The sequence below is a fragment of the Gimesia algae genome (assembly GCF_007746795.1).
GTDB classification, from domain to species: Bacteria; Planctomycetota; Planctomycetia; order Planctomycetales; family Planctomycetaceae; genus Gimesia; species Gimesia algae.
Window position 1 is genome coordinate 5,109,772 of sequence record NZ_CP036343.1, and the last position, 115,343, is coordinate 5,225,114.

At 49.8% G+C, this 115,343-nt stretch carries 90 protein-coding genes (2 of these 90 only partly in view); 43 read left to right on the forward strand and 47 right to left on the reverse strand.

Annotation, left to right across the window (positions count from 1 at the left end; translation table 11 throughout):
• Positions 1-755: the 3' portion of an outer membrane protein assembly factor BamB family protein gene (locus Pan161_RS18975; protein ID WP_145229797.1), read on the forward strand. It extends 529 nt beyond the left edge of the window; only the last 755 of its 1,284 coding nucleotides appear in the window; its start codon lies off the left edge, out of view; the stop codon is at positions 753-755.
• A gap of 6 nt (positions 756-761) precedes the next feature.
• Here Pan161_RS18975 and Pan161_RS18980 read toward each other — a convergent pair whose 3' ends face one another.
• The 5 genes from Pan161_RS18980 to Pan161_RS19000 all read right to left on the reverse strand — a co-directional run bounded on the left by Pan161_RS18980 (position 762) and on the right by Pan161_RS19000 (position 6,140).
• Positions 762-1,187, reverse strand: coding sequence for a 3-hydroxyacyl-ACP dehydratase FabZ family protein (locus Pan161_RS18980; protein ID WP_145229799.1), 426 nt, complete (start codon positions 1,185-1,187; stop codon positions 762-764).
• A 46-nt stretch (positions 1,188-1,233) separates the two neighbouring features.
• Positions 1,234-2,661, reverse strand: coding sequence for a phytoene desaturase family protein (locus Pan161_RS18985; protein WP_145229801.1), 1,428 nt, complete (start codon positions 2,659-2,661; stop codon positions 1,234-1,236).
• Between the two features lie 245 nt (positions 2,662-2,906).
• Positions 2,907-4,292 carry a phytoene desaturase family protein gene (locus tag Pan161_RS18990; protein ID WP_145229803.1) on the reverse strand — a complete coding sequence of 462 codons (1,386 nt, stop codon included), beginning with the start codon at positions 4,290-4,292 and terminating at the stop codon, positions 2,907-2,909.
• Positions 4,293-4,313: 21 nt separating this feature from the next.
• Positions 4,314-4,577: an acyl carrier protein gene (locus tag Pan161_RS18995; RefSeq protein WP_002646333.1), complete on the reverse strand. Its 264-nt coding sequence runs from the start codon at positions 4,575-4,577 to the stop codon at positions 4,314-4,316.
• 324 nt (positions 4,578-4,901) lie between these two features.
• The gene (locus Pan161_RS19000; protein ID WP_232103311.1) at positions 4,902-6,140 is read right to left on the reverse strand and encodes a beta-ketoacyl-[acyl-carrier-protein] synthase family protein; all 1,239 of its coding nucleotides are present in this window, start codon (positions 6,138-6,140) and stop codon (positions 4,902-4,904) included.
• A 437-nt stretch (positions 6,141-6,577) separates the two neighbouring features.
• Here Pan161_RS19000 and Pan161_RS19005 point away from each other — a divergent pair, with 437 nt between their 5' ends.
• The 4 genes from Pan161_RS19005 (at position 6,578) to Pan161_RS19020 (ending at position 13,528) form a co-directional block, all read left to right on the forward strand.
• On the forward strand, positions 6,578-7,105 hold the full coding sequence (locus Pan161_RS19005; RefSeq protein ID WP_145229807.1) for a sigma-70 family RNA polymerase sigma factor: 528 nt from the start codon (positions 6,578-6,580) through the stop codon (positions 7,103-7,105).
• Positions 7,102-8,751 carry a LamG domain-containing protein gene (locus tag Pan161_RS19010; RefSeq protein WP_145229809.1) on the forward strand — a complete coding sequence of 550 codons (1,650 nt, stop codon included), beginning with the start codon at positions 7,102-7,104 and terminating at the stop codon, positions 8,749-8,751. Before Pan161_RS19005 ends, Pan161_RS19010 begins: the two co-directional genes overlap by 4 nt.
• Before the next feature lie 99 nt (positions 8,752-8,850).
• A complete protein-coding gene (locus Pan161_RS30645) occupies positions 8,851-11,973 on the forward strand; it encodes a DUF1549 and DUF1553 domain-containing protein (protein WP_197995411.1) in 3,123 nt (1,040 codons plus the stop codon).
• 67 nt (positions 11,974-12,040) lie between these two features.
• Positions 12,041-13,528 carry a DUF1501 domain-containing protein gene (locus tag Pan161_RS19020; RefSeq protein ID WP_145229810.1) on the forward strand — a complete coding sequence of 496 codons (1,488 nt, stop codon included), beginning with the start codon at positions 12,041-12,043 and terminating at the stop codon, positions 13,526-13,528.
• 29 nt (positions 13,529-13,557) lie between these two features.
• Here the strand turns inward: Pan161_RS19020 and Pan161_RS19025 are convergent, their stop codons facing one another.
• Positions 13,558-14,319: an AraC family transcriptional regulator gene (locus Pan161_RS19025; RefSeq protein WP_145229812.1), complete on the reverse strand. Its 762-nt coding sequence runs from the start codon at positions 14,317-14,319 to the stop codon at positions 13,558-13,560.
• Positions 14,320-14,521: 202 nt separating this feature from the next.
• Here Pan161_RS19025 and Pan161_RS19030 point away from each other — a divergent pair, with 202 nt between their 5' ends.
• From Pan161_RS19030 to Pan161_RS19040, 3 genes are all read left to right on the forward strand, one after another.
• Positions 14,522-15,898 carry a DUF1501 domain-containing protein gene (locus Pan161_RS19030; protein ID WP_145229814.1) on the forward strand — a complete coding sequence of 459 codons (1,377 nt, stop codon included), beginning with the start codon at positions 14,522-14,524 and terminating at the stop codon, positions 15,896-15,898.
• 166 nt (positions 15,899-16,064) lie between these two features.
• The gene (locus Pan161_RS19035; protein WP_145229816.1) at positions 16,065-18,578 is read left to right on the forward strand and encodes a DUF1549 domain-containing protein; all 2,514 of its coding nucleotides are present in this window, start codon (positions 16,065-16,067) and stop codon (positions 18,576-18,578) included.
• Positions 18,579-18,646: 68 nt separating this feature from the next.
• Positions 18,647-21,541, forward strand: a complete 2,895-nt coding sequence (locus Pan161_RS19040; RefSeq protein WP_145229818.1) for a c-type cytochrome domain-containing protein — start codon at positions 18,647-18,649, stop codon at positions 21,539-21,541.
• Between the two features lie 43 nt (positions 21,542-21,584).
• On the opposite strand, the gene Pan161_RS19045 is transcribed toward Pan161_RS19040, so the two are convergent.
• Complete coding sequence (locus tag Pan161_RS19045) at positions 21,585-22,838, reverse strand: hypothetical protein (protein WP_232103312.1); 1,254 nt, start codon at positions 22,836-22,838, stop codon at positions 21,585-21,587.
• A gap of 121 nt (positions 22,839-22,959) precedes the next feature.
• Positions 22,960-25,884, reverse strand: coding sequence for a c-type cytochrome (locus tag Pan161_RS19050; protein WP_145229820.1), 2,925 nt, complete (start codon positions 25,882-25,884; stop codon positions 22,960-22,962).
• 338 nt (positions 25,885-26,222) lie between these two features.
• Between Pan161_RS19050 and Pan161_RS19055 the strand changes: the two genes are divergently transcribed.
• The 5 genes from Pan161_RS19055 to Pan161_RS19075 are packed head-to-tail and all read left to right on the forward strand — an operon-like array spanning position 26,223 to position 31,934.
• A complete protein-coding gene (locus Pan161_RS19055; RefSeq protein WP_145229822.1) occupies positions 26,223-27,368 on the forward strand; it encodes a sugar-binding protein in 1,146 nt (381 codons plus the stop codon).
• A complete protein-coding gene (locus tag Pan161_RS19060; RefSeq protein WP_145229824.1) occupies positions 27,361-28,893 on the forward strand; it encodes a sugar ABC transporter ATP-binding protein in 1,533 nt (510 codons plus the stop codon). The genes Pan161_RS19055 and Pan161_RS19060 overlap by 8 nt, the downstream gene beginning before the upstream one ends.
• A gap of 39 nt (positions 28,894-28,932) precedes the next feature.
• Positions 28,933-29,922, forward strand: coding sequence for an ABC transporter permease (locus tag Pan161_RS19065; RefSeq protein WP_197995412.1), 990 nt, complete (start codon positions 28,933-28,935; stop codon positions 29,920-29,922).
• Positions 29,923-29,950: 28 nt separating this feature from the next.
• Positions 29,951-30,205 (forward strand): FmdB family zinc ribbon protein, encoded by a 255-nt coding sequence (locus Pan161_RS19070; RefSeq protein WP_145229828.1) that lies wholly within the window; start codon positions 29,951-29,953, stop codon positions 30,203-30,205.
• A gap of 58 nt (positions 30,206-30,263) precedes the next feature.
• Entirely contained in the window at positions 30,264-31,934 is a 1,671-nt protein-coding gene (locus Pan161_RS19075; RefSeq protein ID WP_145229830.1) for a formylmethanofuran dehydrogenase subunit A, read from the forward strand.
• A gap of 143 nt (positions 31,935-32,077) precedes the next feature.
• Here the strand turns inward: Pan161_RS19075 and Pan161_RS19080 are convergent, their stop codons facing one another.
• Positions 32,078-32,749: a carbonic anhydrase gene (locus Pan161_RS19080; RefSeq protein ID WP_145229832.1), complete on the reverse strand. Its 672-nt coding sequence runs from the start codon at positions 32,747-32,749 to the stop codon at positions 32,078-32,080.
• Positions 32,750-33,149: 400 nt separating this feature from the next.
• Between Pan161_RS19080 and Pan161_RS19085 the strand changes: the two genes are divergently transcribed.
• From Pan161_RS19085 to mog, 5 genes are all read left to right on the forward strand, one after another.
• Complete coding sequence (locus Pan161_RS19085; protein WP_145229834.1) at positions 33,150-33,452, forward strand: hypothetical protein; 303 nt, start codon at positions 33,150-33,152, stop codon at positions 33,450-33,452.
• A gap of 211 nt (positions 33,453-33,663) precedes the next feature.
• Positions 33,664-36,789 (forward strand): DUF2309 domain-containing protein, encoded by a 3,126-nt coding sequence (locus Pan161_RS19090; RefSeq protein ID WP_145229836.1) that lies wholly within the window; start codon positions 33,664-33,666, stop codon positions 36,787-36,789.
• Between the two features lie 47 nt (positions 36,790-36,836).
• Positions 36,837-38,228, forward strand: a complete 1,392-nt coding sequence (locus Pan161_RS19095) for a proton-conducting transporter transmembrane domain-containing protein (protein ID WP_145229838.1) — start codon at positions 36,837-36,839, stop codon at positions 38,226-38,228.
• On the forward strand, positions 38,225-39,706 hold the full coding sequence (locus Pan161_RS19100; RefSeq protein ID WP_145229840.1) for a proton-conducting transporter transmembrane domain-containing protein: 1,482 nt from the start codon (positions 38,225-38,227) through the stop codon (positions 39,704-39,706). Before Pan161_RS19095 ends, Pan161_RS19100 begins: the two co-directional genes overlap by 4 nt.
• A 159-nt stretch (positions 39,707-39,865) precedes the next feature.
• Positions 39,866-40,408: a molybdopterin adenylyltransferase gene (gene mog, locus Pan161_RS19105; protein WP_145229842.1), complete on the forward strand. Its 543-nt coding sequence runs from the start codon at positions 39,866-39,868 to the stop codon at positions 40,406-40,408.
• 71 nt (positions 40,409-40,479) lie between these two features.
• On the opposite strand, the gene Pan161_RS19110 is transcribed toward mog, so the two are convergent.
• From Pan161_RS19110 to Pan161_RS19140, 7 genes are all read right to left on the reverse strand, one after another.
• Positions 40,480-41,331: a TatD family hydrolase gene (locus Pan161_RS19110; protein WP_145229844.1), complete on the reverse strand. Its 852-nt coding sequence runs from the start codon at positions 41,329-41,331 to the stop codon at positions 40,480-40,482.
• Between the two features lie 162 nt (positions 41,332-41,493).
• Positions 41,494-41,733, reverse strand: a complete 240-nt coding sequence (locus Pan161_RS19115) for a hypothetical protein (RefSeq protein ID WP_145229846.1) — start codon at positions 41,731-41,733, stop codon at positions 41,494-41,496.
• Between the two features lie 257 nt (positions 41,734-41,990).
• On the reverse strand, positions 41,991-42,506 hold the full coding sequence (locus tag Pan161_RS19120; protein ID WP_145229848.1) for a GNAT family N-acetyltransferase: 516 nt from the start codon (positions 42,504-42,506) through the stop codon (positions 41,991-41,993).
• Positions 42,507-42,511: 5 nt separating this feature from the next.
• Entirely contained in the window at positions 42,512-43,465 is a 954-nt protein-coding gene (locus tag Pan161_RS19125; RefSeq protein ID WP_145229850.1) for a metal ABC transporter substrate-binding protein, read from the reverse strand.
• A gap of 8 nt (positions 43,466-43,473) precedes the next feature.
• On the reverse strand, positions 43,474-44,652 hold the full coding sequence (locus Pan161_RS19130; RefSeq protein WP_145229852.1) for an ABC transporter permease: 1,179 nt from the start codon (positions 44,650-44,652) through the stop codon (positions 43,474-43,476).
• A complete protein-coding gene (locus Pan161_RS19135; protein ID WP_145229854.1) occupies positions 44,649-45,320 on the reverse strand; it encodes an ABC transporter ATP-binding protein in 672 nt (223 codons plus the stop codon). Before Pan161_RS19135 ends, Pan161_RS19130 begins: the two co-directional genes overlap by 4 nt.
• On the reverse strand, positions 45,317-47,107 hold the full coding sequence (locus Pan161_RS19140; RefSeq protein WP_145229857.1) for a hypothetical protein: 1,791 nt from the start codon (positions 47,105-47,107) through the stop codon (positions 45,317-45,319). The genes Pan161_RS19135 and Pan161_RS19140 overlap by 4 nt, the downstream gene beginning before the upstream one ends.
• Before the next feature lie 319 nt (positions 47,108-47,426).
• Here Pan161_RS19140 and Pan161_RS19145 point away from each other — a divergent pair, with 319 nt between their 5' ends.
• On the forward strand, positions 47,427-48,416 hold the full coding sequence (locus tag Pan161_RS19145) for a hypothetical protein (protein WP_145229859.1): 990 nt from the start codon (positions 47,427-47,429) through the stop codon (positions 48,414-48,416).
• Entirely contained in the window at positions 48,413-48,907 is a 495-nt protein-coding gene (locus Pan161_RS19150) for a hypothetical protein (RefSeq protein WP_145229861.1), read from the forward strand. Before Pan161_RS19145 ends, Pan161_RS19150 begins: the two co-directional genes overlap by 4 nt.
• Positions 48,908-48,912: 5 nt before the next feature.
• Here the strand turns inward: Pan161_RS19150 and argB are convergent, their stop codons facing one another.
• Positions 48,913-49,788 (reverse strand): acetylglutamate kinase, encoded by an 876-nt coding sequence (argB, locus tag Pan161_RS19155; RefSeq protein WP_145229863.1) that lies wholly within the window; start codon positions 49,786-49,788, stop codon positions 48,913-48,915.
• 567 nt (positions 49,789-50,355) lie between these two features.
• Between argB and Pan161_RS19160 the strand changes: the two genes are divergently transcribed.
• Entirely contained in the window at positions 50,356-50,811 is a 456-nt protein-coding gene (locus Pan161_RS19160) for a hypothetical protein (protein WP_232103313.1), read from the forward strand.
• Positions 50,812-50,915: 104 nt separating this feature from the next.
• On the opposite strand, the gene Pan161_RS19165 is transcribed toward Pan161_RS19160, so the two are convergent.
• Positions 50,916-51,602, reverse strand: coding sequence for an ABC transporter ATP-binding protein (locus Pan161_RS19165; RefSeq protein WP_145229867.1), 687 nt, complete (start codon positions 51,600-51,602; stop codon positions 50,916-50,918).
• A gap of 54 nt (positions 51,603-51,656) precedes the next feature.
• Positions 51,657-53,012 carry an ABC transporter permease gene (locus Pan161_RS19170; protein WP_145229869.1) on the reverse strand — a complete coding sequence of 452 codons (1,356 nt, stop codon included), beginning with the start codon at positions 53,010-53,012 and terminating at the stop codon, positions 51,657-51,659.
• A 288-nt stretch (positions 53,013-53,300) separates the two neighbouring features.
• Here Pan161_RS19170 and Pan161_RS19175 point away from each other — a divergent pair, with 288 nt between their 5' ends.
• Genes Pan161_RS19175 through yidD form a run of 4 tightly spaced genes read left to right on the forward strand, consistent with a single transcriptional unit; the run spans position 53,301 to position 55,328 of the window.
• Positions 53,301-54,227: a DnaJ C-terminal domain-containing protein gene (locus Pan161_RS19175; RefSeq protein ID WP_145229871.1), complete on the forward strand. Its 927-nt coding sequence runs from the start codon at positions 53,301-53,303 to the stop codon at positions 54,225-54,227.
• 5 nt (positions 54,228-54,232) lie between these two features.
• Positions 54,233-54,676 carry a hypothetical protein gene (locus Pan161_RS19180; RefSeq protein WP_145229873.1) on the forward strand — a complete coding sequence of 148 codons (444 nt, stop codon included), beginning with the start codon at positions 54,233-54,235 and terminating at the stop codon, positions 54,674-54,676.
• Positions 54,673-55,077 (forward strand): ribonuclease P protein component, encoded by a 405-nt coding sequence (gene rnpA, locus Pan161_RS19185; protein WP_145229875.1) that lies wholly within the window; start codon positions 54,673-54,675, stop codon positions 55,075-55,077. Before Pan161_RS19180 ends, rnpA begins: the two co-directional genes overlap by 4 nt.
• Positions 55,077-55,328, forward strand: coding sequence for a membrane protein insertion efficiency factor YidD (gene yidD / locus Pan161_RS19190; RefSeq protein WP_145229877.1), 252 nt, complete (start codon positions 55,077-55,079; stop codon positions 55,326-55,328). The genes rnpA and yidD overlap by 1 nt, the downstream gene beginning before the upstream one ends.
• Before the next feature lie 7 nt (positions 55,329-55,335).
• On the opposite strand, the gene Pan161_RS19195 is transcribed toward yidD, so the two are convergent.
• The gene (locus Pan161_RS19195) at positions 55,336-56,430 is read right to left on the reverse strand and encodes a hypothetical protein (RefSeq protein ID WP_145229879.1); all 1,095 of its coding nucleotides are present in this window, start codon (positions 56,428-56,430) and stop codon (positions 55,336-55,338) included.
• 484 nt (positions 56,431-56,914) lie between these two features.
• Between Pan161_RS19195 and Pan161_RS19200 the strand changes: the two genes are divergently transcribed.
• From Pan161_RS19200 to Pan161_RS19210, 3 genes are all read left to right on the forward strand, one after another.
• Positions 56,915-57,385 carry a universal stress protein gene (locus tag Pan161_RS19200; protein WP_197995413.1) on the forward strand — a complete coding sequence of 157 codons (471 nt, stop codon included), beginning with the start codon at positions 56,915-56,917 and terminating at the stop codon, positions 57,383-57,385.
• 123 nt (positions 57,386-57,508) lie between these two features.
• Positions 57,509-57,868 (forward strand): 2Fe-2S iron-sulfur cluster-binding protein, encoded by a 360-nt coding sequence (locus Pan161_RS19205; protein WP_145229883.1) that lies wholly within the window; start codon positions 57,509-57,511, stop codon positions 57,866-57,868.
• 119 nt (positions 57,869-57,987) lie between these two features.
• Positions 57,988-59,016 carry a prenyltransferase/squalene oxidase repeat-containing protein gene (locus Pan161_RS19210; RefSeq protein ID WP_145229885.1) on the forward strand — a complete coding sequence of 343 codons (1,029 nt, stop codon included), beginning with the start codon at positions 57,988-57,990 and terminating at the stop codon, positions 59,014-59,016.
• Between the two features lie 18 nt (positions 59,017-59,034).
• Here Pan161_RS19210 and Pan161_RS19215 read toward each other — a convergent pair whose 3' ends face one another.
• Positions 59,035-59,967 (reverse strand): histone deacetylase family protein, encoded by a 933-nt coding sequence (locus tag Pan161_RS19215; protein WP_145229887.1) that lies wholly within the window; start codon positions 59,965-59,967, stop codon positions 59,035-59,037.
• 641 nt (positions 59,968-60,608) lie between these two features.
• Here Pan161_RS19215 and Pan161_RS19220 point away from each other — a divergent pair.
• The 3 genes from Pan161_RS19220 (at position 60,609) to Pan161_RS19230 (ending at position 64,114) form a co-directional block, all read left to right on the forward strand.
• On the forward strand, positions 60,609-61,916 hold the full coding sequence (locus Pan161_RS19220; protein WP_145229889.1) for a HEAT repeat domain-containing protein: 1,308 nt from the start codon (positions 60,609-60,611) through the stop codon (positions 61,914-61,916).
• Positions 61,917-62,056: 140 nt separating this feature from the next.
• Complete coding sequence (locus Pan161_RS19225; RefSeq protein WP_145229891.1) at positions 62,057-63,094, forward strand: mandelate racemase/muconate lactonizing enzyme family protein; 1,038 nt, start codon at positions 62,057-62,059, stop codon at positions 63,092-63,094.
• A 42-nt stretch (positions 63,095-63,136) separates the two neighbouring features.
• On the forward strand, positions 63,137-64,114 hold the full coding sequence (locus tag Pan161_RS19230) for a leucine-rich repeat domain-containing protein (RefSeq protein ID WP_145229893.1): 978 nt from the start codon (positions 63,137-63,139) through the stop codon (positions 64,112-64,114).
• Between the two features lie 15 nt (positions 64,115-64,129).
• Here the strand turns inward: Pan161_RS19230 and Pan161_RS19235 are convergent, their stop codons facing one another.
• Entirely contained in the window at positions 64,130-64,927 is a 798-nt protein-coding gene (locus Pan161_RS19235; RefSeq protein WP_145229895.1) for a glycosyltransferase family 2 protein, read from the reverse strand.
• Between the two features lie 188 nt (positions 64,928-65,115).
• The gene (locus Pan161_RS19240) at positions 65,116-66,840 is read right to left on the reverse strand and encodes a sensor domain-containing diguanylate cyclase (RefSeq protein WP_145229897.1); all 1,725 of its coding nucleotides are present in this window, start codon (positions 66,838-66,840) and stop codon (positions 65,116-65,118) included.
• Positions 66,841-67,201: 361 nt separating this feature from the next.
• Here Pan161_RS19240 and Pan161_RS19245 point away from each other — a divergent pair, with 361 nt between their 5' ends.
• The 4 genes from Pan161_RS19245 to Pan161_RS19260 all read left to right on the forward strand — a co-directional run bounded on the left by Pan161_RS19245 (position 67,202) and on the right by Pan161_RS19260 (position 71,473).
• Positions 67,202-67,972 carry a 3-keto-disaccharide hydrolase gene (locus Pan161_RS19245; protein ID WP_145229899.1) on the forward strand — a complete coding sequence of 257 codons (771 nt, stop codon included), beginning with the start codon at positions 67,202-67,204 and terminating at the stop codon, positions 67,970-67,972.
• A 171-nt stretch (positions 67,973-68,143) separates the two neighbouring features.
• Positions 68,144-69,145, forward strand: a complete 1,002-nt coding sequence (locus Pan161_RS19250) for a hypothetical protein (RefSeq protein WP_145229901.1) — start codon at positions 68,144-68,146, stop codon at positions 69,143-69,145.
• Between the two features lie 374 nt (positions 69,146-69,519).
• Positions 69,520-70,536: a 3-deoxy-7-phosphoheptulonate synthase gene (gene aroF, locus Pan161_RS19255; RefSeq protein ID WP_145229903.1), complete on the forward strand. Its 1,017-nt coding sequence runs from the start codon at positions 69,520-69,522 to the stop codon at positions 70,534-70,536.
• Between the two features lie 49 nt (positions 70,537-70,585).
• Positions 70,586-71,473 (forward strand): sugar phosphate isomerase/epimerase family protein, encoded by an 888-nt coding sequence (locus tag Pan161_RS19260; RefSeq protein ID WP_145229905.1) that lies wholly within the window; start codon positions 70,586-70,588, stop codon positions 71,471-71,473.
• A 12-nt stretch (positions 71,474-71,485) separates the two neighbouring features.
• Here the strand turns inward: Pan161_RS19260 and Pan161_RS19265 are convergent, their stop codons facing one another.
• Positions 71,486-72,907 (reverse strand): sulfatase, encoded by a 1,422-nt coding sequence (locus Pan161_RS19265; RefSeq protein ID WP_232103318.1) that lies wholly within the window; start codon positions 72,905-72,907, stop codon positions 71,486-71,488.
• Between the two features lie 180 nt (positions 72,908-73,087).
• Between Pan161_RS19265 and Pan161_RS19270 the strand changes: the two genes are divergently transcribed.
• Positions 73,088-73,768 (forward strand): protein-L-isoaspartate(D-aspartate) O-methyltransferase, encoded by a 681-nt coding sequence (locus tag Pan161_RS19270; RefSeq protein ID WP_145229909.1) that lies wholly within the window; start codon positions 73,088-73,090, stop codon positions 73,766-73,768.
• Between the two features lie 11 nt (positions 73,769-73,779).
• On the opposite strand, the gene Pan161_RS19275 is transcribed toward Pan161_RS19270, so the two are convergent.
• The gene (locus Pan161_RS19275) at positions 73,780-75,258 is read right to left on the reverse strand and encodes an amidohydrolase (protein WP_145229911.1); all 1,479 of its coding nucleotides are present in this window, start codon (positions 75,256-75,258) and stop codon (positions 73,780-73,782) included.
• A 488-nt stretch (positions 75,259-75,746) separates the two neighbouring features.
• Between Pan161_RS19275 and Pan161_RS19280 the strand changes: the two genes are divergently transcribed.
• Together Pan161_RS19280 and Pan161_RS19285 are read left to right on the forward strand one after the other, a co-directional pair.
• Positions 75,747-76,241, forward strand: coding sequence for a hypothetical protein (locus Pan161_RS19280; protein ID WP_145229914.1), 495 nt, complete (start codon positions 75,747-75,749; stop codon positions 76,239-76,241).
• A 131-nt stretch (positions 76,242-76,372) separates the two neighbouring features.
• Complete coding sequence (locus tag Pan161_RS19285; RefSeq protein WP_145229916.1) at positions 76,373-77,161, forward strand: hypothetical protein; 789 nt, start codon at positions 76,373-76,375, stop codon at positions 77,159-77,161.
• 257 nt (positions 77,162-77,418) lie between these two features.
• Here the strand turns inward: Pan161_RS19285 and Pan161_RS19290 are convergent, their stop codons facing one another.
• Positions 77,419-77,991 (reverse strand): tetratricopeptide repeat protein, encoded by a 573-nt coding sequence (locus Pan161_RS19290; RefSeq protein WP_197995414.1) that lies wholly within the window; start codon positions 77,989-77,991, stop codon positions 77,419-77,421.
• Between the two features lie 330 nt (positions 77,992-78,321).
• Here Pan161_RS19290 and Pan161_RS19295 point away from each other — a divergent pair, with 330 nt between their 5' ends.
• From Pan161_RS19295 to Pan161_RS19305, 3 genes are all read left to right on the forward strand, one after another.
• Positions 78,322-79,263, forward strand: a complete 942-nt coding sequence (locus Pan161_RS19295) for a hypothetical protein (protein WP_197995415.1) — start codon at positions 78,322-78,324, stop codon at positions 79,261-79,263.
• Positions 79,264-79,549: 286 nt separating this feature from the next.
• Entirely contained in the window at positions 79,550-80,566 is a 1,017-nt protein-coding gene (locus tag Pan161_RS19300) for a DUF1559 domain-containing protein (protein WP_145229922.1), read from the forward strand.
• A gap of 136 nt (positions 80,567-80,702) precedes the next feature.
• On the forward strand, positions 80,703-81,197 hold the full coding sequence (locus Pan161_RS19305) for a hypothetical protein (RefSeq protein ID WP_145229924.1): 495 nt from the start codon (positions 80,703-80,705) through the stop codon (positions 81,195-81,197).
• 44 nt (positions 81,198-81,241) lie between these two features.
• Here the strand turns inward: Pan161_RS19305 and Pan161_RS19310 are convergent, their stop codons facing one another.
• The 15 genes from Pan161_RS19310 to Pan161_RS19380 all read right to left on the reverse strand — a co-directional run bounded on the left by Pan161_RS19310 (position 81,242) and on the right by Pan161_RS19380 (position 104,429).
• Positions 81,242-82,702: a DUF1501 domain-containing protein gene (locus tag Pan161_RS19310; protein WP_145229925.1), complete on the reverse strand. Its 1,461-nt coding sequence runs from the start codon at positions 82,700-82,702 to the stop codon at positions 81,242-81,244.
• A 2-nt stretch (positions 82,703-82,704) separates the two neighbouring features.
• Positions 82,705-85,848: a DUF1553 domain-containing protein gene (locus Pan161_RS19315; RefSeq protein WP_197995416.1), complete on the reverse strand. Its 3,144-nt coding sequence runs from the start codon at positions 85,846-85,848 to the stop codon at positions 82,705-82,707.
• A 318-nt stretch (positions 85,849-86,166) separates the two neighbouring features.
• Entirely contained in the window at positions 86,167-87,660 is a 1,494-nt protein-coding gene (locus Pan161_RS19320; RefSeq protein ID WP_145229929.1) for an aldehyde dehydrogenase family protein, read from the reverse strand.
• A gap of 347 nt (positions 87,661-88,007) precedes the next feature.
• Complete coding sequence (locus Pan161_RS19325; protein WP_145229931.1) at positions 88,008-89,162, reverse strand: hypothetical protein; 1,155 nt, start codon at positions 89,160-89,162, stop codon at positions 88,008-88,010.
• A 294-nt stretch (positions 89,163-89,456) separates the two neighbouring features.
• A complete protein-coding gene (locus Pan161_RS19330) occupies positions 89,457-90,695 on the reverse strand; it encodes a hypothetical protein (protein ID WP_145229932.1) in 1,239 nt (412 codons plus the stop codon).
• 28 nt (positions 90,696-90,723) lie between these two features.
• Positions 90,724-92,244 carry a hypothetical protein gene (locus tag Pan161_RS19335; RefSeq protein ID WP_145229934.1) on the reverse strand — a complete coding sequence of 507 codons (1,521 nt, stop codon included), beginning with the start codon at positions 92,242-92,244 and terminating at the stop codon, positions 90,724-90,726.
• Between the two features lie 165 nt (positions 92,245-92,409).
• Positions 92,410-93,177, reverse strand: coding sequence for a hypothetical protein (locus Pan161_RS19340; protein ID WP_145229936.1), 768 nt, complete (start codon positions 93,175-93,177; stop codon positions 92,410-92,412).
• A gap of 62 nt (positions 93,178-93,239) precedes the next feature.
• The gene (locus Pan161_RS19345) at positions 93,240-93,986 is read right to left on the reverse strand and encodes a hypothetical protein (protein WP_145229938.1); all 747 of its coding nucleotides are present in this window, start codon (positions 93,984-93,986) and stop codon (positions 93,240-93,242) included.
• A 142-nt stretch (positions 93,987-94,128) separates the two neighbouring features.
• Positions 94,129-94,878, reverse strand: coding sequence for a hypothetical protein (locus tag Pan161_RS19350; RefSeq protein WP_145229940.1), 750 nt, complete (start codon positions 94,876-94,878; stop codon positions 94,129-94,131).
• A gap of 57 nt (positions 94,879-94,935) precedes the next feature.
• Positions 94,936-95,634 (reverse strand): hypothetical protein, encoded by a 699-nt coding sequence (locus Pan161_RS19355; protein WP_145229942.1) that lies wholly within the window; start codon positions 95,632-95,634, stop codon positions 94,936-94,938.
• 647 nt (positions 95,635-96,281) lie between these two features.
• Complete coding sequence (locus Pan161_RS19360) at positions 96,282-96,956, reverse strand: hypothetical protein (RefSeq protein WP_145229944.1); 675 nt, start codon at positions 96,954-96,956, stop codon at positions 96,282-96,284.
• Positions 96,957-97,455: 499 nt separating this feature from the next.
• The gene (locus Pan161_RS19365) at positions 97,456-98,463 is read right to left on the reverse strand and encodes a tudor domain-containing protein (protein WP_145229946.1); all 1,008 of its coding nucleotides are present in this window, start codon (positions 98,461-98,463) and stop codon (positions 97,456-97,458) included.
• A 144-nt stretch (positions 98,464-98,607) separates the two neighbouring features.
• On the reverse strand, positions 98,608-102,093 hold the full coding sequence (locus tag Pan161_RS19370; RefSeq protein ID WP_145229948.1) for a PVC-type heme-binding CxxCH protein: 3,486 nt from the start codon (positions 102,091-102,093) through the stop codon (positions 98,608-98,610).
• A 70-nt stretch (positions 102,094-102,163) separates the two neighbouring features.
• Positions 102,164-103,075: an SGNH/GDSL hydrolase family protein gene (locus tag Pan161_RS19375; protein ID WP_145229950.1), complete on the reverse strand. Its 912-nt coding sequence runs from the start codon at positions 103,073-103,075 to the stop codon at positions 102,164-102,166.
• Between the two features lie 181 nt (positions 103,076-103,256).
• A complete protein-coding gene (locus tag Pan161_RS19380; protein WP_145229952.1) occupies positions 103,257-104,429 on the reverse strand; it encodes a serine/threonine-protein kinase in 1,173 nt (390 codons plus the stop codon).
• Between the two features lie 450 nt (positions 104,430-104,879).
• Between Pan161_RS19380 and Pan161_RS19385 the strand changes: the two genes are divergently transcribed.
• Positions 104,880-105,290 carry a type III secretion system chaperone family protein gene (locus Pan161_RS19385; RefSeq protein WP_145229954.1) on the forward strand — a complete coding sequence of 137 codons (411 nt, stop codon included), beginning with the start codon at positions 104,880-104,882 and terminating at the stop codon, positions 105,288-105,290.
• A 23-nt stretch (positions 105,291-105,313) separates the two neighbouring features.
• Here Pan161_RS19385 and Pan161_RS19390 read toward each other — a convergent pair whose 3' ends face one another.
• The 5 genes from Pan161_RS19390 to Pan161_RS19410 form a co-directional block, all read right to left on the reverse strand.
• Entirely contained in the window at positions 105,314-107,314 is a 2,001-nt protein-coding gene (locus Pan161_RS19390; protein ID WP_145232756.1) for an ATP-dependent DNA helicase, read from the reverse strand.
• Positions 107,315-107,371: 57 nt separating this feature from the next.
• Positions 107,372-109,096: a SpoIIE family protein phosphatase gene (locus tag Pan161_RS19395; protein ID WP_145229956.1), complete on the reverse strand. Its 1,725-nt coding sequence runs from the start codon at positions 109,094-109,096 to the stop codon at positions 107,372-107,374.
• Between the two features lie 220 nt (positions 109,097-109,316).
• Complete coding sequence (locus tag Pan161_RS19400) at positions 109,317-111,005, reverse strand: serine/threonine protein kinase (RefSeq protein ID WP_145229957.1); 1,689 nt, start codon at positions 111,003-111,005, stop codon at positions 109,317-109,319.
• A 160-nt stretch (positions 111,006-111,165) separates the two neighbouring features.
• Positions 111,166-112,281 (reverse strand): pyridoxal phosphate-dependent aminotransferase, encoded by a 1,116-nt coding sequence (locus tag Pan161_RS19405; RefSeq protein ID WP_145229959.1) that lies wholly within the window; start codon positions 112,279-112,281, stop codon positions 111,166-111,168.
• A 95-nt stretch (positions 112,282-112,376) separates the two neighbouring features.
• On the reverse strand, positions 112,377-112,928 hold the full coding sequence (locus tag Pan161_RS19410; RefSeq protein WP_145229961.1) for an NUDIX hydrolase: 552 nt from the start codon (positions 112,926-112,928) through the stop codon (positions 112,377-112,379).
• Positions 112,929-113,472: 544 nt separating this feature from the next.
• Here Pan161_RS19410 and Pan161_RS19415 point away from each other — a divergent pair.
• Complete coding sequence (locus Pan161_RS19415; RefSeq protein ID WP_145229963.1) at positions 113,473-115,194, forward strand: SMP-30/gluconolactonase/LRE family protein; 1,722 nt, start codon at positions 113,473-113,475, stop codon at positions 115,192-115,194.
• Positions 115,195-115,227: 33 nt separating this feature from the next.
• Here the strand turns inward: Pan161_RS19415 and Pan161_RS19420 are convergent, their stop codons facing one another.
• On the reverse strand, positions 115,228-115,343 hold the end of the coding sequence (locus tag Pan161_RS19420; RefSeq protein ID WP_145229965.1) for a hypothetical protein. The gene runs 364 nt beyond the window's last position; only the last 116 of its 480 coding nucleotides appear in the window; its start codon lies off the right edge, out of view; its stop codon occupies positions 115,228-115,230.

Here is a 115,343-nt window from a genome sequence, read left to right on the forward strand (position 1 = left end):
TCATTTATCAGAACCTGCTGATCCTGCAATATGATGGTTACGACTACCAGTACATTGTCGCGTTGAACAAAGAGACGGGAAAAGAAGTCTGGAAAAAAGACCGGGACATTGAGTACGGTACAAAGAATGGCGACTCCAAAAAAGCATTTGCCACTCCTCGTGTGATTGAATATGAAGGACGCGTGCAGCTGATCAGCCCTGCAGCGAAAGCAACCATCTCCTACAACCCGCTGACAGGAGATGAATACTGGAAGTTTTATTACCCGCAGCATTCCGCTGCCAATCGTCCGTTGTTTGATGGGGAGAAGATTTATGTCGGCACCGGGTTCGGTAAAGCCCATCTGTATGCAGTCAACCCGGGTGGCAACGGAAACGTGACGGACTCGCATGTGAAGTGGATCGAACAGAAAGGCATCCCTTCCAAGCCTTCACAACTACTGATTGACGGTCTGTTGTTCATGATCGATGACAAGGGAATCGCGACCTGCCTGGATGCAGAGACAGGAGATGAGGTCTGGAAAGAACGCATGGACCGCAGTTCGTTTTCCGCGTCTCCCATTTATGCAGACGGTAAGATCTACGCACCGGATCGCGAAGGCGTGACGCGGGTATTCATCCCCGGGAAAGAATACAAGGAACTGGCCGCCAATAAGCTGGACGAAGGCTGTGTCGCTTCACTGGCTGTGGCAGGCAAGTCGCTGATTCTGCGAACTGAGCATTTCCTGTATCGAATCGAAGATCAGTCAGCACAGTAGTAAGATTCAACCATCGGCGGCGGTAACAGCGAATTCGAGCCGGACTGCGGTTTCTTTTCCCACCGAGATTTTCCCGGTGAAGAAGTAAGCGCCGCCGAGCTTTTCGGTCAGCGTCACCTGGATGTCGATCGTTTCTCCCGGCTTGACCATGCGGCGGAACTTGGTGTTGTTCAAGCGGGTCGCGACAGGCACTTTACCCGCTTCAGGTGCATCCGTTTTCGCAATGAAGACGGCAGCGGCCTGCATCGCAGCTTCACACAAAATCACCCCCGGCAGAACCGGATGATCGGGATAGTGTCCCTGGAAGATATCGATTTCAGGCGCGACAAACTTGCGGGCATGGATGCTGTTTGCTTCGAGCGCGACGACTTCATCGAGCCACAAGAATGGTTCGCGGTGAGGAATACAGGCTTTGATATCATCCAGATTCACGAGAACATTCCGTTTCGTATTTGTTTAAAGTCAGATTCAGCGAGAATTAAATGCGGGCGGCAGCGGGAGTCAGATATTTATCGACATCGTTACTGACGATCACGCCGTAATTCACAGCCCCCAGCCAGCCAGACATGATAATCCCCACTGAACCGGCGTGATACAGGCCTTCGATCTGCTCGGGCAGTTCCTTGCTGACTTTGAGTCCTTCAAACTTGGTGCCAAACGAAGCCCCCTGGAGATGCTGCGTATACCGCTGGAATGTACGCGGCGTGGATGCTTCCAGATGATCCACGCGGTCACGGACATTGGGTACATACTGTTCGAGACAGTCAAGCGTGGTTTCGATCAGATGCTTCTTGTCGGCTTCGTACTGTGCTTCCGGGAGGTCGGCCCAGTCACTGAAGTTCGCGTTGGTGGAAGAGACGATCAAAGAACGATCGCTGCCGGGACGCGTTTCCGGATAGTAGAATGAAAACGTACGACTGCTGACTTCTTTACTGAGCATCGCCTTGATATCGAAGCCGTTATGCTCGGAATGGAACAGCAGGTCACCGCAGAAATTGAGCTCATCACCCGGTTTGAGGGCGATATAAACCTGGGTGCTGCTGTTATTCAGTCGCACGGCTTTGGTCTCTTCGATGAATTCGGGATCGAAGTGTTCTTCGCCGACCAGATTGAGAATTGTACCCTTGATGTTCGAATTCGACATGATCGCTTTGCAGCCGATTCGTTTTCCATTAACCACAACACCGGTCACACGTCGATCAGGAGTAATTTCGATTTTTTCTACCTGTGATCGAATTCGCACATCAACGCCGTTCTTTTCCATTTCGGCTTTGATGAGTTTTACGAGACGGTCTGTACCACCACGGAAGGTGTAGACGCCTTTCTGCATGAAGTTGGAAAACACGATTCCATAAGTGATCGCGGGATCTTCCAGCGTGGATCCGTTGGCATAGGAAATCGGCTCCATCAGCAGGCGGACGACATCGTCGCGACCAGGGAAGAATTCTTCGAAGAGTTCACGGGTTGTTTTACCCTGATCATCGAAGAAATTCATCTTGCGGGCGGTATCGAAAAAGTTTTTGACAGTTTCAGGTTCAATGCCGAACTTTTCAATCAGCAGCTGCGTGAAATCTTCTCGGGTAAATGTCGTTTCGAGTGAGAACTGCGGATTTTCGAAACGGACACCACGCAGAGGCACAATGGAATCGGCGATTTCCTGGGTCCAGTATTTTCGACAGCTCTTGAGCATTCCATACGGAAAGCCATGCAGAGAAATATCAAAGATATGACCATTCTGGCGTTTGAACCAGGTAGCCATTCCGCCCAACTGGTAATGATGTTCGAGGAGCAGTACAGAATATCCCTGGCGGGCGAGGATGTTGGCAGAGGTCATGCCTGCCAGACCACTGCCGATCACAATGACATCATATTCGTCTTGAGTGTCTTTCAGAAAATCTTTGGCCATAATATTTCAGCGTCGAATTGAGTGTAGCAGAGAAAAAAGGGGACAGCGACAGTTCACTGTGCCTGCATGAATGGCAAGTTTTTGCATCTCCTGTTTATCGAAAAACAGGGGCTTTGTCTACTAAACCGCAGTAAATCAGGATGCTGTGACAAAAGTGTGACAATTCGTCTGCAACGAATGCCAATAACCGTGTCTTTTTGCCATACTATGAAGCAAGGGTACAGCAGCATCACAGCCTGGCCTGTTTACCTGGTGTTCAGTAAATGCAGGTTCGCAATACTGATTCCAGAGAGCATTGAACCAATGATTCCCAGAAACCCCTGATCCGTACCGCAGAGGAAGAGATTATCAAAGGGAGTCGTGCCATCCAGGATTTTCTGTGGGGCTCCGTAAACACACCCATTAATGTGCCCGGTGAATTTTTTGATGGTTCGCGGAGTAAAGGTATCAACGTCGATCACATGCGAACGGAAGTCAGGAATAAATCGCATTGAGGATTCCAGGATCTGATCGTACCAGTACTTTTTGGCTTCGATATATTTTTCTTCCGGAAGATTCATCCAGTAACTCGGATTCGCCAACGCGGTAATACGGATCGAACCCTCTTCCAGCGGTTGATCGTATTCAAAATTATTGGGTGAGCAGATAATTCCGCTGCGAACATCGACCGGATTTTTTGACTGTTCGTAGTAAAAGTCTTCAGAATCGTTATAGAACACGATCGTCTCGTTGTGGCCGAACTCTGCCGGTTGCTGATCGAGAACAGAAATGGTTTCAACAAATGAAATTTCCCCGGGCGTAAATCGATCATCCACAGGAATCTCTGCCCCGCACATTTGCAGCGTTTCTGCCGATCCCGCCGAAGACAGCACGTTTTTTGCCTCAAGGACCTGCCCATCGTCGAGTACCACGCCTGAAACGTGCTTGCCATCAGTGACAAGCTGCTGTACTCCTGCTCGTAATTTAAGTTCGCCTCCCAGCGATTTGAATTTTTTCACCAGGTTTTTCAGAATCAACCGCACACCTTTGTAGGGACGGGCAAAGCCTTCCTGATAGATGCTGCGGAACATGATCACGAACTGATTGAAATCCATGTCATGCTCTGACGGGCTGCCATAAAACATCAGCGGGCAGAGCAGCATGTTGATTAACAGTGGATCAGAGATATGTTCTGCCATCCGGGCCCGGGCGGAAATCCAGGTCTGTCCCAAATCGCCAATGTTATGGGTGTCGATCTCAGCAACGAGACGGCGAAAGCCGTCAACCTGACTCGGAAACTGCGTTGCAATTTCAGCTTCGAAGTATGCGAACTCGTTATTGAACCGCAGAGTGTGTCCGGGAAAAACGACCGACGAACCGAACTGGGGACTGAGATCAAAGTCTTCCCAGCTGAAACGGAGCTGCCTGAGAATCTTATTCAGCGGTCCGCGTTTCCCGCCGGGAGGCGAGTAATTAGTTACCGCATGCAGGCCGACATCATGATTACGGCCGCGCAGTCGATAAAAGGAATTCAGGCCACCAATCGTAGTGTGCCTCTCCAGAATGCAGACCTGCTTCCCATAATAAGCCAGCCGGATTCCAGCGGCCAGCCCAGACAGGCCGGCACCGATAATGATTGAATCGTAGGTCATGGCGGAGGGATATTACGGGATTCAGACGGTGCTTTCCGCATCCTTCAAGAGTGGTGTCAGGTAGGTGACAGTGCTGTCCATTGTTACCAGTTCACCATAGTCTTCTTCGGGAATCTGTACACGATAGAGTTTGCGTAACTCCATGACGATATCCAGAAAATCCATACTGTCCAGTTCCATCTGTTCCCGGAAAGGAACGCTATCGTCCAGATCCGATAGATCTTCATCGGGAGCAATACGAGACAAGATATCCAAGATTACCGATCTGATTTGTTCCGGCGCCATGCAGAAACTCCAAACTTTCTAAAAATCCAATAACGTCAATTTCGTGCAGCGAAGCTCACAAATATCACGGGAAAACCCGGTAGGGGAAGCCCCTTATAACAAACCAAGAACCTGCCCGCTAGAAGCCGGGTCCGAAAAACCCGCCCCTCAAGAGGAATACTATAACCCGATCTAATATTGGATTTAAACCGACTCAGGCCCGGATAAAGCAGAGTTTTTCAGAAAATCCATTTGTAATCGTCATTTACGATGGGTGAACACTGTTTCTTAAGCAGAAGATCCTACGGCCGTTATAGCGCGATGGATTGTCGTTGAACAGTCTATTCAGGCAGAATATTTTTTAACGATCAGAACCGAATTGATTCCCAGCATTCCGAACGAGTTATTCAAAATACATTCCACACCTTCCATCTGGCGTGGTGTATTGTGAACCAGTTGAGGCAATTTGCATTCCGGATCCAGTTCATCCAGATTCAGTGTGGCATGGGCAATCCCGTCTTCGAATGCGGGTAGATTTCCCAACATTTCCAGCGCGCCGGCAGCTCCCATCGCATGTCCGATAAAACTCTTGGTATTGTTGATTGCCAGATTGGGACAATCGCCAAATACACTGGCAAGCGCCTTAGCTTCTTCGATATCTCCCTGGTGCGTTGCCGTGGCGTGGCTGCTGACAATATCAATATCTTCAGGCTTTAAACCAGCCCGTTTGAGTGCCAGATGAATGCACTCTGCCTGTCGAGTGGCATTGGGGAGCACAAAATCACTGGCATCGGAATTCATCGCGTAACCGATAATTTCGCCGTAAATTGTGGCGCCGCGGGCCAATGCATCAGGCAGACGCTCTAACATACAGACGGCGCCGCCTTCTGCAACAACGATCCCGTTCCGCTTGACATCAAAGGGGCGACAGGCTTTGGTGGGATCCTCATGGACAGCCAGAGCTCCCTGGCTCTGGAAGCTGGCGAAAATCCCAAATGTGTGAATACTCTCAGAAACCCCGCCACATAAGGCCATATCGACCTCATTCAACCGCAGCATCTGTACGCCTTGGATGAATCCGGCATTCCCTGCAGCACAGGCAGCACCCAACGTCAGATGCGGACCGGTTATCTTCAGATTGAGAGTCACTTCACCGGCTGGATTATTTGCGACGGTCCGCGGGTTGTGATGATGCGACCAGACTTTGGTATCATAATCGAACTGAGAAATTTCGTAGACTTCATTTTCAGTCTCAACATTCCCATGTTCGGTAATTCCCAGATAAACGCCGACCCGGTCACGGGCTACATTTTCCCAGTCCAGACCAGACTGATTGACTGCTTCATTCGCACAGTACACAGCAATAGAGCCGGCACGCGTTCCGCGGCGGACTTCTTTTCGTTTCTGGTAGCGTAATTCATCAAAATTACAGACGCCGGCGAGTACATCTCCCATATAGCGGATGTTGTAGTCCACAACTCCCGAACGACCTGCCAGTAGACTCTGACGAAATTCATCCAGATTATTGCCATTCGGAGCGGTTAAACCGATCCCTGTAATGACAATTCTGCTTTGATCATCCATTGATGCCTGCATGGATTTATACCACTCTGATCGATTTATTAATGCAACGAAGGTTCATAAGCCACTCGGCCGCAGCGGCCGGTAGTAGAATTGATAAATATTAACCCAAGGAGATTACCCGTTCTACTGTAAACTCGCAAGTGGCGCAGCAATTCAGATTTGCGATTCGTAATAGAATCAACGACAGTTCTGGTAACATTTCTGTATAGTGAAACATGAGAAGATTACTCTTCATAAAACAGAGACTCATTCAAAATGATCGTTTTAGAACCAGACGCCATAAGCCCACACCTCTGGCAGACTTACAGACGTCTTTCCGATCTAATTCAGGAACGAGTTCCAAAAAAAGATTTTCTCGCCGTCCGATTTTAATCTGGGCGTACGAATATCAGTATGGAACTGTCATTGGAAACACAATTTGAAACATAGTCATCACCATGAATCAGATCCCACATGAACAATTTGTTTCCCTGCTGGCTCGGCATCACAGCCTGATTCGAGGCTTTATTGGAACCTTACTGCCTCATCAAAATGATGCGGACGATGTGTTTCAGCAAACCTGCCTGGTACTGTGGAGAAAATGGGATTCATTCGACGAAACACAGAGTTTTTCCTCCTGGGCCTGCGGGATCGCCTTTTATGAAGTGAAAAACTTTCAACGGGTCCAGAGCCGGGATCGTCACTATTTTTCTGACGAAATCCTCTCGCTCATCGCAGCACAACAGTCAACGGCATTGCCCGAAGCTGAACACAGACAACGAATTTTGCAGCACTGTATTCAGAAACTGGATGCTGAAAGCCGCAAACTCATCCAAGACTGCTATCACGGCGACCTCAGCATTAAAGAAGTAGCAGAACAGACGGGACGTTCCTGTGATGCACTCTATAAAAAACTCTCGCGTTTACGCTTAAGGATCATGGACTGCATGCAACAGACACACCACTCCGCGGAGATGGGATCATGAACCAGAAACCCACACCTGACAACCAGACAATTCTCTTGATTGACGCCTTCCTGCAGGGCACGATCAGCGATGAGCAACAGGCAGAACTGGAACAGCTGCTTACCTCTGATCCTGAACAGCGTCAGCTGTATATCGACTACATGCAGGTGCATAACGGCCTCTCCACCTGGGCAAACGAAACAACAGAACCTGCAGATTGGATTCCTCACTCTGTATCAGAAGCTCATCCATCCCGTCTGAGATCCCCCCGTTTTCTACTGATGCTGTTCTCTTCACTGATCGCTGCATCGCTCCTGCTCTCACTGGCTTACTATGTCGGGTGGAATACTCGACCAAATTCTTCGCCTGTGATTGCAGAATCACCAATTGATCAACCAGCCGACGAAACCTCTCAACCCCAGACGGACCATATTGCCCTGCTAACACAAGCAGTCGGCGTCGAATGGGATACCAACCGTAATCTGCAGGCCGGTGCCGGCCTTTCTGCCGGCTGGCTGAAACTGAAACAGGGTACGATTCAGGTTGAACTGATCAGTGGTGCTTCGATTCTCATCGAAGGCCCGGCTGCGGTAAATCTCATCTCACCACTTAAAGCATTCTGCCAATTTGGAAAAGTACGCGCCTCTGTCCCCGAACAGGCACACGGCTTCACGATGGAAACTTCCAAGTTGAACGTCGTCGATCTGGGAACAGAATTTACCCTCTCACTGGATCAGTCCGGCAGTGGTCAGGTTCAAGTCATCGACGGCAAGGTAGAACTTCATTCGACTGACAGTCAGACAACACCAGCAAACATTCAAAGTTTAACCACCGGCGAAGGTGTGCAGTTCGATCAGCAAGGCACGGTTGATCTTCTCAAAGAAGCCATCCTGCCTTTAATCAACCCGGAAGAACTGTCACAACTGGTTGAACAGCAGCAGGCACGGCAGTTCCAGCGCTGGCAGAAACAGAATGCCACTCTGAAGACCGATCCTTCGATCATCGCCTATTACGATTTTGAAGAGACATCCAACTGGCTGCGTACGCTCAATAACAAAAGCCGGCAAAAACCTTCATCGTCTACCAATGGAGCCATCGTCGGCTGTCAGTGGACTTCGGGACGCTGGCCACAAAAACGCGGTCTGGAATTTAAACGGACCAGCGACCGGGTACGAACTCACATTCCCGGAGAATACCAGTCGCTGACCTTCATGGCCTGGGTCCGCATTGAAGGCTTCGATCGCTGGCTCAGTTCATTAATGCTGACGGACGGATACAATCCCGGCAACCCACACTGGCAGCTCAGCGACAAAGGCGAAATGATCCTGGGAGTCAAAACCGGCCCCGGCAAGAACTACTTCTCTCCCGTCGTGCTGCAGCCTACTGATTTGGGACGCTGGATCTTTCTGGTGACCGTTTATGACCACCAGAAACGGGAAGTCGTACATTACCTGGATGGCGTGGCAGTCAGTCATCACACAATTGATACCCCGATCCCTCTGGTGATTGGCCCTGCGGAAATCGGCAACTGGCGACCGCAAGAACATACGGACACACATTCCATCCGTAGCTTAAACGGACGTCTGGATGAATTCGCTTTGTTCGGTCGCGCGTTATCTCCTGACGAAATATTGCAGTTGTACCAGTCGGGAAAACCGAATTCCTGATTGATTTCTCTCACCAATTGTTGTGACATAGTATTATTAATATTCGACAATCATCCCCTGAAAACTCACCAGCTCAAAATTCATAACAACGAGGCATTGATGCGAAATATTCTTATCGCGCTCATCATCATACCCGGAATTATTATCACCGGTTTGCTCCCGGCCGCCGAAAAGAAAACCGAGCTGCCAGCCGACCATGCCAGACGCATGCAGCAGGGACTGGACCTCTTCAAAAAAGAAGTCCGCCCCCTGCTTGTTGCCAAATGTCTGAAATGTCATGGAGGAAAATCGGTGAAGGGTGACTTTGATCTCTCCAGCCGTAAGAAGCTGCTTGAAAGCGGCATGATCGATAAAACGTCGAAAGACAGCTATCTGCTGGCGCTGGTCGAACACCGTGAAGAACCCTATATGCCTCTCAAGGAACCGAAACTCTCCGCAAAAGAAATTGCCAGCCTGACGAAGTGGATCGATCTGGGTGCCCCTTTCGACAAACCACTGGCGACATCGGAAACGGCAGAGGAAGGAGCCATGCAGGTCACCAGTGACGACCGCAAATTCTGGTCGTTTCAGCCACTGCATCAACCTGCTGTTCCGCAGGTGAAACAAAATGAGTGGGCTCACAATGACATCGACCAGTTCATTCTCGCGGAACAACAGAAAAAAGGGCTGACTCCCAATGACGAAGTCAGTAAACGCGTCTATATCCGCCGTGCTTATTTCGACCTGATCGGCCTGCCCCCCACACCGGCTGAGATCGACGAATTCCTGGCAGACCAGTCCCCCGATGCCTACGATAAATTGATCGACCGCCTGCTGGACAGCCCGCATTACGGCGAACGCTGGGCCCGTCACTGGCTCGACATCGCCCGCTTCGCAGAGAGTCATGGCTTCGAGCACGATTACGACCGCAACTATGCTTACCACTATCGTGATTTTGTCATCAAAGCCTTAAACCAGGACATGCCTTACGATCAATTCGTGAAATGGCAGTTGGCCGGTGATGAACTTGAACCAGACAATCCGCTGGCGCTCATGGCGACCGGCTTTCTGGGCGCGGGCGTCTTCCCAACCCAGATTACCGCCAACGAAGTCGAACGCACACGCTATGATGCACTGGACGATATGCTCAACACAACCAGCCTGGCCATGTTGGGTTTGAGTGTCGGCTGTGCGCGCTGCCATGATCATAAATTCGACCCCATACCCAGTAATGATTATTATCGGATGCTTTCTACATTTACGACGACCGTGCGAACGGAAATCGAACTTGATCTGGATCCTGAAAAATACAAAAAAGAAAAAGCAGACTTCGATCGGGCGCACGCACCGCTGGTGAAAACTTTGCAGAAATATGAAACATCATCCGTCGATCCTGCCTTCGAGAAATGGCTTCATTCAGGCAAAGCCGCAACGGTTCCCCTTGAGGAATGGATTGTCCCCGAAGTCATCGGCCATACCTCGAAAGGCAAAGCCCGCTTTGAAAAACTGGACGATGGTTCCGTCCTCGTCAGCGGTCCGAATATCAATCAGGACAATTACACATTCACATTACGCACCAGCGTGAATCCCATTCGATCCATTCGCCTGGAAGCTCTCTCCCATCGATCTCTACCTAAACAGGGACCGGGTCGTGCGGTCAACGGAAACTTCTCTCTGACCACTTTCAAAGTCAAAGCCAAATCCATTGAGGATAAAAAAGCAGCCGCGAAAGATCTTAAACTGACGAACGCGCGCGCGACGCATGAACAAAATCAGACTACGCTTTCTGCCGCCAGTGCTATCGACGGTCAATATGGATCAGGCTGGGCCGTCGACCTGGGGGGCATCGGCAAAGACCAGGCGATCACCTTTGATCTGGATCCCCCCCTGGAACAGGCAGGGGAAACCGAACTGACCATCAGTATGTCCTTCACAAACAATGTGAATCACAGCATCGGTCGCCCCCGATTTTCGGTCAGCAGCACCACAGCCTCTGCAGTGAAAACCGGTGGTGGAAGTCCCGAAGCCCTTTCACAGGCCCTGCAACTCGTTCAGGAAGGAAAACCGGAATCCCTGTCTGCTGCTCAGAAAGAAATTTTGCAACGTCAGTTTGAACAGCTGGACTCTCAGTGGGTTGCTCTGAAAGAAAAAGTCGAAGCACATCTGAAAACCGAGCCACAACCGGCTCTAACCAAAGTCATGATCTGCAGTGAAGGTCCGGAGATCAAACCGGTTCGGCATCATACTCAAGGTAAAGACTTCTTCGAAGAAACCTTCTATCTCACGCGAGGAGACACGGATCAGAAAGGCAAAGTCGCCAACCAGGGATTTCTGCAAGTCCTGATGCGTACCCCAAAAAAAGAAGAGTCCTGGATCGAAGCGCCTCCCGAATCGGCTTCCACATCCTACCGCCGTACATCGCTGGCAAACTGGATGACCGATACACAACAGGGCGCAGGTGCTCTACTGGCACGCGTGATGGCCAATCGACTCTGGCAACACCATATCGGCACGGGAATCGTCGCCACCCCCAACGACTTTGGCCTGCAGGGAGAACGCCCCACTCATCCTGAGCTGCTCGAATATCTGGCAAATCAGCTCATCAAATATAACTGGCAGTTAAAACCACTGCATAAAGAAATCATGCTGAGTGCCACTTATCGTCAGTCAACGGGTTTCGATCAGGACAACGCAAAACGTGATCCGGAGAATCAACTCTACTGGCGGCGTTCTCCCCAACGACTGGAAGGGGAAGTCATCCGCGATGCAATTCTCTATCTCGGTGATCAACTGGACCCGACCATGTATGGCCCCGGATCCCTGCAGCAGGATAACCAGCGCCGCAGCATCTATTTCAAAATCAAACGCAGCCAGCTGATCCCGATGATGCAGCTGTTTGATGCCCCCGAAGCACTGGTCAGTATCGGACAGCGTTCCAGCACCACGATTGCACCGCAAGCCTTACTGTTTATGAACGCTGATTTCATCAGAAAAAGTGCTGGTTCATTTGCAGCACGTCTTTTGAAAGAACATCCGGAGTCCCTCGAAACAAACATTCAGAATGCCTACCAGATCGCCTTGGGTCGAAATCCAACAGACAACGAAACTGCTATTTCTCTCGCATTCATTCGACAGCATCAGACCTCCTATCAGGCAGAGAAAAAACAGAACGCCACATTGTTGGCATTAACTGATTTCACGCACGCGTTACTCAGCACCAACGAATTTATCTACCCGAATTAAAATTGAGAAGCACACAACGACATAAGAAACCGTTTTTAAAACGTATTTCATATTGAGAGGTTTTCAGATGAAACCATCATCCAGCGAATTACCGACGATCTCACTGAACCAGTTACTGGCACGACGACAGTTACTCAAGCGCGCGGGCAGCGGTCTGGGGACGCTCGGGTTGCTCAGTCTCCTCCAGCAAGAGGGTGTCCTGGAACAGTCCGCAGCGGCCCCTTCGATTCAGGCCACCAATCCCCTGGCTCCCAAGCCAACACACTTCCCGGCCAAAGCCAAAGCAGTGATCTGGCTGTTTATCAACGGTGGTCCCAGTCAGGTCGACACCTGGGATTATAAACCCGAACTGGAAAAACGAGACGGGGTGGCGTTGGAAGGCTTCGACAACAAAACCGGCTTCTTCCAGAATTCGGTCGGCCCGTTGATGAAGAGTCCCTTCAAATTCAAACAATATGGTGAATCCGGAAAATGGGTTTCCGAAATTTTCCCGAATATGGCACAACACGTCGACAAGATGGCCTTCATTCACTCAGGCCATACAGAATCGAACAATCACAGTCCGGCCCTGTTTATGATGAACAGCGGCCTGCCTAAAATGGGATATCCCTGTGTCGGTTCCTGGGTGACCTATGGACTCGGTTCTGAAAGCAACAGCCTGCCGGCATTTGTTGTGATGTCCGACCCACTGGGACGTGGCCTGCCTAAAGGACAGAGTCTGAACTGGGGTGCCGGCTTTCTGCCCAGCGTCTATCAGGGAACGTATTTGCGTCCTACAGGTGAGCCGATAGATAACTTGCAGCCTCCCGCTGTCCTCACCGAAAAAGGGCGACAACGTTCTCAGTTGGATCTGCTGAAATCGCTCAATCGCCAGCATCTGCAGCAGAATGATAGTGACCAGGAACTGGCAGCACGCATTGAAAGCTTCGAACTGGCTTATCGAATGCAGAGCGCCGCCCCTGAAGCCCTTGATATCGCCCAGGAACCTAAACATCTCCAGGAACAGTATGGTATTGGCAATAAGAAGTGCGAGCATTTTGCCAAACAGTGCCTGATCGCGAGACGTATGGTCGAACGGGGCACCCGCTTCGTACAGATCTACTCAGGCGGTATGGAGAACCAGCGCAGCTGGGATGGCCACTCGGATATCAAAGGCAACCATAGTGGCTTCGCTGAAGAGACCGACCAGCCGATTGCCGCATTACTGGCTGACCTGGAAGCGCGGGGCCTGCTCAACGAAACTTTGGTGATCTGGGGTGGTGAATTCGGACGGCTGCCGATCGCCCAGAAAGGCGCCACTCCGGGACGCGATCACAATCCGCACGCTTTCACCACCTGGCTGGCAGGTGGCGGTGTCAAAGCGGGAACCAGCTACGGTGCCACGGATGAAATCGGCTTCAAAGCAGCAGAAAATAAAGTACATGTAAATGATCTGCACGCGACCATCCTCAGACTGCTGGGCATGGATCATGAAAAACTGACTTATCTCTACAGCGGACGGCGATTCCGGCTGACAGATGTAGGCGGTCATGTGATCAACGAGATCATAGCGTAAGACTATTTCTTCACAAAAATCATTCAACATTAAGACATCGATTCGGTCGCCTTAAATTTTTTACGATACTCGGAAGGAGAAATGCCCATCAGGTTCACGAACTGCTTGGTGAAATAACTCTGATCATAAAAGCCTGACTCCAGCGCGATTTCCGACACCCGTTTTTCGGTTCGCGTCAACGACTGACACGCGGCGTTGATTCTCACACGCAAGATATATTTCTGGGGGGTGATCTGATACAGCTTTTTGAATTTTCGATCAAACTGGCTCACAGAGAGATACATCAGATCCGCCAGATGGGAGATCTGAATCCGTTCCTGATAATGCTCGAGAACATACGCGATGACTTTATCCAGTTCCTGATATGACTGAAACTCAGTGCCGGCCACTTTAATATCACGCAGAACCCCTGCGACACCAATGACTTTTCCACCATCGCCAAACAGAGGAATTTTACTGCACAGATACCATTTGAGATTTCCGTGACGATCCGGAATCAACCAGACCTGATTGGGCAGCGGACTGGCGGACTCCATCACGCGTTGATCTTCAGCAACATACTGTTCTGCGAGGTCTTTGGGATGAATGTCAAAATCAGTCTTACCGATGATATCCTCTTCGCGGGGAATCGCGCGGACGTCCATCCAGGTGTGACTGATGTTGATAAATCGCCCCTGGGCGTCCTTCGCGAAAAAGTAGGCGTCGGGAATGTAATTAAACAACTCTTCCAGATGGAGCTTATTATCCAGCCGTTTCAAAAAGTCATCACGGAATTTCTGAGAATCAAACATGCGTAAATAATACAAATTTATGCGTGTTTTCTACAAGACGACATTGATCTGAGCGTCTACGATATGCGAAAATAAACGAATCAGCGTTTTTTTAAGTGAATCCAGGAATTCGTCTATTTTCAATTTCGAAATTGAACCACATTTCAGAGTTGATTTTCGAAGATTCGACTCTGTGTTGAAATCCATATGATTGGGGTGCATTATGCTGAAGTTTACCGGTCGAGGCACAGCACATACCTGCAGCGGCGTGACACGCAGAGATTTTCTGCAGGTCGGAACGCTGGGTGCCATGGGACTCTCTCTGCCCCAATATCTCGAAGCGAAAGAGAAAGGCCTGGTGGATAAAAAGAACGACAATCGTTCTGCTATCATGATCTTCAACCTGGGCGCCCCCAGTCAGCTAGACACCTTCGATATGAAACCGGATGCCCCGGCAGAAATTCGCGGGCCCTTTAAACCAATCAATACCGCTTCTCCCGACATCGACATCTCTGAAATCCTGCCAATGCATGCGAAGGTCGCCGACAAGTTCTCGTTGGTGCGTTCCTGCTATCATACAGCAGCCGCCGTGCACGATGCCGGCTGGCAGATGATGCAGACCGGGCGCCTGTTTACCGGTGGTATCAATACCCCCCACATTGGTTCGGTCGTTGATTATCTTCGCGGTCGCAAAACCGATCTGCCCGCGAATGTTGTCCTCCCCGAAACCATGGGACGTGGAGGCGGAAATCTTCCGAACGGACAGGCGGGTGGCTTCCTGGGGAAAGCCCACGATCCATTCGCGTTGATGGCCGATCCTTCCAAACCGAATTTCAGAGTTCCCGATATGCTGCCTCCCAAAGAAATTGGCACAGCCCGTCTGGAACGACGCAAAAAAATACGCGAAGTCGTTGACGACACCATCAATTACTTCGAATCTACGGAAGACGCGAAACTCCTGAACGGGAATTTCCACTCCGCATACAGACTGATGACCAGTAAAGAAGCCCGCGAAGCCTTCGATCTTTCGAAAGAACCCAAAAAAGTCCGCGAGCGATATGGCATGAACCGCTTCGGACAATGCTGTCTCCTATCGCGACGACTGGTCGAAGCCGGAGTACGATTTGTTACCATTAATACCTTCCTGACTGTCTTCAATGAAATTACCTGGGATATCCACGGTTCCAAACCCTTCACCTCGATTGAAGGCATGAAAAACATTGTAGCCCCCATGTATGACCAGGCTTACAGCGCCCTGATTGAAGACTTGTATGATCGAGGCATGCTCGATGAAACTCTGGTCTGCAATGTGGCGGAATTCGGAAGGACTCCAAAAGTTAATCCCGCAGGAGGCCGGGATCACTGGCCTCAATGTTTCACCTGTTACTTTGCCGGCGGTGGGGTTCAGGGGGGACGCGTGGTCGGCAGCAGTGACCCCATTGGCGGTGTACCCGCTGATCAGCCTGTTTCCCCCGGCGATCTCGCAGCGACCGTATATCACAGCCTGGGATTTGATTTGCATACGGTTCTGCCCGGTCCTTCCGGACGTCCCTTCCCGATTGTCGATGTGGGTAATCATGAAATCCGTGAGCTGTTTTAAGGCAATCCTGAGTCAGCGGATCATTAACGCTGATGATACATAGATTACGCAATTTTACGAATCGTACATCGAAGATGACGACACTGTCGTCTGCTTTCATGACGCGCGGTACATCCCCCGACTCCTCACGCGACTTCCACTTAATTTTCATAAAGAGAAGTGCTCGATGTCTTACTCAAAACGATTAACCCGATTTAGTATTCTGATCTGCCTGGCGATCTCTTTCGGATTTACCCCCGTTCTGACGCCCCTTTCAGCAGCAGAAACAAGCAATCGAATTGTACTCCTGCCCCAACAGATTCAGCTCAACAGCAGGGAAGCACGACACGGACTGTTAATTCAGCAAATTAACAATGGTGAAATATCCGGGCCTGTCACAGACAAAGTAAAACTGAGTTCCAGTAATCCGAAAGTCGTAAAAATCAGCGAAACCACACTGGTCCCGGTTGGCAATGGTACTGCTGTCATCACAGCACGTTCCGGCGATCAGGAAGCCCAAAGCACGGTCACGGTCACCGGTATTGAAGTACCCCATAAGTGGAGTTTTCGCAATGACGTGCAACCGATTTTAACGAAAGCAGGTTGTAATTCGGGCCCCTGTCACGGTGCACTTGCCGGTAAAGGGGGATTCCGCCTCTCACTCAAAGCTTACGACGTCTTCGGCGATTATTACACAATCGCCAAACAGTCGCGGGGCAGACGCATTGAACTCTCCGATCCGGCACGCAGTCTGTTTCTGATCAAACCAACCGGCGCCGTTCCCCATAAAGGAGGTGTGCGTTTTGAAACAGATTCCCCCGAATACCGCATTCTGTCAGAATGGATCGCACAGGGAGCGGCAGCACCGGAGAAGATCAACCCTGTGATTGAACGGCTGGAAGTCTTACCGGTACGATCCGTTCTTACGAAAGGACAGACACAACATATTCTTGTCCAGGCGCACTACTCAGACCATTCAGTCCGTGATGTCACCCGCTGGACCAGCTTTTCGTCTGTCAATGAAAGTGTGGCTTCAGTCGATGCAGCAGGTACTATCACAGTCACCGGGTACGGCGAAGGGGCGATCGTCTGTAATTATTCCAGCAAAATCGCCATTTCAAAAATCACCTCTCCCTATCCGCAGGAGATTATCCCTGAAATCTATGCGAAATCGCCGAAAAATAATTTTATCGATGAACTGGTCATCAAACAGTTAAAACGTCTGAACCTGCCTCCTTCGCCACAGTCAAATGACGCTGACTTCATCCGCCGTGCCTATATTGACACCATCGGGATGCTACCCACCCCTGCGGAAGTTCAGGCATTTGTCAAAGATCAGAATCAGGACAAACGAAACCAGCTGATCGACCGTCTGCTGGACCGTCCGGAGTTTATCGACTATTGGACTTACAAATGGTCTGATCTACTGCTGGTAAATGGCGCCCTTATCAGACCAGAGCCTGTGAAAGCCTATCATGGCTGGATTCGTGAGCATGTCACACAGAATACTCCCTGGGATGAGATAGTGCGGGAACTGATCACCTCACAGGGCAGCAGTATTGAAAATGGCGCCACCAACTTTTATGCCATCCATCAGGATCCGGAATCGATGACGGAAAATGTCAGCCAGGCATTTCTGGGGCTGTCGATTGGCTGCGCCAAATGCCATAATCACCCGCTCGAAAAATGGACCAACAACCAGTACTACGCGATGGCGAACTTCTTCTCCCGCGTTCGCGCCAAAGGCTGGGGCGGTGCACAAAGTGCCGGTAATGGAATTCGTACCCTGTTTGTTGCCACCGAAGGAGACCTGGTTCAACCGTTAACAGGAAAACCACAACCGCCGACCCCACTGGATGGCACGGCAATCGACATCAACTCTCCTGAAGACCGCCGCGTCTATCTGGCCAACTGGCTGACATCGAAAGACAATCACTTTTTCAGCCGCGCGATCACAAATCGTGTCTGGGCAAACTACTTCGGTGTAGGACTGGTAGAAGCAGTCGATGACATGCGGGAATCCAATCCAGCCAGCAATGAAGAACTGCTGGTTGCCGCCTCCGAATACCTGGTCGACCATGATTTCGATCTGAAAGCGTTGATGAAAGTCATTCTTCAATCCGCCGCGTATCAGCGAAGCAGCCAGCCATTGCCTGAGAATAAGGCTGAGAAACGCTTTTATTCCCGCTACTATCCCCGCCGCATGATGGCGGAAGTCCTGCTGGATGCGATTTCCCAAGTGACCGATGTCCCCTCAGAATTCACGATGTATTACGAACCGAACCCTCAGAAAACCGACTTCTACCCCAAGGGAACCAAAGCAATTCAGCTGTATGATTCCTCGGTCATTTCGTATTTCCTGAAAACGTTTGGTCGCAATGAGAGGATGATTACCTGCGAATGTGAACGGACGGAAGAACCGACGATGGTCCAGGTCCTGCACATCTCCAACGGGGACACGATCAACAACAAACTCAAAGACAAAGCCAGCCGCGTCACCAAAATGCTGGAGGCGAAAAAATCAGACAAAGAACTGATTGCAGAAATTTACCTGCTCTGTCTCTCCCGCCAGCCAACTGCAGAAGAAGAAACCAAGTTGTTGAAAATACTCCAGGAAACCCCGCCTGCGGAAAAACGACTGGCTGTTGAAGATCTGTTCTGGGGCGTTCTCAGCAGCCGCGAGTTTCTGTTCAACCATTAATTTGCTTGCTGCAATTATTCTGATACCAATCGAGATCTTTATCTACTAGCGCTGACCTGAGGTCCCTGATGACAAACTTACCTGCAAAACTGATGCTGTGCTGTTCACTCTGCCTGCTGGCCAGTCTGCCCGATTCGCTGCCGGCTGCAGAGAAGCAGATCGATTACCCGAAACAGATCGCTCCCCTGTTTCGCAAATATTGTGAAGGCTGCCACAGCGCGGATGATCCGGAAGGAAAATTCGCGATCGACTCTTATCAGGGTTTACTCAAAGGGGGCAAACATGGTCTGGCAGTTTTACCCGGCGACAGCGGCAGCAGCCGACTGATCCGCATGATCAAAGGCGAAGCCAAACCGGTGATGCCGCCGGAAGACAGTGGCGAAAAACTGACCGACGCAGAAATTGCCCTGCTGGTCGAGTGGGTCAACCAGGGAGCCAAAGGCCCCTCAGACAAAGAACCCGCCCGTATGGAACTAACGGTGCCCGACATTGCGCCTGCCAAATCCATAAAAAAGCCGGTTGCATCACTGGCCTGGTCTCCGGAAACCAATCAGATCGCCATCGCCCGCTTTGAAGAAGTCAAGCTCCTCTCACCTGATCTGAAAACAGTCATTCAGTCATGGAAGACACTACCTGGCAAAGTAAACTCTGTCCGTTTCAGTCCAGACGGCAAGTGGCTGATTACATCTTCAGGAACAACCGGTTTATTTGGCCAGGCTGCCATCTGGGATGTGGAATCAGGAAAGAAACTGCATGAGTTCGTGGGGCACAAGGATGTGCTGTATGCGGCTGCGATCAGTCCCGACAAGAAATGGCTGGCGACTGGCAGTTATGATCAGAACATCATTCTCTGGGATATCGCGACCGGTAAACAGATCCGATCGCTGACCGGACATAACGGCGCCATATTTGATCTGGCTTTCAGTCCCGACAGTACCACACTGGCCAGTGCCTCGGCTGACGCCACGGTGAAAGTCTGGCAGGTCTCTACAGGCAAACGTCTGGATACGCTCAGCCAGCCCCTCAAGGAACAGTACTCCGTTACATTCAGCCCGGATGGCAATTTCATCCTTGCTGCGGGAGCCGACAACCGGATTCGCAAATGGCGTTTTGTCTCCCGGACTTCTACAAAAATCAATCCGTTAATTTACGCCCGCTTCGCTCATGAAAATCCTGTGACACAGATCGCCTTTTCCCCTGACGGCAAACTGCTGGCATCCATTTCCGATGACCAGTCGCTGAAAATCTGGGATGCCAGTCAGTTGATTTTATTGAATGTGCAGGAAAACCTGCCTGCCCTACCGACCTCAGTTGTCTTCTCTGCTGATTCCAAAGAGACTCTGGTTGGTTACAGTAATGGGTTGATTGAGAAAATTGAACTACCACCGCAGCTTTCTCCCGCGCGTGAAACTCAGAACTCAGTCGCCGCAACCAGAAAAGCGGCAGTGCCAGCAGCTCCGGTATCAAAAACAGTGTCGCTTCAGGAGCAGGAACCTAATAATCAGCCGATCGATGCAACACAGCTGAAAGCGTCTGCGATTGTAGTCAGTGGTGTCATCTCGTCAGACAAACCAGAACAGCCCGACATAGACCTGTATCGTTTCGAATCCAAGGCGGGTCAGGAATGGCTCATCGAAACGAATGCCGCTCGCAAAAAATCCAAACTCGATTCCAAAATCGAAGTGCTCGATGCGGAAGGCAAGCAGATCCCCCGGGTTCTGCTGCGAGCCGTCCGCGATTCCTATTTTACCTTCCGCGGTAAAGATTCGAACATCGTCAATGATTTCCGCATTCAGAACTGGCAGGAAATGGAGTTGAACGAATATCTGTACTGTAACGGTGAAGTCGTCAAACTCTGGCTCTACCCGCGTGGTCCCGATTCCGGATTCAACGTCTATCCAGGCAGTGGCGGAAAACGCTATACCTACTTTGGAACCAGCCCCATCACTCACGCGCTGCATGAGCCCTGCTATATTGTAGAACCGCATCCCGTGGGTTCGGATTTGCCCCCCAATGGTCTTCCCGTCTTCACCATTTTTTATGAAAACAATGATGACGGCAGACGCGGACTGGGGGACGATTCACGTTTGATCTTCCAAGCGCCTCAGGACGGCGTGTATTATGTGCGTGTCTCAGATGTCCGCGGATTTCAGGGCAAAGACTTCCATTACGATCTGACGGTTCGTCCCCGCCAGCCTGATTTCAAAGTGACTTTGAAAGGGGCCAACCCCAAGATCAATGCCGGCAGTGGAAAAGAGATCGAAGTCGTCGCTGATCGCATTGATGGCTTTAATGGACCGATTCGTGTTGATATTGCCGATGTACCTGCAGGCTTTCATGTCACCAGCCCGATTATCATCCAGGCCGGTCACGATCGGGCTTACGGCGTATTATCAGCAGACCCAGTACCGGAAACTTCTGGTCCACTTGTTGCACCGCAGCCCAACGACAGTCGCTATCAAACTGTTTCAGTCACCGCGACTGCAAAAATTGGTGGCAAAGAAGTCACTCACCCGGTAAATCCACTGGGACAGATCAAACTACTCGAAAAACCAAAACTGATTATCCGTATGGTGACGATGGATACCGACAAACTGGATGTTGCCGGCGACAATATAGCCGAAATTCCTGCGAAGCCCATTGAACTGACCATCCATCCTGGCGAAACAATTTCAGCCCGGGTTCTGCTGCTGCGAAATGGTTATCAGGGAGTCGTCGGTTTTGGGCGTGAGTATGCAGGCCGCAATCTGCCCCACGGCGTCTATGTGGACAACATCGGTTTAAATGGACTGTTGCTGCTGGACAATCAGAATGAACGGACTTTCTATCTGACGGCTGCCAAGTGGGTCCCTGAAACGACACGTTTGTTCCATCTTCGAGCCGCCCAGGAAGGCAACCAGACTTCAATTCCAGTGCTCCTGCATGTAAAACACAAAGATAAACTGGCTGCCAGTTCGAACTAAGACACCCGCAGGGAGAGTCAAGTGAAACCGTGCCTGGCAGGCTTTATCTGGCTAACGGCTGCGAGGGGTTTGCACTCAAATCCGGCAGGGGTGCGTGGGGATAGTCGACGGGCTGATAACGAATCGCCAGTTCGGGAGTTTCCAGCCTTTTGCCGCCCTGTAAGCGTGAAGTCAAAGCACGGTCGAGCATACCACTGGTTAACAATGTCCGTTCGACAGGATAGCTGGGACGGCCCGTGTGAATCATGCGTTCGATACTTTTTAACAGATACGCAAAGTGAGGATGTGCAGGTTCAGTTCGCTCTTCGAACTGAGTGGCGACAGGTTTCTCTTGCCCTTTGAGCTTTAACGCCACCGAAGTACGATTCACCGACTGCAGCATGAATAATGCTCCTACAAACCCGTCGTTGTACTTGAAGAGAAACAATCCGGCGTCCGGATCATCTCGAACATCCCCCTGCCTTACTTTGGGCACAGCTGCCAGTGCGGCATCGAAGACAGCCTGGGAAACGAGGCCTTCATCAAGGACGTTCCACATGGCGTCCCCGTCTAGATATTGGACCCACTCCACACCACTTTCTGCCCCCCTTCGTCGCTCAACCAGGCATTGAAAACACTCGAGTGCATGAAAGCCATACCTGTCAAGTTCGGAATAGCCAATTCCCACCGCAGCTTCGATTTCAGATCCCAGCGGTAGATTGAGTTCCGGTTTCCGATATGTCAGGGGAAGCGATGAGCCGGCCATGAAAGGCACCTTCATTTCCTGGGCACGATCATACATCCATTTTGCATCAGCCCAGACGGGCCCTGGATGTTTGTCATTAAAGACAGGTACAACGCGGTCATATTTCTGAAAGGTATCAGTAATTTCTTTGAAAAAACGACGACGAGGATAGAGATGCTGCCCTTTGGCATTAATAGGATATTCGCCATGTTCGCCGATGCTGATCACGCCATCAACGGGTATCCGGTCGGTTCCCACAGTGACCGCTTTTTCGATGGAATCAAAAATCGGCACGTTATATTTCGCGGCCATTTTTCGGGACAGATCCAGATCGGTAAACTGATCTACATACAATGAGGATAACTTTAAAGCCGGCCCTGCTCCGCCATCCTGCTTCCAGCCCTCCAGGATTTTCCCAACCAGCACATCTGCATGTGTTTTAGGTTCGTAGATTGATACGACCGCGGCAATCGATTTTGTTTCAACTGACTTTACAGGAGCCGCGTTCACACGCTGTGAAACAACCCCATACGCAGCAGCGACACTGGCGATCCAGTCTCTGCGAGTCATCATCCTGAGATTCTTCATCGTTTTAGTTAATCCCTTTTTAGATTCAGGTGATTGATCCCAAGAGCAGTATTGCTCTCAATTCAGACAAAAAACAGAGCCCTTTTACATAGGACTTTGATTCAAATTAGTCTTTCTTCTGAAACAGTGAATGTTCCGGATCTCCACCAGATCGCAGGAAAGCCAATAGATCGAGTGCTTCTTCCTTCGTGAGTGTATCAATGAGACCGGTAGGCATCATGGATGACTTGGAAGGCAGCATTTCTTCAATCGTATCCTGGTCGATCGATGTCAGCTTACTGGGATTGGCCATATCCGTGAGCACCATCAGATTTTTACCACTGAGATTAATCACGCGCCCATTCACGACGCGACCATCATCCAGGACAAACATGGTCGAAGCATACTGATCTGAGATCACCTTCGAGGGTTCAATAATTGATTCCAGGAGGTTTTGTGCATTGAAGCGTCCGCCTGCTCCGGTCAGATCGGGACCAATGGTCCCCCCTTCGCCAGCAAAGCGATGACATTTAAAACAGGTCGCAGCAGCAAACATCTTGCGTCCCTGTTCGAAATTGCGCTGAGTATGATCGCTGTTTTCTGCATTCAGTAATTCACCAACGGTCCACTTCTTAACAAAGGGTCGTGGTGGTCCTTCTGCAACGGGTTCCGCTTTTTCGAGATTGACTTCCAGAACCGGTTTCAACATTTCCTTTTCCGCTTCAGACAGATTATTAATTGCTTCCGCCCGAATATTGACCAGAAATTTATTGAACGACATCCCCCCTTTATGGGCGGTCGACTTGAGAAACCATTCAAAGTATTTCTTGCGCAGACTGTCATTCCAGCCTGTCGTCAGATTCATAAGTACCTTCGCATAATGAATCTGTTCCTCCTGCGTCAGCGCTCGATCCTGGAGTTCCAGAGTCCGTTCAATGACTTTGGGAGCATTCAGATAAACCAGCACTCGGCTTAATTCACGATTCATAAAAGAATTGGCAGCAGGATATGCTTTGTTGATCTGCGCGAGAAGATCCAGACGCTCTCTCTCCGTCGGCCCTCCCAGCCGGACAAATACCAGTTGATACAACCGTAGCAGATCCATTTTTTGTGTGTCCGTCAGTTTGTTCCAGTTCAGTTTTTTTAATACATTCACTAACGGTGTTTTGAATGCAGGACTGCCATTGCGTGCCAGCGCGATTCCGCCGGTGATTAACGTCGTTGGATCTTTTTCCAGCAGCACGCAGTTCTGCCATTGTTCGACAGGCTGGTGTTCAAGAGCAATGCGCGCCGCAAAACGAATGTGACGATCTTCGTGACCCAGGTAAGGCCAGACCGAATAGACAATCGTTTCATTCTTTTGAGCATGCAATTCTTCCAGATCTCGTCGTAATTCCCGCAGACCGGCGAGCGCATCCGGGTTCGGTTCCGCAGGAGCCGTCGATTCATCGCCTGTATAAGTGATGCGATACAAACCGGACTGCGTGCGTCGACCGCCAATCGTAAAGTAAAATGCACCATCCACAGGACTGACGACCAGATCCGTCACAGGCAGAGGTGTGGCGGAAGCGAATTTCTCATATGTCGCGACATAAGAAGCGCCCTGCGGCTTCAGATGGACAGCGTAAATAATCCCGTAACTCCAGTCCGAAATGAATAACGCTTCCTGATATTTTGCCGGAAATTTCGCACCGGTGCCAAAAATAATCCCTGTTGGAGAACCCTGACCGATATTCACAACAGCTGGAAGACTGTCGGGATAATAATCGGGCCATTTCCCCGTACCCGAACGCCAGCCGAATTCACTGCCGCTGGTAACATGATTCACGCGCGTGGGTCGATACCAGGGAGAGCCGACGTCCCATTCCATGTCGGCATCATAAGTAAACAGTTCCCCTTCCGGATTGAAAGCGATGTCATACTCATTCCGGAAGCCGGTGCTGACGATCTCAAATTCTTTGCCTTCCGGATCCGTACGACAGATCCAGCCCCCTGGTGCCAGTTTACCGGCAGCATGCCCACGGGCATCCCACAAGCGATGCAGCAACAGGTCCTCACTCCAGTTGCGGGGCACCAGTGATTTCTCAGGGTCCGGTAAATTGGTATGATTACCGGCAGCGATGTAGAGCGATTTTTTATCAGGCGAAAGAATGATGGCATGCGGCCCATGTTCGCCACCTCCCTTAATTTCTCGCAGGAATTTGACTTCGTCAAACTGATCGTCTCCAGTGGTATCTTTGAGACGATACAGGCCAGAAAGTCGTTCCTTACCACCATTCACTACGGCGTACAGACTGTCGAAGGCATACAGCAGCCCATGTGCCATGCCCATATCGACCTTCAGTTTTTCCACCTGGGTATCATTTGTTTTTGAACCAATTTTTGCCGGGGTGATGCGATACAGGTCGCCGTACTGATCGGAAGTAATGAGCCGTCCTTTGGGATCAATGGTCATACTGACCCACGATCCCTGTACTTCGGTTGGAACCGAATACAATAACTCCACCTTAAAATCTTTGAGCAATTTGATCTGGTCTGCGGGAGTGGCTGTTGCAGAACGCGGTGCTTCTGTATTACCCAGTGAGATTGATTCGATTTCAATCAAACCTGTCTGACTGGCCGGATCAATCCTGAGACCCGTCATTTCAGAATCGGCGTAAAAGACGAACGACAGTTCCTGCCAGTCTGGTTTTTTCTTCTTTAAATCAAATCGTTCAGAACGGGAATCGGCATAGCTGTTGTTTTTTTCCGTTTTCCAATAGACCTCCCCCTTCAGGGGAAAGTCAGCCCGCAGTTTTAATTTCACCTGTTTCCAGCCGGCTGCTGATTTCAATTCGCGACCGAAGTGTGGATCCTTTCCTGTACTGTCCACGTGTAGCAGATTGTCTTTGACCGAAAGTTTACAATCCGAGTAAGCGGTCCAGCCGTGTTCCGGATTCTGGAACGTCCATATCTGAGTTGACGGCGACTCGATAGTTTCAGCGGCCAGCAGTGTCTGAGAAACAAGTATTGTGCTGATGGTGATACACAGAGTTTGAAATGCTTGAATCATGTAGCTGCCCCCGATTCGTGATCAATTGGAAATAGAATTGCAGTTGGACGGAAATGTGGTATTGTCAACTGGATCGTAAAAGCCTGTCGGCATTTCTAGAGAACAGATCGACAAGACGGGAAGGTTTCAGATATCGGTTGTTAAAATGTAGTGTTCCCTTCATCATAACAGCTGGAATATGCATTGAAAACTCGTCTGGATTCATTTTTATTTATTGATTTCGCGCAGGTGAACTCGATATTTCTACGAAATCATTGCATCATATAATGGAGTCATTCATCAAATTCTTCTCAATTCTTTGAGCTGATCCTACGCACAATAAAAACAAGGAGCCTCACTTGAAAACCTGTCGCGAATTGATTCGGAGTTGCAGCCTTTTTGCAACAATCTTTAGTATTTCTCTCCTGTTACCCGCCTGTAACCAGCAGAATGGGAACGGTAAAAAAACAGTTGCCTTCGTCACAAACGGAGTCGACCCGTTCTGGGTGATTGCCCAGAGAGGTGCTGAAAAAGCGGGTGAAGACCTGGATGTGAATGTCGAAGTGAGAATGCCCCCCCAGGGTGTGGCGGATCAGAAACGAATGGTTCAGGAACTGCTGGCTCAAAACGTCGATGGAATTGCGATCAGCCCGATTGATCCGGAAAATCAAAATGAGCTGTTAAAAGAAATCGCCGCGCGATCGATTCTGATCACTCAAGATTCCGACGCACCGGAAAGCCCACGTCAGTGCTATATCGGCATGGATAACTACACCGCCGGTCGCATGTGTGGAGAACTGGTCAAAGAAGCCCTGCCGGATGGAGGCGAGGTCATGCTGTTTGTAGGGCGTCTGGGTCAGGCCAATGCCCGTCAACGCAGGCAGGGTGTGATTGACGAACTGATGGATCGCTCGCACGACGGTTCACGCTACGACAAACCAGGTGAGGTCATCAAGAATGACAAATACTCTATTCTGGATACCCGTACTGACGACTTCGACCATCCGCAAGCCAAAGCGAATGCGGAAGACGCGATTGCCAATCATCCCAATTTAAAATGCATGGTCGGTCTGTTTGCTTACAATCCCCCGCTCTGCCTGGAGGCGATTCGTGACGCCGGTAAACTGAAAGAAATCAAGGTTGTCTCATTTGACGAAAATGAAGCCAGCCTGCAGGGAATCATGGATGGTACGGTCGTAGGCACTGTCGTTCAAAACCCTTACCAGTACGGCTACGAATCGGTACGCGTTTTGAAAGCACTCGCCAACGGTGACAAATCGGTGATCCCGGAGAACGAAATTCTGCACATTCCGGCTCGCAAAATCCGTAAGGACAATGTTGAGGAGTTCTGGACCGAACTGAAATCACTGCTCGGCGATTCTGCGAAAAAGGATCCGGGACAAACCGTAAACGAGACAATAAAATCTGCAAAGAAAACTGATCCGGGAGCAACACCAGACCCCCGTTACCCACAACAGCAGAAAGAACCGCAGAAGGATGAGTAGTCCTGCCACGACTCATCCGGCACCACTTCTCGAAGTAGCTCAGATCTCCAAACAGTTTCCTGGCATCAAAGCCTTGAGCCAGGTCAGCCTGTCGTTAAACCATGGAGAAGTTCTGGCTGTCATTGGTGAAAATGGTGCCGGTAAAAGTACGCTGATGAAAATCCTGGCGGGTGTCCAGCCTCCGGATTCGGGGAAACTGCTGATTGAAGGAGCAGAAGTCTCAATCTCCGACGTAGAGGCTGCGTTGGAGAATGGGATCGCCCTGATTCACCAGGAGTTGAACCTCTGTGAGAATCTGGACATCGCAGCCAATATTTTTCTGGGACGTGAGCCCGCTTCCTGGAATGTGATCAACCAGCAGCAGACTTACCTCGAATCCCAAAAGCTGCTCAAGCAGGTGGGGCTGAATCTTCCTCCGCAAACCCTGGTGGGTGATCTGACCGTCGGGCAACAACAGATGGTCGAAATTGCCAAGGCTCTTTCGATCAATGCCCGAATCCTGATTATGGATGAACCCACCTCATCCCTTTCTCTGCACGAATCGGAGGCCCTGTTTGCCGTCATCCGGGAACTGAAGGCGCGAGGGGTCAGTGTGATTTACATTTCCCATCGGCTGGGCGAGGTCAACGACCTAGCCGATCGTGTCGTCGTCTTACGCGATGGCGAAAACGCAGGCGATCTGGACCGTGCCTCGATCTCCCATGAACGGATGGTGCAATTAATGGTGGGCAGGAATGTCTCCCAGTTTTTTCCGCATACGCCCCATGAGCCCGGTCAGGTCGTTCTGGAAGTCAAACAGCTCCGTACCCCCGCCTATCCGTCCCACTTCATCAACTTTTCGATCAGGCAGAATGAAATTGTTGGTATTTCAGGACTGGTCGGAGCAGGCCGTACAGAGCTGCTGCAGGTGCTGTTTGGCATCGACTCTCCTCTCAGTGGTTCCATCTCAGTTGCCGGACAGGAAGTACAGATCAATTCACCGCGGGATGCAATCCGAGCGGGTCTGGCACTGGTACCCGAAGACCGTAAACTACAGGGGCTGGTGCTGGAGATGGCAGTCCGCGAAAACATGAGTCTGGCCAGCCTGACGCGCGATCGAAAATCACTGGGTAGAATTAATTTTAATCAGGAACGCAACATCTCCGAAGAGATGATCGCGGTGATGAAGATCAAAACTCCCAGCGATAGTCAGATCGTGCAGTTTTTATCTGGCGGAAATCAACAGAAAGTCGTGCTGGGAAAATGGCTGGCCATGAATCCCCGCGTCTTGCTGCTCGACGAACCCACCCGCGGCGTTGATATTGGTGCGAAAGAAGAAATCTACACGCTGATGAATCAACTGGCCTCTCAAGGCATGGCGGTCCTGTTTGTCAGTAGCGATCTGGAAGAAATCCGCGGTATCTCTGACCGTGTGCTGGTCATGCATGAGGGACAAATGACTGGCGAACTCTCCCGCGATGAATTTAGCGAGGAGGCCATCATGCAACTGGCGACCGGCCAGACTCTCAGCCACAGTCAGACGTAATGATCATCTAAGCTGAAATCATACCTGAGAATCAGAATCATGAAAAAAATACTGGGAATTTTAATCTTACTGATTGTTGTCTGCGGCGTGACTGCCATCTCGAATGAGAACTTTGTGTCTGCGTATAACATTCAGAACGTGACGCGACTCACTTCCCTGTTTGGAATTATCAGTATTGGCGTCGCCTTTGTCATCATTTCCGGCGGCATTGATCTGTCGATCGGTTCGGTGATCTGCCTGATTGGAACCATGCTGCCATACCTGCTGGCCAAAGGGGTTCCCGTTCCGCTCGCCTTCTTGCTCGTCGGAGTCCTCTCTATCTGTATCGGCCTCGCACATGGTTTACTGATTACCAAACTGAAACTGCAACCCTTTATCGTGACCCTGTGTGGCCTGTTGATCTATCGGGGTGTCGCCCGGGGAATTACCGAGGATCAAACCCAGGGCTTCGGTACGGCTCATGCGGGACTCCGCTATCTGGCAACTGGTAAAATCGATCTCCCCTTCATCGAAGGATTCAAGCTACCTGTGCCGTTCTTAATCATGCTCGGTTTGGCTCTGCTGGCTGCTTTCCTGCTGAATAAAACGATTTTTGGCCGCTATCTGAAAGCCATCGGAAACAATGAAGCAGCCGCTCGGTATTCCGGCATCAAAACCGATAAAGTTGTGATTACGGCGTATGTGATCTGCTCGTTCCTGGCAGGTATCGGGGGCATTCTGTTCGGTCTGGATATCAACTCGGTCCAGCCCGAGGGGATTGGTAATTTCTACGAATTGTACGCGATTGCAGCAGCGGTACTGGGGGGATGCAGTATTCGCGGCGGTGAAGGGACGATTCTAGGAGTGGTCATCGGTGCCGCTCTGATGCGGGTTCTGCGCAATTCAATCACCATGCTGGGGATTCCCTCCCAGCTGGAATTTGCTATCATTGGAGCAGTAATTCTGGTCGGCGTCGTCTCGGACGAACTTGTGAAACGTTATGCACAGAAACGCCGGGCGATTCAGCAGGCCAGACAGACATCGGGATAGTCATTTCGAAAGCTTCGGAATCATCAGTATGATCACCTACGAATATTTTTGCGAATCAAACAACGAAACAGTTGAAGTCAGCCATCGTATGAGCGAATCCCTCAAAACCTGGGGTGAAGTGTGCGAGAAAGCAGGAGTCCCTCTCAACGGCACTCCCGCGGCAGCTCCGGTCGAACGTCTGATCTCAGGCGGATTGCTTTTCAAAGGGGAAAGTTCAAATAAGAAGTCCCAACTCCCCATGGCTGATCCAGGCTGTGGTCGCTCCAACTGCTGCCGCCACTGATTTACCAACCTGTGAACGCGCTCCTCGATTGAATCCTCAGCTACATTGAAAGTTTCCTGTGTCTCTGTCTCGTATTAAAAATGGAACGATTTACGATCCGGCGAATGGAGTCAACGGCGAAGTCTGTGACCTGTGGATTCAGGACGGTAAGATCATTGCCCGTCCCCCCAATGCAGATTCGTTCACAGGAAAGACGCTGGATGCAACCGGGTACGTCGTGATGCCGGGCGGGATCGATATGCACTGTCATATCGCCGGCCCCAAAGTCAACGCGGGTCGCAAAATGACACCAGAGCTGAAACGCAATGCGCCCCCGATTTATCGCAGCGACCACACTCGTTCGGGAACAGGAGGCGTGGTTCCCAGTACCTTCGCTACCGGTTATCTGTTCGCCAGCATCGGTTATACAACTGCCATGGACGCTGCCATTCCAGGGTTGCATGCCCGCCATGCTCACGAAGAACTGCAGGACACGCCAATTCTGGATAAAGGCTTCTACCTGCTGTTCGGTAACAATCATTTTGTGATGAAGCATCTGCGGAACCAGGACCAGAATGCCCTCGATGCGTACTGCGCCTGGCTGCTGGAGTCGGCCAAAGGTTATACCATCAAGATTGTCAATCCGGGCGGCGTCGAAGACTGGAAGCAGATCAGCCGCAAGACGATCAAAGAACTGGATTCCCCCGTCCAGAATTTCGGCGTCACACCACGACAGATCGTTCGCGGGCTGGCAGGAACCGCTGACCGTCTGCAGCTGCCGCACTCCGTGCACATCCACTGTAATAATCTGGGGATTCCCGGAAACTGGGAAACGACTCTCAATACAATGGAGTCCCTGGAAGGCCATCGCGGACATCTGGCACACGTCCAGTTTCATTCCTATGACGGCGATCCCAATGATCCAGCCAGCTTTTCTTCCGCGACACAAAAACTGGTGGATTATGTCAATACGCATGAAAACATCACGGTCGACGTGGGGCACATCAATCCTGGCACCACGCTTTCCATGACCGGCGATACGCCTTTCAGTCAGTTCCTGCATAATATCAATCGGAATAAATGGTACACCGCCGACTGCGAACTGGAGAGCAGTTGTGGCGTGATCCCCATCGAATACCGACCACAGAAAAGTCTCATTAATGCAGTCCAGTGGGCGATTGCGCTGGAATGGTATCTACTGATGGAAGATCCCTGGCGGGTCATCATGACCAGCGATCATCCGAATGGCGGGGCCTTTTATCATTACCCAGAGATTATCTATCTGTTGATGGATCGCAGCTTCCGCCTGGAATTTCTCTCCCGGATGCCCGAAGCAATTCGTGAACGCAGCGTGCTGGCTGATCTGGAACGGGAATATTCACTCTACGAAATTGCCATCATTACCCGGGCTGCTCCAGCGCGGGTCCTGGGTATGAAAGACAAAGGTCACCTGGGTGTCGGTGCCCATGCTGACATCACCATCTATGCACCACAGCAGAATCGACAGGAAATGTTCGAACGCCCTCGCTGGGTTTATAAAGATGGTCAGCAGGTTGTCGTAGATGGAGAAATCCAGGCACACGCGTTTGGAAAAACCTATTACACCTCGCCCGACTTTGATCAGGAATTTCTGCCACACATCGAAAGCTGGTTTAACGACAACTATTCGATTCGCTTCCGGAACTACCAGATCGACAGTCAGGAAATTCCCCAGGCAGAAGAAATCACTTGCCAATTGGACTTACGCTAATCCACAGATAGTGCAGCCTTCTATCAGTCATGAGAGTGACGTAGTGGGGTGAATATTTAAAGCATGGTCAGTTAAGTAAGTTAAAAACTCAATTAACTGACCTGCTAAAAAATATTCTAAATGAGTGTGCTGACTTATAAGCTTTAAATTGGAGGTAATGTTCGATTTACTTCTGGTTGTGACAAAACGACTTCTTCATCCTGGATGGGAAGAAACTGTCCTTCGTCCGGGTTATAATTATAAACCTCACCGGTTTCAAATTTGTAAACCCAGCCATGTAACTTTAACTCTCCACGACTCACCGCCGCCGCAACCGACGGATGTGTTTTCAAATTTTCGATTTGAACGAGCACATTTTCCTGCACAGTCAGAACGAGACGCTTTTGAGGATCTGTCAGGTGTGAGTAATTCTCATCGACAATTCTACGTGTTGATTCAGCGTGTTGTAAATAAGATTTAACAGCGGGCATCTTTTCGAGCAACGCCGGATCAAGCAGCCCCCCCATTGCACCGCAATGAGAATGGCCGCAAACAATGATATCTTTGACCTTCAACGCACTCACGGCATATTCAATTGTTGCGGCTTCTCCGCCAAACACAGCGCCGTAAGGAGGAACAATGTTTCCCGCAGTCCGCTGGATAAATAGCTCACCCGGTTTAGTCTGAGTTAAATGGTTCGGATTGATTCTTGAATCCGAACAGGTAATAAATAGCGCAAGCGGGCTTTGGCCATCAACCAGTGTTTCGAACAACTTTTGGTCTTGGCTAAAGTAGTTCCTTTGAAACTCGTGAATTCCGTCAACGAGCTTTTGCATATTAATTCTCCTGCTTACTTCATATGATCATTGCATTGAATGCAGATTAAACGTATGTATATACGCATGATTCTACACTTCCATTGAGTGATTTAACATTTTACTACGCTCCATTCTAGTCAGTTCAGCTCACAAAATAAGTTAAATTTGCAGCTCTCTTGAAATATTTGAAGTCTGGCTGTTGGGAGAAAAATAACCCGGAATCACGCCGAGACAATCGCACGTTACAACATACGGTGGCTATCCTGGATGCGAACTTGCCGTTACACCTTAAAACCATTATATTATTGTTACGATCCTTGATAATTCTTATTTGCCAGCATTAACCACAACAAGCAATACTGAACGCAAGGTCAGTACACAGGTGCTGCTGAAACAATTAATGCAGCTGGAACAGTTGATGAAATTCTTTGTTTTATTCGTTCTCTTCTGGGGGGTGTTGTTTGGCACTGCGCTGTCCCTGGCTTCAGAAGAAGATGGACAAGAAATCTCCGTCAACCAGTCTTTTGGCAAATTTGAAAAGAATAAACCTAAAGAAGAGCTGAAAAAACGAGAGCCCACACTCTCCCTGTTTGCCACTATTACGGTCGATTTCCTGCTCGATAAATCGATTGTCTGCTCACTGCATGAGGCATTCCTCTTCCCTCCACTGGTCGATGTTAGCCCTAATTGCTCTCGCGCGCCTCCACTTTCTCTCTGCTGACCCCACAGCCGCTTTCTATCACGATTATGCTACGTCCTGATGCATCACTCTTTTCGTTTGCATCTGCTACTGCTGAAGCTTCTTAAGTCATTCCCAGTTGTGAAATGATGCCAGGAATTCGCTTCTTCCCTGCTGGAGGATGTATGCTAATCAGCTGGATTCCATGAGCGGATAAATTTGGATATCTGGATCTATTTTTCTGTGAAGAACAATGAACGAATCAGCAAATATTCACACCGACCATCAAACTTCAAAATCGACTCACTCTGAGCAGATCTCCGAACTGCGTCATGCGATTGAGCATGCTGCTCATCTTTTGCCAGCTCAAGGACCTATCACAGTTTTCGTGCATCATAACACTCTGCATGCATTCGAGGATCTGTCCTTTGAAAAAGGGGTCGTCGAAGCAGGACGAACATTTGGATGCCATCCGTTTTTATCGGAAGATCATTACCGAAAAAAGTTTGAGAACGATCAGATTCGTGTCACTGATATCGAAGCAGTATTATTGTCTGATCTTGGCGAAAACGCTGAAATACTGATTGGAAATTTTGGAACACGGTATGCTCTCAGATTAGCAATGCTGCAGTTCCCCCTGCATTCTGGACCAGTTTCTGAATTACGCTGGTTTATTGCAGAAACTGATGCTTTGCGGCATTTTCGTCAGGAAGTCAAGCCGGCGGTTCGCGAACAAACAACCACAATGACGCGTCACTGGATCATGCGAGACTTTCTGAATGAAAACAACAGAGGTGAGCAGCGGGCAAAACACATCCTGGACAGTCTGTTTTCCCAATTTGGAAAAGAATCGATTGAAACATGGGACGACCGTAAATGGGAGTCATTTGTGTTACACTTTCTGTGGCGCGTCTGCTACAACGGGGTACAAAGTACAAAATTAAAATCACAGTTTTCGCAGAAACGACTCAGACATCGTGATCTATTATTGACCTCGACTGGTGAGGATACGGACCTTATTGTTCACGATGTGCTGATTCGTTTCTGTGCAGCCTTTCTTGATCAGGGTTTTGGCACCTGGCCTTTACCCGGACGTGAGTTAGGTTTCTATCATTCATTTCTGCAACTGTATTCCGAATCTACGATCGGCCCTGCTAATGAACTTTCCGGATTGAGACGTGAAATTCAAAGATTGCAATCCTCGGATATTGGCCCATTGGAATCAATCTCAGAATCGCTGACATTACTGGGAGTCACCGACGATGACCGCGATGAATTTATCACACAGACGCTGCTTGCTCTGCGTGGCTGGGCTGGCATGGTGTGGCAAATGGAAACCAATGCAGAATGGATGCCCCACACAGCCCCACCAGACAGTCTCATTGAATTTCTGGCGGTGCGTCTGATTCTTGATCGCCTGGCAGCCGAATTTGTGATACAGAATACGTTTGGCTTTGAAGGGCAATTAGATTCCATTCGAAATGAGCTGCTTCAGCAAACGGACAAACATACACAGAACAAAACCAGTCAACGGGCATTTACGATCTTCCAGCTCGCCCAGATACGTGGCTGGAGTCCTGAAGATCTTCTCCATCTTTCATGTGAACAATGGACAACTCTCGTTCAGGAGATTGAATTGTTCCCCAGCCTCGAACGCCGACGTATATATCATCTGGCATTTGAGCGGAAATATCGCAATGAAACTCTCGACGCAGTCGCGATTCACTCCGCCCGGCAACATGCACAACGTGAGCAGCCTAAGGCCGAAACATTACAACATCCCGCATATCAGGTGGCCTGCTGTATTGACGATCGCGAAGAATCGTTTCGGCGGCATCTGGAAGAAATTGCTCCTGAATGTCAAACTTTCGGTATCGCAGGTTTCTTTGGCGTCGCCATGTATTACCGTGGTGCAGCCGACGCACACTTCAGCCCGCTCTGCCCGGTGAATATCAAACCCGCCCACTATGTCCAGGAAGAGACGCTTTATTCCCTCACACAAGCCAGCCGACGACGAGCCGAGACACGGCGACGGATTGGACAAGCAACGCATCAAGCGCACATCGGAACCCGGACCTTCATCGGAGGCTTATTGACAGGGTTACTCGGCTCACTGGCAGCCTTTCCGCTTGTTGCCAGAATTCTTTTCCCACGTACAACAGCACAAATCCGTCGTATGTTTAATCGTATTGTACAGCCTCCGATCACGCAATTGCGTCTGGAACGCATGGACGATCAGCCCGGACCCAGTAACGGTCAACTGGGTTATTCTGTTGACGAAATGGCTAATATTGTTGAAGGAGGACTCAGAGCGTTGGGACTCGGGAAACCAGAGTTGTTTTCGCCGCTGGTGATCATTTGCGGGCACGGCTCCGCCAGCCTCAACAACCCGCATAAAGCCGCTTATGATTGTGGCGCCTGCGGTGGAGGTCGCGGCGGCCCGAATGCACGCGCTTTTGCACAAATGGCGAATGATCCTCGCGTGCGACGCATTCTTTCAGAACGTAGTCTGGTTATCCCGGATCATACTGTTTTTGCAGGATGTTTTCACAATACGTGCGATGATAACATCACCTGGTACGACCTGGATCGACTTCCCATTTCACAACGTAAATTGTTTGAAAAAGCGGAAAAAGATCTCAACGAAGCCCGCGCGCACAGTGCTCATGAACGCTGCCGACGTTTTGAATCAGCGGAACTGTTACTCTCTGTGAGCGATGCCTTGCGGCATGTTGAAGGTCGCGCAGAGGACCTCTCACAATCGCGACCGGAGTGCGGTCATGCCACGAATTCTCTGTGCTTTGTCGGCCGCAGAGAGTGGAGTCGCGGGATGTTTCTCGATCGGCGTGCATTCTTGACATCGTATGACCCGACACAGGATGACGCAGACAGCTCTATTCTAGAGCGATTGTTGCAAGCCGTTATCCCGGTCTGTGCCGGCATTAACCTGGAATACTACTTCTCTTTCGTCGATTCGGCAGGCTACGGTTGCGGGACAAAACTGGCTCACAACATCACATCGTTATTGGGTGTGATGGATGGCGCCGCCAGTGATCTGCGGCCCGGTCTGCCTTGGCAAATGGTTGAAATCCATGAACCGGTACGTTTGCTCTTTGTGATTGAAACCACTCAGAAGGCTATGAGACGCATTATTTCAGACAACGCTGCCATTGCCAGACTTGTGAACGGTAACTGGATACAACTAGCCATTCTTAATGCTGAAACATCCCAGATTCACATATTCCGTAACGGTGATTTTGAAATTTACAAACCGGAAACGAATGAACTCCCAGTTGTAGATTCGTCAATCGACTGGTACCGAGGCTGGCGCGATCTTCTCGGATTCGCTTCCATTCGCGATCATGAACTTTCGTCATAATCTGTGAATTTGATTCTCCTTATCCTGAATGAAATGACTGAACTGCAATGAACACTGATGCTGTATTTCATTTTCTTGGTGTGTGCGTGGTGGTGAGCCCTGCTTTGCTCCTGGCTCTGTTCGGCGTGACCTCATTGATGAATCGGCCAATCGGAGAACGCCTGATGGCACAGGCAACGCAAACCATGGTTATGATCGGGCTGTTTGCATCAATTGCCGTTCTCGGATTGATGCTCTCGCTTGATATTCGGTATGTTCCCATAGAACTCGGTAACTGGGTTGTCATCCCCGAACAGCACTTTCACTTTCATCTGAAATTTATTTTCGATCGATTGTCGATTCCCTTTTGTATCCTGTCATTTGTTCTCTGTGGAACAATTGGCGCATTCGCCAGCCGCTACCTGCATCGAGAACCCGGTTATAACCGCTTCTTCGTCTGTTATGCCATCTTCCTGCTTGGCATGATTGTTTCATCACTGGCGGGAACCATAGAAACGCTTTTTTTTGGTTGGGAACTTGTTGGTTTATCTTCAGCATTACTGGTTGCTTTTTTTCACGAAAGGCTCAATCCAGTCCGCAATGGAATGCGTGTCTGGTCGATTTATCGAATTGCCGATGCCGCATTTTTGATCGCAGCCTTAATGTTGCATCATTTGACCGGTGCTGGTGATTTTGACGGCCTGATGGGAACGGGATCATGGCCGGATGGACATGCCACTATTTCTGAACAACACGCTTTGTTCGTCGGCTTATTATTACTGATTGCCGCAGCCGGAAAATCGGCACTGGTCCCATTTTCCGGTTGGCTTCCTCGCGCCATGGAAGGACCAACACCTTCCAGTGCCGTTTTTTATGGATCGCTTTCCGTCCATCTTGGTGCCTACCTGCTGTTACGGGTCAGTCCCATCCTCGAACTTTCGCTGACATTACGTCTGGCGGTGATCTCACTCGGCTTGATCTCGGCTATTTTTGGAACGCTAATTGGCCGCGTACAGACTGACATCAAAAGTGCGCTCGCCTTTGCTTCTCTCACTCAGGTTGGCATTATCGTAGTCGAAATTGGATGCGGATTGCGATATATCGCACTGATTCATATCATCGGTCATGCCTGTCTGCGAACCTTGCAACTTCTACGAGCGCCTTCGTTATTGCAAGATTATCACACATTGGAAAATGCCATTGGCTCTCATCTTTCCCAAAAGAGACCTTTATGGGTTCGATTTATGCCGAAACGCTACCGGATCATGCTTTACCGATTTGAACTCGAACGCGGCTACCTGGATATACTTATTAATCTCTTAATTGTGCGTCCTTTTATGTCTCTGTTCCGTCTGTGTGATCGTCTGGAACGTCGATGGACCAACTTTCTCTCGGGGGGAGAATCCAGAGAGTCAGATCTGATTAAGCCGCATGCGGAAACTCTGGAGGAATACTTATGATACCCGAACTCCATCTTCCCTGGATGGAATTGTCGATCCTGATCACGCTGCTTGGCGCACTTTGGGTCCGAACGATACATGATCGAGACAAGGCCTACAGGAGTTGCCTCCTGATCTGCGGTCTGGTTTTTCTCACATCCATCTGTGAATGGATTGACTTCGAAAGCCTGCATGCTTTTGAGGCACGAGACCATTTCAATATCTTTAAACTGCTCTTTAATAAAAATATCTTTATCGTGGACGAACTCAGTGCGCCTTTGCTTCCCCTGGCAGCTCTGCTGTATCTGCTTACCGTTCTTTCGACGTTGAAAACCAAGGGACACCGTTTTTCATTCAGCAGTACTCTGCTGTCAGAATCTATTCTGTTAGCCACATTGAGCAGCCGGGAATTATGGGTGATTATCTCGTTACTTTCTGTTGCTACGATACTCCCTTACCTGGAAATCAGAGCCAATAAACGATCGACTCGTGTGTATGTTCTGCATATGGGTCTCTTTATCACTCTATTAGTTGTCGGAGGAGTCCTTTCCAGCTTCGGTGAGGCCGGTGATTTGATTTCACTGATTGCAGGGGCTTTTCTGACGACTGCCGCTCTGCTACGCAGCGGTATCATTCCATTGCACTGCTGGATGACGGATCTCTTTGAGAAGGCAACCTTCGGAACTGCATTACTGTTTGTCGCTCCGATGACGGGAGCCTATGCGGTAGTGAGACTGGTTTTTCCGATCGCCCCAGATTGGGCATTACAGGGCATCGCCCTGGTTTCACTGACAACCGCCGTTTATGCGGCTTGTATGACTCTGGTGCAACGGGAAGCGCGACGATTCTTCTGTTATCTGTTTTTGAGTCACTCGTCACTTGTGCTGGTCGGGTTAGAAATGGCGACTCCCCTGGGGTTAACGGGAGGACTCTGTGTCTGGATTTCCGTCGGAATTTCGCTGGCAGGATTTGCTTTGACATTCCGCTCCATCGAAGCCAGAATCGGTCGAATCTCTCTCGTAGAATACCACGGACTCTATGATCACACTCCCACACTGGCAGCATTATTCCTGGTAACCGGCCTGGCATCAATTGGTTTTCCCGGAACGGTTGGATTCATCGGAACCGAACTACTGATTGAGGGAGCAATTGAAGTTTATCCCCTCGTTGGAACCGCTGTTGTGATTGCCGCCGCGTTAAACAGTATTGCTATTCTGCAGGCCTATTTTCGCGTCTTTACCGGAGCACGGCACACATCCTCCATTTCGCTCCGTGCACGACCTTCAGAACATGTGGCGATTTTAATTCTGGTAGCCCTGATCCTGGGTGGAGGACTGTATCCACAACCAGGAGTCACTTCCAGAAATCATGCCGCCATAGAACTGATTCATCTGCGGGAAACCATTTTCCGTAAATCAGAGATTGATTCAAAGATCAGCGAAATAGATTTACCGGAATCAACACAACCCTTAATCGGTTTACGCCAAGATTTAAGATGATGAAATTCAAATCCACCCTCCCCTTAAGCTGAACCAGTGTTTTTTTCAGGTACGGCAGTACGTGTCACCTTACTGTATTTGCTTGCTTGCGATTCTGGCTACCGGGTTATAAAGTGTTGTGCTGGAAGATATTTTTTATTGATAGCAGAAAGACTGACTGTGCCACAATCAAATATTGCCCGCATTGGAATTGTAACCGTTTCCGACCGCGCCAGCCGTGGCGAGTATGAAGACCGCGGCGGTCCTGCGATCCAGGACTATCTTTCGGAAATTCTGACCAGTGACTGGCTGCCTGTCGCGCGCGTCATTCCCGATGAACTGCAGACGATTACAAAGACTCTGAAAGAACTCTGCGATCAGGAGCAGTGCTGTCTGATAGTGACCACTGGCGGCACCGGCCCGGCGAAGCGGGACATCACCCCCGAAGCAACACTGGCTGTTTCTGAAAAAGAGATGCCGGGCTTTGGAGAATTGATGCGAAAGGTTTCGCTGGAAAAAGTTCCGACCGCGATCTTGTCCCGACAGACGGCTGTCATCAGAGGCGGAACCCTGATCATCAATCTGCCAGGTCAGCCGAAGGCGATTCAGGAATGCCTCGACGCTGTGTTCCCTGCAATACCTTATTGCATTGACCTGTTGGAAGGACCGTTTCTGGAAACAGATGAAGCCCGCTTGAAAGCATTTCGCCCTAAAAAGAAATAAGTGCAATAAAAAACAGAAGCATCCATACGAATGGATGCTTCTGTTTTTATCTTCAAATCTGAGTATCAGAGTTAATTCTGTACTAAATTCTCACTGTCCTCTTCAATCGTTTCCAGTCGAACTGGCTTGATATCAAACTTGGGATTCTGCCCCAGGAATCGAGCCGGATTGTTGTGGAAGACCTCGATCGCATCCTGCACGGAATACCCGCGCGCCCGGTACTGCACGACACACTCCTGCAGCGTGAAAGGATCGCTGGGGCCCCAGTCAGCTGAAGAATTCACCAGAATTCGCTCGTGACCATACATTTCCAGCATGTCGACGGCCCGTTTGGGAGTACACTTGGTAATGGGATACAAAGTAAATCCGACCCAGTAGCCTGCTTCCAGGGGTTCGCGAATGGTGTGTTCTTCGACGTGGTCAATCCAGACCCGTTCAGGATTGACATTCATATGCGACAGCACTTCCAGCGTCCGTTTGGTGCCCCGCACTTTATCCTGCAGGTGGGGTGTATGAATCAGAATCAGCTGATCATACTTGATGGCCTGTTCGACCTGCGCTTCGAAAATTTCTTCTTCATTTTTGGTTGTTTTGTGAAAGCCGATTTCACCCACACCCAGTACCGTCGGTTTCTTATAAAACTCAGGCATATGCTTGAGCACTTCGCGGCTGAGTTCCGGATTCTCTGCTTCTTTGGGGTTCACGGCAACCCAGCAGTAATGCTTGATACCATACTCGGCGGCACGCGTTGGTTCGAATTCGCTGATCTGGTGAAAGTAATCTATAAAGGTTTCCGGGTACAGACGGTCAAAGCCAGCCCAGAATGCGGGTTCCGCAACGGCAACCACGCCGGACATGGCCATGCGTTCGTAGTCCTGGGCTGTACGGGCAATTGCGTGATAATGAGGTTGAATGATTTGCATAATCGTCTCACTGATAAAATCTGATTGAAGCGGGGAGGGAGGAGTTCGGTTCGACTAGTGGTCCATTAATACCTGTCTTAGCAGGTGGCCCCTATCAGGCGAGCACGCCATCGATCGAGCGTACCATTTTAGCCAACGTGCCATTCCAGGTCTGATAAGACTCTAGTCGAGATCTGAGAATAGCAACAGCATCCGCTCTGATCGATTGGGCAGATGGCTCTCCTCTTTCAAAAGGCTGATTGCCTCACTCAGGAGTTCCAACCGGGAATCCTGAAATGCATCTGCCCCCTCTTCATGATCGTGGGCCCGGTCGATGCGATCCAAGGTCGCAGCAAGTTCTACCAAAGCACAACGGGCTTCGAGATATTCTCGATCCAAAACCTGTAAAGCTGTTTGCATCATTTAAACCTTTCGGATTTTTACGTCTGGTGAAGCTCCTTGATGATACACGCGCGTTTTCGACGAATCCTCAGCATCGACCTTCATAAAGCAGGGACAAGCGGATTCGAAAAACGCGTCAAAGAACCCGATTCCGGGCTCAATGAGTCACTCCTTATTATATACCTTACATCGGTACTTCCTACTCCCTCAACTGAATTCAACTTACTTTCCCCGAAAGTGGAAACAAAATTTCAGTATAAATACATCAGTCGTAGTAATTACGGCGAGTAAAAAACTGGATGATACAGGGCTCTTCCGGGTTTCTTCTGAAAACCAGCCTGTTCCAGAAAATGAATCATAAAGGCATCCCGGTTTTCGCCGGTAAAGTCACATGTAAGTCCGTACTGCCAGGCGGGTTCAAAGTCAAAACGGGGATAATATTCCGGATGCCCCAATACGATCACAAACTGCTGACTCCGATTCTGTAGCTCCTGCAAACCTGCTTGCACTAATTGAGACCCGACTCTCTGCTTTTGAAATTCAGGCAAAACAGCCAGGGGTGCCAGCCCCCATCCGTGAATTTCAGAACCGTCTGTATAGTTGATCTCAGCCGGGGTAAACAGAATATGGCCAATTAGTTGATGATCATCACAGATTGCAACCAGGGAAACCTGTTCCGGACATTCCTCTCTCAAGCGGTCCACCAGATTCGCTTCCGCAGGTTGGCCGAAAGCCGCTTCGTGGACCGCTCTGATGGCGGCGCTATCCGATGTTTGTTCAAAGCGAATCTGCATCGTGTTTATTTCTCAGGGGAAGATGTTTTTTGTTGCTGTTTCAGAAATTTTTGCAGATGGATTAACTGCAGTTGCATGTTACTGACATAATCTCCCTGAGTCGGAGCCATAGTCAATGGATTGAGCGTAAATACTGAAATCCCCTGCTCCTGGAGCCTCTTGGTTAGTTCTTGACCAGGCTCCGTTTCGCACAACATTAAGGAAATATTCTGTTGTTCCTGTAAAGACTTGAGCTGCTCCCAGTCCTCCAGGTTCGGTTTTACATTCGATTTCCAGTGCAGTTGATGCATGGTCCAATCACAACGTTTTGCCAGATACTGATACACGGGCCGACGGCAATACCAGTGTAGTCCCGGATATCCTTCCTGAATCTGATCCAGTTGCTGGTTTAACGGTTTCAAAGAGACCTTCAGTTTCTCCAGGTTGGCCCTGATCTCTTTTTCTGATTCCGGATCCAGATTGATCAAGCGTTCTGCAATCGCATCCGCCTGCCTTGCCATCAGACGGGGATCGAGCCAGAAAAAAGCGACCGTGCCCGCATGTGAGTGCGCCCCACCTGTTCCATGGCGATGAACTTCAAAATCAGGGACGGTAATCAAGGCATCTTTGATCGCCAGGGAGGTTCTCAATACTTTGGAGCGAGGCAAGGAGAGTTTTTTGACCCAGTCCGCAAAGTCAGCACCATTCGTGATGATCAGATCCGCCTGCTGAATGGTCTGGATTGTCGCATCCCCTGGTAACCAAATTTCTGGATTCTCATCAGGGGGAACCGGATTCAAAATCTGAAACTCCGGCCCGACCAGTGACTCGATAATAAACTGCAGCGGATAATTGACCACGACCACAAGTCGAGGTCTCTCACCTGTCCCCTGCTGCTGAACCTCATCCGTTTTCGACTGACAGGCGGAAATCATCAACAGGAAGAACAAGCTGAATACTTTTAATACAGGTTGCATCATCGACACCACTAGATAAACCACATTTGCATTAATTGATGAATATACACTCGCAGCACTGCTGTCAGAATTAAAACAACAATCAGACTGGCAGCAAAGATGAAACACAACTCTGTCAACTGCAGTTTCCAGATCGTCGAACGACTACAGCCCAACTGGAACATTGTCTGCCGCTCCCGCTGTCGTAATCTCAGCGACAGAATAAACACCAGTGCCAACAGTAAGCCTACCGAAATCGAAACCAGTAGCGTATTCGCATCGAACAGCTGTTTGACGCGAAAGATCAGTTGTAGTAATTCATTTACGATCTCGACGGGGCGGATCAACTGAATGGCAGACTCTTTTGTATCATACATCCCCAGCAGCAGCACTTCCGATTTCGGATCGTAGGGAACCAGAATCATTGATGTCACAGGAAAGGACTCAATCTCACCATGAAAGTGAAATGACGCCAGATTGTCTTCGGTTACTTCATTGAACTGGGGTACCGCTGCATTTGCGACCGTGCTCTGTCCCTGCTGTTGCAGGACCAGCGCTGTGTCTGTTTTCGCATTGATACTCTGATGACCATGCCCGATACCAGAGATAATCCATTCCGTCTTCAGATCGACAAAAACAGCATCGTCATCGGGGGAATATGCCTGGGCCAACACTCCTACAACTCGCATCTTGAGTGGATAGTTACCTGACAGATCGAAAACGTTTAAGGGATCAGACATCAACCGATCTCCCGGCTTCAGTTGCAGTCTCTCCGCAACGTTGCAACCAATTACGCAATCACCCAGTCGCTGCAGGCTGGTACCCTCTGCAATTTGAAGTTTACGGAACTCAAAGTAATCCAGGGTCGTTCCCACAATCGAAGCGTCTTGCGCAGTAAATCGGACCGCCAGAGGAATGGGCAGGGCGTAACCTGTTTCCTGTATCGTTTCCACTTCCTGCATGGTGGTCGGTTCCAGGTCTGCCTGGTTGAAATACATACTCTGCAACGCCAGGTCGAAGCGACTCCCCTTCATACCAGCCACCAGGGGTGTTGTATTGGCGCGGGCCATCAGATCACGCTCGAACTGTGTCACTCCAAATTGCAGCAGTACCGGCAATAATATCGCCAGCGAGACACATAAAACCAATGTGATCGTCTTAATCCTGTTGTAAAGTAGATAGCGGATTGTCAGTCGGAGAATTCCACTCATGACACTGATGCAACCTCATGAAACTGTTCAATATCGATGGTGCGGTCAAACTGGTCTAACAGACGATCATCGTGCGTCACCATAATCAGCGTAGCATTGGTCCGCGCAGCATGTTCCAGCAGCAAATCACGAATCAAACGCTTGTTCGCAGGATCTAGATTCCCGGTTGGTTCATCGGCTAACAGGATCTCAGGTTGAGGCAATAGTGCCCGACAGATGGCAACCCGCTGGCGTTCTCCTTGTGAGATCTGATCGATTCGACCATTTAAGTATTGATCGATCTGCATGGAAACCGCTAATTCCTGTACACGGTCCTGCACGCTCTGATCCAGCTTCAACGCCTGATTGATGTAGTAGGGAAGCAAAATATTTTCACGTACATTCAGATACTCGATTAACTCAAATTCCTGAAAGACAAAACCGATGTTTGAAATTCGATAAACGCGTCTCTGACTGTCATTGAGTGTTTTCAAATCGACATTACAGGAAATGAGAGTGCCCTGATTCGGAACTAGAATTCCGGAGATTAAATTCAGTAACGTCGTTTTCCCACAGCCACTTGGTCCGATCACTGCGACTTTTTCTCGATCCTTTATTTCCAGTTGAGGAATGCTCAGCTGAAACGGGGATTGCGGATAGCGGAACTGAAGCTGTTGCAGGCGGATCATGGCGAACTCGTATCAGCGGACTGTTTCTCGGGAACCGTCTCCTCGGACTCCATGGGAGCTTCCTCTTTGACTTCACGCAATCTGGTTTTAAAATGCAGACGTTTTTCATCCAGCAGGTCCATACCAGTCAACTTCCAGGAACCCTCAACTGGTTCCAGATAAAAGATGCCTTCATACTGGTTCGTACGCGTATGGATATGCCCCCAATGTTCGACGGTGCCTGCGACGGTCCAGGTTGATTTCACGGCGAAACTGCGTTCATCCTGAGAACCTTTGACTTTCCCCCCCCGTGCAGGCAGGAGTTTGACGGATTCCCAGTTGACGTCAGTCACACGCGAGATCGCGCCCCCCTGCTCCTGCATTTTCAGACTCTGGTTAATCTGTCGATACAGTGTCTCCAGAAAAGATCCCTCGGCACTTTTCGCCAAGGCATCATAAACATCACTGTCAGAGTGATAATCAAACGATCGGTAAATGTTCTTATGCAGCGTTTTGAAGACTGCTTCTGCTTTATCAGTGGAAACCGCAGGCGCGAGATGCAGCGGACTGGCAAAGCTGACCTGAGCCAGGGGCAGGCAGAGCAGACTGACAAAAAACAACACAGCAACAGCAGTCAACGTCCGCTTGTATGAGTGTCCTCGACGCAGCAGACTCAGGCTCATCATGAGACACAACAGAAATCCGAAACCACTCACTACAGGGATCGTCCATATAGGTCGTGGCGGCAGCATGACTGCGACCGGATTTACATCCAGGCTGACTTTCCGTCCCGGGTTTTCCCACTTGAATTCACTGTTCCGCTCTAATTTGGAAAAGACAGGTCTGTAGGACTGATCAAAGGCAAAGCAGACTGATTCCACACTCCAGACGCTGCGATTAAACATATCCCAAGTGACTTTTACCGTATCGGGAGTCCCTTTGGTGCTGTAAGTCAGTATGACTCCTACGCGGGCATTCGCCAGGCTGACCCGCTTTTTCTCTGCTGGTTTGGCAAAGTCAGTGAAATCGAGACCATAAAAGTCGAGCCTGGAGACCACTGGTTTGACAGTAATCCCATCAATCTCAATCGGATTCGCTTTCGCAAAATACTCCTCGATCTTCACGCGGGATGCTTCCTGCTCTGCCACTGATAGAAAGTCCGGATCTTTTTTATCCAGAGTAAAAAATGATTCCAGCGTTGCCAGGGGAATCAGAATTTCGTGGCGTACTTCGAAGTCTTCAATGTACAGAAATGAATAGATCGTCCCGTAGCTGGTAATTCCCAGCGTCTCTTCGCGACGTGCTTTGAGCCACTTCTGCCAGTCTGCCTCAGATGCATCAAGGTCTAGGGGAGGATGATCCCAATTGAAGCGAATCGTCTGCGGATCGCGAGGCTTCATCGCTACGGCATACGGTGTTTCAGAGCCTTCCTGTTTCAGATTGAATCGAACCATCGCCGGAAAACCAGCGTTGGAATCAACCAGTTCCTGGCTGAAAGTCAGAAACTCGGGTGCTTTCTCCAGTGGATATTCCATTTCGAAAACCAGAGTAAACTGCATCAGGTCGCTCATGGCGACCCCTTCTGGCTTCACCGAAGAATCATCGACAGAGACGACCTTCCCCTGCAGTTTCTCTCCATTGATATCCCGGACCAGCAGACGGTCCAGCAGGAACTGTTTATGCTGTTCAATCGCTTTTTTGATTTTCGCCTGAGAAACGATGTTTTCTTCGTCAGGTTCCAGTTTCTGAAAGAAATACAGGTCTTCGACATAGATCTGCATCGAAATCATAACTTTATCTCGAGTCACATACACGTTTTCCTGGCTGTCAGAAATCGGATGCGCATGACTTGCCCTGGGAACAAGTCCACAGATCATCAAAGTCAGACAGAATAGAAAACGTAGCGAAAACCGTTTTTTCGAGCCAGTCAGCCTCTCAAACTCGCAGACTGTGTTGGCAACTCGCATGGTCATATTTGAAATTCGCAGCAGAATGATTGTGAATCAATTAGGAGAGTGTCGATCGGGCAGGCTTTGTTACATTTCTGTACTATTTGATCCTACCGAGACACAGTATAGAATTGCAATCGTGGCCTGCTTATAAGACACTACGAATAAAGAATTCACGATGCTTGAGAAAAAAGGGACTCCGATGGAAGAAAACCAGAAATCAGACCAGCCCGAAGCCAATGAGACACAAGCAGTTAACGCCGAACTGCCCCCGCCGGTTAAAGAACGGCTCCTGAAGCGGACCGCACTCTGGTTTCTGGCAGTACTCCTGGCAGCCTCCGCGATGATTTATCAGCGCGCGACAGGGCCGACATACCCCATGAAGGTTCCGGTAGCGGAAGGTTTCGTCGCCCGACTCATTCGTACTCATGAATCAACGGGAGATGCGACGGTTGAATTGCCCATTCCTCAAGCAGAAGCCAAATCGGCAACAGCCAACCTCTACTATAAACGATATCGTACTGACGACGAATTCACTCCGGTTCCCATGGAAGCAGTCACCTCGGAATCAGGAACCCAACTTGAAGGGGCACTCCCCAAACAGCCTGCAGCGGGTAAGCTGCAGTATTACATCGAAGCAGAAATCGCCGGACAGCCACGTCGCTTTCCAGAACAGGCGGATCAATTTGTTTTGATTCGCTTCAAGGATCCCGTCCCTGATGGCGTACTGATCCCACATGTCACGTTAATGATTTTTTCGATTCTGTTAGGAATGCGCTCCGGTCTGTCTGCTCTGTTCGCTCCCTATAATATGAAACAACTGGCCTGGGCCACACTGTGTGGTATGACGGTGGGAGGCATGATTCTGGGACCAATGGTTCAGAAATATGCCTTCGGCGAATACTGGACCGGGTTCCCTCTCGGGGGAGACTGGACCGACAATAAAATGCTGTTCATGTTCCTGGCCTGGGTCTTTGCCTGTTCGATCATCGGGCTCAACCCGCGGAAGAAAAATACGACCATCGGACGCATCGCCGTCTTCACAGCCACGATCGTCATGACAGTCTGCTATCTGATTCCTCACAGTATGGGTGGCAGCGAACTCGACTACAGCCAGGTCGACAAAGGGATCGACCCAAGCAAAGCCATCGAGACAGGTCGAAAATGAATGCCGCTCAGGTCCATCTGATGACGGTACACGTCCCCATTATCGGCTGCTGGGGACTTTCGATCCTGTTCCTGCTGGCCTGGATCTTCCGCGATGAGCGTCTGTTTAAGATCTGTTGCTGGCTGTTATTGATGGTACTGCTGATCGCAACAGTGGCCTACTTTTCCGGGCCCCTCGCTTACGAAATGCTGGAACAGCAGGTCAAGCTGAATAACGAGACGGTGGAATTCCATGCGTTGCTCGCACGATCCTGCCTGTTAGCGATGGTCGTACTGGCGATGGTCGTAGGAAATGCCTTGGTTCAGGGCTTTCAGGGAGAAAAGATCCCGCGCTGGCAGCGTGCCATCATTCTGGCAGGTACGATTGCCATCGCTGTTTTCTGGAGCGCCGCCGCCCACTGGGGGGGCCTGATTCGACATCCGGAAATCGGCTTTTCCAAACCGGAACCTGCTGCAATCTCTGATCCAACTCCCCCGATGAATCAGCCCTGAGCAGTTTACTTAACAATTTCAGTCCCGATCCCTTTATCGGAATAGATTTCCAGCAGGATCGAATGCGGCAGCCGGGCATCGACGATATGTACCTTGCCGACACCACTGGCAAGTGCTTCCAGAGCGGCATCCACTTTGGGGACCATGCCCGCATCGATCGTGCCATCCGCAATTAGAGTACGGCAGCGTTGCGTCTCCAGATGAGAAACCAGTGTCTCCGGGTCATGCCGATCGAGGAAAATACCAGGTACATCGCTCAGGAACACCAGCTTTTCGGCTTTCAAAATCCGGGCCAGTGCAGCGGCTGCTGTATCTGCGTTGACATTCAGCTTCTGACCGGTCGCATCCAGGGCAACCGAGGGAATGACTGGAATCGCATCAGACTGGCAGATTTCCGCCAGCAGTCCCTGATCAACGTCTGTCACATATCCGACATGACCGAGATCGACGGCAGAGCCATCTGCTGCCTGCAGGGTCAGTTGCTCTCCTCGCAAGCAGTTCCGTGTGCCAAAATGCAGGGCTTCCGCTTTGGCACCCTGTGACTGGATTTCCTGCACCAGCGAGGCACTGATCTGATTGGCCAGAACATCGGTAGCAATTTCCAGTGTCTGCTCGTCAGTATAACGGCGTCCGTTGACAAAACGAGGTTCGATCCCCGCAGAGTTCATCGCCTGGCTGATTGCTTTTCCGCCCCCATGTACCAGAATCGGGTGCATACCTACCGTACGCATGAAGATCACATCCGTCAGGAAGCTTTTGACAGCTGCCTCTTCTTCCAGTGCACTACCCCCGAGTTTGATCACGACATAACGACCACGAAAACGGCGAATCCAGCTTAACGCTTCGATCAACACAGCTGCTTTACGAACGGCACCTTCCACAATAAACCTTTCATCCTTCCGGACACATCAACATTTCCAGATTTATACCCTGATACAAGCAGGCTATTGTAAGTGTCTTGAAGTCACTGTCAAACCAGTAGCTGCAAGGGGATGAGTCCCGAGCCTGCTGAACAGATCAGTCCAGTAGATATCATCTTTTTTCACTGGAATTATAATTTTTGTCTCAACTTCAACTGCAATCATCTTAAATCCAGGTTTCTACCGTTTTTCTGATGACCAAACTGGCATAATCGAACTTGAATCGAATGCCAGTCAGGCTTCACAATCGGACTGATCAATACGGCCCCGCCAAGTAGAGAGAATGGCACGACAGTCCGGTTCGGCAATTTTGCACCGACACACACCTGATACAAGCCATCTCTTCAGAAGCCTTGAAATGGTGTGTGGTCGTTCTAAGGAATTCCCCGATACATAACTCTACAGAACGAGAGTGTTTTCGCTCACCAGACTGCATTGCCTGTCAACAACTCAGAGACCCCCCAAGACCGAGACGGAGAAACAACGTTGGCCCACTCACACTTGCCGATTCAACACCTGATGAAACAAATGGAAAATTTTGCTTCCGAACCATCTAACCTTAACTGTCGTCCCTCATGGATCAATGACTTTGTCGATGAGATCGCCGATATTTTTAATCCTTTTGACGAAGTCGGCCGTGTCGGCTTCGACTGTCAGTTCACAGAAGAATGCTGGGAAGTGGGCCTGTTTCTCGGCAGCACAGAAATTGTAGGAGGTCAGCGGGATGGACAATTCATCGCCGCCAGCTTCCAGTTTGATTTATTGCAACTCCTGGATCGTTTCGAGTCGGTCAACCGGTTCCACTTTAATTTTCTGGAACAGTCCGATTCATCCACGATCAGTGATACCTCATCTGCCTACATCACGATTGAAGGTCATCTGGCTGACCTGGAGATCGTGCGTCTGAATGTCTATGCCACACCCCCAGAAGAGGCAGGCCCCGGATTCCGCAAATCACATGATGGTAAAATCGATACCGTCTGAGGTTCGAAACCAGGGTACAGGACTGCTATCACGACAGAGAAAAAAGAAACATCATTGCGACGCGATCAGCTACGATTCATGAGTTTTGAATCGTAGCTGTTTTTTTATTCAACCGGTTCGAAAGCTTTTTCCTCTGCCACCTTCCCGTCGCGCAGTCGGAGAATAAAATCCGTATCCCGGATATAGCGTTCATCGTGAGTAACAATCACGACAGTCGTTTTGTACTCTGCACTCATCTCACGCAGACAATCAAAGATTTCCCGCCCGGTTTTTGTATCGAGTTCCCCGGTCGGTTCATCCGCCAGAATCAAAAGCGGACGTTTTAACAGCGCGCGGGCAATCGCAACCCGCTGCTGCTCTCCCCCCGAGAGCTGACTGGGACGATGCGTGATCCGATTACCGAGTCCCACCTGCTGCAGTAAAGCCTCGGCGCGTAGTCTCTGATCTGCCGTCACCCCCTGAGGCAGATAGGGGGCCAGTACATTTTCCAGCGCATTCAGGTTTTTCAGCAGATTGAAATTCTGAAAAACAAATCCAACTTTTTCCCGGCGGTAGACATCCCGTTCATTCTGGCTGAGCGTTGAGAGGGATCGGTTCTGTACGAATATTTCTCCTGCAGAAGGCGTATCCAGGGCTCCCATCAGGTACAGCAAAGTACTCTTGCCGCTACCTGATGGACCAAGAATAAACGAAAACTGCTGCCCGGGAAACTGACAACTTACTCCCTGTAATGCGTGCACTTCGGTTTCACCACTCTGATGGATCTTCTTCACATTTCGAACTTCAATCATTCCACATACACTTTCAGAATTCAGAATTAAATCCATCGCAGAAAAGAAGCAGTATCAGCCTCGACGAATGGCATCGATGGGCGTCATGCGGGTCGTCCAGATCGCTGGATACAGCCCTCCCAGGACTCCCAGCAAAGTACTGAAGACCACACCAAACAACAGTAATCCCGGGCTGGCATACAGATGCACCTGGCTGGCAAACTTCCAGTTAACCCCTGCGATGGCAATTAACCCGAGGATGCCTCCCAGGACACCGCCCAAGACACCCAACAGAGAACTTTCCGCCGTGATCAAAAGCATCACATCCCGGTTCGACCAGCCATTCGCTTTCAGGATTCCAAAGTCCACAACCCGCTCCATCACGCTCATCAGCATCGTGTTAATGATACTCAGCATCGCAATTAGAACGCCGATTCCCGTCATCAGCCCCAGAAAAATATCCAGATCCGCAGTAAACGTATCCAGGCGTTCGCCCCAGTCGGAAGCAGAGCGGACTTCCAACGCACTTTCAGCAGAGTCAGAATCCGTTTTACCTGTTTTCAGATCTGCGATCTTTGGTTTCGAAATGTGGGCCTCCGCTTTTTTGTCAGTGAGATCTTTGTCCCTGGGATTTCCTTTTAACGTCTCGTCAATTGCCGTCATAACGTCTTTGAGGATATTGGTATTTGATGAACTGGCCAAAGCCAGGGAAGACGGCTGCCAGGAAGCCAGTTCGCGGCCTCGAAACCGATCCTTTATTTCCTGGACCAGCTTATCGTTGGCGACTTCACCTGACTGTTCGATATAGAAGCAACTTACGCTTTCGGAATCGAATCGAGTGATTTCGCGGACCACTTTAATATCCAGAATAATGGCGACATCCAACAGGATCGAACCCGTTTCATAAAGCCCGACAATGTCCATCGTCTGACCATTCACTTCAATCTGGTCACCAATCTGCTTGTGATGCTGTTCGGCAATCTGTTGACTGATGACCGTATTTAATGTTCCGCGATCTTCCAGAGTCAGAAATCGTCCTTCGTAGATGGCTTCACGGTAAATTCCATGCTTCAACTCTAAACGGGTGGGCAGGTCGGTCCCAAACAGAAAGCGGGGCGGACTGATCACAGGTTTCCCTTCAATCAGATTCACCCGGGACCAGATTTCCGGGTTTACAATCGACACCCCGGGCACTTCTTTGATCTCAGTTCCCCAATCACGCGGAATACGTGAGAACAACGGGATGGGCGCGCCGGGTTGCATAGCCAGGATACCTGATATTTTTCCAAATGTTTGAGAAACCGTCTTTTCCAGTCCCCCTGCAATGGAAAACAACCCCACCATTCCGGCGATCGCAATCGTTAAACCCATTAAACACAAAAAAGAGCGAACCGATCGGCTCAGAAGATTTTTAATCGCAAATTTTAACATTGAAGCTGTTTTCCAGTGAGTTAATTCAATTCAGCCTGTGCAGGGTAGTGGCATTCTACGCAGATCAGATCCATCAATGAATCATTTTGATTCGTATTCTTATAATAAAAGCACTGTTTATAAGCAGTTATAGACTGAGCTAACTTGAAAACCAGTGAATTTCAAACGTAGAATGCTCCCAGCTGAGCATCTCTCAGGAAAGCATTCAACGGGCGAATGCGCCATGCAGTATGGCGAGCTCTCTCGATCAATATTAGACGCCTGGTACATCAAACGAATTTCGAACCTATGAGCAAACGAGACTATTACGATATTCTAGAGGTTTCCCGCAGCGCGACCGCTGACGAAATTAAGAAAGCGTACCGCAAACTGTCGCGCAAATACCATCCGGATATGGCACCGGATGATAAATCAGCGGACCAGAAATTTAAAGAAGTTCAGGAAGCCTACGAAGTTTTACGCGACGAAAAAAAACGGAAACAATACGACCAGTTCGGTCATTCATTTCAGCAGGCAGGCCCGGGTGGAGGTGGTTATTATCAGTCTGCCGGCGGTGCGGGACCAAATGACTTTGAAGATATCTTCGGCGGTGGCGGCATTGATCTGGGTGATTTATTCGGTGGTGCGTTTCGTGGAGGCGGATCCAGGCGCGCGCAACCCCGTCCACAAAAAGGGGAATCGAAACGCCTCTCCCTCGATATTCCTTTCCATCTGGCAGCCGTTGGGGGAGAACATGAGATCAGCCTGCAGAAATGGGGCGTTTCCGAGCGACTGACTGTGAAAATCCCTGCTGGCGTCGACAGTGGTTCTGTCATTCGTCTGAGTGGTCAGGGAAACCCCGGTATTAATGGCGGGCCGGCTGGGGATTTACTGCTGACGATCAAAGTTGGTGCACACCCGTATTTCAAACGTGACGGGAGCAATCTGTTACTCGAAGTCCCCATTACACTCACCGAGGCAGCACTGGGCGCCAAAGTCGATGTCCCCACTTTGACCGAAGGAGAAGTGACCGTCACGATTCCTCCCGGTACCTCCAGCGGCAGTAAATTACGATTAAGAGGAAAAGGGATCATCGATCAGAAGACCAGACAGACCGGCGATCAGATTTGTGCCATCAAAATAATCGCTCCCAAAACACTCAGCGATCAGGCAAAAGCCCTGTATGAACAACTCAAAGATTTACAACAGGAATCACCCCGATCGAAAGCATGGTGAATTTGATGCCACTGAAGCTGCCCTCAATTTCCAGTCAATGGATCATCCGTCTGTTCCTGTACTGCGCGTTCTCGTTCGCATTATGCCTGACAGACCAATCTGTAACAGCTCAGGATCAGGAAGCAGGTTCGACTACCAGTCAACCAACTCAACAATCTGGCGTGGAACTTCCCGGCGATCCGGCAGCCGAAAAAACGGAGACTGATTCTGAAGAACTCAAGCAAGACGAACGCCCGAAAGAACTGGGTGTCATGATCTTAATTGTCTGGCTGCTGGCTGGTGCAGGCATCGGGATCCTGATCTTTACTTCGCTGTTCGGTCATTCGGTACGCAGTATGATTCGCCGACCTTATCCGAACCATATGTATCCCCCCAAAAAAGAAAAGCCTGAGCCACCAGTGGAAACCAGTACGGAAGCAGAAACAGGCGACGAAAAACCAGAATCATGACCGGTTCCCCAAACGATCCCCGGCGACAGAACTCTTCCATCAAACCATTTGGATTTCCGAGTGAACACCGTATCCGCAGCCAGCAGGATTTCGATGCGATCTATGCTGCAAAACAGCGAGCTGGCGATCAGAACCTCTTACTGTTTGCGATCCGAAATGATCTCCCGCAAACCAGACTGGGACTGAGTGTCTCAAAAAAGAATGGCAATGCCATTAAACGGGCGCGAAAGAAACGGCTGCTCCGCGAGGCATTTCGCCTGATCCGATCTCAATTGCCCGCGGGACTCGATCTGATTGCCATTCCCCGTGCAGATCAGGATGGTGATCTCAAAGGATACCAGAAGTCCCTCAAATATCTCTCACAGAAGCTGAAACGTCGTCTGGAGCAACAGTCTGGCTGATGAAACAGATCGCCCTGCAAATCGGCCGCATGTTGTATCAGCTTCCCGCCAGGATACTGATCGGCCTGGTTCGTATCTACCAGATGACACTCAGTCATCTGATAGGCAGACAGTGCCGGTTCCATCCGACTTGCAGTGAATACTTCATTCAGGCGGTAAAAAAATATGGCGCAATCAGAGGATCCTGCAAAGGCATCCTGCGGATCTGCCGCTGCCACCCTTTTCACCCTGGCGGTTACGACCCACCCTGAAATCACATTAATAAACTTTGCGGGGTGTAATCAGAATGGGAGTATCCTGTTCGACTTTATTGGTTACAGGCTGCTTTTCAATCTGAAATCGTTCGTGACTGATTTTTCGAAGTGGGACTGACTGGTCCTGTGAAATCATCGAAGGCACTGTCAGTTCCCGGGGATGATTGAACTCCGGCTGTTCAGAAATGATGTCTGGTGCAGAGATCGGGGTGGCTGGTTTAAATTCAAATTTACGAACCTGTTGCTGCTGCTGAGCCGGTTTCGCATAAGGCCATATTTCCAGCTGATCTTCGGGAGTAGAAAACTCTTCAACAGACAGTGGCTCACGAATAGCAGAAACCCTCCAGGAATTATTGAAATTAGTTGCTTCACCAGGAGGGGGAAGTTGCGGCAACTGCTGAGTCTTCACATCCGGTTGGGGCTGTAGCTTCTGGGGAGGGGCAGGCAATGCGGGAGTTCGTTTGACCGGTTCCGGCTGCAGCACCTCTTCTGGCATCTCAGTCGCTTCAAAAACAGGTTCTGAATTGATACACGAAAGGTCTCCACAGAAGCTTTCTTCTTCGATCACTTCGACATGGCTGCCGGACACTTTTCGCACCCAGTCCGGCGTCTTCACATGTGATTTCATTCTGGAATAGAAACCCTTGACTTTTCCATTTATCTGGTTCACTTTATTCGACATGGAAGAGGAAACCGTTGAATAGTGAGGTACCAGTCCCAGATATTTTTGAGCCGGCTCTTCCGGTTCATCATCAAACATGGACTTAAAATATTCAGAATCGTCAATGGATTCTTCATCGGAGACCTTCCGAATGGAAAACCGCTTCTGGTTAGATGTCTGCTCTGACCCCGGTGGAATCAGGCTTGGAGGAGCGGCAGGTGGAAAGTTGTCTTCAAGTGGAGCAGGAGCCGGTTCCAGTTGATAGTTGCCCCGGCTCTGGTATCGGGGGGGCATTGTTTCCATCTGCTCCTGATACTCTGGACTGGGACGGGAGGCCTGTTGATAGACCTTCTGTTGAACATACTGGCAGCCAGCTAACCCCGATATGGAAAACATGCATAGTGACAATGAGATCGTTTTCGAATAGGGTCGTAACATCTTGAACTCCTCTTTCCGTGTCTGACAGACAGTGCCGATTTTGAAAAAACCACTTCCCAAATTTGACAAGCTCTTAAAATGTGGTATGGCACACGCAATAAAAATCGGTTAAATCTGCCGTTTTCGCGTATCTGAAAGTACGTAATCAGTTAGAATAGACTAAAGAGCCATCCGTTTATTCTCGCTAAAACGATTTCTCATAAATGCAAGTGTCGTAATTGATAAAGCTATTATTTGAGATCTAACGATCGTATTATCTGTAAGCGGATTCACAGTACGGAACACCACTAAAATAACGATATTAGCGGCTGAATCAGTTCCAGCGATGTGTTAAGCTTCAGGGGTTATGCCTGCCATCGGTCAATACATCCGCTATTGATCGATGGCAGGCAGGATGGATTTCAGGAATAGGTAACGTCAAATGTAAAACCGATCTCTGAAGTAACTGCAGTAGATGGATATAATAAAACCAAGGAGTGACCCCATGATTGATTTGAAAAAAATTCTTGTACCAACCGACTTCAGTGAATTCGGACAGCAGGCCCTGCTCTACGGATGTGAACTCGCCAACCGATTTGACGCCGAATTACACTTACTGAATGTCGTTCAGGATGCCGTCGCCATGTTCCCGGAACCGAATATGATGGGAACATCGATGAATGATCTGGTAGCAGACATGCAGGGTCTGGCTCAGAAACAGCTGGAAGAAATGCCCGGTCTGCCTGGCACTGAAAACCTGAAAGTCGTACGTAAAGTTTGTGTCGGTCCCGCCTTTCTGGAAATCATCCGCTATGCCAAAAAAGCAGATATCGACCTGATTGTCATCGGTACACACGGCCGAACCGGCCTCAAACATATGTTGCTGGGAAGTGTTGCTGAAAAAGTGGTCCGCAAAGCCCCCTGCCCGGTACTGACGGTTTCTCACCCCGAGCGGGAATTTGTAATGCCGACTTAAATAATCTGCTGCATCTCACTATAATTCATTGAGTTAACATCACTGGAAATTCGTAGTGGTACTGAAGCATCCCCATTTACGATGAATTCCGGACCCAACCCCAACTAATATACTGAGGAAACAATGCCAAAACTGACCGTTGAAAATGTAGGAGAATTCGAAGTGGAATCTGGTAAGCGCCTGGTATTGGCCCTGACCGAAGATGCCCAGATCGATCAATTACATGCCTGTGGTGGGGCAAGTCGCTGTACGACATGTCGTGTTGAGTTTATCGAAGGTGAACCTGAAAAAATGACGGTCGCTGAAAAGAATACACTCGCAGCGCGTGAAGTTACCGGCTGCCGTCTCAGCTGTCAGATTCTCTGTGATCATGATATGACCGTCCGGGCAATCAGTCGTCTGGAAGGCTGTGGTCGTGCCGACGCAGGCCATATGCCCAAACCCGAGATTGAACCTCAACCTGTAGAATGGGTTGATAAATAACCTGAAACCCAAATCCGGGGAGCTCTGATATTTCTAATCCGCAATTTATTCAGAGCTTCTCATTTTTCCGGCACTGTTTGACAACGATCGCCGGGTCCTCTGAATAGAGGGAGTAATTGATGCGATTCATTTTTTCAGTATGCCTGGTGGCTGCAGCGCTGGTTCTGTCCAGTTCAGATACAGTCTCCGCAAAAAAACGTGACCCGAAGGTTCAACAGGCGATTTCAAACGCCCTGGAATATCTCGCCAGGGAACAACGTCGCCAGGGTTACTGGGAGGCGAATGGTGGACAGTACCGGGTAGCGATGACTGCACTCGCCGGGAATGCATTACTGGCGGAAGGCTCCACCACTACGCGCGGGAAGTACGCCAAGAACGTACAAAACGCTGTGGATTACCTGCTGGAAATGAGTCAGCCCAACGGTTTGATCGGTTATAAAAATGACTATCATTACACCTACGGCCATGGCTATTCCATGGTCTTTCTCTCTCAGGTTTATGGCGAAGAAGAAGACTCGCTCCGCCGTGAGGAGCTCAAAAAAGTACTGATAAAAGCCGTCGAGTTCTGCGCCGGTGCCCAGACAACGCGTGGCGGATGGGGATATGTTTCTGCCAAAGACGGCAATGATTTCGACGAAGGCTCAACCTGTATCACTCAGGTTCAGGGGTTACGTGCCTGTCGCAATGCCGGCATCCCCGTGGATAAAAAAATCATTGACCGCGCCAAGAAATATATCTCAGACTGTACGACTCCGGAAGGGGGAGTCCAATACAGTATTCGTGGCGGCGGTGCCCGCCCGGCGATCACAGCCGCGGCCTGTGCCGCACTGTTCAATGCCGGAGAATATGACTCCGAGCACCTGAAAAACATGCTCGATTTCTGCAAAAAAAATATCTGGCCCGGTGGAAGTTCGAACCGCTACTTTGGCCACTGGCATTACGCTCATTTTTACTACGCCCAGGTCATGTACCGCGGTGAAACCAAAGACTGGGATAAGTATATCGAAGATATCGGCAAGCAGATTCTGCGCAAGCAGTCCGCATCCGGTGCCTGGATGGAAGGCCACGTCGGCCCCGTCTATACGACTGCCATCAATGCCACGATTCTGCAGCTTGATAAAGGTTATCTGCCAATCTACCAGAAATAGCGGCTTTCAGGAACAGGTTCAGTCATTGCTCAGACTTGTTAAATGACAGACCACTGACTCTGCCAGTCTCTGGGGATGATAGCCCCCCTCCAGCAGGCTGACGATGCGACCTCCACAATACTCACGCGCCACGCCCTTCACCAGTCGGGTTAACGTGCCAAAATCCTCCGTCTCCAGTCCCAGCGAACCAATGGGATCCTCCTTGTGCGCATCAAAGCCTGCACTGATCAGAATCAGTTCGGGCTGGCATTTGGCGGCAGCGTCAATCAGCATTCGCTCAAACTGAGAGAAATAGTCCTGCCGGGGGATCCCGAATGCCAGTGGAAGGTTCCAGATTGTACCCAATCCCGCTCCCGATCCTGTTTCATGCCCCAGACCCGTCCCAGGATAAAACGGGTGTCGGTGCGCAGAAAAAAAATAGACCGAATCTTCTTCATAGAAGATATCCTGAGTACCATTTCCGTGATGTACATCCCAGTCAACAATCAGAACACGGTTTAAATCATGAAAGTCAATGGCGTGTCGGGCAGCAATGGCCACATTATTAAACAGGCAAAATCCCATTGCCCGGTCTGAAAACGCGTGGTGACCCGGTGGCCTGCTGGCACAGAAAACCTGCTCAACCTGTCCGTTAATCACCTGATCCACTGCTTCAACCGCACAACCTGCTGCATAGCGGGCCACCTCATACGAGTCGGCAGACATCACCGTATCAGACTCAATGCGGCCCCCGCCAGAGGCTGAAAAGGCCTGCAATCGATTTAAATAGCTTTCAGGATGAACGCGGGATATTTCCTCCCCCAAACTAATTTGGGGATCATTCAATATCGAGAGATTGGGTACCGCTGCGCCAGCAACCTGGTTCATTACTGTTTCCAGCCTCAGAGCGCATTCCGGGTGCGCCCCGGTCTCATGCCTTAAGAAGGTAGTACTCTGAAAAAAAACCGCCATATCATATCCATTCCAGACAGGGATGATCACACGCTGAATTCCTCAGAATCCAGATAACCGTCACAAGGGGTCTCAGATGGCAGGGGGAAGCTGAACATTCTCACCGCAAACAATCATATTTTCTTCACGCCTGCATTCCCTGTCGGCATTGATGACTCTGATCATTTTTACTAACCCACAGATAATTCCGAGACGCTTTGCCCTCGCAGAAGAATTCCCGCTTAAGGATTGAGAAAATTCTTGACAGTTCGTAAGGTAAAGCGATACCGTAAGATAATAAAACAGCGCCATGGAAGACAGTGGAATTTTTTCCTGCAGCGACAACTGAGTTATTTTGACCGTGTGAGTGGGATTGGAACGCTGATTCCATAAATCTGCTGCTTGAAAATGGCAGATTTCGTTGGTATCTGCTCTTTATTTATCGTATGATTTATACAGATTCATATCCTCGTTCCACTTCATCCGGAACCAGAACAGCAGTCGGCACTTAATCACAGGAAATCTATTCGGCTGCCATAGAGTTATTTGCCTTATTTGTGTAATATTTTCCTTGAATGTAACGCTCCCTTTTGAAGTCGAGAAAACCCTGTGCTTCTAAATGTACCGGGGTTCGAGCAGAACGTTGAATGAAGGAACTTTCCGTGCGACAATCCATATGCTCGTATCAGGCCGTTTCAGGAATTGAAATGCTGACCGCCAGAGTATGCAGACATTCTCTGTTGGCAGTCGGTCTGTTACTGTGTTCCAGTTCGTTACTTCTCGGCCAGCAACCGGCAGATCCCAATGCACAGAACAATGCATTGTATGTATACAAAGAGTTGATGACTCCCGATGAAGCGGTCAATTTTCGAAAAACCAAACTGCTGGATTTCGATAAAGTGCTGCGAGGCGGAAAAATCAGTTCTGCTGAAGACAAAAAACTGATTGCGGAAGGAGCGAAATATCACGTCTACCTGATGACCTTCAAGCAGGATCCCAATAAACCGGAAAATGAGACTGACTTGAATAAACTGCGGGCTAATATCCTGCGTGATATTAATTTTTCCGGCAAGATTTCCGGTAACTATCAAGCACGCGAACTTTATCTCGAAGAACTCACAAAACGAGCCCAGGATCTGCTCGACAATCATCGACTGGTGCGGTTCAGTGCCGTCGTGTTACTTTCGCAACTTGATCTGCGTGAAGAAGATCGGCAAAAGAAAACGGATGCCGTAGCTTATACATTGGCTTACGTGCCCCTGGTCAAAGTTCTGAATGATAAAAATCAGACAATAGAGGTTAAGATTGTCGCTGCAAACGGACTGGCTCGAATCGGAAAGACAGGAAATCCGACCAACCAGTTACGTGTCAAAATTGCAGAAGAAATCATTGATGAGTTGACCCAGTCCGTCAATGATTTTTCCTGGTATCAGCGCAGTCTGGTTAATGCGCTCGGTTCGATGGGGATTTCTGACAACCTCGCTCGACAGCCAATCGTCACCGATGCATTACTGAAAGTCATGAGTAATCCGAAACGGACATGGGAAGTCAGGTCTGCTGCTGCAGAGAATATCGGCAAGCTTCCTCTCAAAGCAAATGCGGACATCAAACTTATCACTTATTCTATCGTTGACATGACACGAAAGATGATTCAGGCTTACAATGCCAACACAAACGGATATTGGTGGAAACGCAGTTTCTGGAATGTCTACCATGCCTTCAAGCCCTTGAACCCGGCAGCGGATACAGGCCTGACCAAAAAACAGGTTAACCAGACAGTCGTGAATGACGCTTACAAACAGGTCATCAATCCGATCGCCACAATCGTGCAGCCAGGTCCCACTCCTCCCATCAAGGAGGAGGTCACCAAAGCAATGGACGACTGGTTAAAGAAGAATCTCCCCAAAAACTTCCGGGTCGCTCCCGTACAGGCCAAACCGCAGAATCAGCAGGTAGCCGAAGGAAAATAATTCCTTCTCTTTTTCTGTTAAACGCCGCTGACTGCAGGTCAACTCTTTTAAAAATTCCGCTACAGAAATTCCTTTGATTCTGATCAGCCATCCCGCTGAAGATCCCTGCTTTTTCTATCACATTAAAGTAGAATAGCAGCATGCAAATCACAGACGTTCGCGCGATTCAACCTGCAGGTAAAAACTCTCCTCCCGACTGGCGTACGAGTATGGGACAGATTCTCGTCGCCATTGATACCGACGCAGGTATCACAGGCTACGGAGTCGGCGGTGGAGGTCTGGCAGGACAACATGTGGTAAGGACCGTCCTGCGCGATCTCCTGCTCGGCAGAAACCCGGAGCAGATTTCACAACTCTGGCATGAAATGTATCAGGCAACTCTGGCATTTGGCCGGAAAGGCATCGCCATCATGGCCATCAGCGGAGTTGATCTCGCACTGTGGGATCTGCAGGGAAAACGGGAACAGCTACCCGTGGTTGCACTGCTGGGAGGCACTCCTGGAACTAAAATACCGACCTACCATACGGCCTGGTCTACAGAAGATCTATCTACGGCTGGTGAGCACGCCGGTTATAAACTGCATCTGGGAAAAATCGCTGCCCTGGAACAACACGATTTGATGGTCGACTCCATCGAGCAGGCACGAATCACTATCGGTCCCTCGCCTTTACTGATGGTTGACGCCTGGATGAAATGGGACATCGAATCAACCATCTCAATTGCGCGAGAGATCAAACCATTTCAAATCGAATGGATTGAAGAACCCTTATCCCCGGATGACCTGGCCGGCTATGCGATACTCGAAGAAAAAACTGAAATCCCCATCGCAGGTGGCGAGCATGAGTTTACTTCAGAGGCGTTTCGTCCGCTCATTGAACAGAAACTGCATACAGTGCTCCAGCCCGATGTCAACTGGTGCGGTGGTTTGACGGAACTGATCAAAATCTACACAATGGCAAAGGAAGCCGGCTTACGGGTCTGTCCGCATCGTGGTTGCGAAATCTGGGCGTTGCATGCCATCGCTGCTCTGGATCCTCAGCCCCTCGCAGAAACCGGTCGCCCCTGGATGACCTGGGTCGAGGGGCAACCTGACATTCATCAGGGCATGATCGAAGTTTCGGACCGGCCTGGCTTCGGTCTGTTATTCGATGAACGTCGACTGCCACTTGTAAACTGACTCAATTATCTTGAACCCTTATCCTCTGAAACGCAGCAAATTATGAGAAATCAAAACCAGCTGATTATCAATTTCCTGATCTGTTTTGTCAGCACCCTCATGTTAAACGGCTGCAGCCAAGAGGCCTCTTCGAACAAGACAGCAAAAGACACCAAACCGGATCCACCTGTTCCGACAGCTCCTGCCGGCCCTGTCGTTCTTTCAGAGCAGGATCTCCACGAACGGCTCAAGAAAAAAAATCCCGACTACCAGAACAATGCTGAGTTTGGAAAACAAAAAGGAGAAATCATTTCGGCTAAACTGGTCGGTGTGGAAGATATTTCTGCACTGAAGGGGCTGAAACTACAGTTTCTGGATCTGATGAACTGTCCTGTTTCAGACTTAAGACCGCTGAAAGGGATGGATCTGCAGTACCTGGATCTCACGCACTGCCCGGTCTCTGATTTGAGCCCACTAGAAGGAATGAAAATACAGGAACTCTACCTGGAGGGTTCGTTTGTTAGTGATCTCAGCCCCTTACAGGGCATGCCGATTCGCATTCTCAGAATGGAACATACCCCCGTTTCAGACATTTCCCCCCTGGAAGGTATGCCCCTCAATCAGCTCAATCTGTTTGACACAAAGGTCAAGAACCTGGGGCTGATCAATACACTGCCTCTCAAGACACTCTGGATTCCTAATACGGAAATTACGGACATCTCCCCTCTCAAAGGCATGCTGCTGGAGAGTCTGGATATTCAGGATACGAAAATCTCTGATCTCTCCCCGTTACGGGGCATGCAGTTTCTGCGGTTGAATCTCGCGAATTCCGCAGTGACCGATTTGACGCCTCTGAAAGGAATGCCTTTACAGCGTCTGATTTTCACCCCTGCCAATATCACTAAAGGCCTGGACGTAATCAGGGAAAACTCATCGATTCAAGGCCTGGGAACCAGCTTTGATACAGTCAAAGCCGCTGATGAATTCTGGAAAGAATTCGATGCTGCCCAGACGAAACCAGAGAAACAAAAACCAGAGTAATAACCAGCGACTCAGTCAATCGACAAGATACTGTTTATTCTGAGAGAACACATCCGATTTCCAGATTCCCAGCCGGTTTAACCAGTATTGCAGCATGACGGCCAGAGTCAGTATCCCATATCGCGCACTGCGCCTGAAATTGATACTGGATGCCTCTTCAAAATAGCGGACCGGAACAGGGATATCGCTCATTTTAAATCCAAAGCGAACTGCCTGCGCCAGGAACTGCGTGTCGAAAATAAAATCGTCCGAATTTTTGTCGAAGGGAATCGTCTCCAGAACTTTGCGGCTGTATGCACGAAAGCCACTGTGAAAATCTCCCAGGTTCTGTCCGAGGGCAATATTTTCGATAATCGTCAGGAAACGGTTTGCAACATACTTATAAAAGGGCATTCCTCCCGACAGGGTTTCTACTCGGGTTCGAATCCGCGAACCAAGAATTACATCGCAAATCCCCAGTCGGATCAGTTCGGTTGCCACCGGGATCACACGGCTGTCGTATTGATAATCCGGATGAATCATCACGACATAGTCCGCTCCTGCATCCAGGGCATAGCGATAGCAGGTCTTCTGGTTTCCACCATATCCTTTATTTCGCTCATGCTGAATGACCGTTAACCCCAGACGTTTCGCGACTTCGACAGTATTATCACTGCTGCAGTCATCGACCAGTACGATCTCATCAACGGAGCCTTCGGGGATATCACTCACCGTCCGTTCCAAAGTACTGGCAGCATTGTAGGCAGGCATCACAGCGATGACACGTCCTCGCCCTGGCAAGGAACTGTTTGAGCTGGAGTCAGGATCGAACATAAGTCTATCAAATTCAGAACGTTGATGATTGGCTGTTCCGCTTTCCACCTACAGAACAGGGATACTGCACGGACCTCTGCAAGACTCGATTTGCGGAAAAACTGCTTGAGGTGCTCACACTCAGATATGCATTGTTCACGAGAAGATAGGCGTAAACAAGTCAAAACGGTTAGGTTTTAAGGAATCACTTAAACCGGGGCTGAACTCAGGCTGCAAACTCGATTTCGCCCTTCCGCTTTTGCCTGATACAGGGCACTGTCCGCAGCTGCCAGCATCGCCTGAACACTATCCATCACATGCGGTGAATAGGTTGAGATCCCCAGGCTTGCTGTGACTGGAATGTGAAGCTCGTTAAATTTGATCACACTGGATTCAATTGAGTGACGTATGACTTCCGCAATTCGCTCCGTGCCTGACAGACCCACTTCTGGTAACAGAATCGCTAATTCTTCACCGCCATAGCGGGCAGCAATGACGTTATCGGATGATCGAATCTCCTGTATCCGCTCTCGTAAAATCTGGGCGACGCGACGCAGAACTTCATCTCCCGCCTGATGTCCATAATTATCATTGACCAGTTTGAAGTGATCCAGGTCGATTAAAATCAGCGAACAGGCTATCTCTGTCGACTGTGCCCGATGAAACTCATCTTCAAATAATTCATCAAACGAACGTCGGTTGACCAGTCCCGTCAAACCATCCTGTCGCGCCTGACGTTCAATCGTCGCATGGCTAAGTACTTTCAGCAGCGTATTCGATAAAAACTGCGATGCCCAGGAGATGAGCCTTAATGATCGTTCATCAAAGGGTTGACTGTCTTGACTGGTCAGACACAGCACACCGATGCGTTTGCGATTTGTGATCAGAGGTGAGATCAAAGCGGCACCTACCAGCGATCGGATCCCATGGTTTTCCAGCTGATCACCCGACAGAGAAGTATTCTCCCCTGAATTGAGCCCCAGTTGTACCAGATTCATCTCATGTTCACGCCAGCGGGCTTTGACTCCCGACTGGAGTGTGATTCCACATTCGACAATTGCTTTGCAGCCACTGGCATCCCCGGGAGTCGAGAGAAATAACCCCGCCCGGCTCGAATTGGTCAGCTGGCGTAATCGATCCAGAAACTCTTCCAGCATAATCACCGGAGTCTTAAACTGCTGATCAGCCAGAGAACGCAATTCGAGTTGTTCACGCGTTACGCGTAACTCAAACCGATGTGATTCAAAATCCTGATTCTTGACAATATTTCGAGAGACACAAATCAGAAGTCGCTTCGCCAGCTTGATCTGCTGTATTTCTTCAACACCTTCCGGATACAGATCGGTGGTAATAAAGATTCCCGAGATATCTTTTTTGTCATAGACGGCCATCAGACACAGCTTTTGGATCCGGGCTTTGTCCTGATCGTGAAAACAGTCATAGACATTCGATTCTCGAAGTTTTTCACCACGCAGAACAAGTACATTCTGATTTCGCAATTGCTTCAGTATACTCCGGTCAATATCATAGATCGCTTTTGTATTGCGCGAAAGTCCCCGTGATTCACGAAGTTTAAATTCGCCATCAATATGATTCAGGTATAAGCCAAATCCATCTCGCAGAGAAGGAACGTAGCGTTTCAAGAGCAGTTCAATTGCCTGATCGAAATCAGACTGTGATACGAACTCACGTAAAATATGATTTTCAATCAGCGTCATCGCCCGATCGGATTGAATATCGTGTAACTCCTCCTCAAACTCAGAAAGATTGCGCTGAAACTGTTCGTTCTCTTCGCGTACTGCTGACATCTTAAAAGTGTAAACAATGTATTGCAGAAGACAGACACCGGCGATGGCCGCAACACTGGCATTTGTGACGCCCTGCGACACATTTTGAGTGAATACTTCGATGATTGATGCAATAAGGTAAGACAACTGAGCCCTGCGCTTTCTAACCTGCAAATGAGATTATATCAGATGAATTCCGTGGAATCTCCACGAGGTTCATTCAAAACCTAGCCCAGAAAATGCGGTCTGATGAACACATTTTTCACTCGCGCCTGGGGATTTTCCCTCCTCACTTTGCCTGATCCCTGAATTCGTTATAATCCAGATAAACCGTTATTTTTCGCTTTCGAATTGGACTATGTTATTCTCTAATAAGGTGAAGCTAGTCGCGTATCGAGCCTGACGTTTGTCTCTGAATAAAATGAGATACAAACAGATTGATGTGCCAGGTGCGTCTGACCCAGGTATTAACCGTTCCCCAATCTCTTGAAAAAGCACCAGGTCTTCTATGAATATTTTGAATTATATTGGAAATCGTTTTCTTCAGGCCCACTTGCCAAAAACATGGCTGCTGCTGGTTCTCACACTCAGCTTAATGACGGCTTCGTCTGCCTCTGCAGATAACCAGTCAGAAAAAAGTGGCTCAAACAAAGCAGACGCCACCAAAAAAGCAGAGAAACAACCGGAACCCAAATGGATCTCACTGTTTAACGGTAAGAACCTGGACGGTTGGAAAGTCCCTCAATTCGGAGGCGAAGGCGAAGTCCATGTCGAAAAGGGAAACCTGATTCTGGAAATGGGTGTCGATCTGACGGGCGCGACTCTCGTCGATACAAAAAAATTCCCCCTGACTAACTATGAAGTAGAACTGGAAGCCATGCGGGTGGATGGGACAGACTTCTTCTGTGGACTGACCTTTCCTGTCAAAAAAGATCCCTGCTCATTTATCCTGGGCGGCTGGGGTGGCAGCCTGTGTGGTATCTCCAGCATTGATGGAGATGACGCATCACAAAATAGCACGACTACCTTTCAGACTTTTAAGAAAAACCAATGGTATAAAATCCGCCTGCAGGTCACCGACCATAAGATTCAGGGCTGGTTGGATGGCAAACAGATTGTTGATCAGAATCTGAAAGATCGCAAGATCTCAATTCGACACGAAGTCGAACTCTCCCGCCCGTTCGGTATCACGTCATTCTGCACGACGGCTGCTTTGAAAAATATACGCCTGAGGAAACTGACTCCCGAAGAAGTCGCCAAAACAGCACCGCAGAAATAATACCACACGTTGATTTTGATCAACACACCGATGGATTAAGTCATCATACGGTATGAAAACCGTGAAATTGTCTTGCCTCGTAAGCCGTTCTATCTACTGCCTTTAGCATCGCGTCTCCGTTTCCAGGTGAAAGTGGTATTCCTTTTGCGTTTACCCTGCCAGAGAGAGAGATTGGGAATTCAGCGTGGTTCCAATCCCTTCATCATTTCACTCACAAGGCAGAACGGCATTCCATTGAATTCGCAAATTACCGCAGAAATCGCAGCTGTCATTGCATCTCAAGGTCTTTCTCTCATTGAAGGAACAGCCCCCTTTTCTTCCGACGTACTCTGTGACTTCTGGTTTCATGGTCAGGAGCATCTGAAACAACGCCGACGCGTTCTTGAACCGCTGGCGCAATCTGATACTCCCCATGATCTCTCTGAATCAGAACTCGAAGTCATTTTCAAAGATTTCTTCGCCGAAGAAATGCTGATGCGTATTGTCACCACTGTTCTCGCTGCTGCAGATCAAAAGCGAAAACAGTGTCAGGCCGAACCCATCGCACGAAGTCTCTTCCTGGCATTTCTGGATCTGAAACGAGTCGTGCTGGCTGTGATGGTGGCAGAAAGCCATCTGAGCCTTGACGCACTCAAACGAATTAATCGTACGAGACGGTCAATCGAACGCTGGACCGATCTGATGCTGGGGCAATTTGTACTGCAATTCAACATGCAGGAATTTGCCCACGATCCGGAACGCTCCCGTGATTTTGGCGAAGACCAGTCCTCAAGCCTCAAGGCTCCTTCCCCCGTTCAGACCTGGGACCTGATCACAGCCGGTTTACGCATTTCATTCCCGGCCGGGCTCACCAGTCAAAGCAGTGACCATTGGGAAAAGATGCTCGCTGCCGTCATGGCCTGTTATCCTGAAGAGTGCTTCCATCAGTCTGCCATGATGAAATCAATCCAGCACATTCGCATCGCACGCAGCGGACTTGCCGCTGAAACTCACCCCGATCGAATTCCCGAACTGTTTCGTACACTGTTGCCACACAGCGCCTCAAGCAAACAAAATCATCCTCATTTCAAACCGACAGAACAAAAGCAGCAGGAAATAAACGCAAGTTCCCCAAAACAGGGAATCAGTTTCTCACACCTCCATAAGCGAAATTCAAAAGGTCCTCATTTCTAGGCCACTCAACCTCGCCGGCCAAACTCGATTGAGAAACTTTTGAATTTCTCGGTTGACTTAATTTGATCCACAGGAGTATGATCTAGGAATACAGTTTCCTTTGATGGAAATTCAATAGAAATCAGATTTTTACAGCTTTGGAGTTTCTCCGTGACACGTCGGTTTGGTACTTTTAGCTTTAATTTAGTGCGGCTGTCTTTTTTTACAGCCTGGCACTTTTTGAGCTATTGGTTTACCGGAACAGGTTACCTGACCGATCGAATAAATACCGTTCATAACTGATGAACAACCCCAGAAATCGATTGGCCCTGTAACCTCACTGGTTACAGGGCTTTTTTTATTCCCTGAGACTGAATTAGAAATGAGTCAACGCCATGATAGTTGTTATGAAAGCGAATGCTACTGAAGAAATGGTTCAAGCCATGGTCAGACGCGTCGAAGAAATGGGACTGAAAGCCCACGTCATTGTGGGCGAAGAACGCACAGTCATCGCCGCTGCAGGCATTAAACGCGATGGGCATCAGGAAGTACTGGAATCCTGTGCTGAAGTCGAAAAAGTTGTCCCCATCATCGCCGCCTATAAAGTCGCCAGTAAAGAAACCAAACCAGAACCAACGGTCGTCTCCACACGCGACCTCAAAATTGGTGGTTCTCATGTGGGCGTGATCGCGGGCCCCTGCTCTGTGGAAAGTGAAGAACAGATCCTGCAGGTCGCTCATCAGGTCAAAGCGGCCGGTGCCACCGGGCTCCGTGGCGGTGCCTTCAAACCGCGCACCAGCCCGTACTCTTTCCAGGGTATGAAAGAAGACGGCCTTAAACTGCTCGCGCTGGCTCGTGAAGAAACCGGCCTCGCCGTCGTCACCGAAGTCATGACCCCCAACCATGTCGATCTGCTATGCCAATACGCCGACGTTCTGCAGATCGGTGCCCGCAATATGCAAAACTACCATCTCCTGCAAGCCGTAGGCGAAACCCGGCTGCCCGTCCTGCTCAAACGCGGTCCTTCCGCTACCATTGAAGAGTTCCTGCTCGCCGCCGAATACATCCTCGATCAGGGAAATCAACAGGTCATGCTCTGTGAACGTGGTGTGCGAACTTTCGAAACCCATACCCGCTTCACACTCCCGCTTGCCACTGTCCCCTACCTGCATGAACGGACTCACCTGCCTGTTGTCATCGATCCCAGTCATGGAACGGGCATCGCCAGCCTGGTACCTCCCATGTGTGCCGCTGCCATCGCAGCCGGCTGTGATGGACTGATCCTGGAAGTTCACCCCGACCCTTCTCGCGCCATGAGCGATGGAGCCCAGTCACTCACGCCAGACGCCTTCTCTGAAACGATGGATCTCTGCCGCAAGGTTGCCGCAGCCGTCGGAAAAGAATTAGGTTAAGACAGTCGTCAACAATACTTCGAAGCAACCTGTTCCCGGGAGTCCGTTCATGAAGCTCTGTCTTTTTTCAGTCAGTTATGCCGGTTTCTGGGGACAGCATGCCTTGAGCTTGAACGAATTCATCGCGCAGTCGGCAAAACTGGGCTACGATTCCGTGATGCTCATGGGAAAACGCCCCCACCTGGCCCCCCTTGATACTTCTCCTCAATTGATTGAGTCCATCAAAGGGGCACTCGAACAGCATCAGATCAAATGTGCGATCATCGGCGGTTACACTGATTTCGCAGGCTCTGCTGCAACGGAAGTTCCCCTGATTGAATTACAGATTCAATATGTCCAGCAGCTCGCGCAAATCGCCAGCCAGCTCGGCGCCTCTACGGTTCGCATCTTTACCGCCTATGATTCTCCCCGGCAAACACCACAGGCTCTCTGGAACCAGACTGTGACTGCTCTACAGGAATGCTGTGACCGGGCAGCGGAATATGATGTCACCGTCGCAGTTCAGAATCATCATGATGTCGGCGTCCATTCCGATGCCCTGCTCGAACTCCTGTTTGATATCGACCGCCCCAACTGCAAACTGGGCTTCGATGCCTGGTCCCCTGCACTTCGCGGCGAAAACCTGTTCGACGCCGCGCGTAAAATGGCACCCCACACCGCGATCACGACTAACGCCGACTACATCAAACTCCCCCGCTTTGCTTATCAGCCCGAGTTCATCAACTACCAGCGACAGGAGCCAGATCTGGTCCGTGCGGTCAAATTTGGCACGGGTTTCATCGATTACTCCGCTTTCTTCCATGGTTTGAAAGAAGGCGGCTTCAAAGGCATCGCGACCTACGAAATGTGTTCTCCCCTCCGCGGAGGAGGCAGCCTTGATAATCTCAACGCATACGCCAGCGAATATTTGACCTGGATGAAAACACATCTGCTCTGAATAATTCTGCACTCACTTCTGTCTGGGAAGAAACTTACTTAACTTTTCCACGACCTTCGGCTTCGACTGTGCCAGATTCTCAACCGGGTCTGGTGATATTGAAATATCATACAGCTCCACTTTGGTTGGCTTCTCCTGTTTCATGCTCGCCGTCATTCGATACTGCTGTGTGCGCACACTCACTGCTTCGTTCCAGTAACTGAGCGCCGCTTGGCGAATCTCCGTCTTTTCTCCGGTCAAAATCGGTTTCAGACTCTTTCCATCCAGAGGATACTCTGTCTTGCGAAATGCAGGTTGACACAAATCAATCAGCGTCGGATAGATATCCACAGTCTCCACCAGAGCCGCCGACTTCAAGCCTGCTTTCGATACGCCGGGCGCGCGGATCATTAACGTACTCTTCAACGCCCGTTCCAATGGCGCATGTTTGGCCCACAACGCGGAATCTCCCAAGAACCAGCCATGATCGCCCCACACAACAACGATCGTATTCTCGCGCAGCCCCAACTCATCCAAAGCCGTTAAGACTTTTCCCACCTGTCGATCGGTATAGCGTACACACGCCAGATATCCCCGTCGCACATTTTCCCGAGCCGCGCGCGCCAGAGGTCGCGTTTTCTCAGACTCCATATCATAATTGTAAAACTCGCCACTTTTATGCCAGTACGCCGACTCCGGTTTCTCCGGGTGAGGGGCCGGCGGAATGTCTACACTCTCAAATGCCTCCCAGTCCTGTCTGGGCGCAACGAATGGTAAATGCGGTTTGAAGAATCCCAGTCCCAGGAAAAAGGGGTTGTCGCCCTGTTTGTATTCTCGCAGTTTCTCAATCGCCTGTTTCGCCAGCAGACCATCGGGCAACTCTTCATCCCGTTCGACTTTGAATTCCATCAGGTCCCGGATTCCGCTGCCATCTTCCCGACTGCGTCCATTCGCATACGCAAAAAAGATTCCCCACCCCCGCTTCCAGGAACCAAAGGGCGTCGCCAGTTCATCCCACGCATGAGGCAGTTCGTCGCGACCATCTCCTTTCCCGTTATATTCGAATACGCGACCGTCCGCCGTATGCGAGATCTTTCCGATACATGTTGTCCGGTAACCACTCCGTCGAAACAGTTCCGGCATCGTCTGCGCCCCGGCTGTCTGTTTCGCAGACAAGGCAGAGGCCCCCTGGTAAAATGCCTTGTTATTGCGCGTCACTCCTGAATTCTGAGGACTCCGCCCCGTCAGCAACGCATAGCGGGAAGCACCGCAAGTCGGAACCTGCACAAAATGATTCGTAAACAGGACTCCTTCCGACGCCAGTTGATCCAGCGACGGACTCTGCACATAAGGCAGACCGTAGCACCCCAGTTCCGTCCGTAAATCATCAATGGCAATCAACAGCACATTCGGCTGCGACTTCCCGGGAGATTCCGTGGCAGAAATCCTGCTCACCTCCACCAGCGAACATGCAACAAAAACAAGACAGCAGACAGTGATACGAATCCACATTATTGAATAACATCTCCAAAAAGGATGTACGAAACGATCTCAACTTGACACAATATAATTATAACAGACTGGAACACTATTTTCCTTAGAACTGCAGATCACTTTTTCCGGAAGCGTACTCTCATGAGCAGTGATTCCGAATTCGTTCAGAGCGATAACAACTTCGTTACTGCCAGACAGACGATGATCGAGGAGCAGCTTCGCCAGAGGGATATCGCTGATCCCCGCGTGCTGGATGCCATCGGACGCGTGCCCCGTGAGTACTTCGTTTCCCCCGAATCACAGCGTTTTGCCTACAATGATTCCGCGCTCCCCATCGACTGTCACCAGACAATCTCGCAGCCCTACACCGTCGCCTTCATGTGTGCAGCAGCGCAACTGACCGGGACGGAAACCGTCCTCGAAATCGGTACGGGCTCAGGGTACGGCGCCGCCGTCCTCTCACACCTCGCACGTGAAGTCCATACCGTAGAGCGTATTCCCGAACTCGCCATCCAGGCCACCGAGCGACTGCAGCGACTCGGGTATGACAATGTCCACGTCTACACCGATGATGGTACTCTCGGCCTGCCCCAGGCGGCCCCCTTCGATGCCATCATCGTCACCGCCGCAGCAGAGCAACTGCCCGAACCCTATCAGGAGCAGCTTAACGAGAAGGGTAGAATCATCATCCCCCTCGGCTCCGATTCAACCGGACAGCGCATGTACCGTTTCACACTCCGCAACGGAAAACTCTTAGAGGAAGTCCTGGGAGCCTTCGTCTTCGTTCCGTTGATCGGTAAATTCGGCCACCGTCCTGAATAATCGGCGACTCACTACCGGATTTTAACGGGCGGCTTCTGCCCCTTCGGAATCAACGTAATATATTTACGGTCTTTCATTCGCTGGTCAAAATCCGCCTTGGCTTCCGTCACTATTTCGGGGTTCTCCATCAACTCAACTGTCGTTGCTGCCAGCGCCTGAGCCGCATAAAGAATTCCCTTCTCACCGATCGAAGAACCGATACAGGCCACATTCTGCCAGCTGTGACCAGGGTTCCCCGCTGCAAAACAGGTCGTCCGCAATCCCCCCGTCGGAATATGCCAGCTGATATCCCCTACATCAGTAGATCCTTTAGAAGATGTCTTCGATTCGAGCAATGTATGCACCCGACTGTCAATCGCCACTGGAAACTGTTGACCGAATTCTTCAATCAAAGGCTGCTGAATCCGGCGGGCAAACGCTTTCTCTTCTTCAGAAAATTCAGGCGGGCCAATCGTCATCAAATTTCCGTGAATCACTTCCGACAAGGGGGTATTCGGAATCAACTCGTGGTTATCCGTATCAACCTGCACCGCCAGTTTCGTCCGCGTCATCAACGCCGCGCCTTTGGCAATATCCACGACCCATTTATAATTACGTTCCAGATCCTCATGTGTATTCGCCCGCACATAATACCAGACGGTCGCTTTCGCCGGCACCACATTCGGCTGACCACCGCCATCGATAATCACGTAATGCATCCGCGCGTCTTCTTTCACATGCTCACGCATATAATTCACACCGGTATTCATCAGCTCCACGGCATCCAGCGCACTCACGCCACTCTCGGGACTGACCGAAGCATGCGCCGGCAGACCGGTAAAAGTGAACTTCACCGACACCAGCGCCTTTGAACTTCCCAGATGCACATTGGTGTTGTTCGAAGGATGCCAGTGCAGACAGATATCCAGATCCTTAAACTGCCCGTCCAGCAACATGTATACTTTTCCAAGTCCCGTCTCCTCTGCCGGCGTGCCATACAGACGCACGGTTCCCTTCAACTGATGCTTGTCAATCGTCTCCTTCACTGCCAGCGCTGCGCCCAGAGCCGCTGTCCCTAATCCACTGTGACCACAGGCGTGACCCGCGCCCCCCTCTGTCTGCGATTCACGAAAAGGAACGGTCTTCTGAGAGAGCCCGGGCAACGCATCATATTCCGCCAGAATCCCGATCACGGGTTTTCCGCTTCCATAACTCGCCACAAATGCGGTCGGCATATCTGCCACACCGCTCTTCACAGTAAACCCGTCCTGCTTCAGTTTCTCAATCAGCAGTTGAGCGGACTGATTTTCCTGCAGGCCAACCTCAGCGTAATTCCAGATCGACTGATTCACCGCTTTCAGATCTTCCGCCCGCTGCATGATCTCATCCACAGCCGTCTGTTGAGGTGCACTCAGCTTCTCGGCCGCTTTCTCTTCTGCCTGAACCAGGCTGACCAGCAGAAACACACTCAGCACACACCCGACAGATCTCACAAAGTTCGCTCGCATCATGTTCTTTCTCTCCGATATCGGAATGCATTATTGAGAATGGATCAGTTCAGACTACCAAAGCCTGCGCAGGTTGTCATCTCTTTTCCCTGTTCAGTTTCTTTTTAAACAGTTCATCGGGAACCACTGAAAGAAGTTGACTTGACTCCGTCGCGCAGCCACAGAAACTTTCCAGCTATGCGTCGCGCGCATAGCACGTTTTTCATCGCAGTGCACAGCCTGAACCAGGAGAAATCTGATAACTGAATTCTCGGCTTTATCCACTTGAAAATCACCTGTATCTGTCGCATGACTGCAGATCCTTTCATCGCTTATCGGTCCCGCTTTCTGCACGTTTTCTGCAGTCTGATACCACTTTTGCCCCTTGACTCCACCAGTCCCGCGTCAATCCGGCGCAGAACCGATAACTGCTGTTGACCTGCCCGTGCCGACCTGCATGATCTTCTACTTCACACCGTCTGTAATTCCTGTTTGAGATCGGAGACAAAAACATGACGACAACTCCCCCTAAAGCCAGAAAACGTCTTTCCAGCGAACGGCGTCATCAACTGCTCGAGGCGGTCAAAATGTTACTCGGCCTGCACAGACACCCGTCTGATATCAAACGGGCCATCAGCAAAGAGTATCAGATCTCTCCCCGTTCAGTCGAACGCTATATTACCCGTGCCCGCCGGGAAATGGTCGAGAGCCTGACCATCCCCTTTGAACAGCTGCTTGCCCAGTCATACCAGTATTATCTGTATAAACTCCAGTATGGGAATCTTTCCGAACGCGAACAGATCCGCTGCCGCGAACGCATGGATAAACTTCTCGGACTGGGCGGCACCTCCCAGAGCCGTGTGAGACGCTGGACACACAACCTGACTCCGGAAAAAATCCAGAATATGTCAGACGAAGAACTCAACGCCACACGAGAAGTGGTACTCAAAGATTATTACCGAAGTAGAGGGGAATCATACCCCAGACGCACCAGGGACAATACATGAAAAATGAGCACGATAACAATTGGTTCAGATGAGTCTCACAGATTCTTCTTGCATCCAAGATCAGGAGTCGGCAAGATTAAACCAGGCAACCATGTCTCCCGTCTACTCGGTTCAGAAAGAAAGTTCTTTCCATGCGCACAATGCCTCTCATCTGCCTGGTGCTCTCTCTCAGCCTGCTGACACGGACTTCACCTGCAGCCGCCACGAATGACTATTTCCTTCCGGGCGATGCTTTCTTTCCCTCAAAACTCTTTCTGAAAAATCTGAAAGAACAGGAGCAGAACCCCGAACCTGTATTTAACTATAACTATATCTGCGAATACGCCTTCTGTGGTTACGCCGGCTATTCTCAACTCAAGCTGGACAAACAGAATTCAGAACTGGCACAGAATATCCGGAAAGCCTACTCTTATATTCGTCAGAGACAGCCGATCAGACTCATTCCCAAAAAAATCGTCAAGAACCCCGGAACAAAACAGGGGCTCCCGAATCTGGAGAATTTCAATGAGATCAACAGCCTGAGCATTTTCTTTTACAATGAAGACCACGACTGGCAGCGTTGGAAAATTGCCATCAAGTATAATGAAAACTGGCGCGAGGAAATGAAAAAATTCGTCAACGCTGGTTCATATTGTGCCTTCGTCAAAACCCCCGCTGCGCTCAATCATTCTCAGGAACAGGGGAAAAATGTCCCGCCCCTGAATGTTCAACTGCCTGAAGCGGAAATTAAAACAGGCAAGCCCGTCGATTCCCCGCTGACCCCCAAAGGCCCGCTGAAGGCTCTGATCCTCTACGATGATGACTATAAACAGTATTACGATATGAGAAACGGCAAACGGCTTCTTGAAGTCACCAACCAGGGCATCACCGAATACGTCATCCACCGCAAAGCATGGAAGAAACTCAGGCAAATCAACTGAGACAATAATCCAAACTGCCTGGCTATATTCAAACCAGTTTCAAGCTGTTAACGGGAGGCCATTACCTACCCGAATCGCAGCAGAAGTTGGGGTAGGCCCGAATGTAATTCGAGCCGAGCGCAGCGAGCACGAAACTGACAGCCCAAGTATGCGATTCAGAAAGCCCTGTCTTACCGCATACCAGCATCGCACCACGACCACTTTTCGTGAATTTCGTATTTTTCGTGGTAGATCCATTTCGAGCGTTTGGTGGTTGCCTAATTCAGCACAATGCCGTCATACCGCAGCACATATTCGCGGCTGAACACTTCCGGCTCAAGTTTCATTCCCTGCTTGCGATCTCGCTCTGCCTTCTCTTCCTCGCCCTGAAAATGGTAAGCCAGCCAGCGGTGGAAGTAACCTTCCCAGTTGGCAGGGTCCAGTTCAATCGCCCGGGAATAGTCCTCGATCGCCAGCTCCGCTTTTTCATCACTCCAGCGGATCAGCCCCCGGTGCACGTAGATCGAAGCCAGCCGCTCGGAATCATAGCCGCGCTCCTTCTCCGCCACCTTAATCGCCGCCGTCAGATCATCCTCGGCAGAAGCATACCGCCCCACGCCCATGTAAAGCAGTGCCCGGGCAAATCGCACATTCGCATCGTTGGGATTATCGTCCAGGGCCACATTGAATGTCGCCTGCTTTGTCTCAAATTCATAGACACCGTCCTGCGGCGTAAAGTCAGCCAGCGGGCGATAGAGCTCCGGCTTGGTCATCGGAACCGGAATACAGGCAGCGAGACCGCACAACAGTAGCACACCACACGCGAGCAGGCGGAAAGACAGTTTCAGCATCACAGAACATCCTTGTTCGACCGTTCTAACCAGACAGCATGCACACAAACCTTTTATCAGCAATATGTTACAGCATCTCCATGTCCGGCCGGCATCAGGCAGCAGTAACCCCCTCCGCGCGTAATGTAGACCACAACCCCCTCTTCCTGCAAGACGGTTCATATTCTGGTCACTTTCCGGCTGGAATCCGGCCAACAGATCGACGACAATCAGTCTGAACAAACTGACTCATTCACAGGAAATACAACAGATCGAAGTTTTCCCATGTGTCTCCAGCCACAACCAACACCCCAGTTCATTATCGGTTGTCGCAACCTCCGTTGTTGCTGGATGATCTGTTTCTGTCTGTTAAGCCTGACTTCCTGTAGCCGGCAAAAACCAGCCCCCCGGCAGACAAAATCCTCCACACCGGTAACTCCCAAGAGCTCTCAACCTGCTACCCCCCGGATCATGCGCATTGACCTGGCTGAAAATTCTTATTGGAAGCGGGAAGACAAACTTCAGAAAATTACACAAACCACAGAGCCCATCTGCATCGATCTGACCTGGTCTGAAATCGGCGATGATCTTCTGGACGAATTGAACGGCAAACCTAATCTGCAGGAACTGATCCTGTTCGGATCAGATATCACCGACGAAAAACTACGGAAACTTGGGGAATTACCAAACCTGCAGTTACTGAATCTGGGAGGCTGTCACGTCACTCTGGAAGGCATTCTCCAACTCAGCTCATCACGAAATCTGAAACAACTCCATGTGCCTGATGTCCAACCCCGCCTCGACGATCAGGCCGTCGCACGGTTCATTGAAACATGGCCGCATCTGGAATCACTCGGCGTGGGAAGCAGTGATCTGACCGATGCCGGACTTTCACAGATCGGAAAATTGAAACAACTGCAATGGTTAAACATTTCCCGCACTCAAGTCACTGGCTCAGGTCTGAGTTCACTGACAGACCTCCCGCACCTCAAGACCTTGCACGCCAACGACACCCACGTCTCTGATCCAGCAATGATTCATATCGGAAAAATGACAAATATGGAGAAGCTCATTTTAAATGGCACCGATGTTTCCGATCGAGGATTTCAAGAAGTTCAGAATTTAAAGAAACTGTATTGCATTTGCTTTGTGGGCAGCAGAGTCAGCGATCGGGGTCTGAAATACCTCAAACCGCTCAAAGCCATTGAATTTATCGGGGCCGGCGACAATGCCAGCCCGGAAGCCCTGCAGAAGCTGGAAGAAATATTACCGTTTTATAAAAAGAATGGCTGACCTGAAACGGAACTCTAAGTCCAGTTTATCCCTCTCTCTTTTTCTTCCCCTAGTTCTTCCCAACTCTATAAGTGAGAGATCAGTCTGATGAACCCAAGGTTAACATCAGGTGATCAATCAATGAATTTACTGCAAGTCGGGCGGACTGCCATTGAACACCTGACGATCGGTGGATAGCGTATCGACATTATCCTCACACTTTGCAGAACCGCTTCATTTTTAAAAAAGCGATCACTCGTTTTCGTTTTTTTTCTCATACACGGTTCTAATGAACAAGGAACACACGATGCGAAAAGATCCCTGCTGCTGCTTTGCCCGGTCTCCCCGTCATGCATTTACCTTGATCGAATTATTGGTCGTCATTGCCATTATCGCGATCCTTGTCGCTTTGCTGCTTCCGGCAGTTCAGCAGGCACGGGAAGCCGCCCGACGGTCATCCTGCAAAAATAATCTAAAGCAACTCGCACTCGCATTACAAAACTACCATTCGACCTATGATGTTTTCCCCCCCGGTAGTGCAAACGGTGCCGGCGATAACCCAAACGGAGCCCATGGATCAGGGGCTGTCGCCATCGGAGGTTCCTGGATCCTGATGATCCTGGCTAATCTTGAGCAGTCTGCCATGTTCGACGATTTCATGACCATCGCCAATGAACGCAACGAAGTACAGGACTGGCTGGGTAATGGAACCTATACCTCACAGGGCATGGAGGTCGGCAGTAAACCTTACAACGCCATGTTGTGTCCATCACATCCGGTGAATCGAGAACAGTTTGGCAACGGAACCGGTCTGGAACATCTGGGCCGGGGAAATTATGCGGCCAACTACGGGAAAGCCGGATATGGGCGTGTGCATACCAATGATGCTAAAATTGGTGGCATCTTCGGGAATAATTCCAGTATCTCCATCCGAGATATTAAAGACGGTACTACCAACACTCTGGCTTTAAGCGAACTGAAGTTTCGACTGCAAAGTTCCTCCGGCCCTTCCAGCCAGGATACTCGAGGTACCTGGCCATACGGAGTGATGGGTGCGAATATTTTCAGCACTCAGACCGGCCCTAACAGCACCACTCCGGACGGAATCTGGGGCTGTCGCAGTTACCCCGATGAAGGAATGCCCTGTATCCAGATCGGGTCACCTTATACCGAAATGTATTCCGCTGCACGCAGCTATCATGCCGGTGGAGTTCAGGGAGCCATGGCCGATGGTTCGGTAAGATTTTTCTCAGATAATATCGACATGACACTCTGGCAGGCGTTGAGCACACGTGGCGGACGGGAAGTCATCGAAAACTTTTAAAGGGATTTTTCCATCGTCTTCTTAAGGCAGTATTGAAAACAGGACCATTCAATACTGCCTGTTTACCTTTTCAGTTTCTACTGAGTCATTCTTATCGTGAACTCAGTTTGAATCCGATTCAGCATGAAGCAATATCATGATATTCCAGAATCCTCACTTCATCCAGATTTGTCTGCTGCTCAGTCTTGCTTCCACCCTGACTGGCTGCGGTAACGACGGTAATGTACCCGTTTTTCCCACAAGTGGCGTAGTGCTCTATGATGGAAAGCCGATGGCCGGAGGCGGGGCCATTTCATTTGTCCCGCTTTCCCCTCAAAAAGGCAAGGCCGCTGGCGGGACCATTAATGAAGACGGTTCATTCGTGATGTCTACGTACGGCGAAGGAGATGGTTCCGCCGCCGGTGAATTCCGGGTTACAATTTACCAGTCCACTTCACAGGAACCGGATACCGAATCCATGCCCGTTGACGGACAAGCGGAAGGGACAAAAGTCACAGAGCCGATTCAAATTGTGGAAAAAGAAGACATCATCCCGCCCGTCTATTCAGATGCAACCAAATCACCGGTCAAAGTACAAATCGATCCGAACGGGAACAACGAGTCATTGAAAATCGAACTCAAGCGCATGTAATCATTGCGGTTCAAGTCCCCTAACCCTGGTGACCAAAACAGCGATCAGCTCAGAATCCCCTTAACCACGTGAGCCTCTTCGACGCCCGTCAGTTTGGCATCCAGACCGCGATAAGGGTAGGTCAGTCGCCGATGATCTATGCCCATGCAGTGCAGAATCGTCGCGTTCATATCGCGGATGTGAACCGGGTTCTCGACAATGTTGTAACAGAAGTCATCCGTTTTGCCGTATTCAAACCCCTGTTTAATTCCGCCGCCAGCCATCCAGATTGAGAAACAGCGGCCGTGATGGTCGCGGCCCGAACTCGGGCTCCCAATCTTGCCCTGGCTGTAAACGGTGCGTCCGAATTCGCCTCCCCAGATCACCAGTGTCTCATCCAACAGACCTCGCTGCTTCAGATCTTTGACCAGAGCCGCTGAAGGTTGATCCACGTCCAGGCACTGGTTCGGCAACTGGCTCTTCAGTGAAACGTGCTGATCCCAGCCGCGATGAAACAACTGCACGAATCGCACGCCTCGTTCGGTCATCCGCCGGGCCAGCAGACAATTCGCAGCGAAGCTGCCCGGCTTACGCGCTTCGGGGCCATACATTTCAAATGTCTTTTCGGTCTCGCTCGAAAGATCCATCAGTCCGGGCACCGAAGTCTGCATCCGGTAAGCCATCTCATACGAATTGATCCGCGCCTGAATTTCCGGATCGCCAATCGCTTCCGCCTGTCCCCGGTTCAGCGTGGCCAGATCGTCTAACAGTTTCCGTCGCTGTTTGCGATCAATGCCCGCAGGATTTGACAGGTACAATACCGGACTTGAACCGGGCCGCAGTTTGACTCCCTGGTGACTGGGAGGCAGAAAACCGGATCCCCACAGTCGGTCAAATAGAGGCTGACCGGGGTTTTTGCCGGTACCCTGCGACAGCATTACCATATAGGCGGGCATATTTTCGTTTTCACTACCCAGTCCATAACTCAGCCACGAACCCAGGCTGGCATACCCGATCTGCTGCGACCCCGTATTAATAAACGTAATCGCCGGATCGTGATTGATCGCTTCTGTATGCACCGACTTCACAATCGTAATGTCATCGGCAATCGTCTGTGTAAAAGGCAGTTTCTCGCTGATCCAGGTCTGATGCTGACCGCACTGCTTCATTTCCCAGAAGGGTGCCACGACCGGAAACGATTTCTGCCGCGCCGTCATCCCGGTCACTCGCTGTGTGCCCTTCACAGAATCAGGCAGATCCGATCCATGCAGTTTCTTCAAGACAGGCTTATAATCGAACAGATCGACGTGTGAAGGCCCCCCCGACTGAAACAGATAGATAATCCGCTTCGCTTTGGGCGCAATCTTCTTCACCCCCTCGGGGATCGTTGTCTCTGCCTGCGCACTCCCATTGAACAGCTCCGGCTGCAGCAGGCTCGCCAGCGCCGCACCACCGATGCCACGTGCCGAGCGACCGAGCAGCGTACGACGGGTTACATTGCGTTCATATTCAAAAACCGGATCCATGTTTATCCCCGTGTGATAAATTCGTAAGTATTAAAAATCATGCTGGCCACCGCAGTCCAGGCGGCTGCTTCCGCAGTCGGCAGACCAGGATTCCGGTCTGATTCCCCCTGGTTCAACAGCGCCACAGCCGCACGCTCATCTGCCTGGTAATTCTTCAACTCACGCTGGTAGGCGGCTTGGACCGTTTTCAGTTCCCACTCTGCAGGTGGTCGTCCTAAAGCTTCTTCAAAGGCAAAGCGGATGCGTGACTCAATCCCTTCGCCCCCTTCCTTCATAATGCGTTCTGCATAATTACGAGAGGCTTCCACAAATTGTACGTCATTCAGTAATACCAGTGACTGCAGAGGCGTATTGGTGCGTGCGCGACTCACCAGGCAGACTTCGCGATTCGGCGCATCAAAGGTCTGCATGTTGGGTGGTGGCACTGTCCGTTTCCAGTAGGTATACATACTGCGACGGTACAGCTTCTCGCCATGATCCTGTACGAAGACCTGCGCCGTCGCCGGGGAACTGCCGTAATGACTCACTTCCCGCCACAAACCTTCAGGCTGATACGGGTTCACACTCGCTCCCCCCACCCGCTCGACAAGCAGACCTGAAACTTTCAATGTCGCATCTCGAATCGCTTCAGCCTGCAGCCGGAACCGGGCACCGCGAGCCAGCAGACGGTTCTGCGGATCTTCTTTCCAGAGCTCCGGTGTTCCCGTCGATGACTGCTGATAAGTCGCCGACAACAGAATTTTTCGCATAATGTGTTTCACATCCCAGCCCTGCTCATAAAATTCAACCGCCAGCCAGTTCAGTAACTGGGGGTGTGTGGGAGGATCTCCCTGCGATCCGAAGTCAGCCGTCGTCGAGACAATACCCTGGCCGAACAGCATCTCCCAGAACCGGTTTACCGCCACCCGCGTCGTCAACGGATTTTCCCGAGAGGTCAGCCATTCTGCTAATGCCAGGCGATTCGCAGGCGCCTGCTCAGGCAGACCTGGTAAAAATCCCGGTACCCCGGTGCTGACTTTCACCGTCGGCTGATCATACTGACCTCGATTGAGAATAAATGTTTCGCGAGGTTTCGCAGCCGTATTCATGACCATCGTTTCAAACGAATCGGTCAACATCTGGCGGCGTTCCTGCAGATTCACCAGTTGATACCGTATATTTTCCAGCTCGGGAGCAATCTGACTGTAATATTCTTTGAGTGCAGACTGCTGCATTGCATCGCGTTTTTCTGGATCAACAGCCAGAATCGTCTGAATTGCCGGCGGAAGATTCGAACCGTCATCGACACCTGATATCCCCAAGACCTGGTAGTCACCGGCCATCAACGCCTGCCGACCACCAAATTTGCCGCCGCCCCACACCAGCATCACGGTGATATATTTTGAGTCTTTCGTTTCATAAGGCTTATCAAATGTCACCGTCAAATGCTGCTGACTCTGATTGTGAGGCGCGGGTGACCAGCCGTTATGATCGCGGGGATCCAGACAGTCCTGTACCGGATAATCGGGATGCGACTCACTGGCGGTGATCTTTGCAATATTAAAGATGGAATACAGGTCAAGCTGATCCGAGTGAATCGCCGTTCCCGAAGCAGCCAGGCTCGTCAGAATGAATCCACCGGGAAACGACTCTTTCTTGCCATGCCCGATCCCTCCTTCAGGCAGTTTTTCATTGGGATAAAATACAATCCGCAGACCTGTCAGCTGATCAACGCCCGGCTTGACTTTCAAAGAGATCGAAGGCGAACGCCCGCTGGCCGCCAGAGCAAGGATGTGCCCTGCTTCGCTGGTCTCAAATTCAGACCGCGTATTCGGATCGGAAACCTTAACGATCTCCAGTTCATGCAATTTCAGATTTTTTCCGCGTTCGGCCAACTGCTGTTGTGTCGCGACTTCCCAGTGACGCATCGCAGCTTCATCCGGGTGATCCAGTTCCACCTGCAATCGCTTCAATTCCGCATCCAGCGATTTTAATTCCTCGCTGGCAAACGAAAGTTCTGTTTTTACCGAGAGTTTAGGACCGGCGTTGACGCCGCTGTTTCCATCCAGTCCCCGATCTTCCAGACGATTGAAATACGCGAAGAACTGATAGAAATCCTGCATCGTAATCGGATCATATTTATGGTCATGACACTGGGCACAACCCATTGTCAGCCCCATGAAGACTTCTGAAGTCGTCTTCACCCGATCGACGGTGTAGTTCACCAGATTCTCTTCGGGGATCGTGCCCCCTTCATGGGTAATCATGTGATTGCGATTGAATCCGGTCGCCACTTTCTGCCAGGGCGTGGCCTCGGGCAGCAGGTCGCCGGCAATCTGTTCGGTGATAAATTCATTAAATGGTTTATTTTTATGGAAGGCATCAATCACCCAGTCGCGCCAGAGCCACATATGGCGACCGCCGTCAATCGAATACCCGTTCGTATCAGCATAGCGGGCCAGGTCCAGCCATTTGAGAGTCATCCGCTCTGCATATTGAGGAGTCTCCAGCAGACGATCGACCAGTTTTTCGTAAGCACGGGGATCATCTGATTTCACAAACGCTTCTACTTCCTCTTTCGAAGGAGGCAATCCCAGCAGATCCAGATAGAGTCGTCGCACCAGAGTTCGTTTATCGGCGGGCTTCGCAGGTTTCAAGCCCGCTTTTTCCAGACGCGAGAGTACGAAATAGTCGATCTCATTCTGCGGCCAGTCTTTCTGTTTCACTTCCGGTAAGGCAGCCCGTTCCGGTTTGATATACGCCCAGTGTTCCTGCCACGTCGCGCCCTGCGCAACCCACTGTTTCAACAGCTCGATTTCCGCCGGCTTCAGTTTTTTACCTGACTCCGCGGGCGGCATCTGCATGTCGGGATCATCGGACAGAATGCGTTCAATCAGCGCACTCTCTTTGAGATTACCGGGAACAATTACGGATTCAAAAGCACCCTCTCTCGTATCCAGACGCAAGTCGGCTTCGCGATGTTTTTCATCCGGACCGTGGCAGAAAAAACAGTTATTGGACAGAATGGGTCGAATGTCCCGACTGAAGTCGACCGTCGCTTCGGCCTTTGCCTCAGGAGTCGGCTGCTTTTCGTTCGCAAACAGTGTCAGGCAGGAGATACCAACGGCCAATAGAGGCAGCCAGTGTCGTAGAGAAAGGGTACGCATACTTATCATGCCCTGTGTTTTTTAAGCTGAATTCGATCCTGGTGCGTCTCTTAAGAACCGGAACATGCCATCATGGTCCGGGAGAACAGGTGGGTCCCAGCAAACGGATCGTATTATTAATCTTAAAGTCTCTGAATAAGGCCTGTCAAGGTACGATGCAGACTGAGAGGCGCTTTTCAATTGACTCACTGGAAATGCTACTCCGATTTGAGCAATCCACTTAATCAGACTTAAAAAACACAGAAACCCGCAAGCGTTTCAGGTAAAAGAACACTTGCGGGTTTTGTATTGTTTTCAGCGTAAAAAACGCGGTCCGGTTTACAGAGGGCGTACAACCGACAGACTCCGCCAGTAATCAAACAGCGTTTCGACAGACAGCACGCCGCCCCCCATTCCGCTCTTGTTGATACCGCCGTAAGGGATACCATGGGCGAAGACATTATGGGCGTTAATCCAGCTGTTGCCTGCACACATCGCTTCGGCAACGCGGGCCGCCCGTGACAGATCGGACGTCCAGACACTGTTGGCCAGACCGTAATCGGTGCTGTTGGTCATCTCGATCGCCTGCTCTTCGTTTTCGAAGGGTGCCAGGAATGCGACCGGTCCGAAAATCTCTTCCCGGGCCGCTACGTTATCCAGCGTGCCTGCCAGCAGAGCGGGTTTTACATAATAACCCTCGTAACCGGGAACTTGAGCAGCGCCCCCTTCCAGCACACATTCCGCGCCTTCCGCCTGCCCTTTTTCCAGATACGAAAGCACACGCTGATGCTGTTTGGCGTTGACCACCGGCCCCATCTGCGAAGCATCATCCAGCTGATATCCGACTTGCACTTTCTGCAGACGTCCCACGCATTCATTCACGAATTCATCGTAGATGTTTTTATGAACCAGCCAGCGGGTCGCATCACAGCAGACCTGACCGGTGTGGAAGGTAATCGCATTCACCAGTTTTTCAGCCGTATCGGGAATGTCGACATCATTAAAGACGACAGCTGCTCCCTTTCCACCCAGCTCCAGTTTGACAGGAACCAGATTGCGACCGCAGGCTTCCGCCACCATGCGACCGACCTCAGGAGAACCGGTGAACGACATGCGTTTCAGTTTGGGATTGGCTGACAGAGCAGCGCCGGCAACGGCACCATCACCGGGCACGACGTTGATCACGCCATCGGGAATCCCGACTTCTTTCGCCAGACGCGCCAGATAAATGGCGGACATGGGAGTATCTTCGGCTGGTTTGATGACAACGGTATTACCGGCAGCCAATGCGGGAGCAATTCCCCAACCGATCAGCAGGAAGGGAAAGTTCCAGGGGAAAATAAAACCGCACGCACCGTAAGGTTGACGCACGGTCCAGGCTTCATGATTCTTAACCGCCAGAACCGACCGTCGCTGGACGTGTTGTGCCAGATCTGCGAAGTAACGAATCGTATCGACAAAGTTCTGCACATCCCCTTGCGCCTGACCTTCAATCTTGCCGGCGTCCAGTGACTCCAGCTGGCCGATCACATGCTTCTGTTGTTCGACGGCATCCGCCAGACGATGCAGTAAAGCACTTCGTTCATTCTGGGGGAGCTTGGCCCAACCGGTTTTGCGAAATGCAGCGTCCGCCACATCAACGGCCATATCCACATCAGCGGCCTGAAAACTGAAGACTTCCGCCAGTTGTTTGCCCGAACCCGGATCGGACGTGACAAACGTCTCGCCCCCCGTGGATTCGATCTCTTTTCCGCCGACGACCCCTCTGAGCGGGCCCCCTTCCAGAAAAGCCTGGACTTCGGGATACAGATCATTCGCAGTAGTTGTTGACATCGCGCGCTCCTGTTCAATGTGATATAGAATCGATTGCTTCGGCCCCCGGCTTTCCCTGTCTGAACAGACTGAAACCGACGCCGCTATCTTGCGTATACAAATCCCCGACAGCCTCCTGCCGCCTCGGTTCATCATAACCGCAATCACATTGAATTTTAAACGCTAAACGGGAAATTAGTTGGGGAGAACAGTGCGAACTGGCCCTCGAAACTGAAACAAGCTGGCTAGAATTTTATTTCAGGACAGGTAGGGATACCAAATCTGGCAAAGTCAGATTAAGGGAAAGATTCCATCAACCAGTGATCGTGGCGCAGATATCAAAAGATGAAATGATTGCAATAGTATATTCAGTCATCTGATTTTTCTGACAGATCATACTTCAGAAACCTGATTAAGTCATAGTTGGCTTTATCTCTGATACAGACTGGCAACTTTTTTGCATCCTTCTTTTTAGTATTCTTATCGAGAAGTATTTCGTTTAGTCTAACAATAATGAAGCAGAAATATCTTAAATCATCAGACTTAGCAAATACTTTTCCCTCTTCTGGTTTACCCTCTTTCTTCAGTCCCCTGAATCTATCACCCTTTTCGACCAGGGCATTCATGGCATTAAACCGTACTTGAGTATCCAGACGAGAATTCAGGGCGATCTTATTCAAAGCACTCGTCATATCACAGTAGCCACACCGATGATGAGGTTCAATGCCAACTCTCGCAATCGGCAGCCCCAGCAAGCCAGACCTGAGTGCTGAGGTTACTTGCCAAGATTTATCGAAACTAATGGGAGAAGCATTTAAATATTGATTCATCAAATCTATCAGATCTTGATAGTCATCCTGATGTGCTACTATAGATGGAGCTGCACTCCCCTCAATTTCCCCATCTCCAATCTCAGGTATTTTCAGTTTCCCTTTCAGCCCATTGTTCAGTTTACCATTCAGCTCCCCCGTCAGTTTACTTTTTAATTCATCTTTCAGTTCCCCCTTCAGCTTACCTTTCAATTCGCCATTCAGCTCTCTCTCTACAGTAACTGTCACATCCACTGTCGTGCTCTTGTCTTGTTTTTCCTGTAAGGGATATGTAAGAATCAGTGGCAGTTGTTTCACGATTTCATTTTTAAGTTCAGGTTCTTCACAACAGGCATTCAGGATATTTTTTAATTCCTGGACAATTTCTGTTCTCTGACCGTAAGCGGACTTATACTCTTTTTTAGTAGCTACCAGCGAAATGATTTTGAGTGAATTGATTCGCTCTGATAAATCTTCATCTTTGTTTATTACAATACCCAAACGTTTCGTGACGATTGCTTGAAGCATGTTTCCTATAGCAGGAATATCAGTATTTTCGCACTTCGTACAGGTACACAAATCCAGCACAGCAGGTGGCTTCGGAGCCGGCTGTGCCATTACTTCTGCTAGATTCAAAAAGCCAAAACCAGCCAGGAACACAAGGCAGACGACAGACTTCAAAAGCCTGTGGATTGGGGGGGGGTGTTGCAGCATGACCGTTTCCTCTCAGAATGAAACTCACACCAAGTGCACATAGAACACCTGTCATCATGAGTAACAGGGAGAGAGAACGCAAGTATATCTTCTATATTTGCGCTATTTTCCAGAATTTAACAGCAAGTTGAGCACTGAAATCTGAGAGCAAATGGAGATCAGCCAGATGCCTGTTTCGGAACGAAAGTAATTGTTAAACCTGTAACAGACAGTCCGAAGCAATGGAGAAGGATCGGTCTGAGTTCTGTAAACCGATCGTCCCCATAGGAAAGAATTCACTACATTGAAATGACGCTATCGAACAGCCGGCACAGCATGCACCGGTGAAGTCAGGTCGAGCAAATCCAAGGTCGTGAATTCGATCACGTCACCATTCCGGATGGTCATGCCATTGAAATCATCAAAATAAATATTCCACTTCTCCCGTGCTTCATCTGCAGCTGCTTTTTTGTCTGCACTGGCATTGGCATTGGCCTCTTCGGGTTTCTGTAAAGCGCCGTAATGTTGATTAGGCATGATGATGCGAAATAACTGTCCAAGATAATAACGATAAACGACCGTTACCGCCGGGACATTCGGATCGAACTCCTGAGAATATTTTTTAGAAACAAGTTGAACGGTCTTAAATTCCTCTGCCCCTTCTTTTGTACCAACGACACCGGATTGCTTGGTTAATCCTCTCAGGATAAATCGTTGATTTCCCTTAGGGACATTGTTACTCAACAGGTTGTATGTATCTGTATTATCGTTATTTAAAGTTAACTTTTGCTTTTTGATATCGAGTGTAATGATGGAATCATTCGGAACTACAGGCATGTTGGCAATCTGCGGATAGCCCAGCATCGCGCGTGGAATTACCGTAGCGACGGATCCCCGCTGCAGGATAATAACATCTGGATGTAAATCTTGTATCCCCTTAACTTCTGCTTTTCTTTTCGCAATTTCTTGTGCATGTAATTCTTTATATATTCCGGGGAACTCATCTGCTTCAACTCTGTCTGCTATTGTTTGCTCTTCCTTAGCACTTATTCTTGGATTTCTAGCATTTGCTTCTGCTACAGCTTGCCTAGCCACCCTCTTCGCATCACCCCTTGCCTTTTTATTCGCTTTTGTATTTGCTTCCTTTTGGATCATTTCCTGAGTCGTTGCCACTGCATATCCGAGTTCATTCTCGATTAAAAATGGCAACAGTGTGGTTCCCTGCCATGGTATTTCAACCAAACCAACACCAAAAGCAAAATACGCTGTCGAGACACTGCCTGTGGCAGGTGCAGTCTGTTTTTTCTTGTGAAGCTTTTTACTCTTATGCTGATCTTTCTCGAAGAGTTGAGAGCCGACTAAGGTAATTCGATCTTTCAGAAACGAGTGTTTTTTATCAGTCTTGTTGTGCTGTTTCTCGAGCTTATGATCAGTGGGTTTCTTTTGCTTATGGGAAACCTGCTGTTCTTTAAAAAATGGAAGCTGCGAGGGCACATATATACACCCCTGCCCATACAACAATAGCCCGATTAATAAAATGATGATTCGTCTCATTCTACTTCCCTGTATCTTTCTGAATCATTCACCTGACATTTTTCCATTGGGACCTGGAGAGCAACATGTGATCAGGAATTTTATCCCTGATCTTCAGCAATTTCAGCGCTTCCGAAATATGACAGGCGTATGCAACTCTATCATTATCGACTAATTGCGCAAAAATAAGTCCGATTACAAGCCAGGCGCGTTTACCGTTAATTATGGGTTTCATCACCACAGCAGCTCCACTGTCTCCAGCCGCGTTAATGGAGACAAACTCATTTTTTATTTTGATAATCCCCTCTTTGGTTTCATCAATGCCTCCCAGGAAATCATCCTCTAATTCCTCGATATCTACCTGAGCTTTGACGGAAGCGAGTTTCCCTTCTTTCAAGCTTCCTGTCCTGGCCCCAAACTTGTAAACCGGATAATCTAAGTCCGAATCATCAACAATCTCGTCTGCAACGTAGAATTTCAGACTAGATGTATCTTCAATGAGATCTTTGATTACAAATGGGATGGACGAAATATCATCAGGCAGATTTAGTTCAATGTAACCTGCATCAACAAATCTTCTCTCCCCATCGGTAGTTTGATGTTCGGCCACTTGATCCCCCACTTTTCCAATCTCTTTTGGTCCTGTGGAAGTAACCCGAATTATTCTCAGCGATTTCAGCACATGATCGTTTGATAGTCCTAAATGATGCTCCCCGTCTCCTCCGATAACGAACCCCAATGTTCCAAATTCATTTGGATGAAACTTACCTGCTATTGGCTGCCCGCCAAAGACATCATCACCAGAGTCGGGAATGTATCCTGGATTACTGCCCGTAGCCAAGATGGCACGATCAGCCGCTTTCACTTTCTCAAATTTCCCTTCCAGCACCTTAATTGGTGTCCCATTGATAGCTGGGGGAAGAGGTGCAATTTTTCTTTGCTTTAACTCATCATTGCTCTTCTTCTGGGAAACGTTCACTGTGATCACGTATTGTAGTGGAGATACCAAAAGACCATATTTGGTCCGTAAACCGATTTCCATCCCGGTTACATCTCCATAATCTTTTTCCTGCTTCGTGAAAGACTTCCCTTTATTATTCTTCCTACGGGCCTTTTGTAATTTTAATTCTTTGTTGAGTAACTCGTACGCCAATTCCGCTTTCTTGTATTGCGCTTTCAGTTCCTCCCGACGGGCTTCTTTCTCCTGTAAAACTTCGTCTCCCTCAACAATCCGCAACAGAGGATAAGGCTGCCACTCGTTCGTTTTACTGGAGGCAAAGACGGTCGATTTTTCTTTCAGGGGGTGCTGATCAGCACCATCCTGTTTCTTTGGGGTCTTCTTCGCAGCTTTCTTTGTGACTGCCGTTCTAGGAGCACTCTTCTTAGTGGTAGCTTTCTTAGCAGTAGTTTTCTTGGGAGCTGCTTTTTTCTTTACTGCTTTCTTTGGAGCTTTTTTCTTAGACCCCTGCTTCGCGGTTTTCTTCTTTACCGCCTTCTTCTTTGCTGCCTGCTTTTTAGGGGGCGTCTGCTTCTTCGCTGCTGCTGTTTTTCGGGTAGCTTTCTTTTTCATCGCTCTGCTTGACCTCATCTAAACCAGATTGACTTCAGATCAGATTAAAACCAAGAATCAGGAAAATCTGTCCGTACAGATACGATACATAACAACACAACCAGGCAGCAAGCACAAAACAGGAAACACAGGGAATTTTGGCAAACAGCCACATTCAGCTGGAAACTACTCCAGACGCTCCAGAGCCGGTGGTGCTGCCATACGGAAACTTTCCTCGAAAGAATTCTGGCTATCATCGATCAAAGCTCCCATCGCCTTGTCTTTACACTGACATGGCGCCGGCGGAACTCCCGGCTTTGGATCTTCTGGACAACGGCCACATTTTCCCAGGTATTCTTCTACAAAGCAGTTTACTTCATCTTCCCAGTGAGGCCGGGCCAGATCAAATCGCTGACAGGCGATGATCGATCGTTCAAAACTCAAATTAGAGGTCAAATTCTCGGTTTTGACAACACCACTGGTACTATCAGTAGATGTAAATGACCCCTTGAGTGTCTCTAATGCAGTGCCTACCTGCTTCATGGTCTCTTCTTTGACTTCGGCCTGAATCGTCTGGAAATATTGTTCGTTATCGAACGTAATTCCATTATTTCCCTCAGCACCCAAGGTTAAAGATCCACCCGCCGGCCGGGCAAAATCGACCAGAAAGACTTTATCCGTGTAGGAGAGCACGGAATCCACCTCGTACTGGGGGGGAGAAAATGACTGCAGTTTAACGCCATCATTGCCCCGAATCAGCACCTGTTGCTCATAGATGGAAACGACGACATGCGTCGGAACCTTCAGTTTGACAGGAACGCCTTTCTGTTTGTGACCGAAACATTCGACAAATAGAGAATCACTATCCAGTCTACCCAGCGTCATTGTTTTAAATGATGTGCATCCTGCATGCATCAACGAGATCAGTAAACAGCTAACAAGAACAAAACGCATTCGTGACTCCTTCACTGAATTGATTTATATTAATTATGTATCCTAGAATTGCATGCGCAGTTTTACTTACAGACTGCAGTCCCGGGACAATCCGGGTCACAACTTTTCTGATTGACGTAGGTATTCAGGAACCCCATCACATCTTCTTCAAAATGTTCGGAATTCAAGTCGAAACGAGACCAGCCGATGACGCGTGTCGTCTGTAGTACGTCCAGGCCGGTTACCTTATCGGTATTGTCTCCAAAGGCAGTCGGTTTTGCCTTTGCACTTGTTCGGAACGCTTTAATCATATTGAGGGATGACTTCAGTAATTGTGCTGATCTTACTATCGTTTTATCTTCAATATGATAATTCAGGCCGGTCAGTTGTCCCTTACCACTATGTTCATAGCCTCTTTGGATCCCGGCTTTGATTTCCTCGTCGCTCAAATCATCGTCTTTGAAAGAAAATCCATAGTAACTGCTGTCATCAGTAGTACCTTGATCTGTCGTGGCAGGACCTGCAACCGGGCGGACCGGATCCACCAGAAATATTTTTTCGGTGTACTTGATATCGTGTGAGATCGTACGGGTAGCACGGCAGGAAGAAACAGGAATCAGTTGCGAGCCTTCCACGCGCCAGAATGTTTTTTCCTCAACTGTCAATTCCAGATGTGAAGGAACTCTGAGAGAAACCGGAATCCCTTTTAAATGTTGATCCGGATTCGCAATGATCGTGTCATCTTCCAGACGATCATAGGCAGTTGTCTTTATCGAACTGCAGCCATTACTCAATGAAAACAACAGTAAGAGGGTGACCAGGTTTCGCATCGAGACTTCCGTTTCTCTGATTGAAATAAGAATCAAATAACTCATTTTCAGTTACAACCAACTCAAAAAACTAATTTGCGTTGGAGGTGTGCGGCCTAGATATCAAACATCCTGGCGAACAGACTACTTGTTTCCCCAGAATCTACTGCTCCAGCAATGGAAGCAGTTCAGGCCGGAATCCCACTGCAGCTTGACCGGGGAACATCAATCCTTGTCCTGCAGTTTCTGAACCAGGACAGGTACCGCATTTCTTCAGGTATTTGGCTACAAAACAGTTCATCTCATCTTCCCAGTGCGGGCGTGCCAGATCGAATCGCTGATACGCGATGACAGACTTTTCAAAACGTACGTTTTTCAAGCCGGTTTCGGGATCGAGGATTTGAGCAGCTGTTTCCTCTCCAGCAACCTTTGGCTTCTTCACAAAACTTCCTGGAATATCTGCAATCTTATCCAAGGCGCCGGAAACCTGCTCCATAGTCTGCTCCCGGACCTTAGCCTGGACGCTTTTGAAGTACTGTTCATCATCAAATTCGATTCCACTTTTATTGTCATCAGAACTCAACAAATCCAGAGACCCGCCGGCAGGACGAACAAAATCCACCAGGAAAACCTTATCCGTATAAGCCAGATCGGTTTTCACTTCATACTGCGGCGGATTGAAGGATTGTAATTTGATTCCTTCAACCCCGTGAATTAAGACTTGTTGCTCGTAGACCGTGACGGTCACGTGCGAGGGTACTTTCATTTTGACAGGTATCCCCTTGGCTTTCCCCCCAAAGCATTCTACAAATAGTGAGTCTGTATCGAGTCTCCCCAAGGTTGTCGTGTGAAACGAAGTACAGCTCAATGTTATTAAAGGGAGCAGTAGCGTGCCGACAAGAAAAAAACGCATTCGTGACTCCTTCACTATTGCCGACCTGCGAATTCCATCCAGGTGGTGGCAGTAAAACTATCTTTTACAGGTTGAGACCGGACACTCCGGTTTACAGGATTTCTCATTCAGATGTTTATTCAGAAAACCCATGACATCTTCTTCAAAATATTCGGAATTGATGTCAAATTGTGACCAGGCAACCACACGTGTCGTCTGAATCACACCCAAGCTTTTAACACTATCATTTCCAGCACCAAAAGCTTTTGGTCCTTCACCGTTGTCCTCTCCGTTTGCTGTTCGAAAGGCACTTACAAAACTGAGTGATTTCGACAGCAATTCGGCAGAATCGGTAATCGTCGTATCAGTAATGTGGTAATTCAGTCCTTTCAGTTGCCCGGTTCCAGCATAGGGATCATCTTCCTTCGTATTATCACCTCTGAAAGTAAAGCCATAGCCACTGGTTCCAGACCCGGGTTTGACTGGATCTACCAGGAAGATTTTTTCCGTGTATTGAACCTTAGGAATAACATCCCGAGTGGCGCGGCAGGATGTAACTGGGATCAGTTCGGATCCCTCCACGCGCCAGAATGTTTTTTCCTCAATCGTCAGCTTGAGATGCGTGGGAACTTTGAGGGTGACCGGTACGCCTTTTAAATGCTTGTCCGGGTTGGCGATGAGGGTGTCATCTTCCAGACGATCAAAAGCGGTTGTCTTGATAGACCCGCAGCCAGTGCTCAGTGCAAGCAACAGCGCAGCCGTGATGCAGCAGCGCATAGAGACCTCCGTTTCTCTAATGGATTGAATACAAGAATTGAGAAGGAGCCGCAGTGAGTGCCCTTCTTTCTGTCTCAATCAGTATCGGAGGAGTGACATAATTTTCAGTGTACTACCTTCATGAACACAGGCATTTTTGTTTAAAACCCTACAATGTTCACTCACATCAATTACAACTGATACAATCGGTCTTTGCCATTAATACTGTTAATTAAGGGCGAAATGAGGATTTGATAACCACTTAGACTGAGTTCCGTTGTGCGAGAGCGTCTCCAGGACCATTTGGACCGATTATAATAGTTTGAGAAACTCTATGGTTTAATCTGATGCGCGCTTCAAGTACCCGGCCAGCGAAAGAGGCCGCTCGCGAGATGTTCGCGAGTTAGCGAACTATAAAACGACTTCCCGTTTAGAATCTCCACCTGAGCCGGTGAGCCGTGAGCACCGAGTAATTCCCTTCGCCGCACAGTTGCTCTGCAATTGAGCACAGAGTGACCCACATCACTAAATGTGAAATACGTTCCCGCCCTGCTGGAAGTAACCTGGGGAGAGCGCTTTGTCACCGCGCAACACACAATTCGGTCGCTCTGGAAACAAATATAAGCTTTGACTGTCTGTAATAATTCCAGTTCAGTACAGGACACCAATTAATCAGGTAGCCGCAATTTGTTGCGTTGATAATATTGATCGAAGGCGTTGGAATGCTTATGGATATCCAGGTTCACTTTGACATTGCCATTGGCGGCAACATCCCTCACCGTTCCCGGTCTCCAGATATCACCTAAAGCAAGAACCTCGATCCGCATGTCTGGTGTGATAGTGGTACTGTCTGTCACAGGAGAATAGCCACTGGCGTTAAAGCCGGCTAATGCTGCATCTTTACGAATCTGAGCCTGGGCTTCCATCTGAGCAAAATGAACTTCACGTAATATTTCCGCCATCACTTGCGACATCCCTGGAAGCTGACTTATTCGTTCCACCTCTTTTCTTAGTCGTGCATCCGTTTCTTTATTCAATGATTCGTATTTTGCTTTGAGCTCCCGGTCTTCTTCCGGGGTCATCTTATCAGTCTTTTTGAGTTCCTTGAGATCGGCTATCGCTTTTGCGATCTCCACAGTAACTTGTTTCATACGAGGAGCAGCTGCCCTGGCACTTGATTCATCTTTGATGGAGGCAAAAATATCAGCCTGCTCTTCTTTAATTGCCAGCACTCGTTTCAAGATCTTCTCCTGAGAGTTGCCGACTCCCAAATCCTTACTTATTCCTTTCCAATCCAACATGAATATTCCGGCAACAAGGATCAGTGCGCCAGCAGAAAACATCGCGACCTTGATCAGTGCCGCATTATTGACGGACTGCTTTTTTTTCTTTTTGCTGCTGGACCCCGGCTTCTTTTTCCTTCTGCGGGGTGACTGATACTCTGGTTCAGAGGAACTGGCTGTTCTACGTTTTCGACGGCGGGGAGGTGGAGTACTCACGGAAAGGAACCCTTACATTAGACTCAAATCAACCTGAAGCGCATTACTTTTTACCATAGTGCCGCATACGATTTTACTGAGCCCAAATGTTTCTGGAGACGCTACAGTTAAAAAAGAACTCAGTCTGGAAACAACCATTCAAGTACGAACACTCATTCTATATACCCCTGTACCGTCAGGTCAACTCTGGGATACGTCGGTTTATAAAGTGAAACTCAAGCCTGGCTGACTCGCTTCCCGTTCAGAATTTTCACCTGAGCCGGTGAGTTGGGAGCATCGAGTAATCGCGTTCGCCGTATCGTTGCTGTGCAATCTGGCAAAAGGTGATCTGCATCACAAAATATTAAAAAGAGCGATTTGAAGGAACGCGTTTGGGAGGCGGGAAATCGATACGTCGTCCCGTATTTCCACCTGGGACAGGTTGAGCAGTTCCATTGCTGTTTCGAGTCGGTACAGAAGTGTTCCTGACAGGAATCGTGTCAGGAATCCGCAGTCGATCCCGCTCATACTTATAATCCAAGAATCCTTGACCACCAAATAAACTGTGGGGATTGCCATCGATAAAATTGACTCGCACTTTACCGTCTGAATAGATTTCTTTAATAATACAATCCTGCCAGTCGTACTGAGAATTAATTCCCTGAATCTGCATCCCTTTCTTGAGTACCGTTCCCGCGGTGACAGGTGAATAACCATTCTTGAAAGCACCTTCTTTCGCTTTATCCAACTCCCACTCCCGAGCAAAACGCCCCCCATAAGTAAGCGAGTTAACGACAAGTGTATTGATATAGTTTCCTATACCAGACTCTTTCCTGAGGCGATTGATTTCCTGTGTCAGGCGAACGGAGTGATGACTGCGTTTCTGCCGGAAGTCCCTGGCAAACCTGCTGTGTTCTTCTCGCACTTCAGGCGGAAGCTGCATCGCGGCTTCAATGTCATCCTTGTCTTCTACAATCACCCAATCATCGAATTCTGCAGAAATGAGTGCCAGTTCTTTCGCGATCTCATTCAGTCGGGGGACAGCGGCTTTTGCCTGTTCTTTCGTTTGAAAAGAGGCAATCAGTTCGAGCTGCTCATTTTGATAATACTCCAGGTCTTTCAGGAGTTTCGCGCGAGACCGTGACAGACCGATGATTCCGCCGATATCATGCCAGTCCATGAAGAACAGACCATAGATCAAAATCAGCCCTGCAATTCCGAATAAAACAACGCGGAGCATCGATTCGTTACGCTGCCTGGTAGTTCTCCGGGAGTTGGTATGTCGTTTTTTCTTTGGCCCAGAAACTTCAGTTGTATTTTCTAAGGGAGGTGGCGGCTTGCGATGACGACGGCGGGGAGACGGGGTACTCATCAACAGAAAACCTTTATCCAGGCGCGACTCAACTCAGAAAACCAATGCTCAAGCTTAAGTGTGCATTTTATATACACCTGCCACGTCAGATCAATGATTGAGTACTTCAGTTTTCAAATTGAAAATCAAGCGATGAAGCTCGACTCATTTCCCGTTCAAAATCTCCACCTGAGCCGGTGAACTGGGTGCATCCAGTAATTCCAGTCGCAGTACATCCCTTTCAGGTGTCAGATCAATGGAGAACGTCAGGCGGTGCACCCCCTTCGTCAGTTCAATTTCGGTCTCCGGTTTGAGGACGATCGGCTTTTCTCCGAGCCACATTTTCAAACCATCTACGGAATCGAATTTCAGAATCGCTTTACCCGGTGAGAGTGCTTCCAGTTCACAACGGACAAAAGCCGCTCCTTTCGCCCGATTGGAAACATGCAGCTTGCCGATCTCATCGAACATGCGGACTGGCAGACTTCCATCGACGCGGCTGTAAGCCGGTTCCCAGACGAAAGCGGGGTTCTCTGTTGCAGCGGTCGCATGTCGCGTTCGACGAATCGCATTCATGGCGGCCGGGGTCCCTTTCATCACGCGCCAGCGACGGACCACGCGATCCTTGCTCACCGTATACGCATCTGTTTTACCCAGCTCGGTCAGAAATCGTACCAGGTCGGTCAGTTCCTGCTGAGTCAGTTTCTCCAGCAGTCCAACCGGCATCAGTGAGGCGGCCGGCGCTTCTTCATCGATCTGATCCAGGGGAATATTCATGATGTTATCATTCACATCCCGCAAAACGAGCTGGCTGTCAGAACGTCGCACGAGCACTCCCGAATACACTTTCCCCTGCAATGTCACCACAGTCACGGCATTATAATTTTCTTTGACTGCTTTATTGGGATTCAGCAGCGAATCAACAATGTAATCCGGCTGGGAACTCCCCCCCAGACTGATCAAGTCGGGACCGACCTTCCCACCAGCGCCGCCAATCGCATGACATTTCAGACAGGACAGATCTTCCCGGCGGAAAATGGCTTCTCCACGCCGGGCATTGCCCTCTGTTTTGACAGCATGGATCATGTTGGCCATTTCCGCAGGCGGAAGATTCACCGGCTGAGGCGCTCCGCTGCTGGACAATCCCCCGGCAACGGCAATCGCTTTCGCCAGTTCGGGATTGGAGCGTCCCGTGGACTGAATCGATCGTCCCAGGTGAATTGCGGCGTCTTTAGCGATCGTTTTTCCCTTCAAAGCATTTACCAGCACTCCCGTTCCTCCCTTGCGCTGCAGGAAGATATTTGAGAGTGCGGTTAATTGATCGGGTGAAGTCACCGTCTGCATCAGATCAACCGTCTGTGCGGCAGCCAGTTTGACATTCATCTCCGCCAGTGCAGCGACTGCGGCAATCGCCAATGCCTCTGACTCTGCACTCTTACTCTGTTTTAGCAACAACTGCTGATTCTCATTGCCCCCCAGACGAGCCAAGGCGTACAGACTTGTTTTTCGCAATTCGAGACTGCTCTGGTCCGACTCTGCCAACTCGCGAATGGGCTTCTGTAACGAAGCGATCTTCCAGAGTCCCGCACATTCAATCGCCGCCTGCCGAACTGCCGGATTTTCAGAGCGAAACAGCTGCTGTAACGCTTCCAGTTCCCCGGTCGGTCGCATCTTTCTCGCTTGAACAGCCTGGGCGAGTGTGCGCAGTATTGCCGCCTGATGCGCGGGCTTCGTTTCCGATTTGAGAGACTGTTCAAACAGTTGCTGCAGATCGCCGGCGTTGGCAAATTTACCCAGCAGATTCAGACTCGTCTGCAGTTCGCTGTCAGGAATCTGGCCTGTCTGAATCAGTTTTGTAATTACCGGAGCGACTTCAGGAGAATTCACGGCCGTTAATGCGAACAGCAGTTTCTTCGGATGTTTTTGCAGTGTCGACGTTCCATCCAGCACCTGAGGCAGCCAGATCGATTTGGTCTCGCGCGTCGTCAGCCACAATGCGTAATCCAGAAATTCATCAGCCGGATGATCGAGTGCTTTGTAGACGTCTGTCAGCACGGTCGGCTTGTTGTACAACGAAAGGGCGCGGACTGCTTCCAGACGCACGCGGGGATGTTCATCATCCGCCAGCGGCGCGATCAGAGCATACGTGTCGGGTAGTTTGTCTTTCCAGTGCCGGGCAACACGAACAGCAGCAGCCCGGGCACGACCATCTTTCGCAGAGAGACATTGTTTCAACAGTTCCGGTTGCACACTGCTGATACTTTGCGCGACCCACAGGCCTTCCAACTGATTATGTTCAAATTGAGGATCCTGGGAATCAAGTGCTTTCAGCCAGGCTTTCAGATCGGCTTCGACTTTCTCGCGTCCCCGCTCCCGCAGTACGTTCTTGGCATTCTGTCGCGTCCACTCTTCGGGCAGTTTCAAAGCTTCCAGCAGTTCCTGGTTTGTCGCATCCACCAGTTTCGGGCGTGGCAGAGTCGGTTTGCCTTTATAGGTCACTCTCCAGATGCGGCCATGCGTATGATCGCGACGGGGGTCGCGGAAATCGACTTCGCCGTGCTGAATGATCGGGTTGTACCAGTCGGCAATGTAAATCGCACCATCGGGGCCCATCTTCACGTCAATTGGCCGAAACGCGACATGATCGGTTTTGATCAGTTCGACCTGTTCGCGTGAAACATAACCGGCTTCATTTTCCGTCACCACAAAGCGGCAAACACGATGCCCGCGGAAGTCGTTCGTAATCATGTTTCCCTGCCAGTCATCGGGCAGATGGCGACCACTGAGAATCTCCAGTCCGCAATGTTTGGGACTGCCGAGATTCAGGCCTTTCAGAATTCGATCCATGCCAACCGCCGTCACAAACGCGGCGCCGGGAAATGTGTAGTTGATTCCGTGACCATAGGCCCCGTCCGTACAGAATGACTGCCCCCAGCGATCAAAGTGATGCCCCCAGCTGTTGACCATGCCCCGCATGACCACTTCCAGTTCCATTGACTCTGGCTGGTACTTCCAGATGCCTCCGCCGTTCAATCGGCGTACGCCATAGGGTGTTTCGATGTGGCTGTGAATATAAATCGACTGATTAAAAAACAACTGTCCTGCTGGTCCGCGACGGAGCGTGTGCAGAATATGGTGGGTGTCCTCTGTTCCAAATCCGGCCAGTTCCGTTTTGCGGACATCGGCTTTGCCGTCGCCGTCGGTGTCTTTCAAAAACAGCAGTTCGGTACTGTTTCCCACATACGCGCCGCCATCACCGGGCATCACCGCCGTGGGAATCAACAGTCCATCAGCGAACACGGTTGTTTTATCAGCAGTCCCGTCACCATCCTGATCTTCCACTACCAGAATTTTATCGTTGGCTTTTTCACCCGGCTTGATGTGTGGATAAATTTCCGAAGAAGCAATCCAGAGTCGCCCCTGCGCATCAAAATTCATCTGAATCGGTTTAGCGATCTGGGGATCAGCCGCATACAGGTTGACTTCGAATCCCTCAGCTACTTTGAATGACTTGCGTTCCAGCTCGGGATCAGGCGGTGGAATGTCCGTCAGGTCACGCTGCGCTCGCACTGTCGAAACAGAAAACAGGCTCAACAGACAGACAGAACTGATGAGAAAACGTTGGAACGGTAAAGCGGCTTGATTTATCACAGGAACGATCCTTGCAGAGATCTATAACAGGTCGGGATATAATTTGTGAGTCGGAATGATTCAGAGACAGCTAATGTGAGGAAACCAGGCTGTGGATCGCGGCCTCTTTGGCTTCGATTAACGGAATAAACTGAGGTAGCTCTTTGGCATTCTGCCCCTGTTCATGTTTGCGGAAACCCAGTAGATAGGTAATATTTTGTGGACGCCAGTTATAAAAATACTCACGATTCTTATCGAAGGTCAGCTGAGTCACTTCATCAGCCACAGCAGGAGAAAGTTCAATCGGTTTCAGACCAAGGTCAACGGCAATGATGCCGGCAGCGCGTTCGTATCCTGCTTTCGTCAGATGGATCCCGTTGGTCGTCCACTCTAATCCGGGATCTCCGTTCGGTTCCGGAATCAACTGCGAGAACAAGTCGACAAAATAATGATCTCCTTTTTCCGCAGTCTGCTGCAGGAGGTCGGCATACAGTTTCAGTTCCTGATTATGTTTCGCCGGGTCAGGCAGTGGCGCCCCTTCATTTTCGTAACGATATGGCGAAACGAGAATTAATTTCGCGCCCGTCGGTTTCAGATCACTGATCAGTTTCTGTAGCTGTGCCTGAAAGGCCGGTAAACCGTCTTTGCCAGCGAAAGCTTCGTTTCCCCCGTAACCCAGTAGAATATAGTTGGGCTTCAACTCATTGATCTGCTTGATCATGCGCTGATAACCAACGGCCGGTGGATCAAAGATGCCCCGGGATTCCGCCCAGACCGTATCTCCACTCCAGCCCAGGTTGCGAAACGAGAGTTTTGCCTGGGGGAAACTGCGTAGAAACACGCTTTCCCAGCTCCCGAATTTCTGTGACCGTTCGATCATCGTGTTGCCCAGAAAGATGATCCGGTCACCCGATTTCAATTCTAAAGCAGGTGGAGCCGCTGAAGCGATTGGGGCAGAGAATAACACAAAAAGAAGCATGCAGATGCTGAGACGCTGATTCACGGAGAAACCTCAATTACGGTAGTTGAGTAGTGGATAGTTCTTCTACGCTAAAATAACAGGCTGTGTGAGTTACAGCAAATCAGGAAATGTAAAAAACAGGTCAGGAATCGACGATTCAAAACAAATGCTCAGCGCTTCTGTTTAATTAGCCTTGTAAAGATATCGCGGCCCTACCAGCTTTTCAGGACTCTGACGATCGTTGATTCTGGCTGTCTTCCTGCCATTCACGTGTTGTGAACACGGTGGTGTTGGGATCGGAGTTCAACTGGACATCCTCAAAGTAATCCGTTTCGACTTCTTCAATCCAAAGCCGCAATTCGTTTTCATAATCGCTGGGCAGATCGCTTTTGACAAGCAGTCGATGAAAGTCGGCCGCGCCATCTTCGCCCAGATCTGCGGATTCCGCCGATTGAAACCGTTCTGCCGGATCGGGATGAACCAGGCGATGGATCAGTTTCATCAACGGTTCGCTGAGCGCGAACTCTTCTGCGGGAAACCACTGGGGCAGCTGTTGCAGAATATTCTGTTTGGCTTTAATCAACTGAGCATACTTCAGATTCGCAAACGGTTGAAATCCGGTGATCACTTCAATCAGAATATATCCCAGACTGGCCAGATCGGACTGGGGGGTCGCCCGTCCCCCGGACAGGACTTCCGGTGCCGCATAGGTTGGCGTACAGGGTTGAGTGGAAGGCAGATTTTTTAAATCGATGGCAGATCCAATATCAATAATCTTGGCATTCCCACTCCGTTTGAGCATGATATTGGCAGGCTTCATATCACAGTGGATAATATTGTTACGATGTAAGGCCGCCAGCGCCGCCAGGCACTCGCGAAGTATCGACACAGCGATTCCCGGCTTCAGACGTGGTTGCTGAACCCCTTTGGTAAAAACATTGTTGTTGATATTTCTCCAGCGACGGGAGGTGACCTGTTCACGAATCTGCTTGAAGGTCGCCGGCGTTAACAGACTCCGCAAGTCATACCCGTCGATCCACTCCATTTCCATGATGTAGACTTGATTTCGTGTCACAAAATTCTGTACGGCGACCAGATGGTTTTCCTGAACGCGGGCAACCTGCGCCGCAACCTGCGACAGCCTTGCCATCTCGGTCTGATAGGCGACTGAGTCGGCATAGCGTTTGGGAGAAAATAATTTGAGGGCGACTGGAATCTGGAATCCATCAGCGCCTTCCCGGGCACTCAGGTACACCACTCCCTGTCCACCAACGCCCAGGCATCGGGAAAAGACCCGTTGATTGTGCCATTCCAGGGAATTACCGTCGAGCAGGTTCTGGTATTGCTGGTCTAATTTTTCCAGCGAAACAGGATGTAAAGATTCATTAGTAGTCAAAGTAATTCCGCATCAACAAAGGAATGAAATCCCTCCCGAATTAACCCAAACCAGGATTGTTTCTGTTATCCTTGAGACTGATCTGAATCGAAATTCAAAGTGACGTCAGTTCTGTGACAGAATCATTTCAGGTTGAATCGAACTTCGTGAGCATTTTTGAATCGCATATCATAGTCAGGAAGTGACAAATGGGAAATTGGCGGCATTCTCTAATTCTGACACGATTCAAAATAATTGTTGCTTTTTAGAAGTGAAGTGATAAACAATAGACATTAAAGGCACACTGAAATTGGGCCGGTTACAGGAATCGTATCACATCCTGTTAACAAAAACAGGGCAGAGTTCCTGAATGTACTGGTTTGGACAAGATACCAGAACGTCAGGTTCAACCCCGTTTTCAACCGGTTTCCGATTTCTAAAGTTCAGGATACTTGTTCAAGGAGCAGGACAATGATTGCGACGATCAAATCAACTTTAAATGCGCAATCGATTTCACAACTGATTGATGAAGTAGGTAACATTCTGGAAGCGGGTGAGGGTTGCTGGAAAGTAGAATACGGTAAGCGTGTCCTGTTTTTAATTGTTGATGCAGAACATGATCGCGTCCGCGCCATGACCCCCATCCTCAAAGAAGAAGATCTGGAAGAAGATGATCTGTGGGATGTGATGGAAGCCAACTTTGACCGTTCTCTGGATGCCCGCTACGCGATCGGCGATGGTGTTCTCTGGTCCGTCTTCCTGCATCCGCTCAATGATCTGAGCCGCACACTCTTTCTGGATGGGCTGGATCAGGTCGTCACGCTGGCCAACAATTTCGGAGGTTCTTTCTGCAGCAGCGATATCGTTTTCGGTTCTGAATAATTCCCGACTGAAAATATCGTTGGTCAAACATCCTGCTCATCTATAATCAGTGTGCAGTCGGGCAGGCTCTGCAGAAATTTTTCTCCATAACGTTTGGTTCGCACACGCGGATCAAGAATCACGACCTGACCATGATCACTGGCAGTTCGGATCAGCCGGCCAAAGCCCTGTTTCAATTTGATGACCGCTTCCGGAATCTGGTAATCCATAAAAGGATTCCCGCCTCGACTCCGAATCGCCTCAACCCGGGCCTCCAGCAGGGGATGGTCGGGCACACTGAAAGGAAGTTTGGTAATAATGACGTTGGTCAACGCATCGCCGGGCACATCGATTCCCTGCCAGAAACTGTCTGTGCCGAACAGGACCCCGCGCGGATTATTACGAAACCGCTCCAGCATCAAAGAACGTGGTAATCCTTCCCCTTGCAGATACAACGCCAGATTATGTTCCGAGAGCCACCCACTGATGCGGCTGGCACACTGCTGCATCATTTTATAACTGGTAAACAGAGCGAAGGCATGCCCGTCGGTCTGTTCGATGTACTGTTTTAATTTTTCTGCGACCGCCGCTTCATACGCGGCAGGCGCCTCACCGGGATCTGGCATCGAAGCGGGCAGAATCAATCGCACCTGCTCCTGGTAGTTAAACGGGCTACCCAGTTTCAATTCTTCAGACTGAGTCAATCCGAGACGGGAACGTGTAAAGCTGAAATCCTGATCGCCGACCGCTAATGTCGCTGAGGTCAAAATGACGGTCTGGGCCTGGTTAAACAGTTCATCCCGCAGCACCGGGCCGACATCTACCGGTGCATTGACCATTTTCACCCGTTGATTGCGCCCGCGCGTGGTTTCCACCCAATAGACAGAATCGCCTTCCGCCTGTTGAGTCAGCCAGCTGTTCAATGAATCCCCTAATGCGGTACACCGCTCTGCCGCTGCCGACAGCTCAATTTTTTCTTCTTCATTTTTCAGAGTGAAAGCGTATTCAGCAATACGTGCCGCCAGTAATCGCATCTCCTGCGATACGCCATTTTCAATTGGAGGCTGCTGCCTGATCCGGCGATTGGCCAGTCCAGTACTGTCTTGCCATTCCAGGAGATGATCGAACAAATCTTCCACCATGAACCGCAGTCGAGTGACATGCTGCTGGCAGTCAACCAGGTTGTGATGCAGCAGCAGGCCTTTTTGCGTGCGATCGTTATACAGTTTGTTAAACAGATAATCGAACTGACTGTTCGTAATCGACAGTCCCAGGTGGTCGCCGGCAACCGCCTCAATCGTATGTGCTTCATCCAGAATCACGGTATCGTAATCGGGAAGAATACTGCTCCCCTCCCTGCGAATCGCCAGGTCGGAGAAGAATAACGCGTGGTTCACGACCAGCACATCAGCATTCCAGACACGTCGTCGCGCCCGATAATAAAAACAGTCGTTGTATGTCGCACAACGTTTTCCCAGACAGTTGCCGTGCTCACTCTGAATTTCATCCCAGATTTTCGGGATGGGGCGAAACTCCAGATCCGCACGACTGCCATCACTTGTTTTATGGGACCACTGCACGATCTGATCCAGCTGGCTCAGTTCTTCTTCTTTCGAAAACGTGCTGCCTGCCCGCTCGACAGCGCCTTTCAAGCGACGCAGGCTGATATAATTCGAACGCCCCTTGACCAGAACCGCAGAAAATTCCACGGGCATTACAGCATTTAAAAACGGGATGTCGCGGGTAATCAGCTGCTCCTGCAGGCTGATCGTATTCGTCGAGACGATCAACCGTTTCCGATCCTTCCCCGAACGGGTTTCATTCTGTTTACAAGTCGCCAGAATCGCAGGCACCAGATACGCGAAACTTTTTCCCACCCCCGTCCCCGCCTCTACCAGCAGATGCTTCTTCTGCTCAATCGCGTTGGCAACGGCCTCCGCCATCTCCAGTTGTTCGGGACGGTGCTCATATTTTTCGAGCCGCTGTGCGATCTTGCCATCACTGCCAAGAATAGAAAGTACATCAGTAGTCAAAGCGGGCCTCATCCGGTGAGATAGAACAGCAATTCCTCTGATCATTCTAGAGGGGAATGCCAGAGAATTTTATTTTTTGCGGCGGAAACAGACCACGCAGATGTCATCTTTCTGCATGGAATCATTTCGAAACAATTCCACATCCGATAACAGCCCTTTCACGAGCGGCTCGGCGGCTTCGGGGCCCGTCTTCAGATACTTAACCAGGCGATCCTTATGATACAACTTGTTGTCCTGGTCCATGGCTTCCGTAACGCCATCGGTATACAGCAGCAGGGTGTCCCCTTTTTCCAGGGTGATGGTTTCCACATGAAAAACCTGCTTCTTCAAAACTCCCAGAGGCATGCCCGACTTATCCTGGGCAATCGGTTCCACACTGCCATCAGACTTTTTACGCAGCAGCGGCGCCATATGCCCTGCATTAACGATGGACACGGTATGTTTTTTGGGGTCCAGTACTGCCAGGATGAAGGTGATAAAACGCAGCCCGACTCCACTCGAGGCAATTTCCGTATTCAACTCACCCAGCGCTTTATCGGCTGTATTTCGGGACAATACCTGATACCGGGCTGAAGCATATAACCGCGCCATCAGAATCGCAGCGGGCACCCCTTTCCCTGCCACATCCCCCAACGTCACCGCCAGTTTTCCACTGGGCAGTTCGATGTAGTCAAAATAATCGCCGCCCACACTCTGGGCTGATTCGTAATAATCAAAGAATTCGTACTCTTTATACTTCGGACGATTGTGAGGCAGTAATCCCAGCTGAATCTGATGCGCAAATTCCAGATCGCGTTCAATATCCCGTTGTTTGACCAGATCTTCGTGTAACTTCGCATTTTCGACCGCCAGACTCGCCTGCTGCGTGATTGCCACCAGTACGTCCAGATCATCTTTATCAAACTGCTGGCCGATATCACGTGTGGCGATCTGAATCACTCCCAGAATGTCTCCTCCCTGAGAGACGAGAGGCACGCACATCATCGAACGAATACGCAAGGAAGTGATACTCTCGCTCATTTTAAAGCGATCATCTTCGACCGCGTCCGCACTCAGAATCGCTGAGCCACTCATAATCGCCTGGCGGACAATCGTCGTACTGATGCGAATCGAATCTTCATCTTCCATGCGTCTGGCTTTGGTTGCTTTCACCACCAGTTTTTTACGCTCCGGGCTCTGCAACATGATAAAGCCCTGATCGGCAGGGGGAAATATCTTGAACAGGCCATCCAGAATACGTGGCAGTACTTCATCCAGTTTTAAAGCGCGACTGAGAATCTGGCTGATTTCCAGCACGGCATGCAGTTTGACTTCCGGCTTGACGTTAATCCGTAAATGGCTGCTGGTGTTCAGATCAAGCGAACTGATAATAGAGGACCCATCCAGCACGCCATCACTGGGTTCAGTATCATCGAGTGTCAGGTGTGAATCCTGCTTCAGTGACTGATTGCTGACTTCCAGTGTCTGTTGAATTGCGGAATCTATAAATTCAGGGGATTGTTGATAGTCCAGCAGGAACTGCATCTGGATGTCACAGATACTGATGGTATCGTTTTCGTGTAGTTCCGTGCGCCCTTCGATTACGGTCCCGTTCAGCAGTGTGCCATTGCGACTGTGCAGATCTTCCAGGTAAAAAAAGCCGTGGCTTTCCAGGATCTGAGCGTGATAACGACTGACGGCGACATTATCGAGTACAATCTCACAATTCGGGTGGCGCCCCATGATCACACGGTCGCCATTCAGCTCGACGATCTGTTCGGGAACCTTCCCTTTGAGTATTTGTAAAATCGCCACCGTTGTGCCCGACTAGACTGGAGTTTGACTGATAAATTTGAACGGATCGGTACCGAGGCTTCTATCTGAATTTGCCTTCTCACTTCACAGATCCAGAAATATCCTCGGCCCATGCAGTACAAGAGCTTATTATAGACCATTTTCTGAAAAATGACAGCGCTTCCATCCAGGAGACTCCCCAAGATTCTCAGAACCCGTTCAGAGAACGAGATCCCCGCTATCAGGGGGTGAAGTTCTGCTCTTCCTCGCTTTGTAATGACTCGAACAGTTTTTTGTAGTCTTTCTTTTCGATCTCAGGTGAATTCTGGTTCCACACCAATGCCCTATAGACGATCTCTCTCAATTCTCCATCCAGTTGTTCTTCGTGGTTATTCACATAAAGTTCCCAGATATCCTGTGATTTTCGCGGATGACCATTCAGGCTTTCCAAAGCCAGCAGACCGGCATAGCCATTGGTAACCTGTCCTGCCTGTCCCGAATTGACCAGTTCCTGAAAAATCGCCTTGGCTTCCTCGTACCGCCCCGGCCTGATTAACAAAACCCCCAGGCGGATTTTAGCCTTGGGTGTATAGATTTCATTGTCCGGAAAATTCCTGATGACGGCCTGCCAGGCATCTTCACTATCGCCGAGGCCGAGCCGAGTTGCCAGAAAAAACTGTTTGGATGCACTTTCTTCTATGGGAATGATGGACGATCCCGAATTCTCGGAAGCCAGATAGGGGGCTTCGAGCGGATTACCAGGACGATTCACCCAGCCGACCGCCGCGGCCACTCCCCCCAGACAGAGGGATGCCAGTACAAATGCCAGCAGTTGTTTCTGAAAACTCCGATTCCCCTGGAACGGGAGCAATTCGCTCCAGCTGCGTTTGCGAATCCCGGGACTCTCCTCCGATATTTTTTTAATCTCCTGCATCAACTCAGCCGCGTTCCCGGGCCGCTTGTCCGGACTTTTTTCCATCATCCGATGTACCAGGTCACACAGTTCCTCGGGCAGATCAGGACGGCGTTTTTTCAATGGGTATGCGGTTTCATTCAGATGCTTTACTGCAATCGACAGAGCCGTTTCACCATGAAAAGGGGGCTTACCCGAAATCAGATGGTAACAGGTCACTCCCAGCGAATAGATATCGCTCCGCTGATCGAGGGTTCTGCCGTTGACCTGCTCCGGGCTCATATACAGGGGGGTTCCCATGGTTGTCCCCACCTGGGTCAGGTTCACCCGTTCTTCCGACTGGCCAATCTGTGCGAGTCCAAAATCAGCCACCTTGATCAGCTTTTTAGAGGTGATCATGATATTTTCGGGTTTGATATCCCGATGCACAATCCCCTTTTCTGCCGCGGCGTTTAACGCAGCGGTTACCTGTCGCATAATTCGTAAGATCAAGGCACAATCAGGTGGTGTATTTCGCGACAGATGCTCTCTCAGATTGATGCCACGCACATATTCCTGCGCGATATAATGGGTTCCCTCATAATCACCCGTCATATAAACCTGGACAATATTAGGGTGGGTCAGCCCGGCAGCGGCCTTGGCTTCCCGTTCAAACCGCCTGACATGGGTTTCATCACTCATCAACTCGCTGTGCATGACTTTGATGGCAGCTTCACGCTTGAGCGAAACCTGCTCGGCCAGATAAACGGTTGCCATCCCTCCCTGGCCCAGCTTGCGTAAGATCTTAAAATCTCCCAGCTGTTTGCCTATCAGACTCACTGATTCGACGGGGGGATATAGCTTTTGTGTGGTCTCACTGGAACGGTAGATGGTTTCCTGTGTGGAATCAGACTCTACGAAACCGCCCGTCGGGGGTAGACGCAGCCCCTCTGACTCATGGGGTGGAGAGACAGAGCTATCATCAGAGGTTTCAGCTGAAACCTGACTGGTCTTATTCTGCGGCTTTTCAGATGGCATAAGTTGTTATCTGGCAGTATCGTAAGTCGTTTGATCACTGTAAGAAAGCAGCACACTCTCTCCATAATAGAGGTGATACCCTTTCAGGTATAGAGAAAGTTTTCAATTGTCTCAAAAAACCGGCTTCAGCGGGAAGTTAATCAGGCAGTTAACGGATTTTTCACATGGGATGGTCTGCCAGACGGTTCAAAATTGCGGCTCCCTGCTCCAGAATCGGATTCTCCTGGGCATACGAAATTCGAAAATGCGTATCCCGACCACTGAACACATTACCCGGTATAATCAGCAGATTATTCTGAATTGCCGCAGTACAAAACTCGGTTGCCGTTCCCCAGGGAGTGCGAATAAACATGTAAAAGGCGCCCTGCGCGCCGGAGATTTCATACTTCTCGGAGAGCAGATCCTGCATCAGGTTGCGTTTTTCCCGATATTCGTCGACACGATCAGAGATATCACATTCCAGAGCGGCCAGCCCTGCCCACTGCACTGGATGCGGCGCGCAGACAAACGTGTATTGCTGCAGCTTGATCATCTGTTGAACCACGCTCTGCGGACCATGTACGAAGCCCAGTCGATGGCCGGTCATGGAGTGCGATTTACTGAAACCATCGATCACGATCACATTTTCATTATACCCGGCCGGGCTCACAAACGGTGCGTCATAACAGAAGGAACGATAGATCTCATCGCTGACCAGCGCAATATTCTTTTCCGCCGCCAGCTCCGCCAACGCCCGAGTTTCCTCTGCAGAAGCAACATGCCCGGTCGGGTTACTGGGGCTGTTAAACAGAATCAGTTTTGTGCGATCAGTAATCGCGGCACGAACTTTTTCAATATCGATTGAGAAGTCCGGATAAGTCTCCACGAAAACCGGCTTCCCCCCCACCACGCGTGTGAGGTGTGTGTACATCACAAAATAGGGATCAAAGATAATCACTTCATCCCCCGGATTGACCAGCGCATTTAACACCAGCATCAGCGCACCACTCGTGCCACTGGAGATAAAAACCTGTCGGTCGGCATGTCCATAGGCCTCATCAACCTGCGCCTGAATTTTCCCAATGAGGGGTGCAATCCCCTGTGTCTGGCTGTAGGCATTTTTGCCATCCCGCACGGCCTGGCATAAGGCATCTTTAATGGAGTCCGGAGTGTCAAAGTGGGGCTGACCGATACTCAGGTTGATCGGATTTTCCATCTTTGCTGCCAGGTCAAATACTTTTCGTATGCCGGACGCATCAATCAGATGCATCCGGTCAGCAATCCATTCTTCACTCATTAGATTTTCGTTCTCTATTATTAAAAGGCTGAATTGATCAACTTGGGTACCAGCAGCTTATCATATTCTTTTCATTCAATGAATGCAGGAACCGCTCACCCATTTTTCTGAATATGCTTCGTGATAAAATACAGGCCGGCATAAATCCGGGCATCCAGCAGACAACCCCGTTGTCGCGCCTCTTCCAGCCAGTCTTCAATTTCTGCAAACGGGACCTCGTGTACTGTGATCTTCTCAGATTCATCTCCGCCCCCTGCACCGACTTTCTGCAAATCCAGTGCGAGAAAAAAATCAACCGCTTCATCCGTTAATCCCGCTGAAGAAACGGTAGACCCCAGCGCCACCATCTGCCCCGCCTGGTAGCCGGTCTCTTCCAGCAGTTCCCGGGCAGCGGCAGTCTCCAGCAGTTCTTCTTCCTGACCAGCAATATCACCCGCGAGACCTGCAGGAAATTCAATCACCGTTGCTTCCACAGGCGGACGGTACTGCTCGACCAGAATCACCCGCTGATCCACTGTCAACGGAAACAGACAGACGACTCCCGTGGTGTTGACACGCTGCACAAACTCCCAGCGCCCCCGCTGGACCAGTCTGATAAAGCGGCGTTCGATAATCGTCTGATCGGATTCCTGACCTTCATCGCTCATAGTAATCTCTCAATTCATTCAATTAGACAGACATCGGGTCGTAATGTTTCTTGCTGAGAACAGACTCAAACGCTCCCTTAACGATTGATCTGCAGATTCAGTTTATTGAGAATGGAAACCTGATTCACACAATTTTACATTTACCATCAGAATAGAGACGCTGGTTTGATGTATAAAATTTTGATACATAAAATACGACAGAGGTTCGCTCAAAAATCCGGGCAACCTTTCTTGACACTTCTGCTCGTCCCGATTGTATGTGCCACCCATGTTTTTTGCTACACTTGCGAAGCCGAAGCACAAGTCAAATATTCAACCGCCAGTCATAATGCTACTTTTCCAATCAAAAAGATTTGGGGAACCATTCAGGCACAGCCTCACGGCCTGAAACTGGATTTTTCAACAACGACTCTACCCAAACAGGTTTCTATTCCGCAACGCAAACAAAGCGGCCCTGGACATGCGACAAAACCGACTCGTCCGGCAATAACAAGCTGATTAAGTTCATTGAAAAGTTCTATTTCTCAGAAATCAGGAAACATCTATGAAACCGCTCGCGCTTTTACTTATCACATTCACCCTACTTTGGAATCACGCCCTGGCAGCAGATCCCATCGTTGATACCTCTTCCCCGCTGGAAACAATTGCCAGTGATTTTGGACTGGCTGATGGCCCTGCCTGGGATGGGGGAGGCAGCCTGTTTTTTCCGGATGTCAAAGGAGGCAAGCTGTATCGTTATTTTCCCCGCACGGGAAAAGTTTCAGTCTTTCTGGATGACGCCGGCCGGATCAGCGCCAGTTATTTTAATCATGGTAAACTCTTCTTGTCTGATAATGGCAACAGCCAGATCTGTGTACTGAACGGTAAAACGAAAAAAAACATCGCCGGTCAACCCGCAGATGCTAAACCTCCCCGCAAGCCTAACGACCTGGTCGTCGATCAGCAGGGGGGTATCTATTACACACTTACGGGTGCAGGGGAAGTGATCTGGATTTCTCCCGCAGGCAAACAGTCAGTCGCCGTCAAAGATATTAAAACACCGAATGGACTGATTCTGTCACCGGATGGTAAGACTCTGTATGTCGCCGCCTACGTTCCTAAAGAAATCTGGGCCTATGATGTCACCAGTCCCGGCGTCACAAAAAACGGACGCCTGTTTGCTAAAATGGATTCCGGCCCGGACAAGGGGGCAGACGGGATGACCGTCGACCGCGCCGGAAACGTCTACTGTGCAGGTCCCGCTGACATCTGGATCTGGAATCCTGCGGGGAAACTACTGGCAAAAATTCACACGCCCACACGTCCCATCAACTGTGCCTTCGGGGACGCGGACATGCGTTCGCTCTATATTACCGGCTTTGGCGGCCTGTATCGTCAGCGTATGAATGCTTATGGCTGTATGCCTGAACCCGCAGTCTCCGCGACCGACAGTAAACCAAGGCGTCCAACCACCACAGTTCCGGAATCAGTCACCCCCCATTTGAATGTGGTCTATGGACAGACGGGAACCCGTAAGCTGCTGGCAGATATTTTCATACCCCAATCGGGCCAAGGCCCTTTCCCCGCTGTCGTTGTGGTGCATGGCGGAGGCTGGATGAACGGTGACAAAACCAAATTCCGCGCCCTGGCGGTTGCCCTTTGCGAACGCGGCTATGTCACGATGGCCGTCGGATATCGTCTGGGACATGAAGCAAAATTTCCTGCCGAGATACAAGACTGCAATGCGGCAGTCCGCTTCCTGAGAGCAGAAGCAAAACAATTTCACGTTAACCCGGAACAGATTGGTGCCGTCGGTGGATCTGCCGGCGGTCATCTGGCCGGTTTAATGGCGGCTGCTCCTGATGAGAAACAGTTGCAGGGAGATGCCGGCTACCCGGATCAATCCTCAAAACTGCAGGCTGCGATCGTGATGGCAGGGCCGATGGAAATGGCTTCCGGAACTGTGGCAGAACGTTCCAGAAAAAGTGGAGACAAATCTTATTCAAATCAGTGGCTGGGGAAATCGATTGATGAAGCACCCGAACTGTATAAGCTCAGTGATGCTTACCTGCATTTCGACAAGAAAACGCCACCGCTGCTGTTTATGACAGGAGAACTCGACAACCCTGACCGCAATGTGCCTTCCCGCGAAAAGCTGAAACTGCTCGGCGTCACCACCGGCATTAAAGTTTACCCTAAAGGCAAGCACGGCTGCTGGAACCAGTTGCCCTGGTTCAATGACATGGTCGAAGATATGGACCAGTTCTTTCAGCAGAACCTGAAATAAGATTTCGATGCCATGAGAAGCAGGGGACGAAGTTTATTTGTCCTCTTCTTCATCCTCATCAAACTCATAATCATCGTCTGCAAAATCGAATTCGCTATCTGACATCTCTCCACTGACTTCTGCATCATCAAAATCATCGCCGACTTCGA

Bases quoted from the DNA above. Each gene is read 5' to 3' on its own strand.
- Pan161_RS18985 (WP_145229801.1), bottom strand. From the start codon at position 2,661: ATGGCCAAAGATTTTCTGAAAGACACTCAAGACGAATATGATGTCATT.
- Pan161_RS18990 (WP_145229803.1), bottom strand. From the start codon at position 4,292: ATGACCTACGATTCAATCATTATCGGTGCCGGCCTGTCTGGGCTGGCC.
- Pan161_RS18995 (WP_002646333.1), bottom strand. From the start codon at position 4,577: ATGGCGCCGGAACAAATCAGATCGGTAATCTTGGATATCTTGTCTCGT.
- Pan161_RS19000 (WP_232103311.1), bottom strand. From the start codon at position 6,140: ATGGATGATCAAAGCAGAATTGTCATTACAGGGATCGGTTTAACCGCT.
- Pan161_RS19005 (WP_145229807.1), top strand. From the start codon at position 6,578: ATGAATCAGATCCCACATGAACAATTTGTTTCCCTGCTGGCTCGGCAT.
- Pan161_RS19010 (WP_145229809.1), top strand. From the start codon at position 7,102: ATGAACCAGAAACCCACACCTGACAACCAGACAATTCTCTTGATTGAC.
- Pan161_RS30645 (WP_197995411.1), top strand. From the start codon at position 8,851: ATGCGAAATATTCTTATCGCGCTCATCATCATACCCGGAATTATTATC.
- Pan161_RS19020 (WP_145229810.1), top strand. From the start codon at position 12,041: ATGAAACCATCATCCAGCGAATTACCGACGATCTCACTGAACCAGTTA.
- Pan161_RS19025 (WP_145229812.1), bottom strand. From the start codon at position 14,319: ATGTTTGATTCTCAGAAATTCCGTGATGACTTTTTGAAACGGCTGGAT.
- Pan161_RS19030 (WP_145229814.1), top strand. From the start codon at position 14,522: ATGCTGAAGTTTACCGGTCGAGGCACAGCACATACCTGCAGCGGCGTG.
- Pan161_RS19035 (WP_145229816.1), top strand. From the start codon at position 16,065: ATGTCTTACTCAAAACGATTAACCCGATTTAGTATTCTGATCTGCCTG.
- Pan161_RS19040 (WP_145229818.1), top strand. From the start codon at position 18,647: ATGACAAACTTACCTGCAAAACTGATGCTGTGCTGTTCACTCTGCCTG.
- Pan161_RS19045 (WP_232103312.1), bottom strand. From the start codon at position 22,838: ATGATGACTCGCAGAGACTGGATCGCCAGTGTCGCTGCTGCGTATGGG.
- Pan161_RS19050 (WP_145229820.1), bottom strand. From the start codon at position 25,884: ATGATTCAAGCATTTCAAACTCTGTGTATCACCATCAGCACAATACTT.
- Pan161_RS19060 (WP_145229824.1), top strand. From the start codon at position 27,361: ATGAGTAGTCCTGCCACGACTCATCCGGCACCACTTCTCGAAGTAGCT.
- Pan161_RS19065 (WP_197995412.1), top strand. From the start codon at position 28,933: ATGAAAAAAATACTGGGAATTTTAATCTTACTGATTGTTGTCTGCGGC.
- Pan161_RS19070 (WP_145229828.1), top strand. From the start codon at position 29,951: ATGATCACCTACGAATATTTTTGCGAATCAAACAACGAAACAGTTGAA.
- Pan161_RS19080 (WP_145229832.1), bottom strand. From the start codon at position 32,749: ATGCAAAAGCTCGTTGACGGAATTCACGAGTTTCAAAGGAACTACTTT.
- Pan161_RS19085 (WP_145229834.1), top strand. From the start codon at position 33,150: ATGAAATTCTTTGTTTTATTCGTTCTCTTCTGGGGGGTGTTGTTTGGC.
- Pan161_RS19090 (WP_145229836.1), top strand. From the start codon at position 33,664: ATGAACGAATCAGCAAATATTCACACCGACCATCAAACTTCAAAATCG.
- Pan161_RS19095 (WP_145229838.1), top strand. From the start codon at position 36,837: ATGAACACTGATGCTGTATTTCATTTTCTTGGTGTGTGCGTGGTGGTG.
- Pan161_RS19100 (WP_145229840.1), top strand. From the start codon at position 38,225: ATGATACCCGAACTCCATCTTCCCTGGATGGAATTGTCGATCCTGATC.
- Pan161_RS19110 (WP_145229844.1), bottom strand. From the start codon at position 41,331: ATGCAAATCATTCAACCTCATTATCACGCAATTGCCCGTACAGCCCAG.
- Pan161_RS19115 (WP_145229846.1), bottom strand. From the start codon at position 41,733: ATGATGCAAACAGCTTTACAGGTTTTGGATCGAGAATATCTCGAAGCC.
- Pan161_RS19120 (WP_145229848.1), bottom strand. From the start codon at position 42,506: ATGCAGATTCGCTTTGAACAAACATCGGATAGCGCCGCCATCAGAGCG.
- Pan161_RS19125 (WP_145229850.1), bottom strand. From the start codon at position 43,465: ATGATGCAACCTGTATTAAAAGTATTCAGCTTGTTCTTCCTGTTGATG.
- Pan161_RS19130 (WP_145229852.1), bottom strand. From the start codon at position 44,652: ATGAGTGGAATTCTCCGACTGACAATCCGCTATCTACTTTACAACAGG.
- Pan161_RS19135 (WP_145229854.1), bottom strand. From the start codon at position 45,320: ATGATCCGCCTGCAACAGCTTCAGTTCCGCTATCCGCAATCCCCGTTT.
- Pan161_RS19145 (WP_145229859.1), top strand. From the start codon at position 47,427: ATGCTTGAGAAAAAAGGGACTCCGATGGAAGAAAACCAGAAATCAGAC.
- Pan161_RS19150 (WP_145229861.1), top strand. From the start codon at position 48,413: ATGAATGCCGCTCAGGTCCATCTGATGACGGTACACGTCCCCATTATC.
- Pan161_RS19160 (WP_232103313.1), top strand. From the start codon at position 50,356: ATGGAAAATTTTGCTTCCGAACCATCTAACCTTAACTGTCGTCCCTCA.
- Pan161_RS19165 (WP_145229867.1), bottom strand. From the start codon at position 51,602: ATGATTGAAGTTCGAAATGTGAAGAAGATCCATCAGAGTGGTGAAACC.
- Pan161_RS19170 (WP_145229869.1), bottom strand. From the start codon at position 53,012: ATGTTAAAATTTGCGATTAAAAATCTTCTGAGCCGATCGGTTCGCTCT.
- Pan161_RS19175 (WP_145229871.1), top strand. From the start codon at position 53,301: ATGAGCAAACGAGACTATTACGATATTCTAGAGGTTTCCCGCAGCGCG.
- Pan161_RS19180 (WP_145229873.1), top strand. From the start codon at position 54,233: ATGCCACTGAAGCTGCCCTCAATTTCCAGTCAATGGATCATCCGTCTG.
- rnpA (WP_145229875.1), top strand. From the start codon at position 54,673: ATGACCGGTTCCCCAAACGATCCCCGGCGACAGAACTCTTCCATCAAA.
- yidD (WP_145229877.1), top strand. From the start codon at position 55,077: ATGAAACAGATCGCCCTGCAAATCGGCCGCATGTTGTATCAGCTTCCC.
- Pan161_RS19195 (WP_145229879.1), bottom strand. From the start codon at position 56,430: ATGTTACGACCCTATTCGAAAACGATCTCATTGTCACTATGCATGTTT.
- Pan161_RS19200 (WP_197995413.1), top strand. From the start codon at position 56,915: ATGATTGATTTGAAAAAAATTCTTGTACCAACCGACTTCAGTGAATTC.
- Pan161_RS19205 (WP_145229883.1), top strand. From the start codon at position 57,509: ATGCCAAAACTGACCGTTGAAAATGTAGGAGAATTCGAAGTGGAATCT.
- Pan161_RS19210 (WP_145229885.1), top strand. From the start codon at position 57,988: ATGCGATTCATTTTTTCAGTATGCCTGGTGGCTGCAGCGCTGGTTCTG.
- Pan161_RS19215 (WP_145229887.1), bottom strand. From the start codon at position 59,967: ATGGCGGTTTTTTTTCAGAGTACTACCTTCTTAAGGCATGAGACCGGG.
- Pan161_RS19225 (WP_145229891.1), top strand. From the start codon at position 62,057: ATGCAAATCACAGACGTTCGCGCGATTCAACCTGCAGGTAAAAACTCT.
- Pan161_RS19230 (WP_145229893.1), top strand. From the start codon at position 63,137: ATGAGAAATCAAAACCAGCTGATTATCAATTTCCTGATCTGTTTTGTC.
- Pan161_RS19235 (WP_145229895.1), bottom strand. From the start codon at position 64,927: ATGTTCGATCCTGACTCCAGCTCAAACAGTTCCTTGCCAGGGCGAGGA.
- Pan161_RS19245 (WP_145229899.1), top strand. From the start codon at position 67,202: ATGAATATTTTGAATTATATTGGAAATCGTTTTCTTCAGGCCCACTTG.
- aroF (WP_145229903.1), top strand. From the start codon at position 69,520: ATGATAGTTGTTATGAAAGCGAATGCTACTGAAGAAATGGTTCAAGCC.
- Pan161_RS19260 (WP_145229905.1), top strand. From the start codon at position 70,586: ATGAAGCTCTGTCTTTTTTCAGTCAGTTATGCCGGTTTCTGGGGACAG.
- Pan161_RS19270 (WP_145229909.1), top strand. From the start codon at position 73,088: ATGAGCAGTGATTCCGAATTCGTTCAGAGCGATAACAACTTCGTTACT.
- Pan161_RS19275 (WP_145229911.1), bottom strand. From the start codon at position 75,258: ATGATGCGAGCGAACTTTGTGAGATCTGTCGGGTGTGTGCTGAGTGTG.
- Pan161_RS19280 (WP_145229914.1), top strand. From the start codon at position 75,747: ATGACGACAACTCCCCCTAAAGCCAGAAAACGTCTTTCCAGCGAACGG.
- Pan161_RS19285 (WP_145229916.1), top strand. From the start codon at position 76,373: ATGCGCACAATGCCTCTCATCTGCCTGGTGCTCTCTCTCAGCCTGCTG.
- Pan161_RS19290 (WP_197995414.1), bottom strand. From the start codon at position 77,991: ATGCTGAAACTGTCTTTCCGCCTGCTCGCGTGTGGTGTGCTACTGTTG.
- Pan161_RS19295 (WP_197995415.1), top strand. From the start codon at position 78,322: ATGATCTGTTTCTGTCTGTTAAGCCTGACTTCCTGTAGCCGGCAAAAA.
- Pan161_RS19300 (WP_145229922.1), top strand. From the start codon at position 79,550: ATGCGAAAAGATCCCTGCTGCTGCTTTGCCCGGTCTCCCCGTCATGCA.
- Pan161_RS19305 (WP_145229924.1), top strand. From the start codon at position 80,703: ATGATATTCCAGAATCCTCACTTCATCCAGATTTGTCTGCTGCTCAGT.
- Pan161_RS19310 (WP_145229925.1), bottom strand. From the start codon at position 82,702: ATGGATCCGGTTTTTGAATATGAACGCAATGTAACCCGTCGTACGCTG.
- Pan161_RS19315 (WP_197995416.1), bottom strand. From the start codon at position 85,848: ATGCGTACCCTTTCTCTACGACACTGGCTGCCTCTATTGGCCGTTGGT.
- Pan161_RS19320 (WP_145229929.1), bottom strand. From the start codon at position 87,660: ATGTCAACAACTACTGCGAATGATCTGTATCCCGAAGTCCAGGCTTTT.
- Pan161_RS19325 (WP_145229931.1), bottom strand. From the start codon at position 89,162: ATGCTGCAACACCCCCCCCCAATCCACAGGCTTTTGAAGTCTGTCGTC.
- Pan161_RS19330 (WP_145229932.1), bottom strand. From the start codon at position 90,695: ATGAGACGAATCATCATTTTATTAATCGGGCTATTGTTGTATGGGCAG.
- Pan161_RS19335 (WP_145229934.1), bottom strand. From the start codon at position 92,244: ATGAAAAAGAAAGCTACCCGAAAAACAGCAGCAGCGAAGAAGCAGACG.
- Pan161_RS19340 (WP_145229936.1), bottom strand. From the start codon at position 93,177: ATGCGTTTTGTTCTTGTTAGCTGTTTACTGATCTCGTTGATGCATGCA.
- Pan161_RS19345 (WP_145229938.1), bottom strand. From the start codon at position 93,986: ATGCGAAACCTGGTCACCCTCTTACTGTTGTTTTCATTGAGTAATGGC.
- Pan161_RS19350 (WP_145229940.1), bottom strand. From the start codon at position 94,878: ATGCGTTTTTTTCTTGTCGGCACGCTACTGCTCCCTTTAATAACATTG.
- Pan161_RS19355 (WP_145229942.1), bottom strand. From the start codon at position 95,634: ATGCGCTGCTGCATCACGGCTGCGCTGTTGCTTGCACTGAGCACTGGC.
- Pan161_RS19360 (WP_145229944.1), bottom strand. From the start codon at position 96,956: ATGTTTTCTGCTGGCGCACTGATCCTTGTTGCCGGAATATTCATGTTG.
- Pan161_RS19365 (WP_145229946.1), bottom strand. From the start codon at position 98,463: ATGAGTACCCCGTCTCCCCGCCGTCGTCATCGCAAGCCGCCACCTCCC.
- Pan161_RS19385 (WP_145229954.1), top strand. From the start codon at position 104,880: ATGATTGCGACGATCAAATCAACTTTAAATGCGCAATCGATTTCACAA.
- Pan161_RS19390 (WP_145232756.1), bottom strand. From the start codon at position 107,314: ATGAGGCCCGCTTTGACTACTGATGTACTTTCTATTCTTGGCAGTGAT.
- Pan161_RS19400 (WP_145229957.1), bottom strand. From the start codon at position 111,005: ATGCCATCTGAAAAGCCGCAGAATAAGACCAGTCAGGTTTCAGCTGAA.
- Pan161_RS19405 (WP_145229959.1), bottom strand. From the start codon at position 112,281: ATGAGTGAAGAATGGATTGCTGACCGGATGCATCTGATTGATGCGTCC.
- Pan161_RS19410 (WP_145229961.1), bottom strand. From the start codon at position 112,928: ATGAGCGATGAAGGTCAGGAATCCGATCAGACGATTATCGAACGCCGC.
- Pan161_RS19415 (WP_145229963.1), top strand. From the start codon at position 113,473: ATGAAACCGCTCGCGCTTTTACTTATCACATTCACCCTACTTTGGAAT.